The organism is Mesorhizobium sp. M0701 (genome assembly GCF_040320365.1).
Taxonomy (GTDB): domain Bacteria; phylum Pseudomonadota; class Alphaproteobacteria; order Rhizobiales; family Rhizobiaceae; genus Mesorhizobium.
In genome coordinates this window covers 1-115,343 of record NZ_JAMYPO010000010.1, presented here as the reverse complement: position 1 = coordinate 115,343, position 115,343 = coordinate 1, and the positions used below count along the sequence as shown (strand labels likewise).

Below are 115,343 nucleotides of genomic sequence, written 5' to 3'. Positions count from 1 at the left end.
GAGAACCTGCCGGTCAGCCCGATCTCGCCGCCCGTTGGGGCGCGCGATTTCAAAACTGCCGGTGCCGGACTTCCGAAAGCTGACAATATCATCTGGACGGAACAGGCCTCGCCGCGCGTGCTCCGGGTCATGCGGGTATCTGCATCCCATCAAACAGTTCGACCTTCCAGCCTTGCCGGAGCCAGCGTTTGGCCGCAGGACGAAGGCCTTCACATTATTTGGTCTACCTTAATTGGGAAAAGTCATCTCGTCGCTGATGACCGCGCAGGTGAATTCAACGCTATCCTTCTGCCGCTCGATGCTGCATTCGAGACGCGGCTCGATGCAGCGCGCCGGTTCTGGCGCGCACTGAACGGCCGGGCAGCCAGTCCATCTTACGGCGCGCTGCCGCAACAGACCAAGACCAGGCATATCCTCAATTTACGCGCACATGATGGTCACCGCACGGGTGCAACCTATCGTCAGCTCGCGGAGGTGCTGTTTTCGCAAGAGCCGATTGTGCCGCGAGATTGGCGTGATCATCACCTCCGCCACAAGGTCCGAGCTATCTTACGCCGTGCAGCTTTTTTAGTCGCCGGCGGCTATCGCGATCTTCTCTTCTACCCCCACAACCGCAGCGAAAAGTCCGGCCGCCGAAGTCCTTCTTCGGGGTAGCAAAAACGCGCCCCCCAATCTTTGCCCTCCCTCGCCTTTCCTCATTTCGATCATGGTCCACTTCGCGCGTCCCGGCAGGCCAGGACGACAGCAGAACCGAATGGAGATCGAGCGATGTCGAAGGGTCCCGCGGACGCGCCCCAAAAGTATTTGCGCACGAAGGAGGCAGCACCCATCGTCGGGCTCTGCGCCCGCACACTCGAAAAGCACCGGACCTACGGCACCGGCCCAAAATACCGAAAGGTCGGCGGGCGCGTTCTCTACGACATCAACGACCTGCACGCCTGGATAGAGCTGGGCGCACGCACCTCCACCAGCGATGCCAACGCGACCTATGTTCCGCCGGCAAAACCCCATGCAGCCCGCGCGCCCGCCTATGTCGGCAGGCGCGACCGCAGCTCCTGATCTGTGGCGCACCGAAAATGCAGTATCGCGAGACCGTTCAGCAGCAATTTGCGCTGCCTCATGTCCCCTCATCCGGCTTCCCTCCACCCGGCACGCGGGACGTCGTGGCGTGGCAGCTCGTCTTGTTGGTGAAATCCCGCCACCTGACACCGATCCACTCTCATGCGCGCGAAGAATCGACCTGCGTTGAGGCGGCAGGTGTGCACGGCATGGCAACGATTTGGAACGCTGCCATCCTGGTCTGGGCTGCGTCGCAAACCATCCACGCGCAAGCCAGGAGATTGCAACCGCGCCGCCTGGTAGCGGCGAAACAGCAGCAAACCCTGACCTTCATGTCGCCGCGTAAACGGCGGCACGTCCACAGCCGGATAGCCGCACGCGAGCAGCCGAGTCCATACACGGCCAAGCGTCGTAAAACTTGCCTGCTGCGCCCCGGGATCGGGTCATGAGCAAGCGCACAAAGATCATCGCCACGATGGTTGGCGGCGTAGTGCTCGCCGCGGCGCCGGCATGGATTAGCCATCCGCCGCTGTCCATCTGGAATGCATCGGCGAGCATCCCCGTCGGGCTCTATCGCGTCCAGCCGGCCGACAAAATCGGTATTGCCAATATCGCCGTCATCATGCCGCCCGAGCCATTGGCGGCCTTCATGGCAAGACGCGGGTATCTGCCGAAAAATGTGCCGCTCCTGAAGCGTATTTTGGCACTCGGGGGCGCAACCGTCTGTCGCCAAGGCACAACCATCATCGTCAACGGCAAGACGTATGGACATGCGCGCGAGCGTGACAGGCGCGGTCGAGCCCTGCCCATCTGGCAGGGCTGCCGCGACATTGCCGAGGCCGACGTCTTCCTTATGAACCCGGGTGCAGCCGACAGTTTTGACAGCCGCTATTTCGGCCCGCTCCCGCTCTCATCGATCGTTGGCCGTGCGGTTCCCGTCTGGACCACGGAGCGCACCACTCCGGTGCTGGATATCACCAACCGATCCCCTTGCTAGCGAGCCGTGACGGCTCGGCTCGGCGCGCACTAACACCCATGAAAGGAGCACTGCACTGCAATGACCCAGATCGGAACCTTCACGCGCAATGATGACGGCTTCTTCGGCAATCTCTCCACGCTAACAATCGAGGCGAAGATTGCCATTCTGCCTGCCGAGAAATCCAAAACCGAAAACGCGCCCGACCATCTGATCTATTGCGAAGGGATGGCGGTCGGTGCGGCTTGGGACCGCGCCGGAGACAAGGCTGGGGATTACCTCTCCGTCTCAATTGACGACCCGTCCTTTACGCAGCCGATCCGCGCCAAGCTGTTCCGGTCCGATGCAGAGAACAGCGTCTGGAGCCTGCACTGGAACCGATCATCGAAGCGCGACGGGCGAGGCTGAACAGATGCTTCTGGAGCCCTTCGACGAATCTTTCTCGGCAACCCTTTTGATCCATTGCGCGCCGGTCAAACCCTTCGACCCGACCGCCCGCGACGCAGCCCAGAGGGGGCCTGACACTTGCTTGTGGTTGCGGACGCCGATTTCATCACAGTTTTGGCAAAGCCGGTTCGATCGGCGAGCCCCTGCCCTTAACGGAAGCGAACACCGTCGCAGGCTGGCGGCGCATCGGTTCTGCGGTCTGCGGGATGCAGCCCACAGAGGCATGACGACGTTTGCCGCATGTGTCATGCTTGGCTTCGTGGCGCCCGAAACTGGTGCAGCGGCTTCCTCTCATGGTGAACGGCCGGCGCACTCCGAGTCGACGATCTTGTCGGCTGGCCCGTGGTCGCGGCATATTCGAGAAGCGTCAAAACGCTTCGCCATTCCAGAGCGGTTGCTGCGCGGCGTCATGCATGTTGAGAGCGTCGGCGATGTTCGTGCGCTTTCAAGCAAGGGCGCAATGGGCTTGATGCAGATCATGCCGGCGACGTGGGAAGAACTGCGCATCAAATACCGTCTCGGTGACGATCCCTATCAACCGCGTGACAACATTCTTGCAGGTGCAGCATATCTTCGCGAAATGCTCGACAGCTTCGGGCGCAGCGGCTTTCTTGCCGCTTACAATGCCGGTCCTGGTCGGTACACGGAACATCTCTTAACCGGCCGTCCGCTGCCACGCGAGACGGTCGACTACGTCAGGAAACTCGCGCCGCTGCTCGATGGTGCAGTTCTCAGTCCGCGGCGCGCGCGGCAAGGAAGGGGCAGAGCCAGCTCGCTCCGTGCAACGATCTTTGCGCATCCCCATGACATTCGGAACGCCACTGCATCGGATGGCAATGGTTATGGCGAGACGATCTTTGCGGCGATTCATTCGTCCGCAATGGGGTCGCCAATGGGCAATCCTGTTGCGGACCTGACCGCGATCGAGCCACGGCCGAGTGAAACCGATTTCCAATCGAACCACGCTGTTTCCGGCCTATTCGCTCAACCCTCTTTAGCCATATCGCGATGATCGCCACGTTCCTCCTCAATTGCATTCCGGCCTGTTCCGTCGCGGAAATTGCGGCGGAAGGGTTGGCTGTGGATGAGAACAGAGAGCTGGCAGGATAAAGGGCCGCGAGGTGCGGCTCGGTTCGGCCGATTGTTTTCCTTACGATTTTCGTCTCATTTCGCAATGTGCTGGCACAATCAGCGATGTGCGCTATTCCCAATTTTTCAGTCTTTCAATGGAAACCGCACCTCGTGGCCGTCTAGCATGAAGCGTGACGATAGCTTTCGCGTCCGCCCCGGTCGCATCCGCTCCCGCGCCGGCCAGCGCGCACGACCCTTCATCTTCCAGGCTCTTGCGGCCACACAGCGCGCCGGCGGGCACCTTACACGCGAGGGTCGGATCACCTCCCCGCGAGCTTCAACGTTTGGCCGCGGCAGGTCAGCGAGCATCCGCGCCAGTCGCCTCATCTCTGACAGCTCACGCGGCGCCGTCGTCAAGACCCGTGTGGTACGGCAGTTCAGAGGGTCTGCGCCACTCGCCACCCATCTCAAATATCTTCGCCGCGAAGGTGTTACACGTGACGGTGAGAAGGCGAGGATGTTCGGTCCCGACACCAAAGATGCAGATCATGACGCCTTCTGCGACCGCTGCAAGGATGATCGGCATCACTTCCGTTTCATCGTTTCGCCGGAGGATGCAATGGAGCTCGGCGACCTCAAGAACTTCGCTTGTGACCTGATGGTCGACATGGAGCGCGACCTCGGCACGAAGCTCGACTGGATAGCCGTCGATCACTGGAACACCGAACATCCGCACGTTCACATCCTCGTTCGCGGCGTTGCCGACGATGGCGAGAGCCTTGTCATCTCGCGCGACTACATCCGCCAGGGCATGCGCGATCGGGCGAGCGACATTCTCACCCAGACGCTTGGGCTCCGCACGGACCTCGACATCCGCCAGGCCATCGAGCACCAGGTCGACACTGAGCGCTGGACGCAGCTCGATCGCCAGCTTGTTCGTGACGCCGACCGTCATGGTATCATTGATCTCGCGCCACACCCTGATCGCCGGCCCGACGAGTTCCTGGGGCTAAAAGTCGGCCGGCTGCGGCAACTGGAAAGCCTGGGCCTCGCGAACGAGATCCGTCCCGGCCAGTGGATGGTGGTCGAAGAGGCCGAGGCCACTTTGCGCACCCTCGGTGAACGCGGCGACATCATCAAGCGCATGCACCGCAGCCTCACTGTGCATGGGCTAGAAAAAGGGACGGCCGACTATGTGCTGGCCGCCGAAAAGATTGATGCGCCCGTGATCGGCCGACTGCTCGAACGCGGCCTTGATGACGAACGGCGCGGCGCGGCCTATGCCATCGTCGATGGCATTGATGGACGCACGCACCACATTCGCTTCCATGACCCTGATGCGGCCGGAGACTCCGACCCGGGCTCGGTCGTGGAGTTGTGCCGCGATGCGAGTGCAAATGGCGGTGGCCGGGTCACGCTCGCGGTCCGCTCCGACCTCTCAATCGAACAGCAGGTCCATGCTTCCGGCGCGACTTGGCTCGATCGCCAACTCGTTGCACGCGAGCCTGCCGAATTCGGTGACGGCGGCTTTGGCAGGGACGTAAGACAGGCACTGCAAGATCGGGTCGACCACCTTGTCAGCCGCGATCTGGCCAGGCGCGAGGGACAGCGCGTCATTCTTGTGCGCAATCTGATCGATACTCTACACGATCATGAGGTGGAATCGCTCGGTGCCCGCCTCGCCGCCGAGACGGGCCTCTCATTCACGAAGGCTGCCAACGGCGATCATGTGGCTGGGATTTACCGGCGGCGTTTCTCGCTGGCTTCAGGCCGGCTCGCGATGATCGACAATGGGCTCGAATTCAAGCTCGTGCCCTGGTCGCCGTCGCTCGAAAAGCGATTGGGTAATCAAGTCATCGGGGTCGTGTGCTCGGATACGGGGGGCGTGGATTGGAACCTGGGAAAGAAGCGCGGCATCGGGCTATGAAGGTTACAGGCGTATGCTCTGATGCTGGGAAGCCAGCACGGTCGCACATTCTATTTGTACCCGCACAGTGAAGTGCCGATTGCCTGGCAAAAAACAGGGACTTTGCGCATCCTCGATTCAGTCTGGCGCCCGCGATCGCGGCACTGGCGCTGTTTGCCTTCGTCTATCATTGGAACAGCTATCTGTGGCCGCTGACAGTTTTGCAGGGCAATGCAGAGGATTATCCGATCGTCATTAGCCTCAGCCGCCTGCTCAGCTACAACAGAGGCGCCCTCAATACAGGACTTGTCATGGCCGGCGCCACGCTCGCCGTGCTGCCGCCATTGATGCTCTTCGCCTTCCTGCAGCGCTTCTTCGTGGATTCGATCGTCGGCTCGGCGGTCAAGGGATAATGGACCAGCGCGGCGCTCTGTGCTAAGGTGTACACAGATCAACACAGGACACCGCTATGGCCGCTAGCACCACTATGACAATTCGCGTCAGTCCCGATGTAAAGGAAAAGCTCGACCGGATCGCAACCGACACCCGGCGTAGCAAGTCGTTCCTCGCAGGTGAAGCCGTCGCAGCGTATGTCGATCGCGAGCTTGAAATCATTGAAGGTATCAAGCGCGGCCTTGCTGATGTCGAAGCTGGGCGCATCGTGTCTCATGATAAGGCTATGGCAGAAATTTATGCTGCGATTGATGCCGGCACGGGCCGCAAGGTGTGACGCGAGCCGTTCAGTGGTCTCGCGGTGAGCTGGACGACATCAAGGAACAGATCGCCTATATCTCGCAGGATAATCCGCGCGCTGCGCGCCTGGTAGCAGACCGGATTCTGGACGCAGGGGCCGCGCTTGGGGAAATGGCAACCGGGCGACCCGGCCGTGTATCCGGCACCTATGAAAAGCCTGTGAGTCGCCTGCCCTACATCATCGCTTATGCCGTGACCGCCAAGGGCGGCCGGGAAAGCATTTCAATTTTGCGGGGGATCCACGCAGCGCGCGGTTGGCAGGACGAGGAATGGCCGAACTGAGCGAAATCTCGCGACGAAGGGGCTTTAATCGCGAGCGGATTTGCTGCCAACAATTTTGACAGCAAGCTGCCGGGTATTGCTCCCGAGTTTAACCGGAGACCTGGGTGGGAGCATATACGTCGAGCACGTTCTGAGTTTCGTCCGTTCGCAATGAGTTATGGCTACTAACGATCTGGCAAAACCACGATTCACTCGGCGGTCAGCACGACCTTGACACTCTGTGAACGGTCGGCGGCAAGACGGAACGCGTCTGGGGCGGCGGAAAGCGTGCGTTCCGCCGTCACCAGCTTGAGGACATCCACCTCCCCCGAAACGATGAGATCGACCGCCCGGCCGAACTCCGTGCCGAAGCGGAAGGTGCCTTTGAGGTCGATCTCCTTGGCCATCACCGCATTGGCAGGCAGCGGGATCTGGCCACCGGGAAGATTGCCGACCTGGACCACCGTGCCGCCGCGCCGGACACTGGCGATCGCCGCGGCAAGGCCGGCGGCAGTGCCTGAAATCTCGAACGCCACATCAAGCGAACCGCCGGCAGCAAGCGCCTGGAGCTCGGCGTCGCCGCTGGAAAGGTCGATCGTCCTGTCGGCGCCAAGCCGGCGGGCGAAGGCGAGCGGAGCGGCGGCGATATCGGCGACCGTAAGCTCAGCGCAGCCGGCAAGCCTGGCCGCGAGCATGGCCAAGAGACCGATGGGGCCGGCACCGAACAGGATGACGTTGCGGCCCCTGATGTCGCCCGCCCGCGCGATGGCGTGCAGGCTGACCGCCAGCGGCTCGGCAAGTGCGGCCGCCTGGTAGGCCACATCAAATGGAACCTTGAAACATTGCGCGGGCGTGGCGTCGAACAGGCTGGCGAAGCCGCCCTGCATATGCGGCGTCTTCGATGCCGAACCCATGAAATAGATGTTTTCGCAGAGATTGGCGCGGCCTTCCAGGCATCGCGCGCAATGCCCGCACCAGCGCGACGGATTGACCGCGACGTGGTCGCCGACGCCCAGACCGGGCGCGGCGCCGTTGATCTCGACGATTTCGCCTGAGATTTCGTGGCCGAGGACAAGCGGCGAAGTGACGACGAAGTCGCCGGTACGGGCATGGCGGAAATAATGCAGGTCGGAGCCGCAGATGCCCCCTGCCCCAAAGCGCACCCGCACCATACCTGGTGCCAGCGGTTCAAGCGGACGCTCCACGACGCGCAGGTCCTGCGGGCCGAACAGCGTCGCGGCAATCACCTGGCCGCTCACCGGATCAAGCCCATCTCGGTCGGCAGCCAAAGCGTGATGGCGGGTATGAAGGTGATCAGAAGCAGCGCCACGATAAGCGGCACCAGCCACGGCAGGATCGCCATGGTGGTGCGTTCGACCGAGAGTTTGGCGACGCGCGACAGCACAAAGAGCACCATGCCGAGCGGCGGGTGCAAAAGCCCAATCATCAGGTTGAGCGTCATGATCAGACCGAAATGCACCGGGTTGATGCCGTAGACGGCGGCGACCGGCAGCAGGATCGGCACCAGAATGGTGATCGCGGCGATCGTATCGAGGAAGCAGCCGACCACCAGCATCAGGATGTTGACCAGGATCAGGAAGACCCACTTGTTTTCGGTGAGCGCGAAAATGAAGTTCGAAAACAGCTGTGCTGCCTGGCTGACGGTGAGCAGCCAGGCGAAGATCGATGCGGCGGTAACGATGAACAGCACCGAGGCGGTCGTTTCGATCGTGTCGAAGCTGGCCTTGGCAAGCAAACGCAGCGTCATCGTGCGGTAGCGCACTAGCCCGAGGAAAAGCGACCAGATCACGGCCGCCATCGCCGCCTCGGTCGGCGTGAACCAGCCCATCGTCATGCCGCCAATCAGGATGACCGGCGTCATCAGCGCCATGACCGCGGAGAAATCGAAATACCAGTCCGCCGCGATCAGCACCAGCAGCGCGATGCCGACCGCGATGTTGATCGACAGGCCAAGCTGCACAAGCACGTAACAGCCAATCGGAAAGGCAGCCACCACCAGCACCTCGCCCGCCGCTTCGGCCAGCCGCCGAAGCTCGAAAGGCGTGTCGGAACCCCAGCCGCGACTGTAGGCAAAGATGGCAACCGTAATCATCATCAGCACTGTCATGACCACGCCGGGCAGGATGCCGGCCATGAACAGGGCACCGATCGAGACATTGGCCATCATGCCGTAGATGACGAAGGGCAGCGAGGGCGGAAAGATCGGCCCGAGCGTGGCGGAAGCGGCGGTGACGCCAACCGCGGCGTCGATGGGATAGCCGTGGTCCTTCATCGCCTTGATCTCGATGGTGCCGATACCGGCGGCGTCGGCGAGCGCGGTGCCCGACATGCCGGAAAAGATCACCGATCCGATGATGTTGACCTGCGCCAGGCCGCCCTTCATCCAGCCGACCAGGGCAAGGGCAAAGGAATAGATGCGCCCGGTGACGCCGGCGATGTTCATGAGGTTGCCGGCCAGAATGAAGAAGGGCACGGCGAGCAGTGGAAAGCTCTCCACCCCGGCGATCATGCGCTGGGCCGCGATGATATCGGGCGCGACGCCGTAGATGACGAGGTATAGGATCGACGCGGCCGCCATCGAAACGGCGACCGGCACGCCGATGAGCATCAGGACAAGAAAGCCCCCGACCAGAAGCAGCATCGCTCAGACCCCCGCCGTCTCGAACGCACCAGGACGCTCGAGCACCGAATAGCCGCGCCGGTAATTGCCGATGAAGACCTGGATCGAGCGCAGAAGCATCAGCACGAACCCGGCCAGTACGGCGTAGAAGAACCAGCGCCGCGGCAGGTTGACGGTGACCATGCGCTCATGCGCCACGATCGTGACGTAGCGCCACATCAGCCATGTTCCGTAGGCGAAGAATGCGATGCGGACAATATCGACGGCGAGCGCCAGCCAGCGGCCGACACGCTCCGGCAGATAGTGGTAAAGCACGTCGACATGGATATGGCGCGAAAGGCGCACGCACATGGCGGCACCGAGAAAGACAACGACGACAAGCGCGTTGATGGCGATCTCCTCGGTCCAGGCAAAGCTGTTGTTCAGCGCATAGCGGGTGAAGAACTGCAGGAAGACACAGACGACCATGCCCCAGAACACGGCAAGCGTGACCCAATCCTCGATACCGTGGTCCGACAGGTCGACGTCGACCGGCACCTCCTCGAAGGCGTGCGCGATCTCTTCGACGGTGATCTCGGTGTGGTGTTCCTCGGCCATTGGCGCGGGCTCCCGAAGCTGGTGGGTCGTCAAGGATTGGAAAGGCCGTCCGGCGCAATTTGAAGCCGGACGGATGGGCAAGTGGCGAATCCGATTGCCGCCCTATTCTCTTGGTTGAGCATCCGATTTCCCGATGCCCTACTTGATGGCGCGGATCGCTTCCCAATCGGCCTTGTTGTAGCCGAACTCCTCGAAGGTGACCTTCTCCAGCACATTCTTCTCGAAGTCGGCACGGTCGACATCGGTTACGGTGATGCCGCGGTCCTTGAATACCTGCACCAGTTCCTTTTCGCGGGCGACGATCTTCGCCGTGGCGCGGGCGGCGGCCTCCTGCATCACCTCGGTGAAGATCTTCTTGTCCTCGTCGGAAAGCGAGGCCCAGCGCGACGCCGATATGATGGTGTTGAGATGATCGACGATATGGCCAGTCAGCACGATGTTCTTCTGCACCTCGTAGAATTTCTTCGCCTCGATGGTGGTCAGCGGGTTCTCCTCGGCCTCGACCGTGCCGTTCTGCAGGGCCAGGTAGACCTCAGCGAAGGCGATCGGCGCGGTGTTGGCGCCGCAGGCACGCGGCATGGCCAGATAGGCGGGCACGTCGGGAACGCGCATCTTCAGGCCCTGCATGTCGGAGCATTTGGCGATCGGACGGTTCGAGGTGGTCTGCCGCGTCCCGTAATAGGTGGTGGCGACGATATGATTGCCGGTCTTGTCCTCATAGCCCTTGGTCAGGGCCTTGTAGACGTCGCTCTTGGTGTATTTCAGCAGATGGTCGGCATCGCGGAAAGTGTATGGGAAATAGGTGACGCCGATCGGTGGATATTCGCGCGCCGCGAAGCTCGATCCGGAAATGATGATATCGACGGTGCCGAGCATCAGGCCCTGGTTGATGTCTGCTTCCTTGCCAAGCTGCGAGGCCGGATAGACGTCGATGGCGTAGCGGCCCTGGGTGCGCTTCTTGATCTCGTCGGCAGCCCACACGGATTCGGTGTGGAAGGGCTCCGTCGTCTCGTAGACATGTGCCCATTTCAGGACCGTTTCCGCCGAGGCCGACGCCATGGGTATGGCAATTGCGGCGATCGCACCGAGCAGAACTGCGTATTTTCTCAGCATCTAATTCCTCCCTGGTTGAACTTGACGGCCGGATCTCCCCCCGGCCAACTGCTATTCCGCAACCTCCTTGGCTGCGGCTCTCTCATCGAAATTGCGTGAGAATCTGATTTGCGACTGGCGCAGATGCTGCTGCATGGCGGCCTTGGCCCGCTCGGGGTCGCGCGCGGCAATTGCATCGCGCACGGCACGATGTTCCTTTGCCGCGACCTGCCAGGAATCGCTGGTCTCGAAATAGATCGACAGGCGTTCGAAGTACGGGTTCATGCGCTGGTCGAAAAGCTCGCCGATGAAGCGCACCAGCACCGCGTTCTCGAGAATGCCGGCGACAGCGGTGTGGAATTCCCGGTCGAGCGCAATGGTCATCTTGTTGGGGTGGCGCATGGCCTCCATCCGGCGCAGCACGTCGTCGAGCCGTTCGATATCTGCAGGCCGGACATGGAGGGCCGCTTCGGCGGCGATCGCGCCTTCGACGAATTCGCGCGCGCGCAACAGCTCGAACGGGCCTTCCTCGACTTCGGGTTCGGAGGCGGCGGCGCTCGGCGGATCGGTGACGTAGATACCCGAGCCGACGCGGATGCGTATGCGGCCTTCGACCTCCAGCGCTATCAGCGCTTCACGGACTGTCGGGCGGGAAATTCCGAGCTGATCGGCCAGATCCCGCTCGGTTGGCAGGCGGTCGCCGACGGAAAACTCGCCGGCATCGATCAGCTGCCTGAGCTGATCGGCGACCTGTCGGTAAAGCCGGCGTGGTTCAACGGCCTGGATCGGCATGCGCGTTTAGTTCCCTCCCGGGCCACCCTGGTACATTGGTCTGACCCATTGACCGCAGCTTAGACAGAGCATGCGGAGAGTCAAGCTCGATAGAACCGCGGCCCGCACAACCGGAACGCGGCGGCATTGCGCAAGCATTCCATGCGTCAGCGCCGTCCTCCGCGAATGACCAGGACGTTCCCGGCGGCGACGAGGACGAGCCCGATGATCGCGTACGCAGTCCAGGCATAGCCTTCCAGCGCCGTGGAGATCAAAAGCGCAAAGACGGGAAATATGACGGTCGCATAGCCGGCGCGGGCGCCGCCAATGCGTCCGAGCAGCGTCAGGTAGGCGGCGAAAGCCACGACGGTCGATATGACGGCGAGGAAGACCAGCGAGCCGATATAAGAGGCCGTCGTCGCGAACACGAACGGCTCACCAAGCAGGAAGGCCAGGAACGTCGACCACAGAGTGCCATAAAGCATGCCCCAGGCGCTCGTTGAAACGAGCGGCAGGCCGCGGCGCTGGTTTGCGACGGAGACGAGATTGCCGGCGCAGAAGCTCAGCGTGCCGCAGAGGCACAGAAGAAGGCCCACCAACGTGCCGCCGGAAAGCCCGTTGGCGGCGATTTCGGGAAAGAACATCAGCGCTATTCCGGCGAAGCCGATGAGGCCGCCGGCGAGAATGCGCGGCGCCGGGCGCTCGCCGATGACCAAGGCACCGAGCAGCATGTTGATTACCGAGGCGAGCGAGAAGACGACCGAGAGCAAGCCGCTGACGAGATAGCCGGCGCCATAATAGAAAAACAGGAAGTTCGACGAGAAGATGAGGATGCCGAGCACTGCAAAGCGCAGATGATCGGTGATCGAAAAGCGGAGACGCCGGCCGGAAAAACCTGCCCAGGCAAACATCAGCAGCGTGGCGATGGCGAAGCGCCAAACCAGATTGACCTCGTTCGACACGCCGCTGCCGACCTGAAGCTCGATCGCGAACCACGATGCGCTCCAGGCAATGACCGTCAGCGCGTAAAGCCCGTAGTCGACGGGTTCGAAGGGGCGGTCGCGCGACGGCATGCGCATTTCCGCGTTAGCCGGCTCCGGGGCGTCGTTTGGTTCTCTTGCTACCGACATGCTGGCCAAGACGCTTCCGCTCACAAGACGTTTACAGACCAACCGTCCGCCTTCGCCGCTTCTGGCCCCAGACGACGAGACCGAGCAACAGCAGAGCCGGAATGGCGAACCAATAGCGCGACGTCCGTTCCGCCGGGACTAGCACCTGGTTGATTTCGTCGCCGGGCTGCAGGCCGAATTTGGCCGCCTGGCTGCCCAGTCGCACGACGCCGACCGTCACGCTATCGCCAAGCGCACTGACGTCCAGGCCCGCAGCCTTCAGGCGTTCGGCCGATGAATTTGCAGGCCCGAGCTGCAGCCGAACCAGCTTCGATATCTCATCGCCGTTGAGGTTCAGTGTCGTCAGGCGCAAGCGAACCGCGCCTCCCTCGGCCGTCTCGTCGACGATACGGCTGAGTTCGGTGGCGGGTACTGCCCGATACGGTTCACTCACCTGATCGAGCAACAATCCTGGCCTGAACAAGATGAAACAGGCCACAAGCAACGCAATCGTCTCGTACCAGCGGTTGCGCACGAGCATCCAATTCTGCGTCGCTGCTACAAACGAGACCATGGCCAGCGTCGATGTCACCACCATCGCGACGAAATCGAACGGACCTTCGAGATCGATCATCAGCAGTCCGGTGTTGAAGATGAAGATGAACGGCAGCAGGCCGGTACGGATCTCGTACTTGAAGCCCTGAATGCCGGTCTTCACCGGATCGGCGCCGGAAATTGCCGCAGCAGCATAAGCCGCCAGGCCCACTGGCGGCGTCACGTCCGCCATCAGCCCGAAATAGAAAACGAACATGTGGACGGCGACCAGCGGCACGGCAAGATCGTTCTGCGCCGCCAAATCGACGATGACCGGCGCCATCAAGGTGGCGACGACGACATAGCTTGCAGTGGTCGGCATGCCCATGCCGAGAATGATGCAGATCACCGCGGTGAACAAAAGCATGACGATGAAGCTGCCGCCCGAGATGAATTCGACCAGCTCGGTCATTACCAGCCCGATGCCCGTGAGCAGAACCGTTCCGACGATGATGCCGGCCGTCGCAGTGGCAATGCCGACCGTCGTCATGTTGCGTGCGGCGGCGGACAGGCCACCGACCAGATCGTCGAAACCGTGAAGCCAATGCTGCGCCAGCGCTCGGTCCTTGCGGAAAAAGGCGGTGAGCGGCCGCTGCGTGACGATCAGCGCCATAAGGGCGACAGCGCCCCAGAATGCCGACAGGCCGGGCGACAACTCCTCCACCATCAGGCACCAGATCAGCAGGATCACAGGCAGCAGAAAATGCAGGCCGGTGCGCGCCGTCTCGCCGAAGTGGGGAATCCTGACGATCTCGCCCTCCAGATCCTCCAGCGGCAGGTCGGGATAACGCGCCCGGTAGGCGACAAGGCCGATGTAAACGGCGATCAGCGCGGCAGTGATCATCCAGGTCGCGGCCGCGCCGAAAACGATCTTCGTCCAGCCAATGCCGTAATAGACAACCCCTGCGAGGACGATGAAGCCGCATATGCCCATCAGCCCGCGCAGCGCACCCTGAAATGCGGAGTGCGTGCTGCGTGACGGCAGGCCCTTCATCCCCGTCTTCATCGCTTCGATATCGACGATGTAGAACAACGAGCCGTAGGTTAGCAGCGCCGGATAGAAGGCGTGCTTGACCACCTCGGCATAGGAGATGCCGACATATTCCGCGATCAGGAACGCGGCGGCGCCCATCACCGGAGGCATCAGCTGACCATTGACGCCGGCCGCGCATTCGATGGCGCCGGCCTTCACCGCAGAATATCCGACGCGACGCATCAGCGGGATGGTGAAGGTTCCGGTGGTCACGACATTGGCGATCGACGACCCGGAAATCATGCCGGTCAGGCCGGAAGCGACGACACCGGCCTTGGCCGGACCGCCGCGGTATTTGCCGAGCAGCGAGAAGGCAAGCTGGATGAAAAAGCCGCCGGCGCCGGCGCGCTCCAGCAATGTTCCGAACAGAACGAACATGAAGACGACGTTGGTGGACACACCGAGGGCAACACCGAAGACCCCCTCCGACGTCAGCCACATCTGCGAGGCTGCGCGCGATAACGTCGCGCCCTTGTGGCCGAGCAGGCCAGGTAGGTGAGGCCCGGCGAAGATATAGATCAGCATGATCGCCGCGATGACGGTGATGGCAGGCCCGACGGCGCGACGGGCGGCCTCGAGCAGGATGAGGACGCCGGCGATCGAGACGATCAGGTCAGCCGTAGTAGGAAGGCCCGGCCGATGGGCGATATCGCTGTAAAAGACCAACAGATAGAGGGCGGACGCCGCCCCGGCGATGCCTAGCACCCAGTCGGGCAGCGGCACCCGGCTGCGCGACGAGGTCTTGAAGGCCGGAAACGTCAGCATCGCCAGAAACAGGGCGAAGGCCAGATGGATGGAGCGGGCGATGCCGTCGCTGACGACACCAAAATTGAGCATGAACGGAAGGGGCGAGGCATACCAGAGCTGGAACAGCGACCATGCCAGCGATACGCCGAGGATCAGCTTCGCGGTGCGGCCGGTCGGCTTGCGCCCACCGGTGTCGGCCTCGGCGACGATCTCGCTAAGCTTGTCAATGTTGATAACGGGTTGGTCAGGCCCTGCCGCCCGCTGGCTTTGATCTGTCATCGTTCCCTACAATTATTTTGCGATGCGAGGCGCCTGTGGCGCCTCGCATTGAAGGCCTCAGAGCCAGCCCTTCTCCTTGTAATAGCGCTCCGCGCCCGGATGCATTGGCGCCGACAGACCGGTCTTGACCATCTCCTTGGGATCGAGATTGGCGAAAGCCGGATGCAGTTTCTTGAAGTCGTCGAAATTTTCGAAGACCGACTTCACCAGTTCGTAGACCACCTCATCGGGCGTGCTGGCATTCGTCACCACTGTCGCGCGGACGCCGAATGTCGTCACGTCGTCCGGATTGTTGGCGTACATGCCGCCCTTGATGGTGGCGACTGAATAGTACGGATGAGCTGCCAACAGCGCGTCCACTGCCGGACCGGTCAGCGGGATGAGTTTGGCGCCACAGGCCGTGGTCGGATCCTGGATCGCGGCGGAAGGATGACCGACGCCGTAGAAGAAACCGTCGATCTTGTTGTCGCACAGCGCGCTGCCCTGCTCGTCCGCCTTCAGCTCCGCGGCAAGCGAGAAATCGCCGAGCGTCCAGCCCATCTGCTTGAGCAACTCCTCCATGGACGAGCGGGTGCCTGACCCGGGATTGCCGACGTTGAAGCGTTTGCCTTTGAAATCCTCGAATTTGGTGACGCCGGCGTCCGGCCGCGCTAGCACGGTAAACGGCTCGGGATGGACGGAGAACACGGCCCGCAGATCCTTGAACGGCTTGCCGTCGAAATTTCCGGTCCCCTCATGGGCCTGGTACTGGACGTCCGATTGGGTCAAGCCGAAATCGAGGTCGCCGGTCTGGATGGAGTTGACGTTGAAGACCGAACCGCCGGTCGACTCCGTCGAGCATCGGATGCCGGTTTTCTGCCGGTCCTTGTTCATCAGTCGGCAAATGGCGCCGCCGACGGCGTAGTAGACGCCGGTGACCCCGCCGGTGCCGACCGTGACGAAGCGCTGCTCGGCTCCGACGGATGGCAGCGCCAGCAGCATGCAGGCCGCCGCGCCGATCAGGGTTTTCATTGAACTGTACATGGTTGCTACCTCTCTGGTGGGTGTCCCGGCCCGTCGCCGATGACGCGTTGGAACTGGTTGAGGCGGTCCGCGTCGTGCGGGTCAGGCCGCTGAAGCGATCGCAGCGTCGATCGCCTCACCGAGCCGTTCGACGATCCGATCGATATCCTGTTTGGAAATGATGAATGGCGGCGCCACAAGCACATGAACGCCCCGCACACCATCAATCGTCCCGGCCATCGGATAAATCATCAGGCCGCGGGCCATTGCTTCGCGCTTGATGCGGGCGTTGAGTTCAAGCCTCTGGTCGAATGGTTCCTTGCTGGCGCGATCAACCACCAGCTCGATTCCCCTAAATAGACCCCGCCCGCGAATGTCGCCGACGTGATGGTGGTTATCGAAGCGTTGGTGCAGGCGTTCGTCCAGCTGCGCGCCCATTGCGCTGACGTTGTCGAGCAGACCGTCACGCCGGATGACCTCCTGCACGGCAAGGCCGGCCGCCGCTGCCATTGGATGGCCCATATAGGTATGCCCATGCTGGAAGAAGCCCGAGCCTTGGGCAAAGGCATCGAAGATATGCCGGCCGAGCAGCACCGCGCCAATCGGCTGGTAGCCACCGCCGAGCCCCTTGGCGATGGTCAGCAGGTCGGGAGCGATGCCGTCCTGCTCGCACGCATGCAGCGTGCCGGTACGGCCCATGCCGCACATCACCTCGTCGAGAATGAGCAGCACGCCGTAGCGGTCGCAAATCGCGCGAATGTGCTTGAAGTAGTCCGCGACCGGCGGCACCGCGCCGAGCGTGGCACCCACCACCGGCTCGGCGACAAAGGCGATGACCTCGTCCGGGCCGAGTTCTAGGATCTTGTCTTCGAGCTGCTGGGCGGCGCGCGCCGCATAGGCTTCGTCGCTTTCGCCATGCTTTTGATAGCGATAGGCGTAACAGGGGTCGATATGGTGGGTCTCGATCAGCAACGGCCTGAACTGGGCGCGCCGCCATTCGTTGCCGCCGGTGGCAAGAGCGCCGAGCGTATTGCCGTGATAGCTCTGCCGGCGTGCGATGAGATGGCGCCGTTGCGGCTCGCCCTTCTCGACAAAATATTGCCTGGCCATCTTGAGCGCGGCCTCGACCGCCTCCGAGCCGCTGCTGACTAGATAGACGTGGTCCAAGCCTTTCGGCGCGTCCTCGACCAGCCGATCCGCCAAGCGCTCCGCCACCTCGGTGGTGAAGAAGCTGGTGTGGGCGTAGGCGATGCGTTCAAGCTGGGCGTGCAGTGCAGCGATCACGTCGGGATGGCCGTGGCCGAGACAGGACACGGCGGCGCCGCCCGACGCGTCGATATAGGACTTGCCCTCGGCATCGAACAGTTCGATGCCTTGGCCGCGAATGGCGACCGGCAGCGTCGAGTGGATGGTTCGATGAAGAATGTGTGTCATCGACGGTCCCTCATGGGCATTTTCTTCGGCGGACGTTGGTTCAGATGGGTCTTGAGAGCGGCGCCCTGCTCATCGAAACGTCGCAGCGACTCAACGGCGCCCTCGCCTGCCTGCCCTGCGACAAGAGCACCGAGGATCTCAGCAACGATGAAAGCTGGCGTCATAGTATGGAAAAAGGACGGGCTGCCCGTCGGCACGACCACTAGGTGATCGGCAAGCAGCGCCAAGGGCGCTACCCCGCTGTCGGTGATCGCAATGACCGGTACGCCGCGGCCGGCAGCGTACTCGACAAGTTCGATGGTGAAGCGCGTGTAGGGCAGGACGCTGGCGGCGATCAGCACGTCGTCCTTGGTCGCATGGGCCAGAGCGTCGCCATCGGTTCCGCCGATGCCGTGCAGCAACACCGACTTCTCGCCGATCAGCGACAGGATGTAATGCAGATGCCAGGCGACTGCGTGGCTCGAGCGCAGGCCGAGGCAATAGACGCGCCTTGCCGCACTCAGCGCCCTGGCCGTCTCGACCAGACGGTCGATCGACCTGCCTTCGGCGAGATGGGAAAGCTGGCTGGAAATCGAATCCAGAATATCGGCCGCCAGCGCGTGGTCGCCCTTGAGCTTTTGGCTGGCCACCTGAAGGCCCGCCTTGCCGGCGAAACCGATTTCGCCGTCCCGGATCGCGGCGGCGTAAATATCGCGTACGGTCTCGTAGCCATCAAGGCCGAGATGCTGGGCCAGCCGCGTCATCGTCGCCGGCTGCACTCCTGCGTGCCGGGCCTGCTCGCGCATAGACAACAGCGCGACATCATACGGCTTATCAAGGACATAGCGCGCAGCGGACCGAAGCTGCGCCGACATGCCGTCGAAGGCAGTGACGATCTGTCCAGCAAGCTCTCCCTGGTCCATGGATATTGCTAGCTCGCCAGACCAGCGATTGCAACGTCTGTTTCAGTGTGATCAAAGGTTGATTCATATGAATCTTGTCACTCACAGAACGTCCCCATGAAGCCGGCCCATGGTCTCGACCGCATCGCCATAGCCGTCGCCCCGAACGGGGGACGTCGCAGCAAGGCCGACCATCCGGCGATTCCGCTGACACCAGCCGAACTTGCGAGGACGGCCGCGGAATGCGCCGATGCCGGTGCGGCTATGATCCACGTCCATGTCCGCGACAGAAGCGGCAATCATCTGCTCAACGCCGACGCCTACCGCCAGACGATCGCCGCCATCCGCGGTGCTGCCGGCGACCGCTTGATAATTCAGATCACCTCCGAAGCGCTCGGTATCTATTCGCCGGCCCAACAGATGGCCGTCGTACAAGATGTGAAGCCGCAAGCTGTCTCGCTGGCGCTTCGCGAAATCGTTCCTGATGCCGGATCGGAACTCGCCTTTGTGCGCTTCATGGCCTGGCTGCACACCGAGAGGGTTGCGCCGCAGATCATCCTCTATTCGCCCGAGGAGGCCGTCAGGCTTTCGGACATGCAGCAGCGCGGACTGATCCCCTGGGCAAGCATACCGGTTCTCTACGTGCTGGGCCGCTACACGCCGGGACAGACATCCGTACCTGCCGATCTCCTGCCGTTCTTAGCGGCGAACATGCCGCGCTTCGACCATTGGAGCGTCTGCGCCTTCGGCCGCAACGAAGCGGCGTGCGTGACCGCCGCCGCGTTGCTTGGCGGCCATGTCCGGGTCGGCTTCGAAAACAATCTTTTCCTTCCGGACGGCAGCATAGCCTCGTCCAACGCCGAACTGGTAGCGACCGTCGCACGCATACTCGCCGACTGCGGCGTCAAGATCGCCTCGGCCGCCGAGTTGGCGGCTCAATGGAACGCGCCGTTTCGTTCCATATGACAAACCAAAGCCTATTTTCGGCGGCAAGCTCGCGCAAGGCATAGAGAGGCGGCTGCAATGTCGTCGCCACGGAAGAACGACGTGTCCCCGCCCGCGGCGCGGCGATTGCAACAACAGTGCCGGTCGTTGTAACCATTCCGGCCGCTTGATTTTGGAGGAGACGCAGCATGGACCGATTCACCGGCGGTTGCCTGTGCGGCAACGTCCGAATTGTCGCGTCAGGGCGCCCATACCGGGTCGGCCTTTGTCACTGTCTTGACTGCCGCAAGCATCATGGCGCCCTTTTTCACGCTTCCGCGATTTTTCCTGAGGATGCGGTGACGATCGACGGCGAAACACGCGACTACGCCGGGCGGTTTTTCTGTCCCCGCTGCGGCTCCTCCGTTTTCGGACGCACCGCAGACGAAATCGAAGTAAACCTGGGGTCCCTGGATGCGCCTGACCAACTGATGCCAACCTACGAAAGCTGGATCATCCGACGCGAGTCCTGGTTGCCGCCGTTTCCGCTCACCAGACGATACGAGCGCGATCGTGACGCCACGGGTCGCTTTGAGGAATAGGTCGCACCAACCGTGCCGAGGAGGCAACGACATCAGAACACGGAGTTTCAGAGGCGCATTCGTGAGCGCCTAAGGCGACCCATGACAGCCAAGGCGCCGTACCTTAGAGGAGGATCGCAGGGGATGGGATTCATCGTCGCGATCCTGACGCAGGCTTTGTACAGAGCGCCGCGTTCAATGCTGGCCGTTTAGGAGGTCACGCTGGAAGATCGGCCTTGCGGAAGCCATCAACGAAATGCTCAGGCAGCGCAGCGTCGTGGAATGGCTCTGTCGTGGTCCAGTGGCCCGCCGCCTCGAAACGATGATCACAGGCTAGTGGTCGCGGCGACAATCAACCCGCCCAAGACGGCGACATTGATGGTGAAGCCGGTACGAAGCGCTTCGCGTTCATCGCCGCTGTAGCGCCAGAAGTTGAGCGCCATGAACGACGCCGCAATGGTGAATACGGCCAAGGTCGCGGCGGGAAAGGGTCCACCAAGGCCCGCTGCTAGGCAAAAGCCGCCTGCGATCTCCAGCACCGATCCGGCCGCGAGAAGAGGCCTGGGAGCAGGAAAGCCCCGCTCGGCCAGGGACGCTGTAACTGCCCGGAACCTGAGGAAATGCTCGGCGCCCGCCCAGATAAAGACGCCGCCGAGCAAAACCAATCCAAGGTGGTGGAGGAACGCGATCATTCCTTGCTGCCGTCCTCGGTGTAAACCGCTAGCTCGTAACCATCCGGATCCGCGAAATGAAAGCGCCGGCCGCCGGGGAACCCATAAATCGGCCTGACGATCGTGCCTCCCGCTTCCTCGACCCGCTTGACCGTTGCCGGCAAATCATCGGCATAGAGAATGACGAGCGGGCCTCCTCCGGACCTCGCTGGCCCAGCGGCGAAGCCACCTGACAAGCGCCCGTCGTTGAACTCGCAATATTGCGGGCCGTAGTCAGTGAAGGTCCAGCCGAAGGCCTTTCCGTAGAAGTCGCGTGACCGCTGAATGTCTTTCACGTTGAATTCGACGTAGTCGATCCGTTGATCGTTGTTGTTGCTCATGATGCATACCTCTCGTGTGATGTACGACGGCGAAAGATAAGCACGCATCTCGCCTGCCGGATTGAACAAAACGGCCATCGACCTATGGCTTCACACGGCGCTGCCGAGGCGATGCATCTGACATGATTGTTCACCTGCCCTCTTCCTTCCTGCCGGAAGAAACAACCGATTCTTGCAACCGTTCTCGATTGGCAGACGTTGTCGGTCGTGCAGATTGTTGTCTCCAGCGACGGCGGGCGCAGCCACTGCGTCGTAGGTTCACCGCCGGTAATCCGAAGAGGAGCGAGATGAGCGATCCCGTCCCAGCGCAGGCAACGGGTTCATTTCAGCTACGTCCAGCGTCGGCGCGGCTTCACGGGAGCTTTGCTTCGGTGTGGGCGCATCGAATGGACCCGGCGGGCGCACCGCCAATCGTCGTCATGCCCGATGCAACGATCGACCTGCAATGGATCGGAGGCAGCTTCCGAATTGCCGGCCCCGACAAGGAGCCGCAGACCGAGGTCCTGGCGGCAGACGAGATCGTGATCGGCTTGCGCTTTCATCCTGCCACGGCGGCGGCATGGCTCGGCGTGCCACAAATCGAGCTTGTCGGCCAGAGGCTGTTGCTCGACGATTTATGGGGAGCGCGAGCCCGGCGCCTCGCCAGCCGCGTGCGCGCTGGCGACAATTTCGAAGATCTGGCCTGTTCGCTCGAACAGGTCGTCGCCGAGGAGGCGGCCTCCCGCGCGCCAGACGCTCCCATGCAGGCGGCATATCGATTGATCGAGCGCGGGCCGCCACCCGACGCGCCGCTCGTCCCTTGGTTGATGCGCGCACTCGAGATGAGCGAAAGGACGTTGCGCCGGCGCTTCGACGAGAGCTTCGGCTATGGCCCCAAAACGCTTGACCGTATCCTCCGCTACCAGCGCCTTCTGCGGCTTTGGAGCCAATCGAACAGCGCTACGGCCATCCTGGCAGCCGAGGCGGGCTATTCCGACCAGGCGCATCTTGTCCGCGAGAGCCGACGCCTGACAGGAAGCACCCCGCGACAGATTCATCACCTGCTGCAGAACGGATGAAACGACGTCGCGCTCTTCATTGGCCGTTTTGTTCAAGTCTTCACTATCGCCCGACTTTATCCTGGTATCTCCGACAACCAGAGGAGACTGCCATGAAACCGCGCATTTCGGTTTTTACCATCGCTGTCGCCGACCTTGAGAGTTCTCTCGCGTTCTACCGCGACGGTCTCGGCTTGCCGACGGAAGGGATCATCGGCCGCGAGTTCGAGCATGGCGCCGTCGCGTTCTTCACGCTGTCCGGCGGGTTGAAGCTCGCGATCTGGGCGCAGGACGACCTCGCCTACGACACCGGCCTGCCCAAGGCGCCGATCAGCTCGACCTCGTTCACAGTCGGACACAATGTTGTGCGCCGCGAAGAAGTCGATCAAGTGATGGATGAGGCCGCCCGCGCCGGAGCCGAGATCATCAAGCCTGCCCGGGACACATTCTTTGGCGGGTACGCCGGATATTTCCGCGACCCGAACGGACACCTGTGGGAGGTCGTCTGGAATCCCGCCAACATACCGAGTGAGAATCCTCGTTAAGGGCGGCGCGGGCCTGTAGTATCGGGCCGTTCTAGTCATTCCCGGTCCTGGCAAATTCTGTCGGGATCGGGGCGGGCGGCCTGCTTTCCCTGGCAAACGAAGCCAGTTCGACGGCAGTCCACCAGCACAATCTTAGGGGGCTGATTATGTAGCTCTATCCAGATTCGCCTCGCCTGCATGGCGCATCATGCGGCGGAAGCTCATTGAGATATGCGCCCGCCTTATGTGCCCGATGGACTCCCAGTCGCCGATTTCGGCGGCGGCAAGGACCTCTTCCATTTCGCGGCGGAATGCGGTGAATTCCTCGACGAGGCCCAATTGCGGCATCAGCTTCAGGACGACGCGCGCGACCTGAAAATACAGGCGCTCGCTGATCTCGCGCAGTGGCTGGTTGCCGGTCATCGCCGTGAGCTCGTAGAAAAAATCCATGTTGAGGCGCAGGAAAGCGCGCTGGTCGGGATTGAGTATGTCGGAGTCGCAGCGCGCGATGAGCGCCCGTATCCGGTCAAGATCGTCCGCCGTGCGCGGAATCGGCGAAAGCTTGCCGACGAGGAGCGCCAGCTCGAGGCGCAGATGATAGACCTGCTGCAATTCCTCGATGTCGACGTCGGTGACGATCGTGCCGACGCCGTGGACGGATTGAACCAGACCCTCGGATTCAAGGCGCGCCAGCACGCGCCGGACCGGCGTGCGGCTGATCTCGAATTCCTGGGCAAGTTCTTCCTCGGAAAGGTGGCTTCCCGGCGCATAATCGAGCAGGCAGATGCGGTCGCGCAATATCCGGTAGATGCGCTCGAACCGCTCCCGCGCGGAGAGCGGGCGCGGCGGCGCGGCGGTCACCGTCGTGGGCGGCTTGGCCTCTGTCTCGATCGTCACCCAGCCTCCAGGACAGCGTGCAGGAATTGCCGTGTCCGCTCGTTCTTGGGAGCACCAAACAGTTCGCTTGGCGGCCCCTGCTCGCAGATCTTGCCTTGATAGAAGAAACAAACGCGGTCGGAAAACTCCTTGGCGAAGCCCATCTGATGGGTGACCATCAGCATGGTGAGATCATGCTCGCGCCCGATCTGCCTTATCACCTGTAGCACTTCGCCGACAAGCTCCGGGTCGAGCGCCGACGTTACCTCGTCGAACAGCATGATCTTGGGCCGCATTGCCAGCGCCCTGGCGATGGCGACGCGCTGCTGTTGGCCACCAGAAAGCTGTGACGGATAGTGGTCCTTCTTCTGGGCCAGACCGACCAGCTCCAGCAGCTCGGCCGCTCGTGCCTCGGCGTCCGCCCGCTTCATTCCGAGCACCGTTATCGGCGCCTCGATGCAGTTCTGCATCGCCGTCATATGCGGAAACAGGTTGAACGACTGGAACACCATGCCGATCTTGGCGCGGATCTTGCGGATGTGGGCGAGATCGGCGGGAACAAGCTTGCCGTTCCTCTCCATATGGGTCAGCGGCTCGCCTTCGACCCAGATGACGCCGTCATTGATCGTCTCCAGCGTCATCAGCATGCGCAGCACCGTCGTCTTGCCCGAACCCGACGGACCGATGACCGAGACTTTTTCGCCGCGCGCTATTTCGAGATTGAGCCCGTCGAGAACGGTTAACGTGCCGTAGCGTTTCGATACATTGTCGAAGCGGACCATCGGTTGTTCAGTCATCGGGTGGTCCTCCGGTTGAGCAGCCCTTCGAGGGAGCGGATGAGCGCCGCCGAAACCAGGCTCATGGCAAGGAAAAACAGGCCGACCAGCGTGATCGGCTCGGTGTAGCGGAACGTTTCGGAGCCGATGATCTTGGCGGTCTGCATCAGTTCCATCACGGCGATTGCGGAAAGCAACGGCGTTTCCTTGAACAAGGCCACCAGATAATTGCCGAGCGCCGGAACGATCGGCGGGATCGCCTGCGGAATGATGATGTCGCGGAACGTCGTCCAGGACGAGAGATTGAGCGCGATCGAGGCTTCCCACTGGCCGCGGTGGATGTTGTCGAATCCGGCGCGATAAACCTCGGAGCAATAGGCGGCGTAGTGGATACCGATGGCCAGCACCCCGGCGGTGAAAGCGTCGAGCACGACACCGAATTTCGGAAAGACGAAATAGAGAAAGAATATCTGGATGAGCAGCGGGGTCGAGCGGATCAGCTCGACCAGCACCGAAATCGTCCAGCTGGTCCATGGCACGGCGATGCGGACAACGGCCAGCACCAGGCCGAGCGAGGCGGCAAGCGCAAAGCCGATCAGCGTCGCTTCGATGGAAATGACGGCGGCGCGGGCAAGCACCGGCAGGATTTCCAGGGCAAATCCCCAATCCCAGATCATGCCGCCTTCCCCCGCGCCAGTCCGAGCGACGCCCGCCTTTCGAGAAGCCGCATGCCGATGGTCACAACCAGCGACATTGCCAGGTACATCAAAAGGACGAGGGTGAAGATCGGAATGGTCTTGAACGTGTTCTGGTTCATTTGCTGCGCCTTGAAGGCGAGGTCCGAAAGCGTGATCAGCGAGACCAGCGCTGTCGATTTCAGAAGCTCGATGAACAGATTACCCCAGGGTGGGATCATCGCGACAAAGGCCTGCGGCAGGATGATCCGGCGCAGCATCTGCGGGCGGCTCATGTTCAATGCCGTACACGCTTCCCACTGCCCGCGGGCGACGGACAGGATCGCGCCGCGCACGCACTCCGATCCATAGGCGCCGACATTCAGGCCGAGCGCGAGCACCGCCACCACGAACGCGTTGATCGTGACGCCGAATTGCGGGAGCACGAAAAACAGCCAGAACAATTGCACCAGTGCCGACGTTCCGCGGAAGATCTCGACGTAAACCGTGGCCAGCCATCTGAGCGGCGTCGGGCCATACATCCTTGCAAGTGCTGCAAGCACGCCCATGATAATTGCCAGCAGGCTGCCGAGGACGGCGATCTCGACCGTCAGGACCGCGCCTTGCAGCAGCCCCGGCATAAACACTTGATATGATTCCTGTGTTGCCAAGGCACCGATCACGACAAGCGCGATGACCAGCATGGCAACGAGCGTACGGATACCCATGCGATTCCCCCAAGGAAAAAGGGCGGCGCTTTCGCGCCGCCAGCAGTTGGGAACCTATTTGCCCGCGCAGAGCTCTGCGGTGGTCTTGTTGGGGAGATAGTCCTTGCCGAAGCCGAGTGGCTCGACCAGCGCGATATGCTCCGGCGAACCGAGGAACTTCTTCAGTTCGGCGTTGAACGCCTCCTGCAGGTCGGTGTCTTCCTTGCGGAAGCCGAAGCCGCCATGGCCTTTCACCGACTTGCCGGCAACCTCGCCGAAGGGCTTGGTCGATTCGACACCGTCGGCTTTCTTGGCCATGTCGGCGATCGAAAGAGCGGTCAGCGCGGCAGCGTCGGCGCGGCCCGACTGGACGGCGGCGACCAGGCTGGACTGGTCAGGCAAGGAGACGATCTGCCCATCGGCAACGCCCGCTTCCTTGGCGAAGCCGCCTTCAACGGCGCCGGCCATCACGGCAAGCTTGAGATCCGGATTGTCCTTGATGCTGGAAAAATCCTTGATGCCTTTCGGATTGCCTTTTGCCACCAGCATAGCCTCGCCGATGCCGTAGGACGGCTCGGAGTAGTTGATCTCGGCGCAGCGCTTCGGAGTGATGAACATGCCGGCGGCGATGATGTCGAAGCGGCCGGCCTTGAGACCCGGAATGAGCGAGCCGAATTCGGTCAAAACACCGTCGACCTGCGGTATGCCCATCTTGGCGAGCACCGCCTTGGCGACTTCAGGGGCCTCGCCGGTCAGCTTGCCGTCTGGCGTGGCGTAACCGAACGGCGCCTCGTTGGCGAAACCGACGCGGATGTAGCCGTCCTTCTTGGCCCGTTCGAGGGTGGTTTCCGCGTGAGCGGACAACGACGTCAATGACGTCGCGGCGAGTGCGATGCAGGCAGCCGCCTTCACGACCATACGGCGCGATATCGATGATTTGAGCATGCTTTTCTCCCATTGGACAACTGTGGATGGTTCCCAGGGCGCGGCCTTCTTCGAGGTCGACGCCTGCTTGATCAGACGTATACAACCGCCCTAGACATTTCGCAAGCAGAGATATAGAAACCATGAAAATTCGGCGATAATTCGCAGTTAGCCAGCAAATTGACGTCGAGTTGTGCACAATTTGGCCTAGTTGCCAGTTACAAAAGGCAAACGGCGTACCTGGAAGGCAGGATTTCGGTGGCGACCGCGAACGGCTTCGGGACATTCACGCAAGCGGAGTATGGGCAGCGCCTCGCCGGCGTGAAGACACGCATGCAAAAAGCCGGCTTCGATCTCATCGTTTGTCAGGATCCCGCCAACATGTGCTGGCTGACCGGCTATGATGGATGGTCGTTCTACGTTCCGCAGTGCGTGCTCGTCCATCTGGAGGAAGACCGGCCGATCTGGTTCGGCAGGGCACAGGATGCCAAGAGCGCACGCCTGACCACCGGCCTGCCGGAGACAAACATCGTGCCGTTCTCGGAACGGCTGGTGCAGCAGCCCGTCGAACACCCCTATGACGAACTCGCCCGACTGATCCGGTCGCGCGGCTGGGGAAAAGCCCGCATCGGCGTCGAGATGGACGCGCATTATTACACTGCGCGCTGCCACGCCCACCTTGTCGAGGGGCTGCCCGACGCGCACTTCGCCAACAACCACGATCTCGTCAACTGGGCGCGGCTGGTCAAATCCGAAGCCGAGCTGGTGCTGATCCGCGAGGCGGGTGCGATCTGCACGCATGCCATGAACCGTGCCATCGAGAAAATGCGGCCCGGTGTGCCTCAGAACCATGTCATTGCGGAAATCTATCACGCGCAGATCATGGGCGTGCCCGGAGCGGGCGGCGACTATGCCGCGATCTGTCCGCTGATGCCCGTTGGCGAGGGCACCAGCACGCCGCATCTGACGTGGTCCGACGCGCCGCTGCCCGACAGCGGCCTCGCCATTCTGGAGATCGCCGGCGTGCGGCGCCGCTATCATGCGGCGCTGACCCGGACGGTACATTTCGGCAAGCCGCCGCAAGCCATCCTCGACATGGCCAAGGCGATCGTCGAGGGCGTCGACGCTGGCCTCGAGAAGGCGCGCCCCGGCAACACCGCCGAACAGGTGGAAGCCGCCTGGCAGGCAGTGTTGAGGAAGAACCGGCTGAAGAAGGAAAGCCGCGTCGGCTATCCGGTCGGGCTCGCCTATCCGCCCGATTGGGGTGAACGCACCGCAAGCCTTCGTCCCGGCGACACCACCGAGATGCAGCCCGGGATGTGCTTCCATTTCATGGCCGGCGTCTGGCTCGACGATTTCGGCATCGCCATCTCGGAATCGTTCGTCGTCACGGATCGCGGCGGCGAACGCCTCTGCGACGTGGCGCGCGAACTCGTCGTCATCGACTGACATGGCGGCCGGGAAACCGGCTGCCGAAAAGACCATGCCCGCCAGCAAGCCGGCAACAAGCACGAGGACGCCCGATGGACCGCAATCCGTTTTCCGAAGCCGAAATTGCCGGCCGCCTTGCCAAGGTCCGTGCTGCACTGGCCGAGCGCGACCTCGACGCGGCGGTCTTCGCCTCGCCGGAGAACGTCTTCTATCTCACCGGGCTCGATCATTGGGGGTATTTTGCCCCTCACCTGCTGATCGTCCCGCTCCAGGGAAAACCTGTCCTGGTCACCCGCTCGATGGAAATGGTGACGATCGAGAAGCAGGTAAAGGCAGCGGAATTCCGTGGTCACTCCGACAGCGAAACGGCGGCCGACCTTGCCGCGCGGGTGCTTGCGGAGCTCGGCCTGTCGGGCAAGCGGATCGGCCTCGAATACTGGACGGCTGGCCTCAGCCATGGACTTGCCGTTGCGCTCCAGACGCAGGCGGACGCCAAATGGAGCGATGTCTCCGGTCTGGTCGACAAGATGCGGCGGGTGAAGAGCGCCGAGGAACAGGCGCTGATGCGTCGAGCCGCCAAGGTGACGGACGCCGCCGCCGGTGCTGCGATCGCCGCGATCTCGGATGGCGCTTCCGAACAGGAGGTCGCCGCCCAATGTGTTGCGGCAATGATCCGCGCCGGCGGTCATGCGCCGGGCTTCGGACCGTTCATCCGCCCAGCCGCGCGCCTGGGTGAAGAGCACACGACCTGGGGCGACGGGATCTACCGCAAGGGCGAGCCGGTCTTTGTCGAACTGTCGGGGTGCATCTCGCGCTACCACGCGCCGCTCGGCCGGCTCGTTCGCATCGGCCACATCAGCGACGAAGACGCCGCAATGGCGGAATTGACCGCCAAGGCGTTCAACGCGGTCATCGAGGCGTTGCGGCCGGGCGCCAAGGCGCGCGATGTCTACGCCGCCTGGCAGGTTGTCGCCGACGAGGCCGGTCTTTCCCACTATCGCCGCCATCACTGCGGTTATCTTGTCGGCGCCGGCCAGCCGCCGTCATGGACCGGCGGCAATTCGGTGACCGGCTTGAGGCACGATTCCGACCTCGAGATCGAGACCGGGATGAGCTTCCACATCCTGTCATGGCTGATGGGCACCGGTCGCGGCGATGACTTCGTTTCCAACACGGTGCTGTTGACCGATGCGGGCGCCGAAGTGCTTACCCGCACGCCGGCCGGCCCGATCGTTCGATAGGCCTGCACACATGGCGCGCTACTCGGCACTCTCGATTTTCCGCAACGCGCTGTCCGGCCAGAAGAATTGGCAGCGCGCCTGGCGTGCGGCGGAGCCAAAACCGTCCTATGATGTGATCGTCATCGGCGGCGGTGGACACGGCCTCGCTACCGCCTTCTACCTTGCCGATAACCACGGCATCCGCAACGTCGCCGTGCTCGAAAAGGGCTATGTCGGCGGCGGCAATGTCGGCCGCAACACCACCGTTATCCGCTCCAACTACCTGCTCGACGGCAACACCCAGTTCTACGAATTCTCGATGAAGCTCTGGGAGGGCATGTCGCGGGCGCTGAACTTCAATGTCATGTTCTCGCAGCGCGGCCAGCTCGTCACGGCGCATTCGGCCGATCAGCTCGACGGCTTCAGCCACCGCGCCAATGTCATGCGGCTGAACGGCATTGATGCCGATATCCTCGACCGCGACGAGGTGCGCCGTCTCGTGCCCTATCTCGATTTTTCCGACACCGCCCGCTTTCCGATCCATGGCGCCATCTTCCAGGGCCGGGCGGGCACGGCGCGCCACGACGCCGTCGCCTGGGGCTATGCGCGCGCCGCCGACGGCCATGGCGTCGACATCATCCAGAACTGCGAAGTGACAGGCTTTGTCCGCGACGGCGACAGTATCGTCGGCGTCGAAACGAAGAAAGGCCGGATCGGCGCCGGCAAGGTCGGCCTCGCTGTTGCCGGTCATACATCCGTGCTCGGTGCCAAGGCCGGGCTTGAACTGCCGATCGAAAGCCACGTCCTGCAAGCCTTTGTCACCGAACCGCTGAAGCCGCTGGTAGATCACGTCGTCGCTTACGGCGCCGACCATTTCTACGTCAGCCAGTCCGATAAGGGCGGACTGGTCTTCGGCGGCAATCTCGACGGCTACAATTCATACGCCCAGCGCGGCAATCTCGGCGTCGTTCGCGAGGTGGCGGAGGCGGCGATTGCATTGATGCCGTGCATTTCGCGCGTCCGGCTGCTGCGCCACTGGGGCGGCGTCATGGACATGACTCCCGATGCCAGCCCGATCATCTGCCCGACGCCGATCGACGGCCTCTATCTCAATGGCGGCTGGTGCTATGGGGGCTTCAAGGCGACGCCGGCTTCCGGCTGGTGCTTCGCCCACACGATCGCCACCGGCAAGCCGCATCCCTTGATCGCGGCCTACGGGCTCGATCGTTTCCGCACCGGCCACACGCTCGATGAGGCCGGTGTCGGCCCTTCCGCCTGGCTGCAATAGGAGGCGGGACAAAATGCTGCGCATCGAATGCCCCTGCTGCGGCCCGCGCGATCATGACGAGTTCCGCTACGGCGGCGATGCCTCGGTCACGCGTCCGGCCCATGACGATCCCGATCCAGAGGCCTGGTATCGTTACGTCTATATCAGGACAAACCCGCGCGGCCAGCACCGCGAATTCTGGCAGCACGTGACCGGCTGCCGCCAATGGATGGTGGTCGAACGCGACACACGCAACCACGCGATCGCATCCGTCGACTTCGCCAGGAAATCGACTGTCAGGAAACAACCGGCATGAGTTCGAACCGCAAACGCCTGCCAGTGGGTGGCCGTATCCGTCGCGAGGTGCCGGTCAATTTCACCTTCGACGGCCGCAAGCTGGCTGGATATCGCGGTGACACGCTTGCCTCGGCGCTGCTCGCCAACGGCGTTACCCTGGTCGGGCGCAGCTTCAAATATCATCGCCCGCGCGGCATCTTTTCCGCCGGGCCCGAAGAGCCGAATGCGCTGGTTACGCTCGGGAGCGCCGGCAGGCGCGAGCCGAACCTGCCGGCGACGACACTGGAACTCGCCGACGGCATGGTCGTGGAGAGTCAAAACCGCTGGCCATCGCTTGCCTTCGACGTACAAAGCGTCAATGGGCTGTTGGCGCCGTTTCTGTCCGCCGGCTTCTACTACAAGACCTTCATGGGCCCGACGCGCCGCGCCTGGATGTTCTACGAACATTTCATCCGCAAGGCGGCCGGCCTGGGTAGAGCCGGCACCGGCCCGGATCCCGACCGCTATGAGGTTCGTCATGCCTTTGCCGATGTCGCCATTGTCGGCGGCGGCCCGGCGGGATTGTCGGCGGCGCGGGCAGCGGCCGCGGCCGGGGCGCGGGTTGCGCTGATCGAGCAGGATTTCCTGCTTGGCGGCCAGCTTTTGGCGGAACCGTCCGACAGCGCAGCCGCCGCATGGCTGAGGCAGGCCGAGGCCGAGTTGGAGGACTTCGAAACCGTCGCGCTGATGAAGCGGACGACCGCTTTCGGCAGCTATGACGGCAATGTCCTTGGACTGGTCGAACAGCGCGATCCAACCGATCCGCAGCCGAATGGCGAGACACGCCAAACGGTCACCATGCTGCGCACCCGTTCGATCGTTTTCGCCACCGGCGCCATCGAGCGGCCGATGGTGTTCTCGAACAATGACCGGCCCGGCGTCATGCTTGCCTCGGCCGCCCGGACCTACCTCAACCGTTTCGCCGTCCTGCCGGGCAAGAAAATCATCGTCGCCACCACCAATGACGGCGCCTGGCGCGCCGCCTTCGACCTTGCCGATGCCGGCGCGGAGGTAACGGTTGCCGATGTTCGCGCAGCGCCGCCCACAGCACTTGCCGCGGAAGCCGCACGGCTCGGCGTGGTGGTGCGGGCCGCAACGCGCATCGTCGACCTGCACGGCGGCCATGCCGTCAGGCGCGTAACGCTCAATGGGCCGGAGGGCCAGTCCTCGGCCGCCTGTGACCTAGTCTGCATCTCCGGCGGCTGGTCGCCAACCGTGCATCTCACCTCACACCTCGGTGTCAGACCTGTGTATCGCGACGACATTGACGGCTTCGTGCCGGGCGTCTTTTCAGCCAGCCAGTTCGGCGCCGGCGCAATGATAGGAGCCTATGTGACCGCCGCTGCCGTCGAGGACGGCCATCGCGCCGGCATCGAAGCGGCAGCCTCCTGCGGCAAGTCGGCGCCGGTGCCCGCTCCGTCGAAACTCGATCTGGACGAGACCGCCACGAGTTCACTTCGCGAGATCCCTTCCGTTGGACGTGGAAAGGCTTTCGTCGATTTCCAGATGGACGTGACGACCGGGGATATCGAGCTCGCCCATCGTGAGGGCTATGAATCAGTCGAGCACCTGAAGCGCTACACCACGCTCGGCATGGGCACCGACCAGGGCAAGACCAGCAATTTTGCCGCACTTGCCGCGATGGCCGCCCTGCGCAAGGCAACAATCCCCGAGACCGGCGCCACGACCTTCCGCCCGCCCTATACGCCCGTGGCGATCGGGGCGCTTGCTGGACGCGCCATCGGCCATCATTTCAAGCCGATCCGCCGCACGCCGATGCACGACTGGCACATGGCAAACGGCGCCGAGATGCTCGAGGTCGGGCTCTGGATGCGGCCCTATTTCTACTGGCAGTCGGGGCGTAACGTGAACGAGGCCTACGTCGCCGAAATGCGGACCGTACGTCAGGCGGCGGGCCTGATGGACATCTCCACGCTCGGCAAGATCGATGTCCAGGGCCCGGATGCGGCAATCTTCCTCGACCGCGTCTATGCCAACGGCTTTGCCAAACTGGCGATAGGCCGCGCCCGCTACGGCGTCATGCTGCGCGACGACGGCATCGTCTTCGACGACGGCACCACGACGCGGCTAGCGGAAAACCGGTTCTTCATGACCACTTCGACCGCCAAGGCCGCCGATGTGCTGTCGCGTCTCGAATTCCTGCTCGACACGGCCTGGCCGGATTTGCGCGTGGCCGTTACCTCGGTCAGCGATGAATGGGCGGCGATGTCGGTTGCCGGGCCTAACAGCCGCGCGATCCTGAATGCAGCGTTTCCCGCTCTCGACGTTTCCGAGGAGGCGCTTTCGCATATGGGACTACTCGAAAGCGAATGGGAGGCCCGTGCGCTCCGCATCCTGCGTCTCAGTTATTCCGGCGAGCGCGCTTACGAAGTCTATGTCGGCGCCACTGCCGGTGAACAGCTCTGGAGCCGCTTGCTCGAAGCCGGCAGACCCTTCGACCTGAAGCCTTACGGTGTCGAGGCGCTTGGCGCGCTGCGGGTCGAAAAGGGCCATGTCGCCGGACCGGAGATCGATGGGCGCACGACGCTTGACGATCTCGGCCTCGGCCGCATGGCCGGCAAGCGCAGCGGCTTCGTCGGCGACGTCCTGCGACGGCGCCCTGCCCTCCGGGCGCCCAACCGGCAGCGTCTGGTCGGGCTGGAATGCATCGAAGAGGGAAAACGCCTGCGCGGCGGCGCCATCCTGTTCCTGCCGGATGAGAAACCCCATGGCCATGGGCGCGGTCGTGTCACCTCCGTCACTTTCAGCCCCGAACGCGGCCATTATGTCGGGTTGGCCTTGCTTGCCGGTGATGTCGCGGCAGAAGGAAGCGAGGTCGTGGCTGTCTATCCGATGAAGGGCGAAACGGTTCGCGCCCGCGTTGTCTCGCCGGTATTCATCGATCCGCAGGGAGAACGGCTGCATGGCTAGCTTGACCTCTTCTCGGGATTTCAGCCTGTCCGTGGCGGATTGTCCGCTTATCCAGATCGAGGGCTGGGACGCGACACTGAGACAATTCGAAAAGAGCGTCTCGGCGTCGCTCAACACGAAACTTCCCGCTTCGGTCGGAGAGACGGTTCGCCACAAGGGCCTTTTAACCATCCGCGTTGCACCTCGCCGCCTTTGGCTGGCTCTCGACGAAGGCACAGAAGCGCCAGCCCTTGTCGTCGACCCCGATCTCGGCTGTTCCGTGCCCCTCGGCGAAGGTCGTGTTCGTTTGAAAATGGCCGGCCCTGGTATTGCAAGGCTTCTGTCCGGCTGCATTGCCGTCGACTGGCACGCGCCGGCCGCCGCTCCGGGACGAGCCGTGCAAACGTCCTTCCATCATGTCTCCGTGCTCTTCCTGCGCACCGGCGAGGCCGCGTGCGAACTCATCGTGCCGCGAAGTTTTTCGCGAAGCCTCTCGGATTGGATTGCCGACGGCTAGCCAATGGCGGTTTCGCAGGCAAGGATCCGCTTTAGCGCCCGATCCAAAGCCGCTATCATGAGACCATTTACTCTCTTGCCGGCCAGTCTTGGAGGAGCGTAATCCCAAATTTCGGCGCGGCTGCTTTGAGCCGCTCGATATCGGCAGGCGTCGGCGGCCCAACCACCTCTCCCTTGCGGAGCTCATGACCACCTTCGGCGAGGAACTGCTCGAACACACTTGGCGTGTCTATCAGGATGTAGCGAACGGGCTGGTTGCCGGGATTCATAAGCTGGTGCGGGATGCCCCGCTTCAAAAACGTGCTCTCGCCGGGCGAGAGCGTTCGGACCACACCGTCCACAATTGCGGTCAAATGCCCTTCGATGACGTAGACCGTCTCGTCGTCATTCGCATGAACATGGATTGGCGTTTTCGTGTGCCCGTCGCTTCTGTTTTCGAAGAGACTCAACAAGCCTCCCGTCTGTTCGCCGGAGACCAGTCGCTTCATGACGATGCCTGCGAGCACGAATTCTTTTGGTTCAACATCCGTCATTGATCCAATCCTGCCAGGCATATTTGGTGGGCCGTCAAGCAGACGAGCTGCGCAGCGACATCCGGCAAACGTCGAACTGGCTCACGGGTTCCCGGTCGCGTTTGGACGAAAAGCCGGCTTCGTTCTCACCGGACATGCTAGCCGACATCCGCCAATTCGAGGGCGCCGCAGAGGTCCGCCTAACTGACGGCAAAGCTGCAACGGGCTGCCAGGCTCTCGCCGGGCCCAAGCACCGACAGTCCATTCCATTTGTCGATCGAACCACGATTGTGAGCATCGACAGTATGACTGACCGGTTCAAAACAGAAGGAGTCGCTGTCCTTCGATGGCGAATAGACCAGGTAAAAATTCAAGGACGATGAAGCTTCAATCCGCAGGCTGCAACTGTGCTCCGGCCACGATATGGTGGCGACGCCGTTCCAACCGGCAAACAGATTGTTTATCCATCCACTCGGCAATACGACTGGGGCGCCGAAATCCCAGTCGGGACGGGTTTTGACATCCACAAACCGTTCAGGGAGGTGGCTGGGCAGTTCGAGACAAACCTGCGAGGCCGGCGCATGAAGCGCGGTTCGTGCCGTTCTCGGGAACCATGGATGGATGCCAAGCCCGAACGGCAATCTGATCGAGGCCCGATTGACGATGCGAAGTTTCAGCTCGAGCCCCTGTCCGGCCAGCGCGTAGCTCACCTCGGCGCGATATCGGTATGGGCCGGGCCCGTTGCTGATGAGCGACAGCTTTGCGTTGTTCCGCGTTACGCTGTCGACGTCCCACTCGCTCGAAAATCCATTGCCGTGAATGGGAAATGGCTCGCCTGCAACATTGGCAGGCAGTTCGTGGAATTTGGAGTCGAATGTGAACCCGCCGCCCGAGATGCGATTTGACCATGGCAAAAGCAGGTTGCAGGCAAGGTCGAACGGTTTGCTGCTCCCGCCGTTTGGCCAAGGCCTGAAGAGTGGCACGCGCCCATAATCGAACCTCGCAAGACCTGCCCCAAGCGACGGGACGATTTCAGCAGACAGGTCTCCGCTTCTGATCTTGATCGTCCCGACCATCAGCTTCAGACGGTATCGGCCTTGGCAGCGGCGATCGGCTGTTGATGGCGGCCTTTGCGAGCGACTGCAAGAAGGTCGTTCGACGCGATCCCGATGAGCGCCTTCATCTGATCGTGTGCATCGTCGGCCCTGCGCATCCTGATTGCCTCCAGCACGTCGCCATGCGCGCTCAGCGTCTGCTGGTAATTAGCGGTGGCCGATGTGGTCAAGCGGAAGGAGAAGCTGAGGGCGGCCGCAAGCATATTGCCGAGATTGGCGAATACCGGGTTGCGGCTGGCACGCAGGATGGCCGTATGAAACCTGACGTCGGCATCGAGACACGCAGCGAGATCGTCCTGCGGAGCAATGCGCATGGCTTCATAGGCCGCTTCGATGACTGCGAGATCGCCTGACGTCGCCATCTTGGCCGCAAGTTGGGCGGCAGCGGGTTCAATGACCAGCCGCGCCTCGATCAGTCCGCGGACGAAATCGAGATCGGGCTCGATATCGCGCATCCATTCCAGAACCTGTGCATCCAGCCTGTTCCATTCGCTCGACACGCGCACACGCGTCCCGGCCCGCTTGCGCGCCTCGATCAATCCTTTCGCCGAAAGCGTCAGAAGAGCATCGCGAAGCGCGGTGCGGCTCGCCCCGTAGATGACGCAAAGCTCGGCTTCCGTCGGCAGGACGGAGTGCTGGGCGTAGGAGCCGGCGAGGATGCGCTGTCCGAGATCGCGTGCGATGCGATCCTTGAGCGATGACGTGGTGCCATCTGCGGCAGGAATGTCCTGCTTGCCTTGGCCAGTCGAAGCGATCGCCGCGTCCATCGTCATGTCCTGTTCAAGTGGTACTCGGCAATTACCACAGCAAGTATCAGCAGCGAGCCCTTGGCAAGCAACTGATAGAAGGTTGGCACGGACGTCAGTATCATTCCGTTGTTGAGGACGCCAATGATGGCGACGCCCAGCAGTGCGCCGACGATCGTGCCCTTGCCGCCCTGCAAGGCGCAGCCACCAAGAACGGCCGCTGTGATGGCCTCGAGTTCCAGGCCTTGGGATCCGGATACGGGCTGCCCGGAGCCGGTACGGGCAGCCAACAGAATCCCGGCCAATCCGGCCGCCACTCCACTCATGATGTAGATGCCGACGCGGTAGCGGTTGATGTTGATGCCGGAGAAGCGTGCGACAACGGGATTGCCGCCCAGGGCATAGATGTTGCGGCCAACGATCGAGCGGGCAAGGAAGAGATGGAACACGATCGCGGTCAGCAAGAGAATCCAGATCAGCAGAGGCAGGCCGAGGATTCGTCCGATCCCGATGAAGCGGAAAGTGTCGCTGAAAATCGCGATCGATTGCCCATCGGACATGATGAACGCGATGCCGCGGAAGATCGCCATCGTACCGAGAGTCGCGATGACAGCGTTGACCCGCCCATAGGTGATGATGATGCCGTTCACGAGGCCGGCAAGACCGCCCAGGACCAGGCCGGCAAGAATGCCAGCGGCGGGTGATCCGGTGGCCTGGATGGCCATTGCCGTCGATACTGTGGTCAGACCGACAATTGCGCCGACGGCAATATCGAGCCCTCCGGCGACAATAACCACGGTCTGGCTCATCGCCAGAACGCCCAGGATGGTAATGCCTAGACCGATGTTCAGCAGATTGCGGCTGGAGAAGAACACGTCGCCTCTCAGGGTGCCGAAAATGAGCACGAGAATGGCGAGAGCAACAAGAAGGCTTATGTTGTGAATGCCGATGCGCTCTGCGATGCGCAAGGAAGCGCGCCTTTTGCCGGTTCGGGTTGTTGCTGTCCTGAGCTCAAGGCTGTTCACTGAATTTGTCCTCCAAGCGATGCTGCAGATTGAGGCATGGCATGTCTCAGGATCGTGGCCTCGTCGATGTCAGGGCGGGAAAGTTCGGCCGTGATCCGGCCTCCAGCCATAACAAGCACCCTGTCGGCCAGCCCGATCAGTTCCGGCATTTCCGAGGAAATCAGGATTATGCCGATGCCGCTGGCGGCGAGTTCGTCGATCAGGCGATAGATTTCCGCCTTGGCGCCGATGTCGATGCCGCGGGTCGGCTCGTCGAGGATGAGAAGCATCGGCTGCCGCGCAAGCCAGCGCGCGAGAACGACCTTCTGTTGGTTGCCACCCGATAATTTCGAAACCTGTTCGTCGAGGTTGGGCGCCTTGATCGACATCTTTGCTGCAAGCGGTGAGACGATTTCCAGTGCCTTGCGCCGGTTGAAGAAGCCGAAGGTCGACGTTCTGTCGGGCACGCAAAGCGAGGCGTTATCAAGAATGCTTCGGAACAACAGCAGCGCCTCGTGCTTGCGGTCTTCCGGGGCAAAGCCGATGCCCGCCACGATCGCTGCATGCGGGCTGTTAGGGCCAACGGGCACACCATTCATCGTTATGGTTCCGTCGACGCGCCTATCATAGCCGACAATCGCCTTTGCCAGTTCGGATCGACCCGCACCCATAAGGCCGGCAATGCCGAGCACCTCGCCACGGCGGACCTTGAGGCTCACATCGGTGACGTGGTCGGTGGTCAGGCCCGCCACCTCCAGCAACGGTTGCCCCGATTGCCACGTCTCGCGCGTAAACAGATCGGCTATGTCGCGGCCCACCATGAGCTTGGCTATGGTCTGCTCACTGGCACCGGCAGCGGGGGAATCATCGACCAGCCGGCCGTCCCGCAACACGACAATGCGATCCGCAAGGTCGATGACCTCGTTCAGCCTGTGAGAGATGTAGACGATCGAAGTGCCCGCGCCGCGCAGCCGGCGAATTACTGAAAACAGACGGCGCGCTTCGTCGTCGGTCAGTGACGAGGTCGGCTCATCGAATGCGATCAGCCGGCCGCCGGCACGTATGGCGCGCATGATTTCGATCATCTGGCGCTGTGCCGGACCGAGTGTGCTGCAGAGTTGACGCGGCAGCATATCCTGCTGCATGCCGAAGGTCGCAAGCACCTTATCAGTCTGGTCCTCGAGCCTGTGCCAGTCGAGCAGGACGCCTGCCAGCCGCGGCAGTTCGCCGACGAAAATGTTCTCGGCCACGGTCAGGTTCGGAACGATCTCCGGCTCCTGATGGATGACGCGTATTCCGGCTCTGTGGCTGTCGCGCGGCTCGCTGAAAACGATCGGCGTGGAGCCATGCAGCACGGTGCCGGTGTCCGGTGCGAACACGCCCTCGAGAATTCGCATCATTGTCGACTTGCCGGCGCCATTCTCGCCAACCAGGGCAAGCACCTCTCCTGGCCGAAAGGCAATCGAGACATTGTCGAGCGCCTGCACGACGCCGAAGCGCTTCGATATCCTGTCGAGCGAGAAGAAATCCGATTGCATCAAAAGCTCACTCCCGAGGATCGATCCCGTGTGCCCGCCGACGAACTGCCGGCCCAAAGAGCGTCATGCGCACTGCGGCGCATGACGCATATCTGGTTCAGTGGCAGAGCTTGGCTTTGTAGTCCGACGCAAAATTGTCGGCCGTGATGTATTCCGGGTCGGTGAAGGACTGAACGGGAAGCTTCGTTCCGTCCTTGATGGAGGCCAAGAGAATCCTCACCGCCAGCGCGCCATGATTTTCCGAATTGAGCCACATCGTACCACGGAACGCCGAGGGCTTTCCGGATCCGAAGGCATCGCAGGCGCGGCTCCCGTCGATGCCGATCCCCATGCCCTGGTCTGCGGAATAGCCGGCATTCTCCAGTGCTCGCGCACCACCCAGCACGCCGTCATCGTTGCATGAATAGAATATCCAGTTCGTGACGCTGGGATTGGCCGTCAATGTGGTGGTCATCACATCGATGGCGTTGACCATCGTATTGTCGTAGGGGACGCGAACGATGCTGCCCGGCTTGAAATCGGGCACCGCCTTCAGGAACGCTTCTTCCGCGCCCTTGTTGCGCTGCATGCAGGTATCGGCCTTGCGGTCCTCGATCGAGGCGATGCGCACCTCTTTGCCCGCCCAGCCTTCAGCCTTGTAGAGCTTGGCAAGCTCTTCGCCCACCCGCGCACCGATATTGTAAGCATTCATGCCGACATAGGGGACCTGGGTGCCATCCTGGTAGTAGATATCGTCGTCCACCGCCACCAAGGGAATTTTTGCGGCCTTTGCTTTCTCCGCGATGACCGGTCCCAGCGCCTTGTCGGGGACAACGATGGCGATGCCTTTCACGCCATCGCCGACCATCGTATCGAAGGTCGTGATCGTCAAATTGGCGTCGAACTGAACGTCCTGCGACACGAACGCGGCCCCTGCCGCCTCAGCCGCTTTCTTGGCGCCGCCGACTTCGGCGACGAACCATGGGTGGTCTCCCATCTTGTTGATGTAGCCAATCTTGATGTCGTCTGCGCTTGCTGTGCCACTCATCAGTCCGGCAGCCAATACCGCAAATGTCGCCAAAGCCTTTGTTGTGGTTTTCATGAATATCCTCCCTGAGAGCTCTATTGGTTGCTAGTCGTGGTAGAGAACCGAGCGCCCACCATCGATGGTGATCGTCTCGGCATTTATGAACGGCGCTTCGTCCGAAGCGAGGAAAACCGCCGTCATTGCAACCTCGTCCGGCCGGCCAATACGCTTGGGCGGATGGAGGTCGTAGGCTCGCCGCTTCTCCTCGGCGGGGTTCGGGAATGTGTTCCAGTAGGCTTCCGCGATCGGCGTCTCGATGTAGCCGGGTGCTATCGCGTTCACCCGGATACCGCGTGCGGCATATTCGATGGCCAGCGAACGGGTCAGGCCCAAAAGTGCATGCTTGGCGACCGGATACGGGAACGTATGGGGAATGATCTGGAAGGCGTGACAGCTCGCTATGTTGACGATGGACCCCGAGCCCTTCGCCAGCATCGTCGGCAAAACCGCCTTGGCGCAGAACCACGCGGCCTGGAGGTCGAGCTTGAGGCAGCGCTCCCATTCCTCATCCGGCATCATCAATGGTTCGTAGAAGACGTTGGCACCGGCATTGTTGACCAGAACGTCGACGCCGCCATAGCTCGTGATCGTGCGGGCGACCATGTCCGCGACCGCGGATGCGTCCGTGACATCCGTCTCGACGAACAATACGTCGGCGCCTCCGGCACGCAGTTCGTCGGCGATCGCTTTGCCGCTTGCCGCATTCAGTTCGGCAATGACGGTCTTTGCCCCATGCATCGCAAAAGCCCGGGCGGTGGCGGCACCTATGCCTTGGCCGGCGCCCGTGACGATTGCGATCTTTCCTTGCAGCCGGCCTGCCATTGCATTCACCAGTCAACCACGGTGCCGTCCGGCATGACGGCATTGCGGGCATGCAGCACTTCCTGCTTAAAGGGGTGACGCACGATCACGTCCTCATTGACGGTGACGCCAAGGCCCGGCAGTTCGGGCAGGTCCCAGCGGCCTGGTTTACGCCGAATTGGCCAGGTAACGACCTCGTCGTACCAGGCGACGGCACCGGACATCTCCTCCTGAATGACGACGTTTGGCGTCGATATGCCGAAGTGAAGAGCAGCGACGCCAGCGATCGGACCGAGCGGGTTGTGCGGCGCAAGGCCGATGCCTGCCGTTTCCGCCATGGCCGCGATCTTCTTTGTCTCCAGCAGACCGCCAGTGTGGCAGATATCAGGCTGGGCAATGTTGAAGGCACGGGCTGCGATCGAGTGCGTGAATTCGCGGCGCCCGATCAGCCGTTCGCCGGACGCGATCGGCACGGCCGATCGCGCCGTAATATGCGCCAGTCCGGCAACATCTTCGGGTGGAACGGGCTCTTCCGCGAACATGATGCGGGCCGGCTCGATTGCTCTGAGGTAATCCATCGCCGCGTTAACCGATGCAGGGCGTCCGTGGAAATCGACCATGATGTCGATGTCCGGGCCAACCGCCTCGCGAAGTGAGCCAACCATGTTGGCAACAGAATCGACCGCCTTCGTAGGAGACACGTAGTGGGTGTAGGGAATGCAGACGACCTTGACCGCGTCGTAGCCTGCCTGCGTCACGATGCGTCCGCGTTCCACGATGGCATCCGCGGATCCGGTCTCATAGACCGCCTTCATGTCCCCGAGGCCGAGATGCGTGTAGGTGCGCAGATAGTCGCGGACCTGGCCACCTAGAAGGCGCCAGACGGGGACTCCCAATGATTTGCCCAGGATGTCCCAGAGCGCGATCTCAATGCCGCTGACAGCAGACATTCCCTCGACGCCGAGACGCCAAAATCCGTGCCGCGTAAGTATCTGGTAGCACTGCTCCACGTTGCGCGGATCCTGCCCGATGAGCAGGGCCTCAAGGTCCTGAAGCGCCCCAACGACGGCTCGGGTCTTCCATTCCAGCGTTGCCTCACCCCAGCCAAACAGCCCGGGCTCGTCGGTTTCGACCCGGACGAAGACCCAGTTGCGCATTTCCGCATTGCAGACGCGCGCCTTGATGGCCGTGATTTTCATTGGTCCTCCCAGACCTGCCGCCTTTTTTCGAGGGCGATATGTATGATTTATTATGGATAATATGGACGAGTCAAGCGCAACGTCGATGTGGACCAAGGCCGTCAAGGAACTGGTCCTCAGGAGGATCCGAGCAATTGTCGATCAATCCTTGTCCGCCGATGGAAGGGCTGTCAGCCTCCGATCCGCGAACATCGCGGAAAAGGCGCGGCTAAATCACCGCGCAGACTGTTTTCGTCTCGAGATAGTTCTCCAGGCCCGGTGCGCCGTTCTCATAGCCCCAACCGGATTGCTTGTGGCCGCCCTTCGGCAATTCCGGCGAGAAGTAGGAATGGCAATTGATCCAGACGGTGCCCGACCGGATACGTGCGGCAAGGCGATGCGCAGTGGAAAGGTCGCGGGTCCAGACGCTTGCGGCGAGGCCGTAGGGCGAGTCGTTCGCATGGCTTAACGCCTCCGCGACATCGTCGAACGGTGTCACGGCAACGACCGGGCCGAAGATTTCCTCGCGCATCATGCGCATGTCCGGGCGAACGCCGGTAACCACGGTCGGCTCGAAGAAGTTGTCGAAGCGCCGGCCGCCGGCGATGATCTCGGCGCCGCTGGAAGCACCATCGCCGACGTAGAAGGCGACGCGCGCAGCCTGGGTTCCGTTGACCAGCGGACCAAGGTCGGCATCCGGGTCAAGCCCGTGTCCGAGACGCAGCTTTCGCGCCTCTTCCGCCAGCCCCTCCACCAGACGGTCGTAGATCGAGCGATGCGCATAGACACGCGAGCCGGCGACGCAGACCTGGCCGGCATTGGCGAAGATCCCCCGAGCCACTCCGGGGATTGCGAGCCCCATGTCCACATCGGGCATGATGATGGCCGGCGACTTGCCACCCAGCTCGAGCGTCAGCTTCTTCAGATTGCCGCGCGCTGCGGAGACGATCATCTTTCCGACTTCCGTCGAGCCGGTGAAGGCGACCTTATCGACATCGGGATCTGCAGCCAATGCTGCGCCCACGGTTTCACCGAGACCGGTCACGATATTGACGACGCCGTCCGGCAAGCCGGCTTCGATCATCAGTTCGCCGAGCCTGAGCGCGGTGAGCGACGTTTCCTCAGCTGGCTTGAGCACGATCGTACAGCCGGCGGCAAGCGCCGGGGCGAGCTTCATCGAGGCCATGAGCAGCGGCGAATTCCATGGCGTTATGGCTGCCACGACACCGATCGGCTCTCGCACCGTGTAGGCGAAAATCTTGCTGCGCGCCGGTTGGTAGCTGATGGAGGTGGGGATGGTCGTGCCGAGGATTTTCGTGGCAAAACCGGCGAAATAGTGGAACTGCTCGGCCGAGGCGGGAATCTCGGCGAAGCGTGAGGTCTTCAGCGACTTTCCTTGGTCAAGCGTCTCGAGTTCTGCAAGCTCATCGGCATGGCGTTCAATCAGGTTGGCGATGCGCCATAGCAGCTTACCGCGTGCCGACGGTGTCATGTCGCGCCAGCTCTCGCCTTCGAAAGCAGCACGCGCCGCAGCAATGGCGCGGCCGGCGTCATCGGCTGTGCCTTGCGCCAGCAGTGCGAGCGTGTCGCCATTCGCAGGATCGGTCGCGGGCAAGGTTGCGCCATCGCTGGCGTCGCACCAGCCGCCGCCGATCAGGTGCCGCATTCTGGGTTTGGCCAGGAACGCCTTGACGCCTGCATGCCTGGCTGCACCGTTTCGAATGATGACCGTCATGTCCGTACCCCGCAAGCGAGCGCCTCGACCGCGGCGAGAGCACCGCGGATGATGGAATGATAGCCTGTGCAACGGCAGATATTGCCTTCGAGCGCAGTGCGGATCTGAGACTCGTCTGGAGCCGGATTCTCCAGCAGCAGAGCGGTCAGCGCAACAGTGATGCCGGGTGCGCAGTAGCCGCACTGGAAGGCGTTTTCGGCCGCCAGAGCCTGGCGCAGGACAATAGCTTCGGGAAGGTCGTCGAAACCCTCCGGCGTGATGATGGTGGCCCGGTCGAGTTGCCACGACATGAGCAGACAGCCATTGACCGCGCGATCGTCCATCAGCACGGAACAAGCGCCGCAGCGGCCGATGCCGCAAGCCGTCTTGGCGGCAGTCATGCCGAAATGATCGCGCAGCAGATCGATCAGGCGCAACTCGGCGGGCACGGCCAGCGCCTGGCGGCAGCCGTTGAGGTTAAAGGCGATCTCGATGTCGGCACTCACGCCGCACTCCTCCGCAAGGCGTCGAGCACCCATTCTGGATCGACCGGGATGCGCTCGGGCCAATCCCCTATGGCGTCCGCAATCGCGTTGACGATGGCTGGCGTCACGGCGCCAATGCCAAGCTCACCAACTCCGCGCGGGCCGAACGGGTCGTCCTCGTCCAAATCCTCCAATGCGAAGGTCGCGAGGCTTTCCGGCGTATCGGCAATGCCTGGCAGCATATAGAAGTCGAGGTTGCCGGCAAGATACCGGCCATCCCGCATCGCCGCGTCCTCGGTGAGGGTGAAGCCCAGCCCCTGGACGCCGCCGCCTTCGATCTGGCCGAGATAGGCGGCGGGATCGAGCATCGGTCCGGCCGCGGTGTGCTGATGGAGGTCGAGCACACGTACCTGTCCGGTGATGCGGCTGACGGCAACGCGCGCCAGTGTCGCGCCGAAGGCGAAGATCAGGCGTGCATTGCCTTCCAGATAGTCCGATTTCGGAAACTCGAAGCTGACGGCAGCAGCTGGCAGCCGGTCGGGAGGCAACGCCTCGGCAAGCTCGGCGAAACTCATGAGCAGTGAGCCGCTGTTGGAATGTCGCTCGACGATACCGCCGGGTGCCAGCGCCAGCGTCCCGGCTTCGCGGCAAAGCAGCTGGCCCGCTGCGGCCAGCAGGTCACGCGCAAAAGCTGGTGCGGCGACTGCCGCGACCCGCCAGACCACGTGAGTGCCGCGCGAGGCGGTAGAGGAACCGGATTCGGGCGTCGCCGCCGTATCGCCGGTGACCGGCCGGACATCGTCGCGACCGCAGCCGAGCGCTCCGGCTACGGCGGCCTTGACCGAGGTGAGCAGGCCCTGTCCCAGCTCGTCCAGGCCATAGAGCGCTTCGATCATGCCATCCGCAGCCAAGCGCAACGCGCCTCCGGCCGGGTCCGGCGGCAGCGTGCCTAGTCCGTTGCCTTGATAGTTCATCGCCATCCCGACGCCGATCGTCTCACAGCCGTCGAACGACGGACCACGCGGCTTGGCCCAGATCGGGTCAGCAGCGGCGGCTTGCAGCATCTCGGCCAAACGTTCGGACGGCGCGACCTGCTGGCCGAGATGGCCTCGCGTGCCAGGCTCGCGCAAATTGCGGCGCCGTATCTCGATAATGTCGATGCCGGCGGCTTCGGCCAGCCGGTCCAGCTGGCACTCTACCGCGAAGGCCATCTGGTTGGCACCGAAGCCACGAAACGCGCCGCAGACGCCGTTATTGGTGTAGGCGAGCCTGCCCGAGCTGAGGACGTTGGGAACGACATATGGCCCGCAGGCGTGTTCGAGGGCCGTCTCAAGCACGCCCGGACCGAGCGACGCGTAGGCGCCGGCATCCGCGATCACATCCACCTGCTGTGCGAGCAGCCGACCTTCGGGGTCGCAGGCGGTACGCATATGGATGCGCATGGCATTGCGCTTGGTGCCCGCGATGACGGATTCCGCCCGGTCGAGATGCAGCCGCACGGCGCGTCCGGTCTTCAGCGCCAGCAGGGCCAGGGCAGGCTGCACGGTCAGCTCGTCCTTGCCGCCGAAAGCGCCGCCAGTCGGGCTGGTGACCACCCGTATCTGCTCTTGCGGCATACCGAGGATGCGCGAGAGCTGCATGCGGTCGCGGCGGCCATGCTGCCCACCGGCAAAGACGTTCAGGGTACCATCCGTACCGACGAAAGCGTAGCCGCCCTCCGTCTCCATAAAGCCGTGCATCTGGCACGGCGTTTCGTAGACAGCCTCGACGATATGAGCTGCCTTGGCAAAAGTCGCGGCGGCATCGCCACGCGTGAACTCGAAGCTGCACTGCAGATTGCCTGAGGCGTGGACCGACTCGGCTCCAGCGGCGAGTGCCTGTTGGGGATCGCTCACAATTGGCAGCGGCTCGTATTCGACGCTGACGAGAGCAAGCGCGCGTTCGGCCGTCTTCATGTCAACAGCGGCAACAGCAGCAACCGCGTCGCCAACATAGCGGACCTTGTCGAAGCACAGTGCCGGCTGATCTTGCACGACAATGCCGAAGGCATTGCTGCCGGCAATGTCGCGGTGCGTGACAACCGCCGCGACGCCGGGCAGCGCCTCGGCCGCGCTCGTATCGATGGAAACGATCCTTGCATGGGGAATGCCAGCGCGCCGAATGCGCCCGACCAGCATACCGGGCTCGCGATGGTCGGTCAGGTATTCGAGCCGGCCGGCGATTTTCGGCGCGCCGTCCGGCCGCTGGTACCAGCGTGCGCCGGTTTCCGACCGGGACACAAGAACCTCGGCAGGCGGCTTTCCGGACGGCACGGTCCGCCGGCGCGGCGAATGTGCTCCTTGGGACAACTTGCCGCCGAGCCCGAAGACCAGCGCATTCGCCGCGACATTGCGCCGATAACGGCCGGACCGCCACGAATCGTCGATCGCCGGCGCCTCTGCAAGAATTGCGGCGTGCAGCTCGGCCCAATCGATCTCTTGGAGGCGCCGGCCGATGAGCAGCGCTTCAGCGCGGCCAAGACGGGCTGCTTCGCCGCCGCGGCTGGCCGCGAGCCGCGCGATCGTGACAAGATCGTCCGCCGTTTCGATCAGTCCGGCAACACCAGCCACGCTTGGGGTGAAGGCGGCGCGCAGGCCGACTTTGCGATGGGTCCAGCGAGCGGCAGTTGGCTGCGGTGGAACGATGATCGTCTCAATGAGGGCCGCTGACGGTGCGTCGGCCAACCATTGCGCGAGCGGCACGACGGCGCGCCCAGCCGGTGAGACGATCTCCAGCTTCGCGTCGATCGCGAGCAGGGCCGGCAGAAGGCAACCCGTGCGCCCGGCGACGTTGCCGCCCAGCGTTGCGAGATTGCGGACGGCGGGTCCCGCCGTGGCGCGGACGGCGGCTGCGAGCAGAGGCAAATTCTCGCCTATCGCCCGGTCACGCTCCAAGGCACCCAGGGTCGTCAGTGAGCCGATGCGAAAGCCGTCATCGGCCGGTTGGATGCCCTTCAGGCAGGCGATTCGGCCGATGTCGATGAGGCGCCGCGGCTTTGGCAGGCCTTTCGCCCAGCCGAGCTGCAGCGCCGTGCCTCCGGCGACCAGTTGCGATGCGCCCTCGCCTGCCAACGACAGCGCCTCGGCAACGGAGGCCGGGCGAAGCACCTGGAGATCCGGTCCGGTCATGTGGCTACCGCGGTCGTGCCGAAACGAATGCCTTTTTCCTTCAGCCAGCGGCGGTAAGCGATGGAGGAACCGTCGGCGCGTGTCGGGATTTCCATCCGCGGCTCGAGCGGAAGGCGCAGCGGCCGCTGGTTCTGCACGATGATCCGATTGCAGAAAGATGACCTGTTCGAAGTTGAGCAACGCCGTCTGCGTCGAAGCGGAGTCGACGAGATACATGACCGGCTGGGCGCGGCAGAGATCTTCCTCGAGAGGCTGGATGAACAGCGCGATCACATCGAGCCGACCGCGCGCTCCGGGGCATACACGGTAAAGCATGACAATGAATGGGCTCGGCACACGATAGGTCAGATGCACAAACGCGCCGGAGCTTTCCGTGGCGGCGATGCGCGGCTGGAAGAACGTGCAGTTGGTCGCCCAGACCTCGTCCACGTCGCGACGTATCTCGCTCAGATAGGCCGGCACCTCCGTATGCGGCTCCGAGCCGAGAATGTCGGTATGCACGAAGGGGAAATGTGCCATGTCGAGGAAGTTCTCTACGACACGCAAACCCGAAGCCCGCATCGTCACCCAGCCGCAGGGCACGTAGCGCCGGTCGGGCTCCGACGCCTCGGCGATCTCGAAGATTTCCTTCCCCGGCTCGCCCAGCGTCGTCCAGACGCAGCCGTAGCGCTGTCGGACAGGCAGCGCGAGGCCGCGGCCGTCGTCGTCCAGGACCTCCCTAACGATGATTGCGCCCGTGATGTCACGGACCAGTTCGATGTCCTGGCCCAGCAGCCGCGTGCGGCTCGGCGCGCCACCCAGGTCGGCCACCGTCGCCACCGCATACCAATCGTCCAGTGCCGCCCTGTCCGTCGTCTTCATTACCGGGGCTCGCCTTATTGGGTCCACTGCAGGCTGCCGCCGGAATTCTCGGCGAGGAAGGCGGCGCGCCGGGCGAACAGGCCAGGCGCGACGCGATGGATTTCGGCAATGATCTCGCGCAGGTCGCCGGTGCGCAGCACGCCGTGCTCGACGAGGATCTCGCCATCGACCATCGTCAGGGACACGTCGCTGCCGCGCACGGCGTGGACGAGATTGTGGTGGAGATTGAAATAGGGTCCGTCGCGGAAGACCGGCGTCATGCGCGGCGTATCGGTGCGGACCGCGATGATGTCGGCACGCTTGCCGACCTCGATCGAGCCGATCTCATGATCGAGGCCGATCGCCTTGGCGCCGACGATGGTGGCCATGCGCAGCACTTGCCAGCTATCCATGGCAGCGGCGTCGAGGTCCTTCAGCTTGCCCAGCAGCGAAGTCACCTTCATCTCTTCGAACATGTCGAAATTGTTGTTCTCCTTCTCGCCGTCGGTGCCGATCCCGACAGGCACGCCGGCCTTCAGCATCTCGGCCACCAGCGCGATGCCGCTTGCCAGCTTCATGTTGGAAACAGGATTGTGGGCCACCGAAACGCGGCGCTTGGAAATAAGCTCGATCTCCTCCCGGTCGAGCCAGACGGCGTGGGCGATCATGGCGCGCGGCGTTTCGAAGAAGCCGAGGTCGTCGAGCGCGAACATCGGCCGTTTGCCGTAACGCCGCTCAAATTCCGCGATCTCGATCTCGGCCTCGCTGCAATGTGTGTGGAAGCCGGTCTCGTATTTCCTTGCGAGTTCGATCGCCCGGCGCTGGCCGGCTTCGTCGGCATAAAACAGATGCTCCAGCCCGACCCAGACGTTGATGCGGCCGCCCGCCTTGCGATGCCAGCCCTCGATCATCGCCTCGTTCATGTCGAGCGTGTCGAAATAGTTGTAGTCGGGATGCTCGCCGACGTAAGGCACGGCGACCAGGCGGTTGCCGATCGCCTCGGCCGCCCTGGCGCTGCCTTCCATGAACCGCCACATGTCGACGACGGTGGTCGTGCCGCCGAGCACGGATTCCGCGTAGCAGAGCCACGACGCCGCCTCGGCCTCGTGTGGCTGCAGCACGCGATGCATCGGATTGATATGGAGTGTCAGCCAGTCCCAGACCGGCAGGTGCTCCGCCGTGCCGCGCAGGAAACCGGAATGCGCATGCGCGTTGACCAGCCCGGGCAAAAGCACCGCATTGTCGAGCTTCTTCACGGCTACGGCCGGATGCGCGGCACGCAGTGCAGCGAGCGCACTGACCGCGGCGATACGGCCATCCTCGACCAGCACGGCGCCGTCAGGCAACACATGGTTATTTTCATCCATAGTGAGCAGCGTGTCGGCCGCAAGGATGAGGCTTCGTGTCATCGCCAGTGCTCCGTGTGCGTTCTGTCGTTCATGACATCCTCAAGCTGCCGCGAGCAGGAAATCGGCGGCGCGCTCGCCGATCATAGTGGCGGGCGCGTGGGTGTTGCAGGTCGGGATCGTCGGGATCACCGAAGCGTCGGCAACATGCAGCCCATCAAGGCCGTGCACGGCGAGGCGGCTGTCGACGACGGCCATCGCGTCCTCGCCCATCTTGGCTGTTCCGCAGGTGTGGAAGAACGTCGAGCACGCCTCGCGGATGAAGGCGATTGTCTCGGTGCGGGTCAGTCGGCGGTCGGGTGCGGCGAAGCTGCCGAAGAGACCGGCATTCGCCTTTGCAGCCGCCATCTCCATCACCAGCTCGACCGCAGTGACCATGGCGTCGAGATCTTCCGGTTCCGCCAGAAAGTTCGGTTGGATTTCGAGCGGCCCGCCGGGCTTGCCGTCGAGTAGCTTCAGCTGCCCGACACTCTTCGAGCGCATCAGGCCCGCACCGAAGGAAAAGACATCGCCGGATAGATCGTAGCGCGCGCGGATCGCAGGTTCGGCGCTGTTGCCCTGGACCGGAAAGGCGTGCAGGTCGGGCTGCGGCAGGTCCGGCCGCGACTTCCAGTTGACCATCGAGCCACCGCCATTGCCCACTATCGGTCCGATCGGGCGCTTCGCGCGGAAAACGCAGGCCTGCGCCAGCGGATGATCCTGAAGATTCCGGCCGACGCCCGGCAGGGCGCAAACGACCGCAATGCCAAGGCGCTTCAGGTCGAGCGGATCGCCGATGCCCGACAGCATCAGCAGGCGCGGCGTGTCGATGGCCCCGGCCGCTAGCACGATGCTCTCTTGCGCGCGCGTTTCGCAGATTTCGCCGCCGACGAGGTGCTTGACCGCGACGCATCGGCTGCCTTCGACCGTCAGGCCGATGGCCGCGGATCCGGTCAGCACCGTCAGCATCGGGTGATCCAGGATCGGCACGAGATAGCCCGTCGCCGAACTCCAGCGCTTGCCGTCGAAGATGTTGAAATTCGCGGCGGTCGCCCCCTCGTTGCTGGGGCCGTTCGGATCGTCGATCACCGGGATACCGATCTCGGCCGCGCCATCGATCAGCGCCTGCGCGACCGGGTGCAGTGCCGTCGACCGCTCGATACGGAGCGGACCGCCCGCTCCGCGAAACTCGCTTGCACCGTCGCGCCAGTCCTCGCAGCGCCGGAAAAAGGGCAGCACGTCGGCGAAGCTCCAGCCCTTGGCGCCGCCAGCCTCCCAGGCATCGTAATCATGTGGGTGGCCGCGATACCACATCATCGCGTTGATGGCGCTTGAGCCGCCCAGCAGGCGGCCACGCGGGATGCCGATGGTACGGCCGTTCACGCGCGGTGTCGGAGCATAGTCGTAGCCCCAGTCATAGGTGCCGCGGCCAAGCGGCACCCATTGGCCGGGGTCGTCGGCCTCCACGATCCCAAGACTCGTCGGGCCTGCTTCGATCAGGAGGACGTCGGCACCGGCATCGACCAGCCGCCGCGTCACCGCACAGCCACCGGAACCCGAGCCGACCACGACGTAGTCGTAGCTGGGTTTCAGCGCGCGTCGAGGGACGACAGGTCCGAGGGTGCCCATGATCTCGTCAGTTGTGCTCGCTCGGGCCCATGATGACGATGCGTTCGCTCGCCTCGACGTGGCGGACGAAGATATACTTGTCCTCGCGGCCGTCGCTGTGTTTGCGCTTGATGTCCGGCTGAACCGTTCCCGAGACCTTGGCGACCACTATATAGGGTGCCTCCATCGCGAGCGCCCTTGCGCAATGCACGTCGAACTCCTCCACGGTGCGCGCCGTATGGGCGTTCTCGACGCCGGCGCCGCGCGCGATCGCGGCAAGGTCGACGCGGCCCAGCGCCGTATGCGTCGGCGGGCCGCCGATCGACTGGTAGCACTCATTGTCCCAGACCACGATGAAGAGGTTTTTCGGTTGTTCGTTTCCGAGCGTGGCCAGGATGCCCAGATTGAAGAGCAGGCCGCCATCCGTATCAAGCGAAACGACGCGGCGGTGCGGCAGGCCGGCGGCGAGCCCGAAGGCCTGCGGCGTGACGCAGCCGAGTTGCTGCTGGAACAGGCTCGCCTCGCGCATATGCGGCGCGGCGTTGTACCACTCGTCGACGCTGCCGCCGAGCGAAAGGATCACCAACTCATCCTTCAACCGCGCGGCAAGCGCCTTCATGCAGTCGAAGCGTTTCATCGCACCACCTCGCCGCCGAGCGCCACGGCCGAATGGTAGTAGGACGCATAGGACCAGGAATAGGCGTCGACGATGGCGCGCTCGATCTTCGCCTCCTCGGTGACGATCCGGTACGGAACGCGCAGTGCGTTCAGCACCGGCTCCATGGTGATGCCATGCGGGATTGCCCACCAGTTGTTCTCGCCAAGCTCGCCGCGATAGCTCATCAGCATCACGACCGGGATGCCGGCTCCGAGGCCCATGCGGGCCAACGGCTCGACCGAGGCGCGCAAGCCGGAATTTTCCATGACCAGCGCCGCGCGCTTGCCCGACAGGAAGACCCCGCCGCAGATCGCCGCGCCCTCACCCTCGTTGGTGACGCGGATCGTGCGGATATCCGGATCGGCATCAAGCGCCGGGTAGAGCTCCTTGAACAGCGAATCGGGCAGGTAGCAGACGATGCTCACTCCCGCCCGCTTAAGCCCCCGAATGACCGCGTCGACCGCACTCTGCTTCATGACATCCCCTTCGGCCGGGAAGTCTCGCAAAGCTCAGTTGTTCGAGATAGGGACAAATTACTCTCTTTATCGATGCGCAAAATGCAACAACTAACCATGCAACGCCTCGACCATGCGGGCCAGCAGCGCCGCGAATGCGGAGGCCGCATCCGACATTTCGCGTTCCAGTCGGGCGAGCAGCATCAGTCGGTGCGGGTTCATGCGAGAATCGCGCAACGGCACGAAAACGATCGATCCGTCAGCCACTTCCGGTTCGATGCCGAGCTTGGTGCGAAGCACCACGCCGAGGTTGAGGCGCACCATCTCGGTCATCAGTCCGATCGAGTTGGTCCGCGACCGTCGCGTGATGTCGATCATGGAGCGCCCGATCGCATCGTCGATCGAAATGCCCAAAGCAAGGCTGTTGTCCGAGACGATGACCTGTTCGCCGGCAAGATCGAACAGCTTCACTTCCTTGCGGCCGGCAAGGCGACTGTCCGGATGAGCGACGACGCCCAGCGGCAGAGGCGTGCTCGCGATCTTGCGCACGTTGCGCGGCACGCGCACGTCGAAAGCAAGCGCCAGATCGCATTCGCCGTCGGCAACCGCATCGCAGGCGCGCTGCGACCCGGCGACATGCACATCGACCGATATCCGCGGATGGCGCTTCCAGAATTCCTTCAGTGCGTTCGGCACCAGCCCGCGCGCCGCGCTCTCCACGACTGCCACGGACAACGAGCCGCGGTTGAGGCCACTGAGATCGTTGATCTCGGACGAGGCGCGGGCCAACTCGGTGATGCTCTGACGCGCGTGGTAGAGCAGAAGCTCGCCTGCGCTGGTCAGTTTCAGTCGCTGGCGCACGCGTTCGAAGAGCGGTGTGCCCAGTTCGTCCTCCAGGCTCTTGATGACGCGGCTGATAGAGGATGGCGCCACGTTGAGCGCCTGCGCGGTCTGGCGCACCGAGCCCAGCCGCGCGACCATTTGGAAATAATGGATGCGCGGTGAGACCAGGCCAAGCCGGAAGGGATCCACTCAGGCGGCCTCGAAGGCCGGGACGATCTCCATTTCCGGCACCAGCACGAGACCTTTGTCGGTGATGCGGATTTCGGGGATGACCGAGAGCGGGATGAGGTTGAAGCCCATATAGGGGATGCAGCAGCCGGCCGCCTCCCATTCCCGCTTGAGGATCTTCACCTCATCCGCGACCTCGGTGACGCGCTTGTCGGACAAAAGGCCGGCGATCGGCAGTTCGACCATGGCGGTTACTTTGCCGTCGACGACGACACAGACGCCGCCTTGCGTTTCCTCGATCGCCCGCAGCGCCACCTGCATGTCGGCCTCGTTGACCCCGGCGATGATGATGTTGTGGCTGTCGTGGCCGACAGACGACGCGACGGCGCCGCGCTTCAGCGTGAAATTGCTGAGCAGCCCGTAGGCGACGTTGCCGTCCGACTTGCCATGGCGCTCGACCACGGTGACGAAGCACAGGCCGTGGCGGTCGAAATGGTTCTGCCAGTCATTGGCCGGATCGAGCGTGATCTTCTGGTGGCCGAGCGTGATCCCCGGCAATTCGGTGCGGATGGTATGCGCCACCACCTTGGCGGTTGGCAGGTCCGGCGTCAGCTTGATCTGCTTCGGCAGCTTCACTGTGTGGTAGGCCGCGTCCGGATAGCGGTAGCGGGTCGAGAGGGCCTGGTCGAGCAGCGGCGTGATCTTGCCGTCATCGACGACGAGTTCGCCGCCATACCACGTGCTGACGGGATCGAAGCCGTCGTCGAGCAGCACCAGGTCGGCACGGCGGCCGCCACCGAGGCCTCCGATTTCGCCTTCCATGCCGAAGCGCGTCGCGCCATGCAGTGAGCCCATAGACCAGGCCTGCTCCGGCGTCATGCCGGCCTTCATCGCCTCGCGCGTCACCCAGTCAAGGCCGAAGAGCATCAGGTCGTCAGCATCGCGGTCGTCGGTGCAGACCGCGATGCGCTTGTGCGAGGCTCCGAGTTCCGTGATCGTCTTGATCGCTGCGGGCAGGCTGTGCCACGGCGTCGTCGGCGGGCCGCCGCGCAGGAACAGCCAGATGCCGGCTTCGAGCATGTCGTCGGCGATCTCGCGGTCGATCGCCTCATGGGTATCGGTGACGCCGGAGGCCGCATAGGCCGACACGAATTCGCGTCCATAGACGTGTCCCGACACCGGGCGGCCGCGTTTCAGCGCCGCAGCGAGGATGGCATGGCTGCGTTCATCGCCCATAGCCACTGGCACGAAATCCATCTTCTCGCCGAGCGCCACGGCTTCCGGCCATTTGTCGAACAATGCGCCGATCTTCTCGGCTGTCAGGTCGCCGCCGGCCGTTTCCAGCAACGACGATGTCGCCGGGACGGTGCTCGGTACCGTCAGGAAAATGGACAACGGCGCCAGGCGCGCGTCCTCCAGCATCGCCTCGACGCCAGCAACGTCCATGACGTTGCCGATCTCGTGGCTGTCGCAGAAGAGGGTCGTGGTGCCATTGAGCAGCGCCGCCTCGGCATAGGCGCAGGCCGTCACCATCGAGGATTCGATGTGGATGTGCGGATCGACCAGGCCGGGGGCGACGATGCCGCCCCTGGCGTCATATATCCGGGCGCTGCCGCCCTTATAGGTGCCGGCCGGCTTCACGGCGGCGATCCGTCCTCCCGATAGCCAGATCTCGCGGCCTGGAAGAATGCGCTCCGAATAGGTCGACAACACGCGTGCGCCGGCAATGACCAGATCTGGATCGGCTCGCCCGGAAGCGACACCGGCCAGTCGCCGGGTCATGGACGAGAGCGGCTGGACGGAAAAGCGCGTGAGAGAGGTCATTCTGTTGCTAGCCTCATTCTCGTTGAATTTTGGGCGTCAATGGTAATCGGGGATGCCCGGCATGGTCATGAAGCCGGGAAGCGCGCGGAAGCGACGCGCCCAGCGGCGCAGCGCCGGATACTCGTCATGGTCGACGCCGAAATCGCGGCTCAGCGCAAAGGCCGGAAAAAGCGCGATGTCGGCGATGGTCGGGCGGTGCGCAGCGAACCATTCTTTTTTCTCGAAACCCCGCGCGGTCATATGGTCGTCCATGGCGCGGAGCGCTTGCGCGGCACCGGCACGCAGCGCAGCCTCGTCGCCGGCGGCGCCGAACATGGCATGGCGGCGCGCGGCGCCGGCAACGCCGAGATCGCCGGCCGCGAAGAAAAGCCACTGCATCACCTTGGCGAAATCCGAACCATCCGCCGGCAGCCATGCACCCGTTGAATCGTGGCTGCGCGCCAGATGGACAACGATGGACTCGGCGCCGAACATCGTCACCTCGTCGTCGCGGAGAATGGGCAGGCTGCCCGCCGGGTTCATGGCCAGGAATGGCGGCGTCTTCTGCTCCGCCCCCGGAAATGCATCGACTGCAACGGTCTGCCATTCCAGGCCGAGCATGGAAAGCGCCAGCCGCACCTTGTAGCAGTTTTCGTCCAGCTCGTAGTTGTAGAGCGTGATCCTCGCCATCATGCGGCCCGCGTCGTCGAGGTCGCGCCGGCACGCCCGGTCTCGAGGTGGTGGCGCAGTTCACTCGTCCAAGCGAAGAAATGCTCCTGTCCCTTGCCGGCATATTTTGCCGCCGGTCCGTCAATCACGACATGCAGGGCCGATCGTTTGCCGGTCAGTTCTTGCAGGCCAAGAAGCAGCGTCTCCTCGCCGACCTTCAGGCTGAACAGCGTCCCGCTCAGCGCCTTCAGATCAGCGAGGCCAGATCCTCCGGAGGAAGATGTGGGCGGCATGGCCTGCACGACATCGATCACCATCCCGGCGGAACAGTCGAGATACAGGCTGCGGACCGGCACCACCTCCTCTGGCAAGGCAGGCAGTTCAGGCAATGCTGCTGCCGGGTCCAGCGTCGTCCAGATCATGCCAGCCGCCTCGGCCGTGCTGTAGACCGACACGGTAATGGACGCCGGCACCCTGAGATCGGGGTGGGCCGGAATGTATCGGCACTGGCCGGCCGTGTCGTACTGCCAGCCGTGATAAAGGCAGGCGATATGGTCGCCGCGGACAAAACCGAAGCTCAGCTTCATGCCGCGATGCGGGCAGCGATCCTCCCACACATGCGCTGCGCCACTGTTGTCGCGCCACACCACCAGTTCGTTTCCGCCAAGGCGGATCCCGGCCGAACTGCCCGGCTCGATCGATCCCGACAGCGCCACTGGGTGCCATCCAGCCTGTATCGTCATCCTGCGTCTTCCTCTCTGGAATATCCCCGAATTTCGGCCCGTTCGCAGTCCATCACCAGACAGTCGATTGGTCCCAGGCTACATGCCATCTCGAAGGCATCGATGAGATCGGGCTGGCCCGAAACCTGGACGACAAAAAAATCGTCCGCGGCTTCGTGCACCAGCAGATCGAGATTGAGCCGAGCGGCACGCCTGTCGGCGAACTCGCTAAAGCTCGACGACACCAGTTGGCCGACGAAGCGCAGGCGCGTTGTTTGAGGCGGAGGCGCAAGGTTCTGCGCTTCCGGTAGGTGCTTCATGCCTATATTTCTCCCGGCCTGCACATTTTTTAAGCAGTTTTAGAATGTGTCTAGTTAGGCATCATTTTTTGGCTTGTGCAAGCCCCGTTTCCCTGACATCTGTTGCGTATCAGGTGATCGGACAGTTGGAAAAAGCCGCGATTATCGAACAACTCGGCAGCCGTCCGTCGCCCAACAAATCCAGGTGCGGCTTGGGATTGCCGGTCCGGGCGGGTGAGCGTCGATGTCGTTGTCAAGTTTCATTCAGCTTATACCCAAGGTCGAGTTGCACTTGCACCTCGAGGGTGCCGTCTCCACAGAGACATTCGCCGAGCTGGCGGCGCTGAACGCGGTGTCGCTGCCGGACGGCAGACCGACATCGGAGCTCTACAGCTACGGCAACCTGCTGGATTTCCTGAAGATTTACGATCTGGTTTGCGCCTCGATCAAGACTGCAGAGGATTTCTCTCGCATCACCTTCGAGGCCCTGGAGCGCTGTGCGAAGTCCGGCGCACGCTACGTCGAGCTGTTCTTCAGCCCGCATGCGCATCTTGCCCTCGGCGTGGCCTATTCGACTATGCTCGAAGGCATTCTCGACGGCTTTCACCGTGCGGGGGAGCGCTATGGACTTATGGCGAAGCTGATACCGGCCCATGCGAAGCCGCTCGGCGCGGCCGGTGGCGAGCGCTTCCTGGACATGGTTCTGGCCGAGCGCCCGGCAGAGGTAATCGGCATCGGCTTCGATTACGACGAACGCCCGAACCCACCGCCGATGTTTGCGCGCATCGTCGAGCGAGCGCGGGCTGCCGGGCTCAATGTCACCAACCATGCGGGCGAGGACGGCCCGGCGGGCTACGTCCGCGATACCGTCGACGTCCTCGGCCTGAGACGGATCGACCACGGCTACCACGTGGTCGACGACCCGGCGCTGATGGAACAGTGCAGGGAAATGGGCATCGTCTTCACCTGCTGTCCGAGCACGACGCTGGCCACCACTGTCTGGCGCGACCTTTCCGCGCCCGACCACGCGATCCGCCGCATGATCGAGGCCGGGCTTACCGTGACGATCCACTCCGACGATCCGCCCATGTTCGCCACGACGCTCGACCGCGAATACGCGCTGATCGCCGAAAATTTTGCGCTCGGGCCGCCGGCACTGAAGCGGATCGCGCTGGCTGGCCTGTCCGCAGCATGGCTCGACGACGACATCAAGCAGGCATGGCTGGCCGACTGGTCGGCAGAAATCGACCGCCTCATGGAAACCGAACTGTCTCTCCCGAACTGAACACAACACGGAACAAAGGACCGACGCATGATCGACCTGCGCAATCTCTCCCGCCGAGGCTTCCTCAACATGGGCGCCGCAGCCGGCGCCTCGCTGCTCCTGCCGAAATCCGGCCTTATCACGCCCGCCCATGCACAGACGCCGCTCGCCGCCGTCGCCGAGGAAAACGCTGTCATCGCCTTCGGCCACACCGGTCCGGTGACCGATGAAGGCTGGACCTGGAGCCACGACCAGGGCATGAAGGCCGTGCAGCAAGCGTTCCCGAAGCTGAAGACGCTGTTCGTCGAAAGCATCCCCTATTCGGCCGACGCGACCCGAACCTTCCGCCAGTTCGTCTCGGAAGGTGCCAACATGGTGTTTGCCACCTCCAACTATGGCGACTTCCTCTACGACGTGGCCAAGCGTTCGCCGGACGTCGCCTTCTATGAATGCGATGGACGCAACCCGCTCGAAAATCTCTCGACCTATTACCTCGCCCATTGGTACCCGACCTACGTCACCGGTGTCGCCGCGGGCCTGATGAGCAAGAGCGGCAAGCTCGGCTACGTCGCCTCCTTCCCTGTTCCGTCGGTCTTTTCCGGCACCAACGCCTTCCTGATGGGCGCCCGTTCGGTCAATCCCAACGCCACGGTGCAGACCATCGTCATCAACTCATGGTTCGATCCGCAGGCTGCCACCCAGGCCGGCACCGCCCTCATCGACAACGGCGCCGACCTTCTGTTCGGCATCATGGACGAAGCAGGCTATCTGCAGGTGGCCGAGCAGCGCGGCGCGAAGGCCGTCATGTGGAATACCGACATCCGCCGCTACGGGCCGAAGGCCTACGTCTCCTCGATCGCCATCGACTTCAAGAAATTCTATGTCGACCAGGTGCGCCTGCGCCTCGAAGGCAAGTGGACGCCCTCGCAGACCATCCTGCCGATGGGCGGCGGTATCGACCGCGATGCCTGGGGCGAGACGGTGCCCACCGAGGTCGCAAAGCAGGCCGATGCCGTGCGCGACAAGATTCTCGGCGGCTGGAGCCCGTTCGAGGGCGAGATCAAGGACACAAAGGGCAACGTCAAGGTGGCTGCCGGCCATCGCATGACCGAAGAGGAACTCTACAACTGGGATTGGTCGATCGAAGGCGTCAGCGGCCTCCAAGCGTGATCCCGAAAGATTGCAGAGTTTTCGGATAGACTATGCGGCAGAAGGCAAAGAGCTAAGCGGGATGAATGATTTTGTTCCAGTTCATCATGCTTCGAGCGAGCACCGCTACGGCGGCATGGAGGTGCCGTCCACCTCCCCGGGGCGTTACGAGCCTGGCTCCGGCGCACCGCCGCTCGTGCTGCTCAAGGGTATCAGCAAATATTTCCCCGGCGTCGTTGCCAACCAGGATGTCGACCTGGACGTGATGCCGGGGGAGATCCACGCCTTGCTCGGCGAGAATGGCGCCGGCAAGTCGACCTTGATGAACATCCTCACCGGCATCTATCAGCCGGATGCCGGTGAGATCGTCGTCGACGGCTATGCCAAACGTTTCGCATCTCCAGTCGATGCGATCTCCGCCGGTATTGGTATGGTCCACCAGCATTTCAAGCTGGTGACCGCCTTCACGGTCGCCGAGAATATTCATCTCGGCTGGTCCGAAACGCCCAAGCACATTGGCTCGTCGGTGCTCGAGGCGCGGACTGCCGCACTGGCCGAGAAGCTGAACCTCGCGGTACGGCCATCCGCGCGCGTCGCCGATCTTTCGACCGGCGAGCAGCAGCGCGTGGAAATCCTACGCGTGCTCGCGCGCAACGCTCGCGTTCTGATCCTCGACGAGCCGACTGCAGTGCTTACTCCGGCGGAAGCGCGCGAGCTCTTCAAGGCGCTCAAGCAGTTCGTGTCCCGGGGCAATGCGGTGGTCTTCATCAGCCACAAGCTCGACGAGGTCCTGGAGATATCCGACCGCATCACCGTGCTGCGCGGCGGCCGCAAGGTGGCCACCGAAAAGACTGCGGACTGCGGCGAGAAGATGCTGGCGCGCCTGATGGTTGGCCGTGAGATCGTGCTTAGCAATCTGCGTGCCAGGCAGCCAGGCGCGGCCGGCATCTCCGCCGAGCCGGTGCTCAGCCTCAAATCTGTCGTCGCGCGTGACGACGTGGGCAGCATCCTTCTCGACGAGGTTTCGCTCGACATCCATGCCGGCGAGATTCTCGGCATCGCCGGTGTGGCCGGCAACGGCCAGAAGGAGCTGACCCAGGCCGTCACCGGCTTACGGCTGATCCATTCCGGCCAGATACTGCTCGGCGGAAAGGACGTCACGACCGCCGGCGCGGTCGATTACGCGAAGTTCGGCGTCGGCCACATTCCCGAAGACCGGCTGCACAGCGGCCTGGCGCCGGCGCTTTCAATCACCGACAACGCCATAATCCGCGAATATGCGTCGGCGCCTGTTTCAAAGGGCTTCGCGTTCCGACCGCGCCTTGCGGCTGCTCTCGCGCGCACGATCGCCGAAGCGGCATCCGTTGCTGTGCCCGATTTCGGCATGCCCATGCGCAACCTTTCCGGCGGTAATCAGCAGCGCCTCGTCGCACGCCGCGAGATGCGCATCGCAAGCAAGGTTCTGATCGCCGCCTATCCGAGCCGCGGCCTCGATGTCGGAGCGATCAACACGATGATGCACTACCTCGTCGAATTGCGCGATGCCGGCGTCGGTGTGCTCTTCATTTCCGAGGAGCTGGAAGAGCTGTTCAACCTGTCGGATCGCATCGCCGTGATGTTCCATGGCAGGATCATGGGCGCGGTGGAGACTGCCTCCACCGACATCGAGGAAATCGGCCTGATGATGGGCGGGCAGATGCGGTCCAGTGCTGGCGCCCAGGCCGCTGCCGGGAAGCACTGACCTTGGCGATCAAGCTTCAGCGCGTTCCATCCGCGCAGCCCTCCGTTGCCTTTGCGGCACGTGCTCTGGCGATCGTGCTGGCGCTGGGGGTCACCGGCCTGGTTCTGGCCGCTCGCGGCAATGCTCCCGTCGAACTCGCCTGGGAGGTGCTCAGCTCGACTTTTGGCTCGAGCTTCGGGCTGGAAGACGTCGGACTTCTGGTCACTCCCCTGATCCTGACCGGCCTGTCGGTCTGGGTAGCGCTGAGAATCGGCGCCTGGAACATCGGCGCGGAGGGCCAATTCTATGCCGGCGCCTTCAGCGCCACGGCGGTCGCGCTGTTCATTCCCGGCCCGACCTGGCTGATCCTGCCTGTTATGTTCACCGCTGGCGCGCTCGGCGGGCTGCTCTGGATACTGGTGCCGACGCTGGCGCGCGCCTACGCCGATGTCAGCGAACTCATCACCACCCTGCTTCTGAATTTCGTGGCGACGCTGATGGTTTATTACGTCGCCACCGGCCCATGGCTCGACCCGAGCGGCCATGCGCTCGCGACCACCGCACGTCTGCCGCATGATGTGCCTGAATTCTGGGGTATCGTGCACTACGGTTTCCCGCTGGCGATCCTGCTCACCTTTGTCATCGCAGGACTGCTCAACTACACGCGCTGGGGCTACGAGGTAAGGATCGCTGGGTCGAATCCAAGCGCGGCGCTTTATGCGGGCATGCCGTTCCGCCGCCGCCTGATCGTCGTCCTGCTGATGTCGGGAGCGATCGCCGGCATCGCCGGTATGCTGGAAGTAGCTGGCACGGTGCATCGCCTGCAGGGCGGCATCTCCAACAATTTCGGCTATCTCGGCATCATGGTCGCGGTGCTGGCGCGCGGTTCCTCACTTGGCGTGCTCGCAGGCGCGGCTTTGATGGGCGTCATCCTGAATTCGGGCATCATCCTGCAGACGCAAGGCATCACCGTCTCGGCCGTGCTCGCCATCACCGGACTGATCCTGTTCTTCACGGCGATCGGCAACGAACTCGCTCACTACCGCATCACGCGGACCGAACCGGCCGCGAGCTGAGGAAACACCCATGGACATGATCGCCGGACTGATCCAGACCTCCATTCTCGCCGGCGGCGTGCTGGCGCTGGCGGCGCTGGGCGAGACGCTCTCCGAGCGCGCCGGCGTCGTCAATCTCGGCGTCGAAGGGCTTATGGCGCTCGGTGCAATCACTGGCATCGCGGTCGTCGTCGCCACGCCGCACCCTATGCTCGGCTTCGTTCTTGCGCTTGCCGTCGGGTTCGCTGTCGGCTGCGTCTTCGCTGTTGGCACCGTCGTCATCAAGGCGAACCAGGTGTTGTGCGGCCTGGCCCTGACGCTGATGGGCACCGGCATGGCCGCAACGATCGGTCGCGCCTATTCCGGCATGCCGGCGCCGGCGACCTTCGCGCCGATCGCTATTCCCTATCTTAGCGACATCCCGCTGCTCGGTCGCGCGATCTTCACGCAGAACATCCTTGTCTACCTGATCTACATCGTCCTGCCGGTTGTGCTGCACTACATCATGTTCCGCACGCGCCACGGGCTGAACATGCGCGCGGTGGGCGAAAACCCCGCGGCAGCCGACGCCGCCGGCATTTCGGTGCAAAGCATCCGCTTCTGGTATGTCGCCGCGGGCTCGGCGCTGGCGGCCGGCGCCGGCGCTTACCTCACGCTTGCCTTCGTTCCCTCCTGGTCGGAAGGCGTCGTGGCCGGCCGCGGCTGGATTGCGGTCTCTCTCGTCATCTTCGCAGGCTACCGGCCCCTCAACGCCGTGCTGGCCGCTCTGCTGTTCGGTCTTATCACCTCTCTCGGCTTCGTCGGCCAAGCACGCAACTGGCCGATCGCGGCGCCGATCCTGTCGATGCTGCCCTATCTCGGCACGATCACCCTGATCATCGTGCCGGTGCTTGCCTGGCAGCGCATGCGCCGGGTAATGGCCGCGCCGGCTGCTCTCGGCGAACCCTATTTCCGCGACATGCGTTGAGACCATCATGCCCCGCCTGCTTGTCAAGAACATCGATCTGCTCGCCACCTTCGATGGTACGCGCCGCGAGATTTCCGACGGCGCCTTGTTGATCGACGACAACGTCATCGAAGCGGTCGGCACCACCGCGGAACTCAGTGCCTCCAGTGCCGACGAGGTGCTCGACCTATCGGGCCATGTCGTCATGCCGGGCATGGTGAACACGCATCATCATATGTACCAGAACCTCACCCGTGTGATGGCTCAGAACGACGAGCTGCTTGTCTGGCTGAAGACGCTCTATCCGATCTGGGCCGAGCTCGACGACGATGCGATAGGCGTCTCGGCGCGCGTAGCGATGGCCGAGCTCATCCATTCGGGCTGCACGACCAGCTCCGATCACCTCTACATCTTGCCCAACAACTGCACGCTCGACGCGACGATCGGTGCGGCCCGCGATATCGGTCTGCGTTTCCACGCTGCGCGTGGAGCCATGTCGCGCGGCGAAAGCCAGGGCGGCTTGCCGCCGGATCGCTGCGTCGAAAAGGAAGAGGATATCCTGAAGGATGCCGAACGGCTGATCGGCGGCTATCACGACGCGTCGCGACATTCGATGAGCCGAATCATCCTGGCTCCTTGCTCGCCGTTCTCGGTGACTCCGGAGTTGATGCGCGATGCGGCATCGCTGGCGCGCAGCCACAAGGGCGTGAACCTGCATTCGCACCTTGCCGAAGAGCTTTTCGAGGAGAAGTACTGCCTCGAAATCTATGGCAAGCGGCCGGTCGAGTTCGCTGAATCCGTCGGCTGGCTCGGTGACGACGTCTGGTTCGCCCACTCGATTTTCATGACCAGCGACGAGATCGACCGCTTCGCCGAAACCGGCACCGGGGTCGCCCATTGCCCGTCGGCTAACATGCGCTGCGGCCAAGGCATCGCGAAGATCCGCGAGATGCTCGACAAGGGCGTGAAGGTCGGCCTTGGCGTCGACGGCTCGGCCTCGAACGAGACGTCGAACCTGTTCATGGAAGCGCGGCTGGCGCTGATGCTTCAGCGTGTCGCGCCGCACCACTACCTCTCCGAAAAGCCCGGCGGCCGCGGCGGTTTCGGCGGCACGCCGACGGCGCTGTCCGCGCGCGAGGCCCTCGAAATGGCGACGCGCGGCGGCGCTGCCCTGCTCGGCCGCAATGACATCGGCCATCTCGCGCCCGGCATGTGCGCCGACTTCATCGCGGTCAAACGCAGCCAACTCGGCCTTTCCGGGACCGAGCGCGACCCGCTCGCCGCGCTGGTGCTTTGCGGACCCTTCAAGGTCGACTATTCCTACATCAACGGCCGGCAGATTATCGCGAGAGGCGACTTCGCCTCTTTCGATGTCGAGGCGGCGATGGCCGACCACCGGGCTGTGATGGACCGCATCTATCGGCAGTGAGATAGCACAGGAAGGACGCAACAATGACCATTAAGCGAGCTGCGGAGCAGGCGGCCCTCGATCAATGGTATTGCATTGACGCGCTGAACGAGATTCCGGTTGGCACGATGGCGAACCGGCTTCTGGGCATCGATCTGTTGGTAGCCCGCGATACGGCAGGCGCGGTCAATGTGTCGCGTGCCGGCGACGGCAGCCAAGTCCCGGCCAGGGAACGCTACGGCTATCTATGGATCACGCTCGGCATGCCGGCAGGCGATGTGCTGTCGATCCCGGAGGCCTATGAGGACGACCGCCGGCCTGTCGTTTGCGGAGCGATCACGGTAAAGGCGTCCGGCCTGCGCATCGTCGAGAATTTCCTTGACATGGCGCATTTCCCCTTCGTCCATACCGACATATTGGGCGCCGAGCCGCACACGGAAGTGCGGCATTACACAACCGAAATCCGCCGCGACGTGGATGAGGTGTGGGCGACCAACTGCGAATTCTTCCAGCCGCAGGCAGCACTCTCGGCGACCGGCGGCATCATGACCCAATACATGTACCGGGTCGCCAATCCTTTCGCGGTGATGCTCTACAAGACCTGCCCCAACTCGGCCACCCGGTGGGACGTGATCTGTCTGTTCGTGCAGCCCCTCGATCCGGACCGCTGCCGCGCGCACCCCGTCATGTTCCTGATCGACGACGTATCGACCACGACCGAACTTCTGCAGTTCCAGCAGCTCATCTTCCTGCAGGACCGCATCATCCTGGAGAACCAACGGCCACTTCTTTTGCCGCTCGAGCCGCGCGCGGAAATCCCGACGCGGGCCGACGGCTCGTCGATCGCCTATCGCCGCTGGCTGAAGGAGAAGGGCATCACCTACGGCACGACGGCGCAAGCCGCATGAGCGGCAGCCCTTCCGATATTGTCATCGGCATCGACGGACGGGCAATCGCGCTCTGGCGCTTCGCGACGGCAGTGCGTAGCTGTTCTTCGGCGGAGGACAGGTGAGCGACCTGAGCGGCAAGACGCTTCTGGCCAGCGGCTTTCACGCGCCGGAGCGCGGGCTCGTGGAAGAGTTGCTCCATGCCCTGATCGCAATCGATCAATCAGGCATCATCGCCTCGGTGCTGCATCCGCATGATGCCGGCTATGACGAGGCGCTGGAGGCCGCGCGCCGGACCGGTTCGCTGGCGACCTTGCCGGCGCAGAGTTATCTGCTGCCCGGCTTCGTCGATCTTCACGTGCACGCGCCGCAATATCCGCAGCTCGGCAGGGCGCTGGACGTGCCGCTCGAGGCCTGGCTCCACAAACACACGTTTCCCCTGGAGGCGCGCTACGCCGATCTCGCCTTCGCGCGGCGCAGCTACGGCCTGCTGGTCGACGACCTGATCGCTAATGGCACGACCACAGCGCTCTACTTCGCAACCATCCACCAGGACGCGACAAGGCTGCTCGTCGACATTTGCCTCGAACGGGGGCAACGTGCGCTGGTCGGCAAAGTGGCGATGGACAATCCCGACGAGTGCCCGGCCTACTATCGCGATACCTCGGCGGACGCGGCCATCGATGGCACGCGCGCTCTGATCGACTACGTGCATGGGCATCCGGACAATGCCACGGGACGGGTAAAGCCGGTCATTACGCCGCGCTTCATCCCCTCCTGTACCGACGCCGCCCTCAAAGGGCTCGGCACGCTTGCGCAGGAATGCGGCTGCCATGTGCAGACGCATTGCTCGGAGAGCGACTGGGCGCATGGCTACGTGCTGCAGCGCCACGGGATCAGCGACACGTCTAGCCTTGATCGCTTTGGCCTGCTGCGCGCCGGCAGCGTGCTCGCGCACGCCAATTTCATTACGCTTGCCGACATGGAGACGATCCGCGTGCGCAAGGCGGCCGTGGCGCACTGCGCCGTCTCCAACGCCTACTTCGCAGGCGCCGTGTTCCCGTTGAGGGCGGCCCTCGAGAAGGGTGTCAAGGTCGGGCTCGGCACCGACATTTCCGGGGGACCGAGCGCCTCGATGTTCGATGCGATGCGCGCGACGGTCATGTCGTCGCGCATGCTGGAAACCGGCACCGACCCGGCGCTAGCGGCCGAGACGCGCGGCACGGCCGGAACAGCACGCGTCGACTTTCGCGAGTCCTTCCACCTGGCGACGGCAGGCGGTGGCGCGGCACTCGGCTTGCCTGTGGGGCGATTCTCGCCTGGCTACCATTTCGATGCGATCCTGGTCGACACCGCCGCGCCCAGAATTCACCTGTGGGACGAACTCGACGACGGCGACGGCATCCTTCAGAAGATCGTCTACTTCGCTTCCAGGGCCAACATCGCGTCGGTCTGGGTCGGCGGGAGAGCTGTTCTCGCCTAAGCGGACGGGAGGCTGTGCCGAGAACCAGGAATCTTCCCGTGTTATTCCTTACGGTCGGGGCACGTCATGGATTTTGATCAGTATTCGCCGACGTCGATGACAGCCTGGGCAAAGGCTTGCGGGGCTTCTTGAGGCAAGTTGTGGCCGATACCGCCGGTGATGATCCGGTGCGTGTATCTGCCCGAGAATTTCTTGGCGTAGGAACTGCTGTCGGGATGGGGTGCGCCATTGGCATCACCCTCAAGGGTAATGGTCGGCACTGTGATCACGGGAGCTTCGGCCAGCCGGTTTTCCAGACCGTCATATTCAGGCTCGCCCTGTGCCAGGCCGAGCCTCCAGCGGTAATTGTGAATGACGATGCTGACGTGATCCGGGTTGTCCAGTGCTGCGGCGCTGCGCTGGAAGATGTCATCGTCGAAATTCCACTGCGGCGAAGCGAGTTGCCAGATGAGTTTGGCGAAATCGCGCGTGTATTTCTCGTAGCCGGCGCGGCCGCGATCCGTGGCGAAGTAATACTGATACCACCATTGAAGTTCCGCCTCCGGTGCCAGCGGCACCATGCCGACCTGCTGATTTCCGATGAGATAGCCGCTCACCGAGACGATCGCCTTGCAACGCTCAGGCCAGAGCGCGGCAACGACATTGGCCGTTCGAGCGCCCCAGTCGCAGCCGGCGATCGTGGCCTTTTCGATCCCCAGCGCATCCATCAGGGCCATCGTATCCGCGGCGAGCGCCGACTGCTGGCCGTTGCGCATCGTCTCGTCCGACAGGAAGCGCGTAGTGCCGTAGCCGCGCAGGTAGGGCACAATCACGCGGTACCCCTTTGCGGCAAGCAGAGGAGCGACATCGGCGTAGGTGTGAATGTCATAGGGCCAGCCATGAAGCAGGATCACTGGGGCACCTTCGGCAGGCCCCAGCTCCGCATATCCGACGCTCAGCTTTCCGGCATTGACCTGCCCGAGCGAGCCGAATGATTTCTGCGTGGCTTGCGTAGCAGATGCCCTCGCCTCGACCGTCCTAGCCGCTGCCGGCGCGCTCAAGCCGAGTTCGGTGGCGGCGAACGTCATTGCTGTCGCACCGACAATGCGCCGGCGGCGATGATCGACCGTGTCGGGAGCCTTACTCGCATTCATGATGAAGCCTCTATGATGACCAACAAGCGGGAACGACTAGACCGCCCGCATCGGCCGACAGGAAATATTGCGCTTATTTCGACGGTGACTGCGGCGAATCCAGTATTGCAACCACTCGGCCAGGGGGCAGTGCGGCGAGCTCTGACAGAATGTCGGTCAGGTCAAGCGTTTCCTCGATTTCCCTCCTCAGAAATTCGAGACGTAGGCCATCCCCACGCTTGGAAGCGGCTGGATGTAGCGTCCGCAGAAACGGCAGCATGAGAATGACTCCTGATCTTCTGTTTGGGCGAGAGGATATGTTGCGTCTGATCTTATGCTCGGAGTCGCCCTCGGCTTTAGACGAGGCCCTCACGATCCATTGCGATGCGCACGGCCGGCCGGGCAGCCATTCGGACGCGAAGGGCTTGCAAAGGCGCGGGAACAGGGACGTGGAAGCGGGCCGCCCAAAGCAGCATCACGAAAAGATAAAAATCCGCGACGCTGGGTTTGTCGCCGAACAGATAGTCGGTCTCGAGCCCGTCAGCGAAGAACTCGAGTTGGCTCGTAATCGTCGCGCTCGCCTTGGCCTTTTCGGGATCGCTGCTTTGGTGCCACATCGGCTTGAAGCTTCGGTGTATTTCAGTTGAGACGTAGGTCAGCGCTTCGAGAAGGCGGGTACGGCCCAACGGCCCCGCCACTCCCAGTGGCGGGTATTGCGACGCAATCCAGTCGAGGACGGCGATATTTTCCGTCAGCGTTTCGCCGCTATCCAGCACGAGGGCTGGAACGTAGCCCTTGCGCGTGACGGTAGTGAAATCATCCCCGGAGCCTGTTCGTTTGGTCTTGAGGTTCACACTTTCGCGCTCGAAGGAAACACCGGCCTCTTCCAGAGCGATGTGGTTCGCCAGGCTGCAGGCGAGAGGGCTGTAGTAGAGTTTCACCGCTTTTCCCTTCTCTGAACCCGATTGAATCGCGCTGGTCGTCGCCGGGCGGCAAACCGGCCACGCGAGACAACCGCTCCAAGAACTCGCACTTGGCGGGGACGACGACTACGACACCGACAGCTAGACGTGCCTATGCCGAGGTATGGTCGGCTGAAGTTCGGGATCGCCGTGCGCAATGCCGGGGCGTATGCCAGCTCAGTGGCCAACGGTTATCTGGAGGAATCCAGAACCTTCCATGATGGCATCGCAAGGCCAGCCAATCCTTCGCTCAGGAAATCCTAAACGAAAGTATTGGACGCACGTGCCGTTGGCACGATGGCTCACATCCGGCCACGGCCGGCATATTTCACGCGACGTGAGCAGACTGGAAAGGCGAAAGCCGTGGCCTGCTTTTGCTCGATTGCCACCAACGCGATGACGCAGCTTCCAGCAATAGGAGTCGCCATCATGGCCGACCTTTCCGAAACCCCCACAGCCGAGCACACATTGCGCGTGGAAGCGCCCGCCGCGATCGAGGTCGACGTCTCCTCGTTGACGCCGGGAACGTCGCTGATCGTCGACTGGCACGGCAAGCCGGTGGTTGTACGCAACCGCACCGAAAAAGAGAGGAAGGACGGCCAGGCAGTCAGTCTCGCCGAGCTCAAGGATCCAATTGCCCGCAACGCCAACCTGCCGGCCGATGCGCCGGCAACCGACGCCAATCGAACTATGCCGGGCAAGGAAGCCTGGGTGGTGATGGTCCAGGTCTGCACACATCTCGGCTGCATCCCGCATGGTCAGGAAGGCGATTTCGACGGCTGGTTCTGCCCCTGCCATGGTTCGCAATACGACACCGCCGGCCGCATCCGGAAGGGACCGGCACCCGAGAACATGGCGGTACCGGTGTTCCAATTCGTTTCCGACACCAAGATCCGTATCGGCTGAGGCGAGCGCATTTCGATGAGCGGCGACAAACACTCGACCTATACGCCCAAAACCAGAATCGAACGTTGGTTCGATGCCCGCCTGCCGCTGCCGCGGCTGGTGCACGACAGCTTCATTGTCTATCCGGTGCCGCGCAACCTGAACTACGCCTATACGTTCGGCGGCATTCTCACGATCATGCTGGTTTCACAGATCCTGACCGGCATCGTGCTGGCGATGCATTACGCTCCTGATACGGGGCTGGCCTTCAACTCGGTCGAGCAGATCATGCGCGACGTGAATTCGGGCTGGCTGCTGCGCTATCTCCATTCCAACGGCGCGTCGTTCTTCTTCATTGCCGTCTACATCCACATCTGCCGCGGACTCTACTATGGTTCGTACAAGGCGCCGCGGGAGCTGCTGTGGGTGCTCGGTTGCACCAATCTCCTGCTGATGATGGCGACGGCCTTCATGGGTTACGTGCTGCCTTGGGGGCAGATGTCGTTCTGGGGCGCTACTGTCATCACCAGCTTCTTCACCGCAGTCCCACTGATCGGCGACTGGCTCCAGCAGCTTTTGCTCGGCGGCTTCGCGGTCGATAATCCGACGCTGAACCGCTTCTTTGCGCTGCATTACCTGCTGCCATTTGTGCTTGCGGGTGTGGTGACCTTGCACATATGGGCGCTTCACGTCGTCGGCCAGAACAATCCGACCGGCATCGAGGTCAAATCGAAAACTGATGTCGTGGACTTCACGCCCTATGCAACCGTCAAAGATGCCTTCGGCATCCTCGTGTTCCTGTTCTTCTTCGCCTATTTCGTTTTCTACCTGCCGAACTACCTCGGCCATCCCGACAATAGCAGCATCGCCAATCCGCTGAAGACGCCGGCCCACATCGTCCCGGAATGGTACTTCCTGCCGTTTTACGCGATCCTGCGGGCCATCACCTTCAATATCGGGCCTATCGATTCCAAGCTCGGCGGCGTGCTCGCGATGTTCGGCTCGATCGCCGTGCTGTTCCTGGTGCCGTGGCTCGACACCTCGAAGGTGCGCTCGGCGGTCTATCGGCCCTGGTACAGGGTGCTCTTCTGGCTGTTCGTTGCCAATGCCCTCTTTCTCGGCTGGCTCGGCTCCCGGCCGGCGGAAGGCGCATACGTCGTCATGTCCCAACTAGCGACGCTTTACTATTTTGCGTTCTTCATCATCGCGATGCCGGTGCTCGGGCTGATCGAAAAGCCGCGACGGCTGCCGAATTCGATCACCGAAGCAGTTCTCGAAAAAGACAAGGCCAGCGGCAGAGGCCCGATCGCCGGGCCGGAGACCAAACGTTGAACTGCCATGGCGGTGATCGTTCATGAACTGGTGGAACTCTCCTCTGGTCTACATCGTGTTGCTCGGCCTCGCCGGGATCGTCGTTTGGACCCTCATCCCCAGCCGCTTCGCCAATGCGAAGCTGGTCGTCCAACTCGGCTTTTTCCTCGCGATGTCGGCCATGGTTCTCCACCTGCGCGTCGTGCCATACGAGGCCGCAGGAGACAACGAGACAACCGGAGGAGCGATCCTCATCGGCTCGGTGAAGCTGCTCTGGTGGGTTCACCTTGCCTGGGCGCTGATCGGATTTGTCCGTATCTATCTCGTCTTCGAGCGACAGCCGCGCGAGGCACGTCTCCTGCAGGACGTCGTGGTCGGTGTCGTCTACGCTGGAATGTTCCTGTCGATCCTGGCGTTTGTCTTTGCAGTGCCGGTCGGAACGCTCATTGCCACGTCGGGCGTCTTTGCCGTCATCCTGGGACTGGCGCTCCAGAATACGCTTGGTGACGTATTTTCGGCGATCGCGCTAAACCTCGGCCGCCCTTACGTGCTTGGAAACTGGATCATTCTGGGCGACGGAACCGAAGGCCGCGTTGTCGAGACCAATTGGCGGTCGACCCAACTTTTGACCCCGACACACAATGTCGTGGCGCTGCCAAACAGCCTTCTCGCCAAGATCGGGGTAACAAATCTAAGCGGTCCGGACGAGAGCCATGGACTTGCCGTAACCGTCAAGGTGGCGCCAACGAAGACGCCGGCGATCATCGTAGACCTCATGCGCACTGTCTTGCTGAGCTGCAATTCAATCCTCCAGGAGCCTTCGCCTTCGGTCACCATCAGAAGCCTGGATGCCGCAGCTATCGAGATCGAGTTGTTTTTTCGCGTCGCAATCATCGACCAGCGAAGTGCCGCTCGGAACGAAATCTTCGATCTCATTTATCGCCATTCAAAGTCGACCGGCATGCTGCTGGCGGAGCCATTTTCGGGCTCGATTGCCATGACCAACCGGCCGGGCCACGAGACGGCGGCCTCCCAAGGCTTCACCCCGATCGAACTCATCAATTCCATACCGGTATTCTCGGCGCTAACGGATACCGAGCAGGAGTCGCTCGCCAAAGCGGCCTCGGTTCGCACCTACCATAAGGGCGAGATCATCGCACGACAGGGAGAGATGCTGCCGTCGCTCATGATCGTACGGACGGGAGTCATCGTCCGGCAAATTGGCGAGGGCGATGATCAACTGCAGGAGATCGGCCGGCTTGCACCTGGCGATTTCTTCGGCGAGACCGGCTTGCTCGCCGGCATTGGCGAGATGTCAAGTTTGCGGGCAATGACCCCTGTCACGGTTTACGAGATAGACCAGGAAAGCTTTGCGCCGCTGCTGCACGACAGGCTCGAAATGGCCGAAGATCTTGCCGCGACCCTGTCGATGAGGGTGTCGGCTTTTAATGAAAGCGGCATCGCCGAACAGCACCACGCGAACTCCAAATTCGCGCTCCTCAAAGCCATTCAGACAGTCTTTCGCGCCGCTCCGTTCAAGCGCGTTCGAGCACCTGGCTGATAAGGCATGCAGAAGGGCAGAGATCCATGACCATCCGCCAAAGCGATATCACAGGCATCGATACACTCATCCAGCCGGCTATCCGTGATTTTGCGGACGGACTGAAGATAAGGCGCGTATTGCCGTCCTCGAATCGCCTGATGATCGGGCCCTTCATCCTGTTCGACCATTTCGGCCCCGCTATGTTCGACGCAGGTCACGGTTTCGATATGGGACCACATCCGCATATCGGCGTTGCGGCCGTGACCTACCTGATCGATGGCGAGATCGTCCATCGCGACAATTTGGGGTAAAGTGCAGACCATCCGGCCTGGCGAGGCCAACTGGATGACGGCCGGTCGGGCATCGTCCATTCCGAGCGCACGCCACCGGACGTTCTCCGACATGGTCTATGCCGAAATTGTGCTCACGAGCGGTGCGCGCTACCAGGTGAAACCCGAACACCGTGAGCGTGCGATCTACATCGTCGCCGGTGAGGTTGGAATGTCGGCCAGCTCGGTACGTTTCATGAGGCCGAATTAGTAGCTCTGGCGCCCGGCGCTGAGATTGTGCTCCAGGCGCCTGCCTTCCATGCGGCGAGACTGATGCTGATAGGAGGGGAGCCCCTGGCCGAGCCACGTCATATCTATTGGAACTTCGTCTCCTCTTCAGCCGATCGAGCAGGCAAAGGCGGATTGGCGCGAACGCCGCTTCCCCGGCGTGCCGGGAGAGCACGAACTCATGCCTCTGCCGGCTGGCAGCATGTGAGGGATAAGGCAGCGGATGGTGACCTCAGCGCCGCGACAGCTTGACGCCGGGTGGCGCAGGCAGACCACTACGACATCAGGTAGAGATCGTTCATCGTTTCCTCATCGAGCAAACCGTCGAACCAGACGTCGAAGATTGTCTCGAGCAGGAACTCGTCATTGCTTGCTTCGGAAAACAGCGTCAGGGACGCGTGCAACTTCTTCGCATCAACCTCACCGAAGACAGCGCGAGCGCTCAGGCCGGAGAGCCGCTGCAGGGTGCCAACGCATTCCCGATAACGGCCTCCAAGGATCGGAAATGACAGATAAGCGCTGGCTTCGTCGAGCGATGTGATTGCATATGGCTCAGGCGCTGCACCACTTCGCCTTGTGGCCAACCTCGGGAAGATGAACTCCATATAGGGAGTGCACATCATCCCTCGACGTAGAATGGCCAGCGCGTCGTCGTAGACCGGATCCTGTGCGCTGACGAACCTCTGCAAATCATACTCGTCAGGCATTTGGATAGATCCTTGGGAAACCCTCAACATTGGTGCCCTGACTAGCCGTCGACGACATCTGCATAGTCCGGGTGCTTGGCGAAAAAGCGGCTCATGAAGGGACATTTCAAGATCGCTTTACGGCCGGTTTTGCGGAGCAGTTCGAAGGTCCCTTGGGCCAATCGCGACGCGATCCCTTGTCCGGAAAATTCCGACGGGACTTCGGTGTGTATCAGCGCGACCTTCCCGCCCTCGAGCCGATAGTAGGCCGCCGCAAACATATCGCCGGCGATCGGCAGCTCGAAACGGCGCTGTTGGACGTTTTCAACGAGTTGTGCATCCATCTCTATCTCTCGATTGTATGTCACGTCTGTCACCGGAGGGAGATTGGCCGACCGCTATCGCATCGCCGGCAATCGCAGGGTGACGGTCGTGCCTGCCCCGAGCGTGCTCTGAAGGTCGATGCTTCCGCCTGACTGCTCGACAAAGCGCTTCACCATCGGCAAACCGACGCCGCCGAGGCCTTCGCTTTTGGTGGTGAAGAACGGATCGAAGGCGCAGACCATTGTCTCGCAGGTCATCCCGATACCGTTGTCCGCGACGCGGATGTCTACCTGACCGGCGGCAGAGTTTTCAGAGGCCAAGCCGGCATCGATCGAGATGAAACCGCCGTCAGGCATTGCATCGCGCGCGTTGAACAGAAGATTCAGAACCGCATTTTGCAATCCAAAGCGATCGCATCTCACCAAAGGCAGGTCGGATCCAACCCGAAGCTCAAGACCGAAATTGGCATCCAAGGCGCTCCGTACGAGGGTTTCGATCTCAGCCAGGCAAGCACCTACGTTTGTGTATTCGATTTCCGCGTGGCTCTCTCGGGCCAGGCTGATGGTTTGCCGGACAAGGCCACCAGCCCGCTCCAAAGCCGTTTTGGCGCCGGCTATTACAGGCCCGAGCGCCGGAGCCGCTTGGATGCTCGGATCGCGGGCCAGGTGGTTCAACGCCGACGAGGCGACCTGAATGAGATTGCCCAGGTCATGGACGATGCCGGCCGTCGACATTTGCACGGACATACCACTTCCAGGGCCATCGGGCGGGCCGTCGAAGACATCTTCTTTTATGTCCGGACGAAACATTTCGTTCCCCGCTGGCTAAGTCGGCACCTATTGGCTTCAACACGCTATAATTTATGGCTTTTATTTTCCATTATATCTAAGCAGTCGCCGATACATACTTCCGTATATTCAATCGCGAGACGATGCTCTATTGATAGCCGATCCCGCTGATGTAGTTGGCAAGCAGCCGTTCCTGCAGTTCCTCTTGTTTGAAGAGCGCCTTCATCGCATCACGGATATCGAGGACGCCTAGCGGTTTCGAGTCGGCCCCGAGCACCGGCACATTCTGAAGGCCTTGCGCGGCCATGGTCTGCCAGACTGAATGAAGGTCGTCATCGGGACCACAGGACACGATGGACCTGCTCATCAAAGCCGCAATCGGCGCTTCTGTTGGCCCTGAATTCGCCAGATGGCGGACAAGGTCGGACTTGCTCAGCACGCCTGCCGCCTCCCCACTTCCGTGGCACACCACGACCAGGCCTATTGCGGGCCTGGAAAGTGAGAGTGCCGCACTGCGGAGTGGAGCGTCGACATCGACCACCATGAGACGGGCCGATATTACTGGATGCAGACTGTCAATTCGCATGACGCCCTCCTGAGAGCGCCTCGCGGCCGCGGCCGCGGGGCTGGGATCGGTTCCAGTGTTGGTCGCCGAGCTCGGCGCCTTCGTCCGGTCGGTCAGAATGGCGCGCAAACAAGCGCCATTCTGACCCATTCCAAAGATTAGCTCAGTGCTGCTTTGCTCAGGCCAAACTTCGCATCGCCCGAGCCCGGGACGGGTTTGAAGCCGATGTTCAGACGGTTCCAAGAGTTGACCGCCATGACAACGAAGGTCAGATCGGAGATTTCCTTCTCGGAAAGCTGCGACCTGACCCGATCGTAGATCTCGTCGGGGACACCCTGCTCGGGCAGCTTGGTCAAGACTTCCGTCCATGCCAAGGCTGCGCGCTCGCGAGGAACGAACAAGGTCGAATCCCGCCAGGCTGCCAGGTGGTAAAGGCGCAGTTCGCGCTCGCCATGGATCTTCGCCTGTTTGACGTGCATATCGAGGCAGAAGGTGCACCCGTTCAGCTGCGCGGCTCGGACTGCAACAAGGTCGCGGATTGGCTCTTCGATCGACCCCTCTCGCGTCGCACCAAGAAATTCAATAAATTTCTTCAGAAGTTCCGGCGACTGCTCGGCATAACTCGCGCGTTGGGCGACGGCTTTTCCTTTCGGAGCGACCGGTGGCGCTGCAATATTCATTACTTATCTCCTTGAGGTGTTTTCAATCCATTGCAGCGTAAGGATGACCGGTGAGACGAACTGTTGCTATCGTGCCGATGATATGTATTGCCACTCGATTGGGTTGGGGCGCCTAAACCGAAGTATAGGAGGTGGAAATTGGCACCTGACCGCTGCCCCCGGCAATTCGCTTTGGCGCAGGCATGCGACGGGCGCACAGCGTTTGGGTCACTTGAAGGGCGAGGCTGAACCGACCGGTGTCGATAGAACCTGGATCGAAACGGCGTTCACTCTTCGAAGGGAGCGTTCATCACAAGATCAACTGCCGAAGTCGCCTTGTAACCTGAAACAAAGCGCTCGCCGAAGTCCCGGGCAAAGTTGTCGTAGGTGGTTTCGGGCCTGATCTCGGCGATATGGCAAAAGCATCGCGTCATCCGCCGCTTCATCCCGAGGCGCGGAAATTCGCCAACGATCTTTGCAATCTCGGCTGACGAAACGAGGCTGTATTGCAAGCCGACGACATCGAGGCAGATGCCGGCTGTGCACAGCGCCACCTCAGCCTCCTTGTAGAGGCCGATCGACGGCGTCGAGTTGAGGGCGACGCTGTCCCAGATCAATTGGGCGCGCCGCTCGTCGAAGCCGCCTTCCCGAACGAAGGCGCGGGCGAGATCGGCGCCTTCCACTTCGAAACGGCGCGGCCCGGCGAAGTCCTCATTGAGCGTGACGTCATGCAACAGGGTTGCAACCGCAACAACCTCCGCGTCGTGCTGGATATTCTGAATCTGTCCGATCCGGGCCGCGAAAAGCCAGGATCGGACCACGTGGTTGAACAGGTAGGGTTCACATCGAGCGCGGGCATGTTCGATCGCTCGGCCAACAAGCGGAGTAGTGTGCGGATGGCGATCGAATTCATGTCACTGACCGTCCCTTCGCGTACGCCCCGATGGTCCCGGGGGCTACGATTTCATTTCGCGTTCGTCGTCAGTTCCGTCTCGCTGGTGTCGACGACGAAAATAGCAAGCAGACGAGCGCCTTCCGTCTTGCTGGCGTTTTCGCTGACGGCATGACGGTCGCCAGGGAATTCCGAAAAACTCTCGCCGGCGCGATAAGTCTTCACCGGCCCGTCGTTGACCTGGCTTCGGATCGCCCCCTCCAGGACCGTGGCATAGATGAACGCGGATTTGGGATGGGTGTGAGCCGGTGACGTACCCCCAGGCGCGTACTCGACGAGCACAGCTTTCATGCTCTTGCCGGGCACGTTTGGAAGAGCCTGGTCGTAGACAAGCTTCACGCTGGCGGCGTCATTGGCCATTGCTGCGGTGACGGAAGCGGAGGTGAGCGCGGCGCAGAGAAGTGTTTTGATCATGTCTGGTCTCCTTGTTGTGCGAATGGCGGGCCTATCCGATGATTACTTACTTCGGTGGTGTGTATCGGCTGAGCCAATCATCGAAACGCACGGCGCCGATGCGCGCGTTCTCGCCGGGCACCAGCGTTCGATCGTCGATTGCCACTTGGCCGTAGTAGAGCGCGCCGGGATCCGGGACGACTTTGCGCGGGTCGTTGGTGGCCTTCAGGAAGCGCTCGACAAGTTCGCTCATGCGAACACGCTCCGGGCCGGCAATTTCGATCATGCCGTTCAACGGCGCGGCAAGCGCGACGTCCGCCATCGCATCGGCAACATTATCAGCCGCCATGGGTTGGAAGTAGGCCGGCGACATATGAATGGTATCCCCGACGGCGCCCGTGTTTGCGATGGCGGCGGTGAATTCGAAGAATTGAGTGGCGTGAACGATGGTGTAGGGAATTCCGGACTCCCTGATCAGCTTTTCCTGAAGCAACTTGCCGCGGAAATAGCCCATGCCCTGCAGCCGGTCGGTACCGACGACCGACAGCGCCACGTGATGACGGACGCCGGCGGCCGTTTCGGCAGCAAAAAGATTACGCCCGGATGCCTCGAAGAACTCCAGGGCAGCCTTTTCCTCGAACGACGGCGAGTTCGCGAGGTCGACGACGACCTGCGCACCGGCAAGCGCGGCCGCCAGACCCTCTCCCGTAACGGTGTTGACGCCCGAATTCGGCGACGCCGCAAGCACGTCGTGTCCTTTGTTTCGCAGTCTCTCCACGGTCTTTGAACCGATCAGCCCGGTTCCGCCGATGACGACGATCTTCATGTCTAGTCTCCTGGTGTTGCGTGTCTATTTTCGTTGCTAGATCGGATGCTGGGCGTTTCCGGCCTGCTACTGACTGACCGATGCAGCAGCATCCTCGATGAGTGACGTGACCTCGTCGGGATGCGAAACCATGAGCGCATGGGACGCACCCTCGATGACGACGGTCTTTACCGCGTGCGCACGCTTGGCCATGAAGCTCATGACGGCTGCCGGGATGTTGCGGTCATCCGAGCCGTAGATCATGTAGGACGGCAGCGTCTTCCATGAGGCGACGCCCGAGGCTTCAGCCAGAGCCGCCTGCGCAACAGGGCGTTGAGTGGCAGCCATCAGCAAAGTCTGCTCTTGCGGAACGTCGGCGGCGAACTGGGCGCGGAACTTGGCCGGCTCGATGAAGAGGTCTTGTCCGCCGTCCGGCAACGCGACGGGAGCAAGCGCGCTCCCCAAGGTGCTGCCGGGAAACATGCTGGACAACGTAAGGCTCGATTCGCCGGTATCCGGCGCGAAACCCGCCACGTAGACCAATGCCTTCACATTGGGATTGCCATTGGCGGCCTCGGTGATGACAGGCCCGCCGTAGGAATGCCCCACCAGCACGACCGGCCCGGAAACCGACCGGATGATGGCTGAGACTGCTTTCGCATCGCTGGCAACGCCGCGGAGCGGATTAGCCGCGGCTATCGCTACATAACCGTCTTTGCTGAGCTTGGTGATGACTGCATCCCAGCTCGACGATTCCGCGAAGGCGCCGTGCACCAGTACGATCGTCGGCTTGGGCTGAGAATTCGCGGCCTGCGCCATCCCGCCGCCCGACGCGGCAAGCGCTGCGGTGAGGGCCAGGACTCGAGTTATGTTTCGCATTTGCTTTCTCCCGTGTCGCCTGTGGTGACCAATGCTCAGGAGCATGCGCCGACGCGGCCCGCCAACCTATTGTGCGGAAGGGTCTGTCATACAATGCCAAGGTGCAGGGTAGGTCACCAAGGAGATCAGGTGCCCTGCAGCATGATTGAGGTATCTATGCGGGGTGTGCATTGTCGGCGGTCGCCGGAACAGACACTGAGGGCGCGCCGCAAAGCCTCCTCTCGTCAACGACATAGTCCCTGGCCTTCGGCCTGAATCGCCCAATGCCTTCGTATGGATCAAACAGCCGGACCGTCTGATCGTGTCGCTGCGTCACGACATTTATATTTGTATGGGTGAATATCATCCAAGCCATCAATGGAGTTACTGAAATGAAAATGACAGTCCTTGCTGTCGCCGTGCTTGTTATTACAGCAGGAAGCGCCACTGCCGGAAGCGACCACTATGGATCAAACGGATCCCAGCAGCCTGCGACTGCCTCTTACAACATGTATACATCCTCGATCAAAAAAATGAACAATGATATCGGGGTGCCGAAAACCGTACGCAAGCCGACTGTTCCCAACGATGAATATGGCCAGGGCATCTGGGGTCACTGATCCCGACCTACAGAAAAATTTGAAGGACCGGGGCGTGACCTCGGTCCATCCGCCGTATCGGCGAGCCGGCTTCTCTCTTGCGCGTCGATCCCTGCAATGCGACTTGCCATTTACGTGGCTCAATTTGCACCACGTCGACAAAACGTCTCGCCTCCGACCTATTTGGCGGGATTCGTGCGGCAGCTTCCCGGAAAATCGTCGTGAGGAAGACCGATTGTTCCGGCGTTATTCGCCAGTCTATTGGCGCGACATCGCAGTCGTGGCTCAGAGCACTGCCATCCCGCCGTCGACCCGCAGATTGATGCCCGTGACGAAACTGCTCGCGTCCGAGGCAAGGAACAGAGCAGCTTTTGCCAGCTCTTCCGGCTGCCCCATCCGGCCCAGGGGTATTGCCTCCGCCATCGCCTTTTCAAACAGCCCGCGCTGCTCAAACGGTACGCCTAGCTTATCGAGAATAGCCGTATCCACCGGACCTGGGCTGAGCACGTTGACCCGGATGCCGCGAGACTTCAGTTCGATCGCCCAAGCGCGCGCAAAGGCATTTATGGCCGCCTTCGAGCCCGCGTAAACAGCATGACCGTCCAGAACCTTCTCGCTGGCCAGCGAGCCTGTGAGGATGATTGCGCCGCCATTCCGCATGACCGGAATCAGCTTCTGGACGCCGAAGAAGACGCCTCGCGTGTTGACGGCAAATTGCGCATCATATTCTGCCTCGGAGACGTCGGCCGAGTGCGTGATGGTGTTTATGCCGGCGTTCGCCATATAGATGTCGAGCGCCCCGAACCTCTGGCGGATCTGTTGCGCTACCTCGTCATGGTGCGACACGTCGGCCACATTTCCCTGAATGCCCAGCGCGCCTGCCCCGATCTGTGCGACCGCTTCCTCGACCGCCTGCCGCCGGCGGCCGGTAATGACGACTTGCGCGCCCTCGGCCGCAAAGATTTTTGCAGCCGATAGTCCGATCCCGCTGTTTCCGCCGGTGACCACCGCGATCTTGCCCGAGAGTGCGCCCATTTCGTTCCTGCCTTCGAAAAATAGTGCCGGTGCTGCTGCGATAGTCGCAACTGCTGGCCAAGAAAATTTCACGCCGAATTGAGACCGCCAACATGAGCGGCAATCGCAAACGGCTACCGATTGATAAACTCCCGGTGCTTAGCCAGTTTGACGTCTTGGAGAGCGCTTTGGCCTTCAAGGCAGAACAAGCGCGCGGCGGCGACCCCCGACAGCGCGACGTAGTGTCGAACGCCGGCGATCGCCTCCGCGCTGCACAGGCGCAGTTGCCCGAATGGCAGCCCTATCGCAGCATATGTTTCGCGCCTTTGCCAGCGCTCTAACTCGATGGCGCAGTGGTTCGGTTCCACAATCCGGGACATGAGCCGACAGAACCGGCATTCAGGCCACCGCTCGGCTATGCGAGCGCACAAGGTTTGACCTGGCGCGCCACCCGAAATGCGGTTCAGGGCGCGCGAAATATTGCCAAAGGTGGTCATCGGCGGCTCCAAGGATTGCGGAGAACATGCGGTCGTGACTGAGGGTGTGCTATCCTTTGATGAAGGCGAGCAGGTCAGCATTGACCTGATCTTGGTGCGTGGCCGTGATCCCGTGGGGCGCGCCGGGGTAATAGATATCCTTTGCGCCTTTGATCAATCGGGCCGACTTGACTGCCGAGTCCTTGACGGGGACGATCTGATCGTCTTCGCCATGCAGGACGAGGGTTGGTACGTCGAACTTCTTGAGGTCCTCGGTAAAATCGGTCTCGGAGAACGCCTTGACGCTTTCGTACGCGTTCACGAGACCCGCCTGCATGCTCCAGAGCCAGAACTGATCCAGAGTCCCCTGGGAAACCTTGGCGCCCGGCCTGTTCGCGCCATAAAACAACGGTGCGAGGTCCCGGTAGTACTGCGAACGATCCTTGACGAGGCCGGCCCTTATGCCGTCGAATACCTCGATCGGCAGACCTTCCGGATTGGCCGGCGTTTTCACCATGATCGGCGGAACAGCGGCGATAAGAACAGCCTTGGCCACCCGCTTCGTCCCGTGCCGTCCGATATAGCGAGCAACCTCGCCTCCTCCGGTGGAATGGCCGACCAGCGTGGCGTCCCGGAGATCCAGCGCCTCGATCACGGCTGCAAGATCGTCCGCATAGCCGTTCATGTCGTTGCCGGACGTGGCCTGGCTCGATCGGCCATGGCCGCGCCGGTCATGCGCAACGACGCGAAAGCCGTTATGGGCAAGAAAGAGCATCTGGCCGTCCCAGGCGTCGGAATTCAGCGGCCAGCCGTGCGAGAACGTGACGACAGGACCCTTGCCCCAATCCTTGTAGTAGATTTCGGTGCCATCCTTGGTCGTGATGGTGCTCATCGTCTTGGTTCCTTTGATTGAGGGGGAAGAGGGAAGGTTTTGTTTTCGGCTCGTTGCCGAAGCAGCGCGGGGCAGTCCGGCGGCAACCGTAGAGATCAGGCCTGCCAACAAGACATCGCGGCGAGATCCGCCGACGGAGAAAAGTCCGTCTTTGTTCATCATGTCCATCCATGTGCTTTGAATATCCTGCTCACCATCACGACCGTCGAGTCGGCCTGTGCGGTCGCGTTCGGGGAGGAGCGAGCGAGGAGCGGTAGAAACGCGACGGTCGTGATGGCTTGCGAGGAACAGGATGCATCGATCCGGGCCGCGAACCTATTCTACGGAAGCATCTGTCATACGATGCCAAAGTGCAGGGCAGGCACGCCCAAGATAGGGCCGGGCTGAGGCAAGCTCTTATAGACACACGTCAATTTAGGCTTGGGTAGCGGCGCGGGGACCGACGCGGCATGGCCGGCGTCAGTTGCTGTTGCATGAAATGTTGCGACTTTGTCGGTCAGACTGGCGCCGCCAAAGGGCGCCGCTCAGTGGTAACCGATGTTTGGCGCGGCCTTGCCGCGAAACACCAACAGGACCACCGATGTACATCGGGATCACCCGCAGCAGCACGAGCGTACCAACAGGCAGGAGGCCTGGGCGCGCTGAGAAAGCACCTGAAATGGCCGGGCGCGCCGGGCGATCCTATTGGATGGGGCATGGATCGGCTTGTGCCAAATTCTAGACCTCGCGCATCGGCGCGGGCAGCGTTTCCCACGCCCGGATCAGCTCACCGATGGAAGCGGCTTCCATCTTTCGCATGACATTGCCGCGGTGAAGCTTGACCGTCACTTCACTGATGCCGAGGTCGAAGGCGATCTGCTTGTTGAGGCGTCCGCGCGCCACTTCACGCAGGACCTCGCGCTCGCGCGGCGTCAGCGTCTCGACGCGCTCGATGTTGCGCTTGACGATCACGGCATCCGCCCGCCGCTTGGCATCCACCGCAATGCCGGCGATCACAGCGTCAAGCAGCGTCTGATCCCGCACCGGTTTGGTAAGAAAGTCCACGGCGCCGGCCTTCATCGCCTGGACAGTCATCGGGATGTCGCCATGCCCGGTCAGGAAGATGATGGGTTTGGGGTTGCCGTTTTTCGCAAGATGGTGCTGCAGATCGAGACCGCTCGTCCCCGGCATGCGCACGTCGAGGATCAAGCAGCCGGGGCTCTCCAACACGTCGGCGTCAAGCAATTCACGGGTTGAGGTAAAGCACACCGGCAGGAAACCCGCCGACAGGATCAATTCAGACAGCGCCTCCCGAACAGAGGCATCATCATCGACAATAATGACCAGCGGCTGCTCGGCTTCAGCCCTTCGCTGCTGTGATGATGGCGTCGATCTCGGTAAGGGCAATTGGTCAACTCTCATGTTTAGCCTCCGTTTCTGGGTTGCGTAAAGCGTCGCCGATCGCCGCAAGCAGTGCCTGGCCATCGAACGGCTTGCGGAAAAGCCCGCCAATGCCCTTAGCGCGGTGCTGATCCACTATCTCGTGGCGGCCGGTGATCAGGAACACAGGCAAATCCGGACGCGCCTTCTTGACCAAGTCGCGAAGTTCAAAGCCGTCCATGCCGGGCATCCCGATGTCGGTGATAAGCATGTCCAATCCAGACAGGCCGCTGACCAGCAACGACCCTGCCGACGAGAAGCTGCGGGCCACATAGCCGGCGGACTCCAGAAGGTCCTCCAGCGACTCGAGCAGTCTTGGGTCATCGTCGACAATCGCCACGACAGGCCTCCGCTTGCTCACCCTCAGTTCCCCCCTGCCCGGCGCGAGTGCGTGATCGGTATTCCCAGTCGCTCGGCGATGCGAACGAGGTCGGCGAGCGACGCCGCGACCATCTTCTGCATGACGTTCCTTCTATGAATTTCCAGCGTAACTTCGCTGATCCCCAGTTCAGCGGCCGCCTGCTTGTTGAGCAGGCCGCTGACCACCAGGGGCAGCACCTCACGTTCGCGCGGCGTCAGCTCGAGATAACGTTGCTTCAACACGCCCAGCTCGGCGCGCTCCGATCGCTGTACCCGATCCTGGGCAATCGCCGCATGGATTGCGGCCATGAGGTCTGCATCGCTGAAGGGCTTAGTCAGAAAATCCACGGCGCCGTGCTTGATCGCACGCACCGAGGACGGGATATCGCCATGTCCCGTCAGGAAAACGATCGGCGGATGATCGCCCTCGGCAATCTGCCGCTGCAGATCGAGGCCGTTAATATCCGGCAACTCGATATCGAGGATGAGGCAGGCAGGGACGTCCGGCTTGTCAGCGCGGATATAATCGCCCGCCGATCCGAACGCTACGGCACGCATGCCATGTGCGGCCAGCAGCTCACTGAGCGCCTCCCGGATGCGTTCATCGTCATCTACGATGAAGACAATTTGGCCGTCCGTCGTCATGACGCCGCTTTCGCTTCAATCGGCAACGTGAAGATAAACGTCGCTCCACGTGGTTCGTTCTTCTCGACCCATAAACGCCCGCTGTGCGACTCGATGATCGAACGGCAGATCGCCAGTCCCATGCCCATCCCTTGCTCTTTCGTGGTAAAGAACGGTTCGAATATCCTGTCGGGAAACTCGACGCCCCGGCCGCGATCTCTGACTTCGGTCTGGACAACATCCCCGATATGGCGCACGCGGATGCTGATAACTCCGTCATCCGCACCAGAGTCCATCGCCTCCATGCCGTTGCGGATGAGATTGACCAGAACCTGCTGGATTTGGACGCGATCGAACGCGACTAGCGGAATGTCGCTTCCGACATCAACGCTGGTGCGAACGCCCCGACGCATCGCTTCCTCGGCCACGAGGTCGCGTGCCTCTGCGATGACACTGCTGAGCGTCGCATTGGTCCTCGTCTCGGTGGATTGCTTGAACAGCGCGCGGATGCGGCCGACGACGTCCGCCGCCGAATTAGCGTCCCGGATTATGCGCTCGGCCGTAATCTTCGCGCGTTCGACGTTCGGAGGGGCGGCGGACAGCCAACGGTGGCATGCATGGGAATTGGCGACGATCGCGGCCAGCGGCTGATTCACCTCGTGCGCGATCGAAGCGGAAAGCTCGGCGAGACTTGCAGCCTGAGTGGCTTGCGCGAGTTTGTCGGAGGCTTGTCGCAGCGCTTCCTGGGCGCGCACCTCTTCGTCGATGTCGAGGGAAACCCCGTACCATTGCACAACCGCCCCGTCTTCATCACGCCGCGGCTCGACCCTGCACTCCGCCCAGCGATAGCCATCTGTTTCGCGCCAGCGAAACCGCATCGCGGAACCGCCGCCTGTTTCGAAACAGCTCAGCAACGTGCGCAGCACCTCGGGAGCATCTTCGGGATGAACCAGTTCTTGCAGCAATTCCTCGATGCGCGGCTCTCCGAGTGTTTCGAAATTGGCGATCACGGCGCGGAAATGGTCCTGGTATCGCTTGTTGAAGTAGACCGGCCCGCCGGTCGGCACCGCGCTCCAAATGCGGACCGGCACAGCGTCGATCATCTGCTGAAGCTGCAATTCGCTCCGCCGCAGCGCCTCTTCGGCTTGCATCTGATCGTCTATGTCGTGACAGAGGCCGTACCACTGCACGATCAGGCCAGCGTGATCGCGCATCGGCTCTGCCCGGCTCGACATCCAGTGATAGACCCCATCGGCGCGGCGCAGGCGATACCTCATAGAGAAGCGCTCGCCGGCAGCAAGGCAGTGACTGAGCGTATCGCCGAATGCTGCTGCGTCGTCCGGATGGACGGTGGCCGCTATCATCGCCGCCAGCCGGCCGATGCCCTGTTTGTCCAAATCCGTTACGTCAAGGCCGAGAAAGTCGACCATTCGCTTGTTGAAAAAGGTCGGCTCGCCGTCCGGCGTCAGGCGCCAAACGTGGCTCGGAACCATGTCGACAAGCTGCGAGAGCTCCCGCTCCCGGTCGCGCAATGCCTCCTGCGCGCGCACCTCATCGTCGATGTCGATGCTGGCCGTGTACCATTGCACGATCGCCCCGCTCTGGTTCCGCAGCGGCTCGGCGCGGCCCTCCCTCCAGCGGTAGACACCGTCAGCGCGACGCAGGCGATACCGTATGGGATAGGGTTCGCCGGTGGCGAGGGAGCGGCTGAGCCATTCTCTCATCCTGGGTCCATCGTCGGGATGGACGGCTGCCGCGACTACGGTCGCCAGGCGGCTCGTGCCCGGCTTGTCCCAGCCCGCGATGTCGTTGAGGCCGATATAGTCTGTCGTGCGCTTGCTGAAGAAGGTTGGTTCGCCGTTGGGCGCCATACGGGCGATGTGAGCGGGGATCATTTCGACCAGCAACGAGAGTTCTCGCTCCCGCTCCCGCAAGGTCTCCACACTTTGGCGCAAAGTGAGCACCGCCGCCTGATGCTGCCTGGAAATGGCGGCCACGACCAGCGCCGAAAATGCAGAGATGGCCAGAAAAAGCTGCAGCATGATCTGGTTGTGCTTCTGGGACTCGGGATCGCCGGCAAATTGGCTGGCGCCGGATATCGTGAATACCGCCGTGATCAGAGCGAGAACGGTCAATGCTACGGCGGCGCCTCGGAACTCAAAGCGCACCGCGGCCCAAAGAAGAGGCGGCATGATGATGTAGGCGAAGGGCAGATAGCCGCTCAAGGAAAGGGCGGCGATACCAAGAAAGATCAGCCCCAGGACGCAAGCTTCCATCCACCGCGCCGCCGAGAGCTGCGCCTTGCCGCGCCAGTTCTGGAACACGACCAGCGCCAGTGGCGCTACGATCAGGACTCCTGTCGCGTCTCCGATCCACCACAGCGGCCAAGCCGTCGCAAAGGTTTGCGATTGTATGCCAAACCACGCAAGCGCCGCACTTCCCACCGTCGCGCTTGCAACTGGCGCAATTCCAGCGGCCAGTGCGACGAATGCGAGAACGTCCCGCAACGTTTCCAGCCGAACTGGGCGCTTGCAGGTCTGGTTCACAAGCCATGCGCCGGCCACCGCTTCAAGAGCGTTGCCGGCAAAGATCAGGAAGGCCGCGGGCAGCGGAGTGTGGAACCACAAGAAGTTGCTGAACAGTTCTGCCACACAGGCCCCCAGCACCCACCACGGCCAGCTATACCTGGAGGCGAAGACAAGCGTAGCGATGAAAAGCCCGCTCGGAGGCCAAATGGAAATCCCTGTTCCAGGTATGATTGCGAGCGACTGGGCGAAGCCGCAGCCCAGGACATAGGCCGTAATAAAAAGCCCCAGATGTAAGAATTGGGGACGGTGCGACCAGACGCGCGACAACCTGCCTCTTTCAAGATCGCTGATCATGTTGCCGCGAATCAGGCCCGGTTCATTCGTCGCGAAAGATCGGCCACTTCCCGGTCCGGATCGGTCCAAGTCATGCGTTAACGCGCGCGTTGCGCTGGAATCGGTCTCGCCAAGTGAGTTGGGCGCTATCGTCATCGGGTGCCCCTGACGGACAAACAAACTCTGGAGATTGTCGGCGCTTCGTGTAGCACTTGCTCTTGATAGCTGGACTGGGCTGACGGACTCACGTAGCCACCCTAATCCCGCCACGCCCCAACCGCACCTCATGGAAATCCATGCATTGCACGGGCGGCGGCGCCCCTTCACCGAGAGCCGAAAAAACCAAGCGCTTACTGAGCGCCGCCAGTTATTGCGCAGCTTTCGCTTCAACCGGGAGGGTGAAGAAGAATGTCGCCCCACGCGGCACGCTATTCTCCGCCCAAAGGCGTCCGCCGTGAGACTCGATGATCGAACGGGAGATCGCGAGCCCCATGCCCATTCCGTTCCCTTTCGTTGTAAAGAACGGCTCGAATATCTTGTTGGGACGTTCGATACCCGGGCCTCGGTCGCGGACCTCGGTCTGGATCGTGTCCTCTATCCGGCGCACGCGCATTCCGAGAACCTTGTCGCCCGCCGTGTTGTCCATCGCCTCCATGCCGTTGCGAATGAGGTTGACCAGGACCTGCTGAATCTGGACGCGATCGAACGCAACCAGCGGAAGGTTGCTTTCGACGTCGATGTCCATGCGAACGCGACGCCGCATGGCTTCCTCGGCCATAAGGTCACGTGCTTCGGCAACGACGCTGGGGATAGGTGTGCTGGTTCTCATTTCAAGCGAAGGTCTGAACAAGGCACGGATGCGGCTGACGACATCCGCCGCCGAGTTGGCATCGCGGATGATACGCTCGGCCGTGATCTTCGCGCGCTCGACGTTCGGGGGCTCGGCGGACAGCCAACGGTGGCATGCGTTGGAGTTGGCGACGATGGCGGCCAGCGGCTGGTTCACCTCATGAGCGATGGATGCGGAGAGTTCGGCAAGGCTCGCCGCCTGGCTCGCACGCGCAAGTCTCTCTTGTGCCAGCCGAAGCTCCTCTTGTGTCCGCACCTCATTTTCGATGTCGAGGCAGATAACGTTCCACTGCACTATGGCGCCTTCAGCGTTGCGCATCGGCGCGGCGCGCGTCTCGACCCAGCGATATTCACCATCGAAGCGCCGCAGACGGTGCCGTCGCGCATACGGCTCGCCTGTGGACAGACAATCGGCATATCTCTCTTTGACACCTGTCAGGTCGTCGGGATGAACACCGGCGTCGAGTGTGCCAGCCAGCCGGGACTTTCCCGCTTCGTCCAATTCCTCAAGATTGTATCCGAGGAATTCGCGGAGCTGCTGGCTGCGATATATCGGTTCGCCATCCGGCGCGGCGCAATCGATCATTGCCGGCAGCGTTTCAACGAGCTGCCAGAGAGCGCGTTCTCTCTCGCGCAGCGCCTCTTCGACGCGCAGCTGATCGTCGATGTCGTGCGTAAGGCCGTACCATTGGACGATGCGTCCACCCTGGTCCCGCAGCGGCTCCGCTCGGCCCTCCATCCAACGATAAACGCCATCGGCACGGCGCAGGCGATACTTCATGAAGAAGCGCTCGCCGGTGGCAAAGCAGCTGTCGAGTGCTTCCTTCAGGCTGGCTGCATCGTCGGGATGGACGACGGTGGCAATGAAGGCCGCCAGCAGGCTGGTGTCCGGCTTTTCCGCGTCCGCTATGTCCAGGCCGAGAAAATCTATCAGGCGCTTGTTGAAGAAGGTCGGCTCACCGTTGGGAGATAGCCGCCAGAGGTAGCTCGGAACCATGTTGACGAGTTGCGAGAGCTCTCGTTCCCGGTCGTGCAATGCGGCTTGCGTGGTCACCAGGTCATGGATGTCGACGCTCACGCCGTACCATTGGAGAATGCTGCCATCTTCGTCGCGCAGCGGCTCGGCGCGAGTCTCGGTCCAGCGATAGCCGCCGTCGGTCCGCCTCTGGCGATATCTCTGAACGTAAGGCACGCCGGTTGCGAATGAATGGCGGATCGCCTGCCGTGCGGTGTCGATATCGTCTGGATGGATCACGCTCAGCGACGGCGAGCCGTCCGGGGCGGTGATGTCGTGGAGCGTGGCCCCGGTTACAACGGTGAACCGTTTGTTGACGTAGGAAGGCGTCCCTTCCCGTGTCGTACTCCAGATCAAAGCGGGCACGGTGTCGATCAGCTGCTGAAGGCGCCGCTCACTTTTGCGCAACGCCGCCTGCGCGCGCACCTCATCGTCGATGTCGAGAGAAACCCCGTACCACTGCACGACCGTTCCGTCGTCATCGCGTCGCGGCTCGACCCTGCACTCAGCCCAGCGATAGGTGCCGTCTTTTTCGCGCCAGCGAAACCGCATCGCGGAGCCGCCGCCAGTTTCGAAACACCTCAGCAACGTGCGCTGCACCTCGGGAGCATCTTCGGGATGAATCACCTCGTGCAGCAACGTTTCGATTCCCGGCTCGCCGAGCGCGTCAAAGTTCGCGATAACGGAGCGGAAATGGTCCTGGTATCGCTTGTTGAAGTAGACCGGCCCGCCGGTCGGCATCACACTCCAGATGCGGACCGGCACCGCGTCGATCATGTGCTGAAGTTGCTGCTCGCTCTGCCGCAACGCCGCTTCGGCGTGCGTCTGATCGTCTATGTCGTGACAGAGGCCGTACCACTGGACGATGCGGCCAGCGTCATCGCGCATCGGCTCCGCCCGGCTCGACATCCAGCGATAGACGCCATCGGCACGGCGCAGGCGATAGCGCATCGCGAAGCTCGCACCGGTAGCGAAGCAACCACGGAGTGCATCGCCGAATGCTGCCGCGTCGTCCGGATGAACGGCGGCCTGTATCATCACCGCCAGCCGGCTCATGCCCGGTCGGTCCAGATCCGCTACATCGAGGCCGAGAAAGTCGACCATGCGCCCATTGAAGAAGATCGGCTCGCCGTCGGGATCGAGCCGCCAGATGTGACTCGGGACCATGTCCACGAGCTGCGAGAGTTCCCGCTCCCGGTCGCGCAATGCTGACTCGGCCCGCTTCTGGTCCTCAATGTCTATTGTCGTGCCGTACCATTGAACGATGCGCCCCTGGCTATCGCGAAAAGGTCGTCCTGAGCTTCGAAACCAGCGATAGACGCCATCGGCGCGCCGCAGGCGATGCTCGGTATCATAGGGATCGCCGGTTTCGAGGCAATGCCGCCATCTGGCGGCTACAGGATCATAATCGTCGGGATGGATGGCTCGACGCCAGCCGAACTCATCGTTGTCTTCGGAAGTGTTGAGACCCTCATGCGTGTTGCCGAGGAACGCCAGCGTGTTTGGGCTGACATAGGTGAATCTTCCGGCGGCATCGGCTGCCCACGCGTGGCCGGGCATGCTCTCGATGATTTGCAGCGCAAGCGTTGCTTCGGGGTCGATTTCGCCAAGTGAGTTGGACGCTGCTGTCATTGGCTTCTCCTGTCGGACAAAAAAGCCTGGGGACGGTCAGCGCTTGATATAGCACTTGTTTTCAATATCTGGACAGGCGAACTCACCGCCTAAATCTAGTTCCGCCATGCCTCGGCTGCATCTCATGGAAATCCATGCATTGCGCGGAGATATCGCCGCTACGGGGGCCCTAACGATGGCCTCGCGCGAGCAGCGACGCGGATCGATGCATCAACACCTACCACTGGGAATACGAGCCGGACAGGTAAGACGCTACCGCTCGTCGAAGCAGACAGCAGCCACATCGCGCCTGCGAAGAGCAGAATGCCAAATGGCGCAAGCGTGATCAGGCGCATCCCGGTCCTTTGGATGACGAAGCCGGACAACAGAACCTGATCGGTAGTTCGTACTGAACCTCAGCACAGGTCGTATTATCAGTCAGCCGGATTCAGGCGCGCGAACGTGCCGGCGCGGATCTCCGTAGCGCCGAAGACCGCCCACGAGAAAATCCACTTTGAAGTGTTTCCGGATCATCCTGTGGCAGCAATGATCGCAGAGAGCGCCCTCTTGAAGAGTTCGGTTGTCTTAACGTTCACCTATTTTGACAAGCGCAACACGCATTCGCTGTGCGCAGTTGCGAGGGTTCATGAAAACAACCCGCTATCTTGCCGCCGGCTAACGCGATGCGACACGCAGCCCGGCGGCATCGAAGAGATGCATGCGCTCCGGCGGCAGAGCGAGGTTGATCGGCGGCCCTTGCGATTCAACGCCCTGCTGCTTGAGAACGGCGATAAGTTTGCTGTCGCCGGCAATGGTGGCGTGGACAACTGTTTCCGGGCCCAACGCCTCGGCCAGCGTTACCCGCGCTTCCACCGATCCCTTGCCGCCATTCGAAAGTTGGATGTCGTGTGGCCGGATGCCAAGCGTCGCGTCGTCTCCCGGTTTCAGCGCGACCCCGTCGGCCGCGATCGAGGCCGACAGCCCGCCTGGACCTTCGACACGCACCTCGGCGCCGCTTGCCGAACGCACCTTCACCGGCAGCAGGTTCATCCGCGGCGCGCCGATGAAGCCGGCGACGAACAGGTTGGCCGGCGCGTTGTAGAGATCGAGCGGCCGGCCGACCTGTTCGATCCGCCCCGAGCGCATGACCACGATGCGGTCCGCCAGCGTCATCGCCTCGATCTGGTCATGCGTGACGTAGACCATCGTGGTTGCCAGCCGCCGGTGCAGGCCCGCCAGTTCAGCGCGCATGGTGATGCGCAGTTCGGCATCGAGGTTGGACAGCGGTTCATCGAGCAGAAAGGCGGTCGGATTGCGCACCACCGCACGGCCGATCGCCACGCGCTGCTTCTGGCCGCCCGACAATTGGCCGGGCCGGCGGTCTAGATAGGGAGCAATTTCCAGCATGCGCGTCGCTTCCGTGATCCGCGTGTCGATCTCGGCCTTCGGCATACGAATGTTTTCAAGCCCGAAGGCGAGGTTCTGGCGCACGCTCATGTGCGGGTAGAGCGCGTAAGACTGGAACACCATCGCCAGACCGCGTTGCGCGGCCGAAACGTTGGTGACGTCGACCCCGTCGATCTCGACCTTGCCGTCGGTCGGCCGATCGAGCCCGGCAATCAACCGCAGCAGCGTGGACTTGCCGCAACCCGACGGGCCGACGAGGACCAGCATCTCGCCGTCACCGACGTCGAGGTTGATACCGTGCAAGATCTTCATCTTGCCGTAAGCGCGATCGATGTTGGTCAGCGTTATCCGTCCCATGACATCCTCACTTCAGCCCGGTGCCGGCAATGCCGGAAGTGATGTAACGCTGCAGGAAGACGAAGACGAGGACGACGGGGATCATCGTCACCACGGTCATCGCCAGGATGTAGTGCCACTGCACGTTTAGCTGGCCGGCATAGGTGTTGAGGCCGACCTGGAGTGTGTAGAGTTCCTTGCGCGACAGCACCACCAGCGGCCACAGAAAGTCGTTCCAGCGCCAGACGACCGAGAAGATCGCCAGCACGGCGAGCGCCGGTGCTGCAAGCGGCAATACGATGCGCCAGTAGATCTGCCATTCGGAAGCGTTGTCCATGCGCGCCGCATCGAGCAGCTCGTCGGGGATGGTCAGCATATATTGGCGCAGCAGGAAGACGCCGGTTGGCGTCGCCACCGTCGGCAAGATCACGCCCCACAGCGAATCGAGCAGTCCGACGGCGCCCACCACCGAATAGAGCGGCACCAGGATGACCGACAGCGGCACCATCAGCGTACCGACGATCACAAGCATCGTCAGATCGCGACCGCGGAACTTGTATTTCGACAAGGCGAAGGCGGCCATCGAATTGGTGAGCAGCGTGATCAGCGTTGCCATTGCCGTCACAAAAACCGAATTGCGCAGATAGCGCAGGAAGTCGAAATGGACGAAGGGCTCGGTGTAATTCTCCGTTGCGAAGCCGATTTCGCGCACCGGCTGCCGGTCGGCGATGTTGACCTTCACGATATCGTTCGACGCCTGCGGATCCACCATCTGCGCCACGATGCCGATGCGCCGCACCTCGGCCAGCACCTTGGTCGAACCATCCGGCAACTTCACCCTGTAGAGGGTCAGCGGCTTGTCGTAGCCTTCGACCCTCGCGTGTTGGCTGACATAAGGCATTATGGTCGGCGGGAACTCGGCGAGCTGTGCCGGCGTCTTGAATGACGAACACACCAGCCAGACGGCCGGGCCGAACATGATGACAACGCCGCCGAGCAGCCACAGCCAGCTCACGATATCCGTCCAGTGCCAGCCGCGACCACCGCGCCGGCGGGTCAGGAATGTCACGACCCGGCTCATTCGCGGGCTCCTTTCCGCTCACCCCGGCGTCCGACCTGCAGCTGAACCAAGGTCAGCACGACCAGCACCAACCCCATCAGGATCGAAGCCGCCGAAGCCAGCCCCGGATTGCGCAACAGGGAGGCGAAGCCGATCTCATAGATGTACTGCGTGATATAGAGGGTCGAGGTTCCCGGCCCTCCACCCGTCAGCACATAGACTTCGTCGAAGATCTGCACGGCGCGGATCAGCGCCAGTACGATGACGACAAGCAGATTCGGCATCAGCAGCGGCAGCGTGATGCGCCAGAACACCCGCGCCGGCTTCGTGCCGTCCATCTCGGCCGCTTCGTAAAGGTCGCGCGGGATCGCCTGCAATCCGGCAAGCAAGATCAGCGTATAGAAGCCCGTATGTGCCCAAACCGAAACGCTGACCGCGGCGGTGAAAGCCCAGAAACGGTCTGTCAGCCAGTTGTGCGGCTCGCCGCCCAGATCATGGACGATCAGGTTGAGCAGGCCCTGGCGCTGCAGGATCCAACGCCAGATCAGGCCGGTGACGACGGGCGACAGCAGCACCGGAAAGAAGAACACCGCGCGCCAGAAGCTGCGCCCGACGATCTCGCGGTTGAGGATCAACGCTGTCGCCATCGACACGACCGTCATCAGCGCCACCTGCACGACGACGAACAGGCCGGTATTGTGCACGGCCTTCCAGAAGAGATCCTCGTGGCAAGTGGCAGTGTCCAGGTAGTTACCGCAATCGAGCAGGCGCTGATATTGCTCGAGCCCCACATAGGTTCGGTCCTGCAGGAAGTAGGCCGTTCCCGACGTGGCCGAATAGAAAAAGTTGATGATCATCGGCACCAGGACGAAAATGCCGAAGATCGCCATGTTTGGGGCGAGGAAGAACGCGGCCATGCCGCCGGTGCCCGTCGCTCGCTGCCAGAACTTCAGCGGCACGTTGACGATCGACGCCAGCCACACGACCGGCGCCGCGAGGGCGGCGCCAATCCATGCCTTCAGTGTCGCGGCGGCGGTCACTTCGCCTCGGCAACCTTGTCGGCGATATCCTGGTCGATCCTGCCCCAGGCATCGTCGAGGCTGAGCTCGCCGGCCATCACCTGGCTGACGCGCGTCACCAGCGCGGCGAAGTAAGCGTTGGCCCACTTCCACGGCGGCAGCGCATCGGCCGCCGGCAGGGTTTCACCCGCCGCCTTGACGAACTTGTCGAGCGCCGGACCGACGTTCTTGTCGGCAGAAACCCATTTCAGCCCGCCCTTGTCTACGACGCCCTTGTGCGCGGGCAGAAACAGCGTGCGCTCGCTGAACTCTTTTACCACGTCTTCACGGGCTAGATAATCCATGACCTTGGCGACGTCCTTGGGGTTCTTCGTGTATTTGATGGCGACCAGCGCCGCGCCGCCCTTCACGCCCGAACAGCCTGCGGTACCGCAGGGCGAGCCGGTCGCCACCCAGTCGAAACTATCGCCGATCTTGGTCGATAGATTGGCGACCTGCCAGCTACCCGAATAATAAAACGGGATCTGGGCGTTGATGAAGTCGTCGGCGGCCGCGCGATAGGTCGAGCCTGCCGCCGAAACCCAGGTATCCTTCAGCATCAGGCCCTTGGCGGTCCAGTCGACGAGCTTGCCGACGAAAGCCTTGGTGCCGTCGTCCACTTTCGCCGGCATGCCATCGGGGCCGATATAGTTCGCTCCGAAGGAGACATTCGGACCCGAAATGCGGTGACCGGAACGGTCGATGGCGAAGGCAGCCGGAAGCTGCTGGCTCTTCGCCACCTCGGCGGCGGCGTTGATCCAGTCGTCCCAGGTCGCCTTGTCACCGGGCAGCGGCACGCCGGCCTGTTCGAACAGCGTCTTGTTGGCGAAGCCGCCGGTGAGCGTGAGCTGGGTCATGAAACCCGGGATGGCGTTGGAGCCGTCGAGGCGCATCCAGTCCAGCGTGTCAGCGAAATTGTCCTCCCAATATTTCGGATCGGCCACCAGTGGCCTGAGATCGAGCCAGTGCTGGGCAAGCTCCTTGATGTTTGTGACGCGGGCGATGTCCGGACCCTGGCCGGCTTCGAGCTGGATGGGCAACTGCTCCTGGATCACCTTGTAGGCGACGTTGTCGAGCGTGACGTGGATGTCGGGATTGTCCTTCATGAAGCGGTTCAGAATGTCCTGGATGACATCGCCCTCGACACCGTCCGAATACCACATGATGCGCACGTCGCCGGCAAACGCGCTGGTCGATGCGAGCAGGCTGACCGATAGTGCGGCCAGCAAAGTGCGGGTCTTATTCATGCTTCGTCTCCTCCTTAGCGGGGCGGCGCCCCGATGGTTCAAGCCCGCTACGCCCTCTCCTCTTGAGCGTCGCAGCCGATCTCCTCCCTACTCTCTGTGCTTCATGCGCATCGCCTCACCGCGCACGGTCCAGTTGGCCGGATCGAGTGTACGTCCCTCAGCCACGATCCTTGCGTCGGCGAGGAAATGCACCGTGCCGTATTCCGGATCCTCGACGATCAACTCGCCGTCGGGACCCGACCGCACCGACAGGTCCCCAAAAACGGCAGTCCAGGCGTCGAGGGCCGGCCGATTGGCATTCCGGTCACCGAGGCGAATGATCCATGTCGTCCTGCGTCCCGCCGCCCGCAACTCGTTGCCGGCCGTCGGGCCGGCCACTACCTGCGTGAGCGGAACATCCGTCTTCAGCATGACGAAGGCGTCGCCCGATTGCGCGAACGCCCGATCGCCACCCACTTGCACGGCATCGAAGGCACGTGCGGGGAACCAGGCGTGCGTGAAGTCGGGCTGTTCATCCGAGCAGGAGAAGCTGACGACTGCGAGGTCGCGGTATTGGTGAAGCCGGGGCAACGTGCCTGAGCCACCCCAATATGATGGTCTGCCATATCCCGACTGCAGCACTTCGCCGGGGTGGTTGATCCAGATCTGCGCATCCGGATTCTTCCCCAGCCGGGCCTGAATGACGGTCTCCTGATAACCCCATTGGTTCCAGCGGTAGCCAGCGGCGCTGCCCATCGCATGGTCGCGCGTCTTGTAGTGGTAGAGCCGCGCGAAGCGATCTTGTCCCTGCGCAAAAGTCCATTCCCACGCCGTATCGGTGAGGGAAGCAATTGCTGCCAACCCGTCCGGAACGCTCAAATCGTGATCCCGCAGGCACAATGCCAGCTGCGGCAGCGCGTGAAAGCGCATGCCGTAGTTCCCCTTGCCCCAAAGCATGCGGCAGATGCCGGATAATTCCAGGGAACGCGCGGCGCGCAGCGTGTGCTCATAGGAGCGGCCCTGCGCCCCGGTGAGGATGCCGCGATGCGCCGAGCGGGCGACGATTTCAAGCAGGCGTATGATTGCCTTGCCGGCACGTTCAGCGATGTCCTTGTCCGGGGCCAGCGCGTAGAGCGCGCACAGGCCCTTGAGGTCGATCGGGAAATAAGGCGCCGAGTTGAACTCGGCCATCTCCCATGCCTCGAAATGGTCGAGCCAGGCGCGTACACGCGCGGCTCCAACCGCGGACTGTTCGCGGCCAAGGCGGCCCGACCGCACGAACCGCACATCAGGCAACAGGCCCCCGGCAATATAGGCGGCGGTGTGGAAGAGCAGCGCGTGGTTCTCGGAGAAGTACCACTGCACATCATTGCCGGGCTCGTCCATCCAGTAGCGATAGCCGAGGATGGCGTTGTCGACGCGCGCGCGCAGGGTCGCTTCCAGCCGATCGCCATAGGCCTTGCGGCACCACAGCAGCGGCACCAGGATAAAGTCGGCGCAATCGTGACAATCCTCGATCGCCGGCAGCGTGCCGGAGATCATGGCGTCGGTCTCGGCGCCCTGCCGCCCGATCGCCAGGCGCGCCAGCGCGCGCACCGTATCGGCCTCGGCGTGACCGGCGACCTCGCGCAGGGCTTCATCTATACGCGCGGTAAGCGTTTCCGGCGCATCGCCCTGACGGCGCGCGTGGCATATCTCGACGCCGAAGACACGCGATACGGCATGGTCTGCGACCGTCAGCGCCACCTTGAAATGGCGAAAGTCGGCCGGCAGCTGCTCGGTATCGGCGATCGGCAGCCGCGTCTGGCCCGCCGGCAGATCGAAGGCGAAGCGCACCGGCGTCTCGATCGACATGAAATCGCCTTCGATCTCGATCTCGACTTGCGCGTCGCGCGGCAGGGCCACGCCGGTGACGAGCGCCACCTCGCCGCCGTCATAGGCGGGATGGTCGAAATGCATGTCGTCAAGGGCTGCTTCCATCGCATCGGCAACGCCGCTCTCGACTTCGATCGGCAATGCCACCGAAGCAGCCGGACCGGATAGATAATCGAGCTGGAAATAGTAGCGGGCGTCGCGCTCTGCGAGATCGTCGAACCATATCCGGACGTCGTTGCGGCCGGCCTTCAGCGCGATCTTGAAATGCTCTGCACTTTCCAGATTGCGGCCGTAGGGCGCCATCCAGCCGGCTTCCTCGCCATTGGTAAAGAGTGTGGCGCCGCCGCATGTGCGCAGCCGCACCAGCGCCTCGCCAGCCGAGGCCGCCTCGATGGTGGTCTCGGCCCAGGTTCCAAGCACCGTCGGCCGGAACCAGAAGCCCGATAGGTCGATGCGCGGCGAGGCGAAGGGCAGCCAGATGCGCTCGGCGCCGAATTCGGCGCTGACCTGTGGTCGCTTGCCGCGTCGTTCCGCTGCGAACTGCGTGCGGCACGGATATTCATGGGGAATGAAATTCTTGTGCTTGGTCAGGAAGAAGAAGGGATCCATCTCGCCTTGCATAGGCTGGTCGGCCACGTCGTAGCGTTGCTCGGCGATAGACCCGAGCCGCCAATAGACGATTGGCTGCCCCGCCATGAGCGGCCGGCGCAGCGTAAAATCCGTGCGAACGCTTTGCGCGGCCTCGCTCATTGCAAATCCTTCACGGCAACTGGATCGACATCGGTGTAGGCCTGGTTCTCGCCGGTCATGCCCCAGACGAAGGCATAGGGGCCGGTGCCGGCACCCATATGGATAGACCAGGCAGGCGACAGGACGACGTCGCCGTCGGCGACCATCAGGTGGCGCGTCTTGTCTGGCCGGCCCATCAGATGGATTACACGGTCGGCCTCGGCGAGGTCGAAATAGCAATAAGCTTCCATGCGCCGCTCATGCAGATGCGGCGGCATGGTGTTCCACACACTGCCCGGCGCGAGGTCGGTGATCCCCATCAGCAAGAGGCAGGACGGGGCCACTTCGGGATGGATGTACATACGCAGCGTGCGCCTGTTCGCACGGGCCTCCTCGCCGAGCACAAGCGGCCTGGCTTCGCTGCTGACGATGAGACGGTGCGCAATATCGGCGCCAGCCGGCACCGAGTTCATGTAGAAGCGTGCCGGCCTCTCCGGATCGTCGCTCTCCAGCGACACCTCACGCGCTCCGCGTCCGACATAGACGATGTCGCGGTTAGCCACGTGAAAGCGCCGGCCGTCCACCGCGACCGTGCCATTGCCGCCGAGATTGGCGATGCCTATCTCGCGCGCGTCAAAGAAGAGCGGGGTGCCGACTTCGGCCCCGTTGCCGAATGCCAGCGGGTTGGCCAGCGGCACCGCGCCACCGACGATCATGCGGTCGACATGGGTGTAGACGAATTCGATCGCGCCAGGCCGGAACAAGCCGTCGACGAGGAACTCGGCCCTCAGCCGGTCCGTGTCCATGCCGGCAATATCGCCCGGCGACGCGCCATAGAGCGTTCGCATCATGCCGCCTCCACCTTCGACTGCAGATGCCGCGCCCCTTCGGTCAGGCACAGAATGGCCAGCGCCTGCCCGTAGCCCGTCGGATGGATGGGTATATCGCGATAGAACTGCAGGTCGGCGCCCATGCGTGTGCCATAGGACACGTTCGCCACCACACCTTTGTCATCGATGTTGGCCACCACGGCTTCCAAGGCGCGGAGGCCGGCGGCACGGCACTCTGTCGAGCCGATTCCGAGCCGCGCGGCCTTCATCAACCCGTAGCCGAAGCCGGCCGTGGCGGAAATCTCCTCGTAAGATGTCGGGTCGTCGAGCAGAGTGTGCCATGCGCCCGAACCTGCCTGCACCTCGAGCAGGGCGTTGATCTGCGTGTCCAGCACGCCGAGCAGATAGGCCCGGACCGAAGGTGCAATTTCGGCGAACTCCACCAGTTCCAGGATGCCGACGGTAATCCAGGCATTGCCTCTCGCCCAACGCGCGCGGGCGAAATTGTGCCGTCCCGCGAACGTCCAGCCGTGAAACCACAGCCCTGATGCCGGGTCAGCGAGATAACGGGCGTGGACCAGGAATTGCCTTTCTGCTTCCTCGACGAAGCGACGCTGGCCGGCAGCCTGGCCGTAGGATGCGAGGAACAGCGCCACCATGAACAGCGTGTCGTCCCACAATTCGTCGTCGTTGACCCGGTCCGAAACATCATGCTGGAAACCGCCTTCGGGCGTCCGCGGCAAGGCGGTGGCCACCCGCTCGGCCCATTCGCGCAGCACCGGCTCGAAGCGCGGCTGGCGCCGGCGCCGCCACAATTCGCTTAGCGCCAAAAGGGGCGCGGTGGTGTTGACGTTCATCGCAGGGAGACCGGCAGCGATGCGTCGGTCGTACCAGGCCTCGATCGTCTGCAGCAGCCGATCGTCGCCGGTCTGCGCCCACAGCCGAACCAGCCCGTAGAGCCCGACGCCTTGCGGCCATTCCCAGCTGTCGAAGCTGACATAGTCGCCCGGCGTGCCGTCGAGATTCGGCTCATGGAACCGCCCGTCATGACGCAAGCCGGTCATGCCCGCCACGAGGCTGGCAAGCGCGGAATTCAGGCGTTCGGCCGATAGCGGCATCACTCCTCCCGTTTCTCCCGCTTCATCAGAACTGTTTCACAGCCATTTTTCTTGCGCAATCTGAAAATTTTTTGCATTAATCGGATGACTTTGCCGGAGACGACGGAGCGGATGAATATCCAGGGCAAGCGCGGCCGCCCCAGCCGCCGCATTCGACTTGAGGAGATCGCGGCGCGTTGCGGCGTGTCGGTCAGCACCGCCTCCCGTGCGCTGAGCGGTGTCGGCGGCGTGAGGGACGAGCTTCGCACCAGGATCATCGAAACGGCGAAGTCGATGAACTATGCCATTCCCGCCTCGGTTGCCGGCCGCAAGGTCATCCTGGCCGCAAGCAGCGTGGCAATGGTGGACAGTGCCCGCAATCAGTTCACCTACCATGTCCTTGATGGACTCAACGAGCGCGCCCGGTTGCTGGGCGTCGAACTCGTGACCCGGCCGGTTTCGGCGCCCGAGGACGAAATCGCGCTGCTGGGTGAATCCGAGCGCGACGACAGCGTCGCCGGCTGCCTGTTTCTGACGCTGGACGATGACGATGTGCTGAGGCTGACAGCCGGATTCGCCAAGCCGATCGTGCTCGTCAACGGCGACGATCCCTCGATGCGCCATTCGAGTGTGACGCCCTGCAATCGCTCTGCCGCCATGCTTGCGGCGCAGCATCTGATCGGCCTCGGCCACCGCCGCATCCTGTTCCTGATGCGGCGTGGCCGGCGCACGATCGAGCGGCGTTATGAAGGTTGGCGCGACGCGCTGATCACGGCCGGCATTGCCGGCTTCGACGACTTCGTGGTCGAGGTGCAGGACTGGCTGCCGGAACTTGCGAGCAGGGCCGTGACCGAGCGCATCGCGGCCCGTGGCCTCGATTTCACCGCCGTGCTGACGGCCGGCGACAGCTTGGCGTTTGGTGCCATCGCCGGCGTCCAGGAGGCCGGATATTCGGTGCCTGGCGATGTGTCCGTGGTCGGTATGGACGACTTGCCGCTCGCTGCCTTCTGCAACCCGCCGCTGACGGCGATGCACATTCCCATGCGCGAGATCGGATCGGCGGCGCTTAGCCTGCTGCTCGACGATATGGCCCATTCGGGGTCGCCGCCGCGTCGCGTCGAACTTGCCTGCAATCTCGTGGTGCGCCAGTCGACGGCACCAGCCCGAAGCGGCGCCGGCGGTCATCAACTGGCCTCTTGAGCGCGCGACTTGCCGCCAGCAAAGAGCAGCGGCAAACCCTCTTGCGTCTGCAGTTCAAGGACACGTCCAAGCAGGATCATATGGTCGCCAGCCGGGAAGCGGTCGGCGACGCTGCATTCGAACCGCGCCAGTGCGCGCGGCAGCAATGGCACGCCGTGCTCGCTCCACGACAGGTCAAGATCGGCAAAGTCCGTCCCCGACTTCGAAAAACGCCAGCACAGATCGATTTGATCTTCCGCCAGCACGTGAATGGCGTAGTGCGCGGAATTGGCGAAGGCTTCGAACCGGCGCGAGTGGCGGCCGATAGACCAGAGCACCAGCGGCGGATCGAGCGACACGGATGAGAAGCTGTTGGCAGTGATTGCGACCGGGCCGTCGGCCGTGCCGGTGGTGACGACCGTGACGCCGGTGGCGAAGCGCCCGAAGGCATTGCGCAAAAGGCGTGGATCGCACACGACATGCTCCATCAGCGGCGCTCCCCCGTTCCCAATGGTGTCGCCGGGATCCGTTCCGGCACCCGGCCATAGGCGTGCGGGAGCGAGCATGTCTTGAGCTGGGGCAGCACCTTGGTGCCGAAATGACGCGCCTCGTCGAGATGCGGGTAGCCGGAAAAGATGAAGGCGCGGATCCCCAACTTCATATACGCTTCGATTTCCGACAGAACCTGATCGGCCGAGCCCACGAGCGCCGCGCCGCAACCAGAGCGCGCCCGCCCGACGCCCGTCCACAGATGCGGCTCGACATAGCCTTCGGCATCGGCGATCTGGCGGTTCCTGGCTTGGTGCGATACGCCGAGCGATCGGGCGTCGAGCGCGCGCTCGCGGATCGCCCTGCCCTGCTCGTCGTCCAGCTTCGAAACCAGCTCCCGGGCATATTCCTTTGCCTCGGCCTCGGTATCGCGCACGATCATGTGGACGCGCAGGCCGTAGTCGAGCGTCCGCCCATGGCGCTCGGCGCGTTCGTGGACGGCCTTCATGCGGCCGGCAAGTTCCTCCCTGGTTTCCGGCCACATCAGGTAGACATCGCACTGTTCGGCGCAAAGCTCGAGCGCGTCGGGCGAATAACCGCCGAAATAGAGCAGCGGGCCGCCATTTTGCTGATAGGGCTTCGCTGGCGCCGTCGAGAGTCCTTTATAGCGATAGACCTCGCCCTCGAAATCGATGCTGTCCCTGGTCCAGGCCTGGCGCAGGAGCTGCACAACCTCGCGCGAACGCTGATAACGGTAGGCGCTGTCGGCTGTCTCGCCCGGAAAGTCCGACGAAATGATGTTCACCGTCAGCCGGCCTTCCAGCATGTGATCCAGCGTCGCAATCGTGCGCGCCAGCATGATCGGCTGCATCTCGCCGCAGCGCACAGCGGCGAGCAGATTGATCTTCGAGGTGATCGGCGCGCAGCCGGCTACGAAGCTCAGCGTGTCCTGGCCGACCTGATAGGACGACGGACACAAGATGTTGCGGAAACCTAGTTCCTCGGACGTCGTCACGATCTCGGAGCAATGCGCCCAGCTCGAGCGCAACGCGCCGTCCGGCACACCGAGATAGCGATAGTCGTCCGAGCAGAGTGCGGCGAACCACGAGACTTCGGCTGCATCGAGATCCGGCGAGGTGATTGGGACGATGCTCATTGCCACTCTTCAAAAAAGAAGCCCGGGCCATTCTTCAAAGAGGTCCGGAGCTGCGAATAGGGCTTGCGTAGCATTCGTTTTGGTGTAGATCAATACTGTATCAATTTGAGCCAAACCCGAAACCGGGATGTGATTGGACACCGGATGCATTTGACAAGGGCGGACCCCGGCCACCGATCCAGCCAGATGCGCGGTCCCTTGCCTGTGCACTTGCAGACCAGCGAAATGCTGATCCGCGAAATCGCGGCCGGACGGCTGGCCGACGGGGCGCGGTTGCCGCCCGAGCGCGAGATGGCCGCGAGCCTTGGGATTGCCGTCGGCACGCTCAGGAGGGCGCTGGCAGATTTGACCGAAAAGGGCCTTCTCGACCGCATCCAGGGCTCGGGTAACTATGTGCGGGCGCGCGGCGACTTGCTCGGGGTCTATGCCTTTTTTCGCCTGGAGCGCATCGGCGGTGGCGGCCTGCCGAGCGCCGACGTGCTGTCCGTCGAGCGGCTGCCCAAGCCCGCCGACCTGCCGCAATTCGGCAGCGCCGGCGAAGCCCACCGTATACGCCGGCTGCGGCGGCTCGACGGCGAGCCGGCCGCGGTCGAGGAGATCTGGCTGGACGTCAGCCGCGCCGAGCGGCTCAAGCGCGAGGATTTGTCGGAATCCCTCTATCTCCACTACCGGCTCGCGCTCGGCTTTTCGATCGTTCGCGCCGAAGACCATGTTGCCGTCGCGCCTGCGCCGGACTGGGCCCCGCTTGAGTTCAGGCCACCGCCGGGCACGGTCGTGGGTTTCATAGAACGTATCGCCTGGGCTGGCGACGGCGCCAGCGCGGAATATTCCCGCAGCTGGTTCGATCCGGGCGCGGCGCGGTACGTCACGCGTTTCAGATAGGCCGGAGGAAGACGCCGCGTGACCAGATCATCGATCGGCTACGGCATCATCGGCTGCGGCATGATGGGCCGCGAGCATATCCGCAATATCGCTCTGTTGCCCGACGCGCATGTGGCCGCGATCGTCGAGCCGGACCCCGGCATGTTGGCGGCGTCGCTGGCGACGGCGTCGGGCGCGCGATCGGCGGCATCGATCGCCGAACTGCTGGCCATGGATGAGGTGGACTGCGTCTTGATTGCCAGCCCCAACCACCAGCACCTCGGTCAGATGGAGCAGATCGCCGCACTTCGACCACTGCCGGTACTGGTGGAAAAGCCGCTCTTCACCGAGGGCGCCGACGAGGGGCGCATCGCGGCGTTGAAAGCTCGGCTTCCGCTCGTCTGGGTGGCCATGGAATATCGCTATATGCCCCCCGTCGCCGTATTCGTCGAGCAGGCGCGCCCCGCCACCGGCGGCATCCGCATGCTGACGATCCGCGAGCACCGCTTCCCGTTTCTGGCCAAGGTCGGCGACTGGAACCGCTTCAACCGCAACACCGGCGGCACGTTCGTCGAGAAGTGCTGCCACTTCTTCGACCTGATGCGGCTGATCCTCGGATCGGACCCCGTCCGCGTGATGGCGAGCGCTGGACAGGCCGTAAACCATCTCGACGAACGCTATGGCGGTGAGAGGCCGGATATCCTTGACCATGGCTATGTGCTGGTTGATTTCGCGAGCGGCGCGCGCGCCATGCTGGAACTCTGCATGTTTGCCGAGGGCAGCCGCTACCAGGAGGAACTCTGCGCTGTCGGCGGCGACGGAAAGATCGAGTGTCTGGTGCCCGGACCAGGCCGTTTCTGGCCGACCCACCTTGGCCCTGCGCCAGTGCCCCAGTTGATCGTTAGTCCGCGCAATCCGCCTGGACCACGACTGCTGGAGATTCCCGTCGACCCCCGGCTGCTCGAGGCAGGCGACCATAACGGTTCGACCTATTTCGAGCACGCCCGCTTCACCGCTGCGGTGCGCGGACAGAGCAAGGTGGAAGTGACCTTGCAAGACGGCTGGTGGGCCGTCGTCATGGGTCTCGCCGCCCAGAGATCGGCCCGCGAAGGCCGCGCCATCGAACTCGCCGGTGAATTCGCCTTGCCGACCTAAGGCCGACCACGCATTCAGCGGACCACCGAGTCAGATGCGCCGACCGGTTGCTGCGTCGAACAGATGCGCACATGCGCGGTCGATCTCGATCCGCACCCCTTCGGCTTGCTTGAGCGCAAGCCTTTCTCGGAACAGGCAGGAAATTTCTTCACCGGAGCAGTCGACCTTGGCGAAGATTTCCGAGCCTGTCGCCTCGAGAAGCGTGATCGTGCCCGGCACGCCCTGCCCGGTTGCCCGGATATGTTCCGGTCGAATGCCGTAGACGAGTTCGCGTCCCGCGGCATCCGCCGGCTGGGCGCCTTCCGGCAACGGCAGGATCAACCCGCCGGCGCTGCGGAACACGCCCTCCTCGATGCGGCCGGCAATGAAGTTCATAGCGGGCGAGCCGATGAAACCGGCAACGAAGAGGTTGGCCGGATGGTCGTAGAGGTCCAGTGGCGCGCCGATCTGCTCGACCAGGCCGTCATGTAGCACGACGATCTTGTCGGCCATCGTCATGGCCTCGATCTGGTCGTGCGTGACATAGATCGTCGTGGTACCCAGCCGCTGGTGGAGGGCCTTGATCTCGCCGCGCATCTGGACGCGCAACTTGGCATCGAGGTTGGAGAGCGGCTCGTCGAACAGGAAGACCTGCGGGTCGCGTACGATCGCGCGACCCATGGCAACGCGCTGGCGCTGGCCGCCCGAAAGCTGGCGCGGATAGCGGTCAAGCAGCTTTTCCAGGCCGAGGATGCCGGCTGCCTTCCGGACCCGGCCAGCGGTGTCGGCCGGATCGGCTCTCTTGATCTTGAGGGCAAAGCCCATATTGTCGGCCACAGTCATATGCGGATAGAGCGCATAATTCTGGAACACCATGGCGATGTTCCTGTCCCGCGCGCGCAGATTGTTGACCATACGCTCGCCGATGGCGATCTTTCCGCCGGAGATCGTCTCAAGGCCTGCGATCATGCGCAGCAGCGTCGATTTTCCGCATCCCGACGGGCCGACCAGGATGACGAACTCGCCGTCGGCGATATCGACGCTGACGTCGTGAATGATCTTGGTGGCCCCGAAGGCCTTCTGCACGTTGTTGATCGTTACCGATGCCATTGGAGCTTTCCTGGAAAAAGAGTGATGTCAGGGCGGGCCCTCAGCCGCCCTTGACGGCGCCGGCGGTCAGCCCCGCGACGATCTGCCTTTGCGCGAACATGGTCAGGATCAGCACCGGCAACGTCACCACCAGCGCCGCCGCGGCGAGCGGCCCCCAGCTCACCTGCTCGTAGGACAGCATGTTGTAGACGGCGACCGGCAGTGTGCGCGTCTCACGGCTGGCAAGCACCACGCCGAAGACGAAATTGTTCCACGAGAAGATCACGGACAGGATGAAGGCGACGACGATGCCCGGCTTGGCGATGGGCAGGGCAACCAGCCGGAAAACCTGCCAGGAGCTGGCGCCGTCGATGTTGGCCGCCTCTTCCAGTTCCATCGGCGTGGTCTCGAAATAGCCGATCATCACCCACACCACGATCGGCACCGTCACCACCAGATGGATGATGATCTGCGGCCACAGCGTGCCGAGTATCCCGATCCATTGGAACAGCAGAAACAGCGGGATGAGATAGGATAGCCCAGGCGTCATGCGGGCGATCATGATGACGACCGCCGATCGTTCAGCCTTGAGCCGTGCGATGCCATAGCCGGCCGGTACGCCGATCAGCAGCGCCAGCAAGGTCGCCGTGCCGGTCACCAGAACCGAATTCCAGAGATAGAGCAGGAAATTGTTCTCCTCGAATACCTTTACATAGTTCGACCAGGCGAAGCGTTCGGGGATCAGGATCGGCGGATAGGCACCGTTGTCGATCTCGAATTTCAGCGACAGCGAGATCATCCAGAGGAAGAACAAGATCGCCGGGGAGACGAAAACCAGGGCAGCGAAAAACAGACCGATCTGGTTGAGCAGCCGTGAACTCATCTATTTGCCCTCCGTATCGATCCACTGCGAGCGTTGGCGCAGCATCAGCAGGACAAACGACAGGGCCACGATGACAATGAAGAACACCACGGCCATGGCCGAGCCGTAGCCGATATCGTAGTAGGAGAAGGCGGTGTTGTAGAGATAGATGTTGATGGTCTCCGACGCCGTTCCCGGCCCGCCCTGGGTCATCGCGTAGATGATGTCGAAGCTCTTCAGCGCATCGATGGTGCGGATGATGACCGCGATCATCAGGAACGGCGCGATCATCGGCAGAGTGAGATAGCGGAATTGCTGCCAGGCATTGGCGCCGTCGATCTCGGCGCTTTCGAAGGGCTCGCGCGGCACCGAGGCCAGCCCGCCAAGCACGATCAGCATGACCAGCGGCGTCCACTGCCAGGTCTCGACCGCAACCAGCGACGGGATGACCGTGTTGGCGTTGAATATCCATTCCTGAGCCGGGATGCCGACCAGCGACAGCAGGTAGTTGAGCACGCCAAGCTGAGGATGGAACATCATTGTCCAAACCAGTGCGACGGCAACGGGTGTCGCCATCATCGGCATGACGAAGACGCCGCGCAGCAAGCCGCGCAGCGGAAACCTGGCATCGAAGATCAGGGCGGCCAGAGTGCCCAGCAGCATCGGCGCTGCAACCGAGAGGAAGGTGTAGGTCAACGTATGAACAAGGGATTCCCAGAAACGTGGGTCGCTGGCCAGGCGGAGATAGTTTTCCATGCCGGCAAAGCTCCGCGACTGGCCGAGCGTCCAGCGATTGACGCTCATCCACAGGGTGAAAGCCCAGGGGAAAACGATGACGGCGCCGACGACGACGAGTGCGGGGACAACGAAAGGCCAGTAGTTGGGAGCCAGCCGGATCGTCTGGCTCCCGTCGACAACCGGCATCGTCACCCCGGTCTGTTCTGGGGTGGTGGCCGACATCAGCCCTGCTCGCTCCTGTCGAGAACCGGCTGGAATTGTTCGGTGGCCTTCTTCAGCTCCGCGGCTGGATCGGCGCCGGCAATCATGTTGGTCAACGCCACGCCATAAATGTCGCGGAATTCCGTGACGGGGATGATGACCGGCAGTGCCAGCCGACTGATATTGCCCGAGCCGACCACGGCATCAAGCCAGCTTGCCGGCATGGTGACGCCTTCGCGCACCTTGGGATCCTCCAGCACGGATTTGCGGAACGGAACGCCGGCGCCGGCCTGCAACAGCCGTGCACCCATGGTTGGCGATACCGCCCACTGGCAGAACAGATAGGCAGCCTCCTTCTTCTCGCTGGCGGCGGTAACGCCAATCCCGTCGCCGAAGGTGCCCGAGGCATGCGCCTTGGGACCCTTGGGCATCACGCCGTAACCGACCTTGCCGACCACCCTCGATTTTTCCGGATTTTCCATCGGCGGGGCAAAACCCACGCCGTCGAGCCACATGCCGATCTTGCCCTGCAGGAAGGCCGACTGTGCTTCGGCCCAGTTGAACCCGGTAACGCCCGGAGGGGCGGACTTGGTCATCAATCTTTGATAGAGCGCGGCAGCCTCGATCGCCTCGGGAGCCTCGGTGCGCAGCTTGCCCTTGTCATCTAGCGGCGTCATGTCGTAGCCGAGCATCAGCGACGTCCACACCGGCGTGTTTGCGTTCTTGAGCCCGCGGGCGACGAAGCCGTATGTATTGGTCGAGGGGTCGGTCAGCGCTTCGGCGGCTGCCACCAGTTGCTCGAAGGTCTCTGGGTATTTGAGGCCCTTGGCCTCGAACAGCTCCTTGTTCCAATACAGGATCCAGTAGTCCACCGAGAACGGTAGCGAGCGCAGCACGCCCTGGCCGTCCTTGGCAAACAGAATGCCGGCTTCGGCGAAGTCGCTTTCGACCAGCGCCGGGTCGGTGAGCGACGGATCGGCGAGATAGCCGGCGATGTCGGCCAGCCAGCCACCCTTCTCGAACTGGCGCTTCTGCACGTGGTAGCTCAGATGCACGACGTCGAAGCTCGGCTTGCCCGAGCTCAACTCGATCACCGTCTTCTGGCGCTGCTGCTGCTCGGGCGTTGCCTCGGCATTGACCTTGATGCCGGTCAGTTCCTCGAACTCGGCGAGATATTTCAGGATGGTGTCGCTGCGCGGGCTTTTCACCAGATTGACGTCAAGCGTCGTCCCGGCAAAGCGTTTCCAGTCAACGCCTGCGGCAAAGCCGGGGCGAAGCCCCACAAGGCCGGCAGCGGTTAGCGCCGCGGTTCCGGCAAGGAGTTGCCTCCTGGTTGGGTTGAACAGATTGGACGACATTTCTTCCTCCCGGTTGCTGTCGTTGTGGATGCGCCGCGAACCGCGGCGCGGCTATATTTCCTCAGATCTGGAGCGCCAGCCGGCGAGCATTGTCGATATGCAGACTGATCGCTTCAACCGCTTTTTGCGGATTGCGGCTCTCCATGGCTTCGATGACCGCCAAATGTTCGCGCATCACCGGCACCACACGACCGTCGATGCGGAAACGCTCCTGGTGGATCAGCCGGATTTTCACCGAGTTGACCAGATAGGCCTTGGCGATAATCTCGTTGCCGAGCGCATTGATGAAGGTGTCGTGCATCGCCCAGTCGATGTTCTGGGCCTTGGCTTCCATTTCCGGCGTCGGCGCCTGCCCGAGAGCTTGAGCCAGCATCTCTTCATGTTCGCGCCGCATGCGGGCAAGTTCGGCATCAGAAGCGCTGGTCGTGAATAGCGCCACTGCCTCGCGTTCCATGAACAACCGAAACTGGAACGCCTCGCGGATCAGATTGATATCGATATGCGCGATCTGCATGCCGCGCTGCGGGATGGTGGTCAGCAGTCCCTCGGCCTCGAGACGCGGGACGATCTCGCGAATGGCACCCAGCGGCAGCCCGGTGAAAGCGACCAGTTCGCGCTGTGACACGAACTGCCCCGGCCGCAGATCGCGGGCCAGCAAATGCCGCGTGAAGCTGGCATAGGCCTTCTCCCGGAGAGTGATCGGTTCGCTGCCGTCTTCCACTTAAGCTCGCTTCCTTGTCGGTCAGCCTGGCCTTGTCGGTCAGGCCGCCTCTGTCGCAAACAGCCTGTCGTAGGCAGCGGCAAGCTGCCGCTGTCCCTGCGGATCGATCGCCTCTAGGGGCGGACGGACCGCCAGCCAGCGCTCGTCGCCGGTCTTGCGCGCGACCATGACCTTCACCGCGGGCGTGACCGGGTATTTGAGCAATTCGAGCACGAAGTCTTCGACGCGTGGGTCGTCGCCCCCGTTTTCGACCATTGCCCGGATTTCGCCGGTAACAAAATTGGCCATGCCGGAAATCGCGCCCTGTCCGCCGCGGCGCACGCTTCTCGCCAGATGCCGTTCGTCGCCGATGAGGATCACCAGATCGCCGTGCGCCTCAAGCAGCGCCTCACTGTAGCTCCAGTCCCCGCCGGAATCCTTCACCCCGGCCACCACAGCGGGAAAAGCGGCGCGCAGCCGGCCGATCAGCCCAAGCGGGAGCGGCACCATGGTGACTGAGGGGATGTTATAGAGCAGCACATCGCGCGCCAGCGGACCGAGTGCGGCGAAGACGGCGGAAAACCATCCGAACAGCCCGTCCTCGCCGACATTCTTGAAGTAGCTCGGCGGAGCGAGCAGAATGTTGCGAACGCCGCGCTGCAAAGCGTGCCGGGCCTGATCGGCGGCATCTTCGGCTGCATCGACCAGCACTGCGGCGACGAGCTGATGTGGCGGAATACCGGCCGCCAGCATGGCCTCGGTGACGATCCGTCGCTCGTCGGTGCCGACCGAGGCTCCTTCGCCGGTGGTGCCGAACAGCGTCGCGCTGCTGCAGCCGGCGCCAAGGCAGGCTCGGGCATGCGCGATCATCGGCGCGAGCGCTATCTGCCCCGACGGGTCGAAGGGTGTGGTCAGGGCAGCCGAAAGACCAAAGCGGGAAGCCAATGCGATCTCCGTTGAAATCAATGTGGACGTAGCGTTAGCACGCTAACATGTCAGATGTAAACGGGTGACCTTGTCAACTGGTCACTGCCGCACGGCGCCGGCGAGGGCCGATCACATCCGATGACACATGCTGCTGCCCCCGAGCGTTCTTGCTAGATCGGCCGGAAACTTTGGGGTAGCCGCTATGGTTCGCCGTGGAATGCGTAATAAATCCACGTTCGCTGAGCGCGCCGGACAAACGCGGTTCGCTACCATTCAAAGCAACGACTTTAATATCGGTTTACCTGAATCTGCTAGCAGCAATGACGCCGGTTTTTCGTCGGTTAAGCAAAGGGTTCCACCTTGCCGCAGCAATTCAGCACTCCGTTCGGTCACCGGGGCGATCGCAACTGGCCGAGGTTACACGGCTTCATGGGCGTCGAGTTGGAACGCGCGCCCGATGTTCTCGTGCCTCGTGTCGCCTTGGCCCGGAAGCTCGGTGGACGGGACTTTGGTGGCGGGAGCCGGGCTTGAGCGTCATTCGCGCCTTGCAAGGCGCCGATCTCCCGGCAGTTGCGAACATGTTTCAGCGCGTGCTGTTGAAGGAGAGGACCGAAGCGCCGGCCTCTCTCGTGGAATACATGAAACGGTTTTATCTGGATGCGCCCGGTTGCGCAGACAACCTCCGGTCGCTTGTCCATGTCAACGACGCCGGTCGCGTCTCCGGATTTGTCGGCGTCCACGTCCTGCCGATGACGTTCAACGGCCGACAACTACGCGCGGCCATCTGTAGCTCGCTCATGGTCGAGGACCATGAGCACGACCCGCTGGCCGGCGCCCGTTTGCTGAAAGCTTACCTGGATGGTCCGCAGGACATCTCCTTCAGCGAGACGGCCAACGATATTTCCGTGAAATTGTGGACCCGGCTGCGCGGCGTGGTCCTGCCGCAATACAGCCTTGACTGGGTCCGCGTGATGCGCCCCGCGGCCTTCATGCTCAGCCTTTCCGCCAATCGCATGGCGCTTGCGCGAATGCTCAATCCGCTGGCGCGTACAGTCGACCGATTTTACTGCAGAAGGATGACGTCCAGCGAACGACGTTGGTCGGGTGTGGCGGTGGACGGGGCAGGCCACGGAGCATTTCGTACATCCGAAATCGACAGCCACGCATTTGCCAAGCTCATCGAACCGTTTACCGCTCAATTCGCCCTGCGCCCGGAATGGACGGAAGACCAACTCGACCACATCCTGACCGATGCCGCACAAAAGCCGGATCTGGGCGAGCTTGTGTACGTTTGCGTGACATCGCCAGTCGGCACCAATGTCGGCGCTTTCGCCTACTACGCACGAAAGTATGAAATTGGTCGCGTGCTGCAGATCTTCGCCCTCCCCGGCCAGGCGGGCTCGGTGATTGACTGCCTGATCGATCACGCCGCCGCGCGCGGCGTCAGCGGCCTGCGCGGACGTATTCAACCTGCACTTCTGGAGGCGATGCTTGGACGACGCATCGCTTTCCTGACCGTTGCCTCAACCGTGGTACATTCACGTGATCCAGAGCTTCTGGACGCGATGAAGAACTCGCAAGTCTTCCTGAATGGGCTCGCGGGCGAGCAGTGGAGCCGGCTGATCGGCAGCCGTTTCAGCTGAGGCGGGATGCTTTCAAGTTGAACCGAGCATCCCGCTCTATCTATTTATTTTAGGCGCGTTTCCACTTGGCTGCAAAATGCTTGGGTCAAAACCCAATCACTCTGAACGACCGAGTTCGACCCTTTGCCGTCATCCAGTTGGGAGCGTCGCATGACGCGATCTGACCCTTGTCCGACATTCGGGCTCTCATGCAGCAAGGTACACAGACCCGAAAAGCTGTCTTTCAGGGGCGGCGGCAATGGCATCAACCTGCGACCTGCTGTAAGCTTGGAAAGCGGGTAACAATCCGCGAAGGATTGGGGGATGGAACGTCATCTCGCAGCCGTCCTGATTGCCGATGTCGTCGGCTATGGCCGCTTGAGCCAGATCGACGACGAGGGTACGCGTGCGCTTTTCCGAACCGACCTGAACGAAGTATTCGAGCCAAGGATCGCTGCGCACCATGGTCGACTGGTGAAAACCATGGGAGATGGGATGCTGGTCGAGTTCCACAGTGTGGTCGACGCCCTACGCTGCGCGGTCGAAATCCAGCAACAGAAGGCGGAGGTGAACGTTCTCACGCAGCCAGAACGGCGGCTTGATTTCCGCATCGGCATCAATCTGGGCGATGTTATCGTTGAGGGTGACGACATCCACGGCGATGCGGTGAACATCGCCGATCGGCTGCAAGGGCTGGCGGAACCTGGAGGAATCGCGATTTCCGCCACCGCCTGCGACCATGTGAGGGGAAAGGTGCCGATCGGCTTTGCTTCACTCGGCGAGCAGAAAATGAAAAGTATCGCCGAACCGGTTCGCGTGTACCGTGTCTTGATCGACCCCGCTACTGCGGGCAAGATCGTCGGTGCCAAACCAGGCCTTTCTGCCGGCGACGACAGTAAGCCGCCGGTAATTGCGGTTTTGCCGTTCGAAAACCTGAGCGCCGACGACGGCTGGACGCGGCTGGCAGACGGCCTGTCGGCCGACATGATCGGCGACCTAGCGCGCTATCCCGACCTTGCGGTCATTTCGCGCCAGACCATGCAGTCCTATCGGGGACGGGCGAGCGATACACGCTCGGTTGGACGGGAACTGAACGCCGATTACCTGCTGGAAGGCACCCTCCAGGCGATCGGACAGCGTGTCCGCGTCGCGGTGCAGCTGGTCGACACCCGGACCGGAGCCAACCTTTGGTCGGCGCGGTTCGACGAGTCGACCGATGATTTTTTTCTCATGCAGGACAGCATCACACAGAACGTCATCAATGCCCTGGCAGGCACTTTCGGCAAGCTCGCCAATCTCGGGCGTGAGGTGGCTCGGCGGAAGCCTCCCTCGAGCCTGGGTGCTTACGACTGCTATCTACTCGGGGTGGAACTGCACGACAGATTCACGACCGATGCGAGGGCAGAAGCCATGCGCATGCTGTCCCGCGCCGTGGAACTCGACCCCGGCTTCGCGCGGGCCTGGATGACGTTGGGATTGGCACATGCGGTCGATGCCTTCAATGCCTTCACGCCAGATTCAGCCGCTTCGGTCGAGCGCTGGCGAGAATGCGTGGAAAAGGCTCTGGCGCTCGACCCTGCCGATCCGATGACGCGCCTTTACATGGGCGCTCTCCGCGCCATTGACGGCGATATCAGCGGGGCCGCAGAGGAATACGACCGGGCGCTGGCCCTGGCACCCAATGACGCCGATGTGCTGTCGATGCTTGCCTCAAGCCGAGCTCTCGTGTGTGGAAATCCGGAAGAAGGCTGTGCTCTTGCCGAACGGGCGCTTCGCCTCAATCCGCAGGCTCCGAGTTGGTATTACGCGCAGCTCGCCCGGGCGCGGTTCGTCGCCGGTCGCTATGCCGACAGTCTGTCGTCGCTGTGCCAAAGTCCGCCGGATATTCCCGTCACTCTGATGTTCCGTGCCCTGTGTCACGCGCTGCTCGAAGAGCCGGCGCAGGCCCAGTCGATCGCCAGGCGGATTGCCGTCGAGTTTCCAAGGTTCACCGTCGAGAACTTCATCCGAACCTATCCCGTCACCAATCCTCTGGCCCTCGCTGCGATTAAGGAAGGGGCTCGTCGCGCAGGTATAGCGTAGAGCCGAAAACGGTGCCTAGAGCGGTTCCCTGATTTGACGGAATCGAAGGGGATTCCGGATCAGTCGGTTTTGTGATTCAAGATGCTGGCTGGAGTGGAGGCCAGCATCGGAT

At 62.5% G+C, this 115,343-nt stretch carries 108 protein-coding genes and 2 pseudogenes (1 of these 110 running past the window's edge); 38 read left to right on the top strand and 72 right to left on the bottom strand.

Annotated features, from left to right (window positions below; translation table 11 throughout):
- The 10 genes from NKI24_RS12820 to NKI24_RS12775 form a co-directional block, all read left to right on the top strand.
- Positions 1–83, top strand: the 3' end of a protein-coding gene (locus NKI24_RS12820; protein ID WP_352452199.1) for a transcriptional regulator domain-containing protein. 103 nt of this gene lie to the left of the window's left edge; only the last 83 of its 186 coding nucleotides appear in the window; its start codon lies off the left edge, out of view; the stop codon is at positions 81–83.
- A 46-nt stretch (positions 84–129) separates the two neighbouring features.
- Positions 130–654, top strand: coding sequence for a DUF2285 domain-containing protein (locus NKI24_RS12815; protein ID WP_352452158.1), 525 nt, complete (start codon positions 130–132; stop codon positions 652–654).
- Positions 655–768: 114 nt separating this feature from the next.
- On the top strand, positions 769–1,059 hold the full coding sequence (locus NKI24_RS12810; protein ID WP_023674287.1) for a helix-turn-helix transcriptional regulator: 291 nt from the start codon (positions 769–771) through the stop codon (positions 1,057–1,059).
- A 17-nt stretch (positions 1,060–1,076) separates the two neighbouring features.
- Positions 1,077–1,508 carry a replication initiator protein A gene (locus NKI24_RS12805; protein WP_352745685.1) on the top strand — a complete coding sequence of 144 codons (432 nt, stop codon included), beginning with the start codon at positions 1,077–1,079 and terminating at the stop codon, positions 1,506–1,508.
- A complete protein-coding gene (locus NKI24_RS12800) occupies positions 1,505–2,056 on the top strand; it encodes a S26 family signal peptidase (RefSeq protein WP_352745683.1) in 552 nt (183 codons plus the stop codon). Before NKI24_RS12805 ends, NKI24_RS12800 begins: the two co-directional genes overlap by 4 nt.
- 60 nt (positions 2,057–2,116) lie before the next feature.
- Positions 2,117–2,443: a DUF736 domain-containing protein gene (locus NKI24_RS12795; RefSeq protein WP_023674284.1), complete on the top strand. Its 327-nt coding sequence runs from the start codon at positions 2,117–2,119 to the stop codon at positions 2,441–2,443.
- A gap of 262 nt (positions 2,444–2,705) precedes the next feature.
- Positions 2,706–3,494: a lytic transglycosylase domain-containing protein gene (locus NKI24_RS12790; protein ID WP_352452155.1), complete on the top strand. Its 789-nt coding sequence runs from the start codon at positions 2,706–2,708 to the stop codon at positions 3,492–3,494.
- Positions 3,495–3,737: 243 nt separating this feature from the next.
- Positions 3,738–5,480 carry a relaxase/mobilization nuclease domain-containing protein gene (locus tag NKI24_RS12785; RefSeq protein ID WP_352745679.1) on the top strand — a complete coding sequence of 581 codons (1,743 nt, stop codon included), beginning with the start codon at positions 3,738–3,740 and terminating at the stop codon, positions 5,478–5,480.
- Between the two features lie 448 nt (positions 5,481–5,928).
- Positions 5,929–6,189 carry a CopG family ribbon-helix-helix protein gene (locus NKI24_RS12780; RefSeq protein WP_352452153.1) on the top strand — a complete coding sequence of 87 codons (261 nt, stop codon included), beginning with the start codon at positions 5,929–5,931 and terminating at the stop codon, positions 6,187–6,189.
- Complete coding sequence (locus tag NKI24_RS12775; RefSeq protein WP_352745677.1) at positions 6,186–6,494, top strand: type II toxin-antitoxin system RelE/ParE family toxin; 309 nt, start codon at positions 6,186–6,188, stop codon at positions 6,492–6,494. Before NKI24_RS12780 ends, NKI24_RS12775 begins: the two co-directional genes overlap by 4 nt.
- Before the next feature lie 188 nt (positions 6,495–6,682).
- Here NKI24_RS12775 and NKI24_RS12770 read toward each other — a convergent pair whose 3' ends face one another.
- The 10 genes from NKI24_RS12770 to NKI24_RS12725 all read right to left on the bottom strand — a co-directional run bounded on the left by NKI24_RS12770 (position 6,683) and on the right by NKI24_RS12725 (position 18,674).
- The gene (locus tag NKI24_RS12770) at positions 6,683–7,732 is read right to left on the bottom strand and encodes an L-idonate 5-dehydrogenase (protein ID WP_352745674.1); all 1,050 of its coding nucleotides are present in this window, start codon (positions 7,730–7,732) and stop codon (positions 6,683–6,685) included.
- Positions 7,729–9,135, bottom strand: a complete 1,407-nt coding sequence (locus NKI24_RS12765) for a TRAP transporter large permease (protein WP_352452150.1) — start codon at positions 9,133–9,135, stop codon at positions 7,729–7,731. The genes NKI24_RS12770 and NKI24_RS12765 overlap by 4 nt, the downstream gene beginning before the upstream one ends.
- Positions 9,136–9,138: 3 nt before the next feature.
- Positions 9,139–9,711 (bottom strand): TRAP transporter small permease, encoded by a 573-nt coding sequence (locus tag NKI24_RS12760; RefSeq protein ID WP_352745671.1) that lies wholly within the window; start codon positions 9,709–9,711, stop codon positions 9,139–9,141.
- Positions 9,712–9,849: 138 nt separating this feature from the next.
- The gene (locus NKI24_RS12755) at positions 9,850–10,824 is read right to left on the bottom strand and encodes a sialic acid TRAP transporter substrate-binding protein SiaP (protein ID WP_502901450.1); all 975 of its coding nucleotides are present in this window, start codon (positions 10,822–10,824) and stop codon (positions 9,850–9,852) included.
- Between the two features lie 51 nt (positions 10,825–10,875).
- Positions 10,876–11,595 carry a FadR/GntR family transcriptional regulator gene (locus NKI24_RS12750; protein WP_352452148.1) on the bottom strand — a complete coding sequence of 240 codons (720 nt, stop codon included), beginning with the start codon at positions 11,593–11,595 and terminating at the stop codon, positions 10,876–10,878.
- Between the two features lie 146 nt (positions 11,596–11,741).
- Complete coding sequence (locus tag NKI24_RS12745; protein WP_352745667.1) at positions 11,742–12,647, bottom strand: DMT family transporter; 906 nt, start codon at positions 12,645–12,647, stop codon at positions 11,742–11,744.
- An 88-nt stretch (positions 12,648–12,735) separates the two neighbouring features.
- Positions 12,736–15,336, bottom strand: coding sequence for a TRAP transporter permease (locus NKI24_RS12740; RefSeq protein ID WP_352745664.1), 2,601 nt, complete (start codon positions 15,334–15,336; stop codon positions 12,736–12,738).
- A gap of 57 nt (positions 15,337–15,393) precedes the next feature.
- Positions 15,394–16,347, bottom strand: coding sequence for a TAXI family TRAP transporter solute-binding subunit (locus NKI24_RS12735; protein ID WP_352452198.1), 954 nt, complete (start codon positions 16,345–16,347; stop codon positions 15,394–15,396).
- Between the two features lie 93 nt (positions 16,348–16,440).
- On the bottom strand, positions 16,441–17,772 hold the full coding sequence (locus NKI24_RS12730; RefSeq protein WP_352452145.1) for an aspartate aminotransferase family protein: 1,332 nt from the start codon (positions 17,770–17,772) through the stop codon (positions 16,441–16,443).
- Entirely contained in the window at positions 17,769–18,674 is a 906-nt protein-coding gene (locus NKI24_RS12725; RefSeq protein ID WP_352452143.1) for a MurR/RpiR family transcriptional regulator, read from the bottom strand. Before NKI24_RS12725 ends, NKI24_RS12730 begins: the two co-directional genes overlap by 4 nt.
- A gap of 96 nt (positions 18,675–18,770) precedes the next feature.
- Here NKI24_RS12725 and NKI24_RS12720 point away from each other — a divergent pair, with 96 nt between their 5' ends.
- Together NKI24_RS12720 and NKI24_RS12715 are read left to right on the top strand one after the other, a co-directional pair.
- A complete protein-coding gene (locus tag NKI24_RS12720; RefSeq protein WP_352745661.1) occupies positions 18,771–19,619 on the top strand; it encodes a beta-keto acid cleavage family enzyme in 849 nt (282 codons plus the stop codon).
- Between the two features lie 167 nt (positions 19,620–19,786).
- Complete coding sequence (locus tag NKI24_RS12715) at positions 19,787–20,179, top strand: GFA family protein (protein ID WP_352452141.1); 393 nt, start codon at positions 19,787–19,789, stop codon at positions 20,177–20,179.
- A gap of 305 nt (positions 20,180–20,484) precedes the next feature.
- On the opposite strand, the gene NKI24_RS12710 is transcribed toward NKI24_RS12715, so the two are convergent.
- A complete protein-coding gene (locus NKI24_RS12710; protein ID WP_352470562.1) occupies positions 20,485–20,850 on the bottom strand; it encodes a DoxX family protein in 366 nt (121 codons plus the stop codon).
- On the bottom strand, positions 20,847–21,212 hold the full coding sequence (locus NKI24_RS12705) for a VOC family protein (RefSeq protein WP_352745818.1): 366 nt from the start codon (positions 21,210–21,212) through the stop codon (positions 20,847–20,849). Before NKI24_RS12705 ends, NKI24_RS12710 begins: the two co-directional genes overlap by 4 nt.
- Positions 21,213–21,595: 383 nt before the next feature.
- On the opposite strand from NKI24_RS12705, the gene NKI24_RS12700 reads away from it, so the two are divergent.
- Together NKI24_RS12700 and NKI24_RS12695 are read left to right on the top strand one after the other, a co-directional pair.
- Entirely contained in the window at positions 21,596–22,267 is a 672-nt protein-coding gene (locus NKI24_RS12700; RefSeq protein ID WP_352745658.1) for an AraC family transcriptional regulator, read from the top strand.
- A 92-nt stretch (positions 22,268–22,359) separates the two neighbouring features.
- Complete coding sequence (locus tag NKI24_RS12695) at positions 22,360–22,791, top strand: VOC family protein (RefSeq protein ID WP_352745655.1); 432 nt, start codon at positions 22,360–22,362, stop codon at positions 22,789–22,791.
- A gap of 144 nt (positions 22,792–22,935) precedes the next feature.
- Here the strand turns inward: NKI24_RS12695 and NKI24_RS12690 are convergent, their stop codons facing one another.
- Genes NKI24_RS12690 through ehuB form a run of 5 tightly spaced genes read right to left on the bottom strand, consistent with a single transcriptional unit; the run spans position 22,936 to position 26,748 of the window.
- Positions 22,936–23,667, bottom strand: coding sequence for a GntR family transcriptional regulator (locus tag NKI24_RS12690; protein ID WP_023674261.1), 732 nt, complete (start codon positions 23,665–23,667; stop codon positions 22,936–22,938).
- Positions 23,664–24,443 carry an ectoine/hydroxyectoine ABC transporter ATP-binding protein EhuA gene (gene ehuA, locus NKI24_RS12685; RefSeq protein ID WP_023717024.1) on the bottom strand — a complete coding sequence of 260 codons (780 nt, stop codon included), beginning with the start codon at positions 24,441–24,443 and terminating at the stop codon, positions 23,664–23,666. The genes NKI24_RS12690 and ehuA overlap by 4 nt, the downstream gene beginning before the upstream one ends.
- A complete protein-coding gene (ehuD, locus tag NKI24_RS12680; RefSeq protein WP_023674259.1) occupies positions 24,440–25,099 on the bottom strand; it encodes an ectoine/hydroxyectoine ABC transporter permease subunit EhuD in 660 nt (219 codons plus the stop codon). The genes ehuA and ehuD overlap by 4 nt, the downstream gene beginning before the upstream one ends.
- Positions 25,096–25,824 carry an ectoine/hydroxyectoine ABC transporter permease subunit EhuC gene (ehuC, locus tag NKI24_RS12675; RefSeq protein WP_352455831.1) on the bottom strand — a complete coding sequence of 243 codons (729 nt, stop codon included), beginning with the start codon at positions 25,822–25,824 and terminating at the stop codon, positions 25,096–25,098. Before ehuC ends, ehuD begins: the two co-directional genes overlap by 4 nt.
- 54 nt (positions 25,825–25,878) lie before the next feature.
- A complete protein-coding gene (ehuB, locus tag NKI24_RS12670; RefSeq protein ID WP_352449795.1) occupies positions 25,879–26,748 on the bottom strand; it encodes an ectoine/hydroxyectoine ABC transporter substrate-binding protein EhuB in 870 nt (289 codons plus the stop codon).
- A gap of 237 nt (positions 26,749–26,985) precedes the next feature.
- Here ehuB and NKI24_RS12665 point away from each other — a divergent pair, with 237 nt between their 5' ends.
- The 6 genes from NKI24_RS12665 (at position 26,986) to NKI24_RS12640 (ending at position 34,408) form a co-directional block, all read left to right on the top strand.
- Positions 26,986–28,176, top strand: coding sequence for a M24 family metallopeptidase (locus NKI24_RS12665; protein ID WP_352745650.1), 1,191 nt, complete (start codon positions 26,986–26,988; stop codon positions 28,174–28,176).
- A 74-nt stretch (positions 28,177–28,250) separates the two neighbouring features.
- The gene (locus NKI24_RS12660) at positions 28,251–29,399 is read left to right on the top strand and encodes a M24 family metallopeptidase (protein ID WP_352745647.1); all 1,149 of its coding nucleotides are present in this window, start codon (positions 28,251–28,253) and stop codon (positions 29,397–29,399) included.
- A 10-nt stretch (positions 29,400–29,409) separates the two neighbouring features.
- Complete coding sequence (locus NKI24_RS12655; RefSeq protein WP_352745644.1) at positions 29,410–30,666, top strand: sarcosine oxidase subunit beta family protein; 1,257 nt, start codon at positions 29,410–29,412, stop codon at positions 30,664–30,666.
- A gap of 13 nt (positions 30,667–30,679) precedes the next feature.
- Positions 30,680–30,961: a sarcosine oxidase subunit delta gene (locus tag NKI24_RS12650; RefSeq protein WP_352745642.1), complete on the top strand. Its 282-nt coding sequence runs from the start codon at positions 30,680–30,682 to the stop codon at positions 30,959–30,961.
- Positions 30,958–33,912: a sarcosine oxidase subunit alpha family protein gene (locus tag NKI24_RS12645; RefSeq protein ID WP_352745639.1), complete on the top strand. Its 2,955-nt coding sequence runs from the start codon at positions 30,958–30,960 to the stop codon at positions 33,910–33,912. The genes NKI24_RS12650 and NKI24_RS12645 overlap by 4 nt, the downstream gene beginning before the upstream one ends.
- Positions 33,905–34,408, top strand: a complete 504-nt coding sequence (locus tag NKI24_RS12640) for a sarcosine oxidase subunit gamma family protein (protein ID WP_352745637.1) — start codon at positions 33,905–33,907, stop codon at positions 34,406–34,408. The genes NKI24_RS12645 and NKI24_RS12640 overlap by 8 nt, the downstream gene beginning before the upstream one ends.
- A gap of 67 nt (positions 34,409–34,475) precedes the next feature.
- On the opposite strand, the gene NKI24_RS12635 is transcribed toward NKI24_RS12640, so the two are convergent.
- From NKI24_RS12635 to NKI24_RS12535, 21 genes and pseudogenes are all read right to left on the bottom strand, one after another.
- Entirely contained in the window at positions 34,476–34,940 is a 465-nt protein-coding gene (locus tag NKI24_RS12635) for a cupin domain-containing protein (RefSeq protein ID WP_352745635.1), read from the bottom strand.
- 179 nt (positions 34,941–35,119) lie between these two features.
- Entirely contained in the window at positions 35,120–35,995 is an 876-nt protein-coding gene (locus NKI24_RS12630) for an aldose 1-epimerase (RefSeq protein WP_352745632.1), read from the bottom strand.
- 5 nt (positions 35,996–36,000) lie between these two features.
- Positions 36,001–36,801, bottom strand: a complete 801-nt coding sequence (locus NKI24_RS12625; protein ID WP_245274602.1) for a FadR/GntR family transcriptional regulator — start codon at positions 36,799–36,801, stop codon at positions 36,001–36,003.
- 2 nt (positions 36,802–36,803) lie between these two features.
- Positions 36,804–37,748, bottom strand: a complete 945-nt coding sequence (locus NKI24_RS12620; RefSeq protein ID WP_352592539.1) for an ABC transporter permease — start codon at positions 37,746–37,748, stop codon at positions 36,804–36,806.
- 53 nt (positions 37,749–37,801) lie between these two features.
- Positions 37,802–39,322, bottom strand: a complete 1,521-nt coding sequence (locus tag NKI24_RS12615; RefSeq protein WP_352743697.1) for a sugar ABC transporter ATP-binding protein — start codon at positions 39,320–39,322, stop codon at positions 37,802–37,804.
- A gap of 97 nt (positions 39,323–39,419) precedes the next feature.
- The gene (locus tag NKI24_RS12610; protein WP_352745627.1) at positions 39,420–40,403 is read right to left on the bottom strand and encodes a substrate-binding domain-containing protein; all 984 of its coding nucleotides are present in this window, start codon (positions 40,401–40,403) and stop codon (positions 39,420–39,422) included.
- Positions 40,404–40,433: 30 nt separating this feature from the next.
- Complete coding sequence (locus NKI24_RS12605; protein ID WP_352571181.1) at positions 40,434–41,210, bottom strand: SDR family oxidoreductase; 777 nt, start codon at positions 41,208–41,210, stop codon at positions 40,434–40,436.
- Positions 41,211–41,215: 5 nt separating this feature from the next.
- Positions 41,216–42,484 (bottom strand): galactonate dehydratase, encoded by a 1,269-nt coding sequence (gene dgoD, locus NKI24_RS12600; RefSeq protein ID WP_352745624.1) that lies wholly within the window; start codon positions 42,482–42,484, stop codon positions 41,216–41,218.
- 112 nt (positions 42,485–42,596) lie between these two features.
- A complete protein-coding gene (locus tag NKI24_RS12595) occupies positions 42,597–44,102 on the bottom strand; it encodes an aldehyde dehydrogenase family protein (protein ID WP_352449809.1) in 1,506 nt (501 codons plus the stop codon).
- On the bottom strand, positions 44,099–44,587 hold the full coding sequence (locus NKI24_RS12590; protein ID WP_352449810.1) for a (2Fe-2S)-binding protein: 489 nt from the start codon (positions 44,585–44,587) through the stop codon (positions 44,099–44,101). The genes NKI24_RS12595 and NKI24_RS12590 overlap by 4 nt, the downstream gene beginning before the upstream one ends.
- Positions 44,584–47,733, bottom strand: coding sequence for a molybdopterin cofactor-binding domain-containing protein (locus tag NKI24_RS12585; RefSeq protein WP_352745619.1), 3,150 nt, complete (start codon positions 47,731–47,733; stop codon positions 44,584–44,586). The genes NKI24_RS12590 and NKI24_RS12585 overlap by 4 nt, the downstream gene beginning before the upstream one ends.
- Positions 47,730–48,594 (bottom strand): annotated as a pseudogene (locus tag NKI24_RS12580) (aromatic ring-hydroxylating dioxygenase subunit alpha). The gene NKI24_RS12585 and the pseudogene NKI24_RS12580 overlap by 4 nt, the downstream one beginning before the upstream one ends.
- A gap of 14 nt (positions 48,595–48,608) precedes the next feature.
- Positions 48,609–49,982, bottom strand: a complete 1,374-nt coding sequence (locus NKI24_RS12575) for an amidohydrolase family protein (RefSeq protein WP_352449813.1) — start codon at positions 49,980–49,982, stop codon at positions 48,609–48,611.
- Between the two features lie 39 nt (positions 49,983–50,021).
- Positions 50,022–51,587, bottom strand: coding sequence for a GMC family oxidoreductase (locus NKI24_RS12570; RefSeq protein ID WP_352745616.1), 1,566 nt, complete (start codon positions 51,585–51,587; stop codon positions 50,022–50,024).
- 7 nt (positions 51,588–51,594) lie between these two features.
- Complete coding sequence (locus NKI24_RS12565) at positions 51,595–52,203, bottom strand: thiamine pyrophosphate-dependent enzyme (protein WP_352449815.1); 609 nt, start codon at positions 52,201–52,203, stop codon at positions 51,595–51,597.
- Positions 52,200–52,700: a thiamine pyrophosphate-binding protein gene (locus NKI24_RS12560; RefSeq protein WP_023674235.1), complete on the bottom strand. Its 501-nt coding sequence runs from the start codon at positions 52,698–52,700 to the stop codon at positions 52,200–52,202. The genes NKI24_RS12565 and NKI24_RS12560 overlap by 4 nt, the downstream gene beginning before the upstream one ends.
- Positions 52,701–52,790: 90 nt before the next feature.
- The gene (locus NKI24_RS12555; protein WP_352743686.1) at positions 52,791–53,711 is read right to left on the bottom strand and encodes a LysR family transcriptional regulator; all 921 of its coding nucleotides are present in this window, start codon (positions 53,709–53,711) and stop codon (positions 52,791–52,793) included.
- Positions 53,712–55,514, bottom strand: coding sequence for an adenine deaminase (locus NKI24_RS12550; protein WP_352745612.1), 1,803 nt, complete (start codon positions 55,512–55,514; stop codon positions 53,712–53,714).
- A 36-nt stretch (positions 55,515–55,550) separates the two neighbouring features.
- Entirely contained in the window at positions 55,551–56,186 is a 636-nt protein-coding gene (locus NKI24_RS12545; RefSeq protein WP_352745609.1) for a glutathione S-transferase family protein, read from the bottom strand.
- On the bottom strand, positions 56,183–56,905 hold the full coding sequence (locus tag NKI24_RS12540; RefSeq protein WP_023674231.1) for a Rieske 2Fe-2S domain-containing protein: 723 nt from the start codon (positions 56,903–56,905) through the stop codon (positions 56,183–56,185). The genes NKI24_RS12545 and NKI24_RS12540 overlap by 4 nt, the downstream gene beginning before the upstream one ends.
- A complete protein-coding gene (locus NKI24_RS12535) occupies positions 56,902–57,204 on the bottom strand; it encodes a hypothetical protein (RefSeq protein ID WP_023674230.1) in 303 nt (100 codons plus the stop codon). The genes NKI24_RS12540 and NKI24_RS12535 overlap by 4 nt, the downstream gene beginning before the upstream one ends.
- Positions 57,205–57,427: 223 nt before the next feature.
- On the opposite strand from NKI24_RS12535, the gene add reads away from it, so the two are divergent.
- The 8 genes from add to guaD all read left to right on the top strand — a co-directional run bounded on the left by add (position 57,428) and on the right by guaD (position 67,095).
- Entirely contained in the window at positions 57,428–58,468 is a 1,041-nt protein-coding gene (gene add, locus NKI24_RS12530) for an adenosine deaminase (protein WP_352745606.1), read from the top strand.
- A 27-nt stretch (positions 58,469–58,495) separates the two neighbouring features.
- Positions 58,496–59,617, top strand: a complete 1,122-nt coding sequence (locus NKI24_RS12525) for a BMP family ABC transporter substrate-binding protein (protein ID WP_352745603.1) — start codon at positions 58,496–58,498, stop codon at positions 59,615–59,617.
- 115 nt (positions 59,618–59,732) lie between these two features.
- On the top strand, positions 59,733–61,337 hold the full coding sequence (locus NKI24_RS12520) for an ABC transporter ATP-binding protein (protein WP_352745815.1): 1,605 nt from the start codon (positions 59,733–59,735) through the stop codon (positions 61,335–61,337).
- 2 nt (positions 61,338–61,339) lie between these two features.
- On the top strand, positions 61,340–62,392 hold the full coding sequence (locus NKI24_RS12515) for an ABC transporter permease (RefSeq protein WP_502901449.1): 1,053 nt from the start codon (positions 61,340–61,342) through the stop codon (positions 62,390–62,392).
- A gap of 10 nt (positions 62,393–62,402) precedes the next feature.
- Positions 62,403–63,338, top strand: a complete 936-nt coding sequence (locus NKI24_RS12510; RefSeq protein ID WP_352745601.1) for an ABC transporter permease — start codon at positions 62,403–62,405, stop codon at positions 63,336–63,338.
- A 7-nt stretch (positions 63,339–63,345) separates the two neighbouring features.
- Positions 63,346–64,746 carry an 8-oxoguanine deaminase gene (locus NKI24_RS12505; RefSeq protein ID WP_352745598.1) on the top strand — a complete coding sequence of 467 codons (1,401 nt, stop codon included), beginning with the start codon at positions 63,346–63,348 and terminating at the stop codon, positions 64,744–64,746.
- Between the two features lie 23 nt (positions 64,747–64,769).
- The gene (locus NKI24_RS12500) at positions 64,770–65,633 is read left to right on the top strand and encodes an aromatic ring-hydroxylating dioxygenase subunit alpha (RefSeq protein ID WP_352745595.1); all 864 of its coding nucleotides are present in this window, start codon (positions 64,770–64,772) and stop codon (positions 65,631–65,633) included.
- 100 nt (positions 65,634–65,733) lie between these two features.
- Positions 65,734–67,095 carry a guanine deaminase gene (guaD, locus tag NKI24_RS12495; protein ID WP_352745592.1) on the top strand — a complete coding sequence of 454 codons (1,362 nt, stop codon included), beginning with the start codon at positions 65,734–65,736 and terminating at the stop codon, positions 67,093–67,095.
- Between the two features lie 77 nt (positions 67,096–67,172).
- Here the strand turns inward: guaD and NKI24_RS12490 are convergent, their stop codons facing one another.
- Together NKI24_RS12490 and NKI24_RS12485 are read right to left on the bottom strand one after the other, a co-directional pair.
- Positions 67,173–68,228 (bottom strand): alpha/beta fold hydrolase, encoded by a 1,056-nt coding sequence (locus NKI24_RS12490; RefSeq protein WP_352745589.1) that lies wholly within the window; start codon positions 68,226–68,228, stop codon positions 67,173–67,175.
- 335 nt (positions 68,229–68,563) lie between these two features.
- Positions 68,564–69,148 (bottom strand): glutathione binding-like protein, encoded by a 585-nt coding sequence (locus tag NKI24_RS12485; protein ID WP_352745586.1) that lies wholly within the window; start codon positions 69,146–69,148, stop codon positions 68,564–68,566.
- A 384-nt stretch (positions 69,149–69,532) separates the two neighbouring features.
- Between NKI24_RS12485 and petA the strand changes: the two genes are divergently transcribed.
- From petA to NKI24_RS35945, 4 genes and pseudogenes are all read left to right on the top strand, one after another.
- The gene (gene petA, locus NKI24_RS12480) at positions 69,533–70,075 is read left to right on the top strand and encodes a ubiquinol-cytochrome c reductase iron-sulfur subunit (RefSeq protein WP_502901448.1); all 543 of its coding nucleotides are present in this window, start codon (positions 69,533–69,535) and stop codon (positions 70,073–70,075) included.
- Positions 70,076–70,090: 15 nt separating this feature from the next.
- Positions 70,091–71,386, top strand: a complete 1,296-nt coding sequence (locus NKI24_RS12475; RefSeq protein ID WP_352745583.1) for a cytochrome b — start codon at positions 70,091–70,093, stop codon at positions 71,384–71,386.
- A gap of 22 nt (positions 71,387–71,408) precedes the next feature.
- A complete protein-coding gene (locus NKI24_RS12470; RefSeq protein WP_352745580.1) occupies positions 71,409–72,926 on the top strand; it encodes a mechanosensitive ion channel family protein in 1,518 nt (505 codons plus the stop codon).
- Positions 72,927–72,952: 26 nt separating this feature from the next.
- Positions 72,953–73,673: pseudogene (locus tag NKI24_RS35945) on the top strand (pirin family protein).
- A 67-nt stretch (positions 73,674–73,740) separates the two neighbouring features.
- Here the strand turns inward: NKI24_RS35945 and NKI24_RS12450 are convergent.
- The 9 genes from NKI24_RS12450 to NKI24_RS12410 form a co-directional block, all read right to left on the bottom strand.
- On the bottom strand, positions 73,741–74,172 hold the full coding sequence (locus NKI24_RS12450; RefSeq protein ID WP_352743662.1) for a DUF1810 domain-containing protein: 432 nt from the start codon (positions 74,170–74,172) through the stop codon (positions 73,741–73,743).
- A gap of 41 nt (positions 74,173–74,213) precedes the next feature.
- Positions 74,214–74,495, bottom strand: a complete 282-nt coding sequence (locus tag NKI24_RS12445) for a GNAT family N-acetyltransferase (protein WP_352455795.1) — start codon at positions 74,493–74,495, stop codon at positions 74,214–74,216.
- 54 nt (positions 74,496–74,549) lie between these two features.
- A complete protein-coding gene (locus tag NKI24_RS12440) occupies positions 74,550–75,284 on the bottom strand; it encodes a sensor histidine kinase (protein WP_352745572.1) in 735 nt (244 codons plus the stop codon).
- A 127-nt stretch (positions 75,285–75,411) separates the two neighbouring features.
- Positions 75,412–75,849 carry a CBS domain-containing protein gene (locus tag NKI24_RS12435; protein ID WP_352455793.1) on the bottom strand — a complete coding sequence of 146 codons (438 nt, stop codon included), beginning with the start codon at positions 75,847–75,849 and terminating at the stop codon, positions 75,412–75,414.
- 137 nt (positions 75,850–75,986) lie between these two features.
- Complete coding sequence (locus NKI24_RS12430; protein ID WP_352449835.1) at positions 75,987–76,508, bottom strand: carboxymuconolactone decarboxylase family protein; 522 nt, start codon at positions 76,506–76,508, stop codon at positions 75,987–75,989.
- A gap of 266 nt (positions 76,509–76,774) precedes the next feature.
- On the bottom strand, positions 76,775–77,221 hold the full coding sequence (locus tag NKI24_RS12425) for a hypothetical protein (RefSeq protein ID WP_352612463.1): 447 nt from the start codon (positions 77,219–77,221) through the stop codon (positions 76,775–76,777).
- A 230-nt stretch (positions 77,222–77,451) separates the two neighbouring features.
- Positions 77,452–77,853: a cupin domain-containing protein gene (locus NKI24_RS12420; RefSeq protein WP_352449836.1), complete on the bottom strand. Its 402-nt coding sequence runs from the start codon at positions 77,851–77,853 to the stop codon at positions 77,452–77,454.
- Positions 77,854–77,899: 46 nt separating this feature from the next.
- On the bottom strand, positions 77,900–78,658 hold the full coding sequence (locus NKI24_RS12415; RefSeq protein ID WP_023674205.1) for an SDR family oxidoreductase: 759 nt from the start codon (positions 78,656–78,658) through the stop codon (positions 77,900–77,902).
- A 66-nt stretch (positions 78,659–78,724) separates the two neighbouring features.
- Entirely contained in the window at positions 78,725–79,516 is a 792-nt protein-coding gene (locus NKI24_RS12410; RefSeq protein WP_352745567.1) for an alpha/beta fold hydrolase, read from the bottom strand.
- 371 nt (positions 79,517–79,887) lie between these two features.
- On the opposite strand from NKI24_RS12410, the gene NKI24_RS12405 reads away from it, so the two are divergent.
- Positions 79,888–80,115 (top strand): DUF680 domain-containing protein, encoded by a 228-nt coding sequence (locus NKI24_RS12405; RefSeq protein WP_352612459.1) that lies wholly within the window; start codon positions 79,888–79,890, stop codon positions 80,113–80,115.
- 264 nt (positions 80,116–80,379) lie between these two features.
- Here the strand turns inward: NKI24_RS12405 and NKI24_RS12400 are convergent, their stop codons facing one another.
- The 15 genes from NKI24_RS12400 to bglB form a co-directional block, all read right to left on the bottom strand.
- The gene (locus NKI24_RS12400) at positions 80,380–81,129 is read right to left on the bottom strand and encodes a glucose 1-dehydrogenase (protein WP_352745563.1); all 750 of its coding nucleotides are present in this window, start codon (positions 81,127–81,129) and stop codon (positions 80,380–80,382) included.
- Positions 81,130–81,242: 113 nt separating this feature from the next.
- Positions 81,243–81,605: a hypothetical protein gene (locus NKI24_RS12395; protein WP_352745560.1), complete on the bottom strand. Its 363-nt coding sequence runs from the start codon at positions 81,603–81,605 to the stop codon at positions 81,243–81,245.
- A gap of 49 nt (positions 81,606–81,654) precedes the next feature.
- On the bottom strand, positions 81,655–82,635 hold the full coding sequence (locus tag NKI24_RS12390) for an alpha/beta fold hydrolase (RefSeq protein ID WP_502894826.1): 981 nt from the start codon (positions 82,633–82,635) through the stop codon (positions 81,655–81,657).
- 558 nt (positions 82,636–83,193) lie between these two features.
- Positions 83,194–83,877: a response regulator transcription factor gene (locus NKI24_RS12385; RefSeq protein ID WP_031211078.1), complete on the bottom strand. Its 684-nt coding sequence runs from the start codon at positions 83,875–83,877 to the stop codon at positions 83,194–83,196.
- Complete coding sequence (locus NKI24_RS12380; protein ID WP_352619259.1) at positions 83,867–84,256, bottom strand: response regulator; 390 nt, start codon at positions 84,254–84,256, stop codon at positions 83,867–83,869. The genes NKI24_RS12385 and NKI24_RS12380 overlap by 11 nt, the downstream gene beginning before the upstream one ends.
- 2 nt (positions 84,257–84,258) lie before the next feature.
- Complete coding sequence (locus NKI24_RS12375) at positions 84,259–84,900, bottom strand: response regulator transcription factor (protein WP_352622879.1); 642 nt, start codon at positions 84,898–84,900, stop codon at positions 84,259–84,261.
- The gene (locus tag NKI24_RS12370) at positions 84,897–87,734 is read right to left on the bottom strand and encodes a sensor histidine kinase (protein WP_352745810.1); all 2,838 of its coding nucleotides are present in this window, start codon (positions 87,732–87,734) and stop codon (positions 84,897–84,899) included. Before NKI24_RS12370 ends, NKI24_RS12375 begins: the two co-directional genes overlap by 4 nt.
- 373 nt (positions 87,735–88,107) lie before the next feature.
- The gene (locus NKI24_RS12365; RefSeq protein ID WP_352745555.1) at positions 88,108–91,236 is read right to left on the bottom strand and encodes a PAS domain-containing protein; all 3,129 of its coding nucleotides are present in this window, start codon (positions 91,234–91,236) and stop codon (positions 88,108–88,110) included.
- Between the two features lie 654 nt (positions 91,237–91,890).
- Positions 91,891–92,979: an ABC transporter ATP-binding protein gene (locus NKI24_RS12360; protein WP_352745552.1), complete on the bottom strand. Its 1,089-nt coding sequence runs from the start codon at positions 92,977–92,979 to the stop codon at positions 91,891–91,893.
- A gap of 7 nt (positions 92,980–92,986) precedes the next feature.
- Positions 92,987–94,039 (bottom strand): carbohydrate ABC transporter permease, encoded by a 1,053-nt coding sequence (locus NKI24_RS12355; RefSeq protein WP_352745549.1) that lies wholly within the window; start codon positions 94,037–94,039, stop codon positions 92,987–92,989.
- Positions 94,036–95,058, bottom strand: a complete 1,023-nt coding sequence (locus NKI24_RS12350; protein ID WP_502901447.1) for a carbohydrate ABC transporter permease — start codon at positions 95,056–95,058, stop codon at positions 94,036–94,038. The genes NKI24_RS12355 and NKI24_RS12350 overlap by 4 nt, the downstream gene beginning before the upstream one ends.
- Positions 95,055–96,323, bottom strand: coding sequence for an ABC transporter substrate-binding protein (locus NKI24_RS12345; protein ID WP_352745546.1), 1,269 nt, complete (start codon positions 96,321–96,323; stop codon positions 95,055–95,057). The genes NKI24_RS12350 and NKI24_RS12345 overlap by 4 nt, the downstream gene beginning before the upstream one ends.
- An 87-nt stretch (positions 96,324–96,410) precedes the next feature.
- Entirely contained in the window at positions 96,411–98,927 is a 2,517-nt protein-coding gene (locus NKI24_RS12340) for a hypothetical protein (protein ID WP_502901446.1), read from the bottom strand.
- Positions 98,924–99,757, bottom strand: coding sequence for a 5-dehydro-4-deoxy-D-glucuronate isomerase (gene kduI / locus NKI24_RS12335; RefSeq protein WP_352745543.1), 834 nt, complete (start codon positions 99,755–99,757; stop codon positions 98,924–98,926). Before kduI ends, NKI24_RS12340 begins: the two co-directional genes overlap by 4 nt.
- Positions 99,754–100,854, bottom strand: coding sequence for a beta-galactosidase BglB (bglB, locus tag NKI24_RS12330; RefSeq protein ID WP_352571374.1), 1,101 nt, complete (start codon positions 100,852–100,854; stop codon positions 99,754–99,756). The genes kduI and bglB overlap by 4 nt, the downstream gene beginning before the upstream one ends.
- Positions 100,855–100,965: 111 nt before the next feature.
- On the opposite strand from bglB, the gene NKI24_RS12325 reads away from it, so the two are divergent.
- Positions 100,966–102,033, top strand: a complete 1,068-nt coding sequence (locus NKI24_RS12325) for a LacI family DNA-binding transcriptional regulator (protein ID WP_352745539.1) — start codon at positions 100,966–100,968, stop codon at positions 102,031–102,033.
- Here the strand turns inward: NKI24_RS12325 and NKI24_RS12320 are convergent.
- Both NKI24_RS12320 and NKI24_RS12315 read right to left on the bottom strand, forming a co-directional pair.
- Positions 102,018–102,500, bottom strand: a complete 483-nt coding sequence (locus NKI24_RS12320) for a flavin reductase family protein (RefSeq protein ID WP_023674185.1) — start codon at positions 102,498–102,500, stop codon at positions 102,018–102,020. The genes NKI24_RS12325 and NKI24_RS12320 overlap by 16 nt on opposite strands.
- On the bottom strand, positions 102,500–103,657 hold the full coding sequence (locus NKI24_RS12315) for an LLM class flavin-dependent oxidoreductase (RefSeq protein ID WP_352745536.1): 1,158 nt from the start codon (positions 103,655–103,657) through the stop codon (positions 102,500–102,502). Before NKI24_RS12315 ends, NKI24_RS12320 begins: the two co-directional genes overlap by 1 nt.
- Before the next feature lie 225 nt (positions 103,658–103,882).
- Here NKI24_RS12315 and NKI24_RS12310 point away from each other — a divergent pair, with 225 nt between their 5' ends.
- Together NKI24_RS12310 and NKI24_RS12305 are read left to right on the top strand one after the other, a co-directional pair.
- Positions 103,883–104,539: a GntR family transcriptional regulator gene (locus tag NKI24_RS12310; RefSeq protein WP_352745534.1), complete on the top strand. Its 657-nt coding sequence runs from the start codon at positions 103,883–103,885 to the stop codon at positions 104,537–104,539.
- A 60-nt stretch (positions 104,540–104,599) separates the two neighbouring features.
- The gene (locus NKI24_RS12305) at positions 104,600–105,673 is read left to right on the top strand and encodes a Gfo/Idh/MocA family protein (protein ID WP_502901453.1); all 1,074 of its coding nucleotides are present in this window, start codon (positions 104,600–104,602) and stop codon (positions 105,671–105,673) included.
- A gap of 30 nt (positions 105,674–105,703) precedes the next feature.
- Here the strand turns inward: NKI24_RS12305 and NKI24_RS12300 are convergent, their stop codons facing one another.
- From NKI24_RS12300 to NKI24_RS12275, 6 genes are all read right to left on the bottom strand, one after another.
- Positions 105,704–106,762, bottom strand: a complete 1,059-nt coding sequence (locus tag NKI24_RS12300) for an ABC transporter ATP-binding protein (protein ID WP_352745528.1) — start codon at positions 106,760–106,762, stop codon at positions 105,704–105,706.
- Between the two features lie 40 nt (positions 106,763–106,802).
- Positions 106,803–107,624 (bottom strand): carbohydrate ABC transporter permease, encoded by an 822-nt coding sequence (locus tag NKI24_RS12295; protein ID WP_023674179.1) that lies wholly within the window; start codon positions 107,622–107,624, stop codon positions 106,803–106,805.
- A complete protein-coding gene (locus tag NKI24_RS12290) occupies positions 107,625–108,527 on the bottom strand; it encodes a carbohydrate ABC transporter permease (RefSeq protein WP_352449957.1) in 903 nt (300 codons plus the stop codon).
- 35 nt (positions 108,528–108,562) lie between these two features.
- Positions 108,563–109,900 carry an extracellular solute-binding protein gene (locus tag NKI24_RS12285; protein ID WP_352449854.1) on the bottom strand — a complete coding sequence of 446 codons (1,338 nt, stop codon included), beginning with the start codon at positions 109,898–109,900 and terminating at the stop codon, positions 108,563–108,565.
- Positions 109,901–109,961: 61 nt separating this feature from the next.
- A complete protein-coding gene (locus NKI24_RS12280) occupies positions 109,962–110,621 on the bottom strand; it encodes a GntR family transcriptional regulator (protein WP_023674176.1) in 660 nt (219 codons plus the stop codon).
- Positions 110,622–110,660: 39 nt separating this feature from the next.
- A complete protein-coding gene (locus tag NKI24_RS12275) occupies positions 110,661–111,545 on the bottom strand; it encodes a dihydrodipicolinate synthase family protein (RefSeq protein WP_352745524.1) in 885 nt (294 codons plus the stop codon).
- Positions 111,546–112,054: 509 nt separating this feature from the next.
- Here NKI24_RS12275 and NKI24_RS12270 point away from each other — a divergent pair.
- Together NKI24_RS12270 and NKI24_RS12265 are read left to right on the top strand one after the other, a co-directional pair.
- Positions 112,055–113,170 (top strand): hypothetical protein, encoded by a 1,116-nt coding sequence (locus NKI24_RS12270; RefSeq protein ID WP_352745523.1) that lies wholly within the window; start codon positions 112,055–112,057, stop codon positions 113,168–113,170.
- Positions 113,171–113,473: 303 nt separating this feature from the next.
- Positions 113,474–115,231 (top strand): adenylate/guanylate cyclase domain-containing protein, encoded by a 1,758-nt coding sequence (locus tag NKI24_RS12265; protein ID WP_352745521.1) that lies wholly within the window; start codon positions 113,474–113,476, stop codon positions 115,229–115,231.
- Positions 115,232–115,343: the final 112 nt, after the last annotated feature.

Bases quoted from the DNA above. Each gene is read 5' to 3' on its own strand.
- NKI24_RS12790 (WP_352452155.1), top strand. From the start codon at position 2,706: ATGACGACGTTTGCCGCATGTGTCATGCTTGGCTTCGTGGCGCCCGAA.
- NKI24_RS12660 (WP_352745647.1), top strand. From the start codon at position 28,251: ATGGACCGCAATCCGTTTTCCGAAGCCGAAATTGCCGGCCGCCTTGCC.
- NKI24_RS12340 (WP_502901446.1), bottom strand. From the start codon at position 98,927: ATGAGCGAGGCCGCGCAAAGCGTTCGCACGGATTTTACGCTGCGCCGG.
- NKI24_RS12405 (WP_352612459.1), top strand. From the start codon at position 79,888: ATGAAAATGACAGTCCTTGCTGTCGCCGTGCTTGTTATTACAGCAGGA.
- NKI24_RS12290 (WP_352449957.1), bottom strand. From the start codon at position 108,527: ATGCCGGTTGTCGACGGGAGCCAGACGATCCGGCTGGCTCCCAACTAC.
- NKI24_RS12570 (WP_352745616.1), bottom strand. From the start codon at position 51,587: ATGGGCACCCTCGGACCTGTCGTCCCTCGACGCGCGCTGAAACCCAGC.
- NKI24_RS12760 (WP_352745671.1), bottom strand. From the start codon at position 9,711: ATGGCCGAGGAACACCACACCGAGATCACCGTCGAAGAGATCGCGCAC.
- ehuC (WP_352455831.1), bottom strand. From the start codon at position 25,824: ATGGGTATCCGTACGCTCGTTGCCATGCTGGTCATCGCGCTTGTCGTG.
- NKI24_RS12475 (WP_352745583.1), top strand. From the start codon at position 70,091: ATGAGCGGCGACAAACACTCGACCTATACGCCCAAAACCAGAATCGAA.
- NKI24_RS12470 (WP_352745580.1), top strand. From the start codon at position 71,409: ATGAACTGGTGGAACTCTCCTCTGGTCTACATCGTGTTGCTCGGCCTC.
- NKI24_RS12595 (WP_352449809.1), bottom strand. From the start codon at position 44,102: ATGACGGTCATCATTCGAAACGGTGCAGCCAGGCATGCAGGCGTCAAG.
- NKI24_RS12305 (WP_502901453.1), top strand. From the start codon at position 104,600: ATGATGGGCCGCGAGCATATCCGCAATATCGCTCTGTTGCCCGACGCG.
- NKI24_RS12735 (WP_352452198.1), bottom strand. From the start codon at position 16,347: ATGAAAACCCTGATCGGCGCGGCGGCCTGCATGCTGCTGGCGCTGCCA.
- NKI24_RS12740 (WP_352745664.1), bottom strand. From the start codon at position 15,336: ATGACAGATCAAAGCCAGCGGGCGGCAGGGCCTGACCAACCCGTTATC.
- NKI24_RS12510 (WP_352745601.1), top strand. From the start codon at position 62,403: ATGGACATGATCGCCGGACTGATCCAGACCTCCATTCTCGCCGGCGGC.
- ehuB (WP_352449795.1), bottom strand. From the start codon at position 26,748: ATGCTCAAATCATCGATATCGCGCCGTATGGTCGTGAAGGCGGCTGCC.
- NKI24_RS12565 (WP_352449815.1), bottom strand. From the start codon at position 52,203: ATGAAACGCTTCGACTGCATGAAGGCGCTTGCCGCGCGGTTGAAGGAT.
- NKI24_RS12415 (WP_023674205.1), bottom strand. From the start codon at position 78,658: ATGAAGATCGTCGTCATCGGCGGAACCGGGCTGATCGGTTCAAAGACC.
- NKI24_RS12550 (WP_352745612.1), bottom strand. From the start codon at position 55,514: ATGACCTCTCTCACGCGCTTTTCCGTCCAGCCGCTCTCGTCCATGACC.
- NKI24_RS12540 (WP_023674231.1), bottom strand. From the start codon at position 56,905: ATGACGATACAGGCTGGATGGCACCCAGTGGCGCTGTCGGGATCGATC.
- NKI24_RS12360 (WP_352745552.1), bottom strand. From the start codon at position 92,979: ATGGGACGGATAACGCTGACCAACATCGATCGCGCTTACGGCAAGATG.
- NKI24_RS12725 (WP_352452143.1), bottom strand. From the start codon at position 18,674: ATGGACCAGGGAGAGCTTGCTGGACAGATCGTCACTGCCTTCGACGGC.
- NKI24_RS12745 (WP_352745667.1), bottom strand. From the start codon at position 12,647: ATGCCGTCGCGCGACCGCCCCTTCGAACCCGTCGACTACGGGCTTTAC.
- NKI24_RS12785 (WP_352745679.1), top strand. From the start codon at position 3,738: ATGAAGCGTGACGATAGCTTTCGCGTCCGCCCCGGTCGCATCCGCTCC.
- NKI24_RS12715 (WP_352452141.1), top strand. From the start codon at position 19,787: ATGGACCGATTCACCGGCGGTTGCCTGTGCGGCAACGTCCGAATTGTC.
- NKI24_RS12650 (WP_352745642.1), top strand. From the start codon at position 30,680: ATGCTGCGCATCGAATGCCCCTGCTGCGGCCCGCGCGATCATGACGAG.
- NKI24_RS12630 (WP_352745632.1), bottom strand. From the start codon at position 35,995: ATGGTCGGGACGATCAAGATCAGAAGCGGAGACCTGTCTGCTGAAATC.
- NKI24_RS12810 (WP_023674287.1), top strand. From the start codon at position 769: ATGTCGAAGGGTCCCGCGGACGCGCCCCAAAAGTATTTGCGCACGAAG.
- NKI24_RS12780 (WP_352452153.1), top strand. From the start codon at position 5,929: ATGGCCGCTAGCACCACTATGACAATTCGCGTCAGTCCCGATGTAAAG.
- NKI24_RS12325 (WP_352745539.1), top strand. From the start codon at position 100,966: ATGAATATCCAGGGCAAGCGCGGCCGCCCCAGCCGCCGCATTCGACTT.
- NKI24_RS12815 (WP_352452158.1), top strand. From the start codon at position 130: ATGCGGGTATCTGCATCCCATCAAACAGTTCGACCTTCCAGCCTTGCC.
- ehuD (WP_023674259.1), bottom strand. From the start codon at position 25,099: ATGATCTGGGATTGGGGATTTGCCCTGGAAATCCTGCCGGTGCTTGCC.
- NKI24_RS12750 (WP_352452148.1), bottom strand. From the start codon at position 11,595: ATGCCGATCCAGGCCGTTGAACCACGCCGGCTTTACCGACAGGTCGCC.
- NKI24_RS12640 (WP_352745637.1), top strand. From the start codon at position 33,905: ATGGCTAGCTTGACCTCTTCTCGGGATTTCAGCCTGTCCGTGGCGGAT.
- kduI (WP_352745543.1), bottom strand. From the start codon at position 99,757: ATGATGCGAACGCTCTATGGCGCGTCGCCGGGCGATATTGCCGGCATG.
- NKI24_RS12635 (WP_352745635.1), bottom strand. From the start codon at position 34,940: ATGACGGATGTTGAACCAAAAGAATTCGTGCTCGCAGGCATCGTCATG.
- NKI24_RS12435 (WP_352455793.1), bottom strand. From the start codon at position 75,849: ATGCGAATTGACAGTCTGCATCCAGTAATATCGGCCCGTCTCATGGTG.
- ehuA (WP_023717024.1), bottom strand. From the start codon at position 24,443: ATGACTGAACAACCGATGGTCCGCTTCGACAATGTATCGAAACGCTAC.
- NKI24_RS12265 (WP_352745521.1), top strand. From the start codon at position 113,474: ATGGAACGTCATCTCGCAGCCGTCCTGATTGCCGATGTCGTCGGCTAT.
- NKI24_RS12710 (WP_352470562.1), bottom strand. From the start codon at position 20,850: ATGATCGCGTTCCTCCACCACCTTGGATTGGTTTTGCTCGGCGGCGTC.
- NKI24_RS12385 (WP_031211078.1), bottom strand. From the start codon at position 83,877: ATGAGAGTTGACCAATTGCCCTTACCGAGATCGACGCCATCATCACAG.
- NKI24_RS12545 (WP_352745609.1), bottom strand. From the start codon at position 56,186: ATGATGGCGAGGATCACGCTCTACAACTACGAGCTGGACGAAAACTGC.
- NKI24_RS12575 (WP_352449813.1), bottom strand. From the start codon at position 49,982: ATGACACGAAGCCTCATCCTTGCGGCCGACACGCTGCTCACTATGGAT.
- NKI24_RS12440 (WP_352745572.1), bottom strand. From the start codon at position 75,284: ATGTTTCGTCCGGACATAAAAGAAGATGTCTTCGACGGCCCGCCCGAT.
- NKI24_RS12765 (WP_352452150.1), bottom strand. From the start codon at position 9,135: ATGCTGCTTCTGGTCGGGGGCTTTCTTGTCCTGATGCTCATCGGCGTG.
- NKI24_RS12585 (WP_352745619.1), bottom strand. From the start codon at position 47,733: ATGACCGGACCGGATCTCCAGGTGCTTCGCCCGGCCTCCGTTGCCGAG.
- NKI24_RS12615 (WP_352743697.1), bottom strand. From the start codon at position 39,322: ATGCAATCGGATTTCTTCTCGCTCGACAGGATATCGAAGCGCTTCGGC.
- NKI24_RS12395 (WP_352745560.1), bottom strand. From the start codon at position 81,605: ATGACCACCTTTGGCAATATTTCGCGCGCCCTGAACCGCATTTCGGGT.
- NKI24_RS12795 (WP_023674284.1), top strand. From the start codon at position 2,117: ATGACCCAGATCGGAACCTTCACGCGCAATGATGACGGCTTCTTCGGC.
- NKI24_RS12520 (WP_352745815.1), top strand. From the start codon at position 59,733: ATGGAGGTGCCGTCCACCTCCCCGGGGCGTTACGAGCCTGGCTCCGGC.
- NKI24_RS12625 (WP_245274602.1), bottom strand. From the start codon at position 36,801: ATGGACGCGGCGATCGCTTCGACTGGCCAAGGCAAGCAGGACATTCCT.
- NKI24_RS12450 (WP_352743662.1), bottom strand. From the start codon at position 74,172: ATGCCTGACGAGTATGATTTGCAGAGGTTCGTCAGCGCACAGGATCCG.
- NKI24_RS12420 (WP_352449836.1), bottom strand. From the start codon at position 77,853: ATGATCAAAACACTTCTCTGCGCCGCGCTCACCTCCGCTTCCGTCACC.
- NKI24_RS12505 (WP_352745598.1), top strand. From the start codon at position 63,346: ATGCCCCGCCTGCTTGTCAAGAACATCGATCTGCTCGCCACCTTCGAT.
- NKI24_RS12560 (WP_023674235.1), bottom strand. From the start codon at position 52,700: ATGAAGCAGAGTGCGGTCGACGCGGTCATTCGGGGGCTTAAGCGGGCG.
- NKI24_RS12410 (WP_352745567.1), bottom strand. From the start codon at position 79,516: ATGCGAAACATAACTCGAGTCCTGGCCCTCACCGCAGCGCTTGCCGCG.
- NKI24_RS12490 (WP_352745589.1), bottom strand. From the start codon at position 68,228: ATGAATGCGAGTAAGGCTCCCGACACGGTCGATCATCGCCGCCGGCGC.
- NKI24_RS12535 (WP_023674230.1), bottom strand. From the start codon at position 57,204: ATGAAGCACCTACCGGAAGCGCAGAACCTTGCGCCTCCGCCTCAAACA.
- NKI24_RS12310 (WP_352745534.1), top strand. From the start codon at position 103,883: ATGCTGATCCGCGAAATCGCGGCCGGACGGCTGGCCGACGGGGCGCGG.
- NKI24_RS12800 (WP_352745683.1), top strand. From the start codon at position 1,505: ATGAGCAAGCGCACAAAGATCATCGCCACGATGGTTGGCGGCGTAGTG.
- NKI24_RS12655 (WP_352745644.1), top strand. From the start codon at position 29,410: ATGGCGCGCTACTCGGCACTCTCGATTTTCCGCAACGCGCTGTCCGGC.
- NKI24_RS12805 (WP_352745685.1), top strand. From the start codon at position 1,077: ATGCAGTATCGCGAGACCGTTCAGCAGCAATTTGCGCTGCCTCATGTC.
- NKI24_RS12375 (WP_352622879.1), bottom strand. From the start codon at position 84,900: ATGACGACGGACGGCCAAATTGTCTTCATCGTAGATGACGATGAACGC.
- NKI24_RS12445 (WP_352455795.1), bottom strand. From the start codon at position 74,495: ATGGATGCACAACTCGTTGAAAACGTCCAACAGCGCCGTTTCGAGCTG.
- NKI24_RS12430 (WP_352449835.1), bottom strand. From the start codon at position 76,508: ATGAATATTGCAGCGCCACCGGTCGCTCCGAAAGGAAAAGCCGTCGCC.
- NKI24_RS12355 (WP_352745549.1), bottom strand. From the start codon at position 94,039: ATGAGCCGGGTCGTGACATTCCTGACCCGCCGGCGCGGTGGTCGCGGC.
- NKI24_RS12525 (WP_352745603.1), top strand. From the start codon at position 58,496: ATGATCGACCTGCGCAATCTCTCCCGCCGAGGCTTCCTCAACATGGGC.
- add (WP_352745606.1), top strand. From the start codon at position 57,428: ATGTCGTTGTCAAGTTTCATTCAGCTTATACCCAAGGTCGAGTTGCAC.
- NKI24_RS12300 (WP_352745528.1), bottom strand. From the start codon at position 106,762: ATGGCATCGGTAACGATCAACAACGTGCAGAAGGCCTTCGGGGCCACC.
- bglB (WP_352571374.1), bottom strand. From the start codon at position 100,854: ATGCCGCTATCGGCCGAACGCCTGAATTCCGCGCTTGCCAGCCTCGTG.
- NKI24_RS12365 (WP_352745555.1), bottom strand. From the start codon at position 91,236: ATGACAGCAGCGTCCAACTCACTTGGCGAAATCGACCCCGAAGCAACG.
- NKI24_RS12390 (WP_502894826.1), bottom strand. From the start codon at position 82,635: ATGAACAAAGACGGACTTTTCTCCGTCGGCGGATCTCGCCGCGATGTC.
- NKI24_RS12645 (WP_352745639.1), top strand. From the start codon at position 30,958: ATGAGTTCGAACCGCAAACGCCTGCCAGTGGGTGGCCGTATCCGTCGC.
- NKI24_RS12720 (WP_352745661.1), top strand. From the start codon at position 18,771: ATGAAGCCGGCCCATGGTCTCGACCGCATCGCCATAGCCGTCGCCCCG.
- NKI24_RS12500 (WP_352745595.1), top strand. From the start codon at position 64,770: ATGACCATTAAGCGAGCTGCGGAGCAGGCGGCCCTCGATCAATGGTAT.
- NKI24_RS12400 (WP_352745563.1), bottom strand. From the start codon at position 81,129: ATGGGCGCACTCTCGGGCAAGATCGCGGTGGTCACCGGCGGAAACAGC.
- NKI24_RS12285 (WP_352449854.1), bottom strand. From the start codon at position 109,900: ATGTCGTCCAATCTGTTCAACCCAACCAGGAGGCAACTCCTTGCCGGA.
- NKI24_RS12695 (WP_352745655.1), top strand. From the start codon at position 22,360: ATGAAACCGCGCATTTCGGTTTTTACCATCGCTGTCGCCGACCTTGAG.
- NKI24_RS12755 (WP_502901450.1), bottom strand. From the start codon at position 10,824: ATGCTGAGAAAATACGCAGTTCTGCTCGGTGCGATCGCCGCAATTGCC.
- NKI24_RS12315 (WP_352745536.1), bottom strand. From the start codon at position 103,657: ATGAGCATCGTCCCAATCACCTCGCCGGATCTCGATGCAGCCGAAGTC.
- NKI24_RS12345 (WP_352745546.1), bottom strand. From the start codon at position 96,323: ATGAATAAGACCCGCACTTTGCTGGCCGCACTATCGGTCAGCCTGCTC.
- NKI24_RS12700 (WP_352745658.1), top strand. From the start codon at position 21,596: ATGGACCCGGCGGGCGCACCGCCAATCGTCGTCATGCCCGATGCAACG.
- NKI24_RS12610 (WP_352745627.1), bottom strand. From the start codon at position 40,403: ATGAAAACCACAACAAAGGCTTTGGCGACATTTGCGGTATTGGCTGCC.
- NKI24_RS12295 (WP_023674179.1), bottom strand. From the start codon at position 107,624: ATGAGTTCACGGCTGCTCAACCAGATCGGTCTGTTTTTCGCTGCCCTG.
- NKI24_RS12605 (WP_352571181.1), bottom strand. From the start codon at position 41,210: ATGGCAGGCCGGCTGCAAGGAAAGATCGCAATCGTCACGGGCGCCGGC.
- NKI24_RS12320 (WP_023674185.1), bottom strand. From the start codon at position 102,500: ATGGAGCATGTCGTGTGCGATCCACGCCTTTTGCGCAATGCCTTCGGG.
- NKI24_RS12730 (WP_352452145.1), bottom strand. From the start codon at position 17,772: ATGACACACATTCTTCATCGAACCATCCACTCGACGCTGCCGGTCGCC.